Here is an 82,218-nt window from a genome sequence, read left to right as displayed (position 1 = left end):
CGAACCCGGAAGCTAAGCCTTACAGCGCCGATGGTACTGCAGGGGGGACCCTGTGGGAGAGTAGGACGCCGCCGAACTCCTCTTACAGCTCTGGCTCTTGGGTATACAGCCCAAGAGCCAGAGCTTTTTTGTGTTTGGGGTAGGGTCGGGGAGCATCATCGGTGCGTTTCCCAGGAGGCCCCCGGGTGGAGGTCCAGGAGACCCGCGTCCAGACGGACCGGGTCCTCACCATCCCCAACATCCTCAGCATGGCGCGGCTCGTTGGTGTGCCGCTGTTCCTGTGGCTCATCCTCAGGCCTGAGTTCGGTGGGCCCAACTGTGACGGCTGGGCGCTTCTGGTGCTGGCGCTGAGCGGCGTCAGCGACTACCTGGACGGCAAGCTTGCGCGGCGCTGGAACCAGATCAGCAGCCTCGGCCGGCTGCTCGATCCCGCTGCCGACCGGCTCTACATTCTCTCGACACTGGTCGGGCTCACCTGGCGGGAGATTCTCCCGCTCTGGTTGACCGCTGCACTGTTGGCGCGGGAGCTGGTCCTGCTGGTGATGGTCGGCATCCTCCGGCGGCATGGCTATCCGCCGCCGCAGGTGAACTTCCTCGGGAAGGCCGCCACCTTCAACCTCATGTATGCCTTCCCGTTGTTGCTGCTCAGCGACGGAGACGAGTGGATCCACTCCCTCGCTGCTATTTTCGGATGGGCGTTCGCCGGATGGGGTACAACGCTGTACTGGTGGGCAGGAGTCCTCTACGTGGTACAAGTCCGCCGACTGGTCCGTGCGGACACCATGGTCGACGGAACTCGCGGATTGAAGCGGGCGTAGCGGCTCGATGGCCCGCGGCGGAAAAGTGCGGGACAATCTGACGGGTGAAGTCGGCTAGACCGTCGTCTCTTGGAGGAGGACGCTTCCGACATGAAGGCCGTCGTGATGGCCGGGGGCGAAGGCACGCGCCTGCGCCCCATGACCTCAAGCATGCCCAAGCCGCTCCTGCCGGTGGCCAACCGGCCGATCATGGAGCATGTTCTTCGGCTGCTCAAAAGGCATGGGCTGAATGAGACCGTCGTTACCGTTCAGTTTTTGGCCTCGCTGGTCAAGAACTACTTCGGTGACGGTGAAGAGCTCGGAATGGAGCTCAGCTATGCCAATGAGGAGAAGCCACTCGGTACCGCCGGAAGCGTCAAGAACGCCGAAGAGGCGTTGAAGGACGATGCTTTCCTCGTCATTTCCGGTGATGCCTTGACCGACTTCGACCTCACTGAGCTGATCAATTTCCACAAGGAAAAGGGCGCGCTGGTCACGGTCTGTCTGACGCGTGTGCCCAATCCGCTGGAGTTCGGCATCACGATTGTCGACGAGGAAGGCAAGGTCGAGCGCTTCCTCGAGAAGCCGACCTGGGGCCAGGTCTTCTCTGACACGGTGAACACCGGCATCTATGTGATGGAGCCCGAGGTCTTCGACTATGTCGAGCCCGATGTGCCCGTGGACTGGTCCGGCGATGTCTTCCCTCAGCTCATGAAGGAGGGCAAGCCGATCTATGGCTATGTCGCGGAGGGCTACTGGGAGGATGTCGGCACTCACGAGAGCTACGTAAAGGCGCAGGCCGATGTCCTGGAGGGCAAGGTCGACGTCGAGATCGACGGCTTTGAGATCTCGCCGGGTGTGTGGGTGGCCGAAGGCGCCGAGGTGCACCCCGATGCCGTTCTCCGCGGACCGCTGTACATCGGGGATTACGCCAAGGTCGAGGCCGGTGCGGAGATCCGAGAGCACACCGTCGTCGGCTCGAACGTCGTCGTGAAGAGCGGTGCCTTTCTGCACAAGGCGGTCGTGCACGACAACGTGTATGTCGGGCAGCACAGCAATCTGCGTGGCTGTGTCGTCGGAAGGAACACCGACATCATGCGCGCGGCCCGGATCGAGGACGGCGCGGTCATCGGTGATGAGTGTTTGATCGGTGAAGAATCGATCGTTCAGGGCAACGTGCGTGTCTATCCCTTCAAGACCATCGAGGCCGGCGCGTTCGTCAATACCTCGGTGATCTGGGAGTCGCGGGGCCAGGCGCATCTCTTCGGTGCTCGCGGTGTCTCCGGGATCCTGAACGTGGAGATCACGCCGGAGCTCGCTGTGCGCCTTGCCGGTGCCTATGCGACGACCCTGAAGAAGGGCTCCACCGTTACCACGGCCCGTGACCATTCCCGCGGTGCGCGGGCGCTGAAGCGGGCGGTCATCTCTGCGCTGCAGGCCAGCGCGATCGATGTACGAGATCTGGAGAACGTACCGCTGCCCGTGGCGCGGCAGCAGACGGCGCGAGGCAGTGCCGGCGGGATCATGATCCGGACGACGCCTGGTGTGCCGGATTCCGTGGACATCATGTTCTTCGACGGGCAGGGTGCCGACCTGTCGCAGGGCAGTCAGCGGAAGCTGGACCGGGTGTTCGCGCGGCAGGAGTACCGGAGGGCGTTCCCGGGCGAGATCGGGGACCTGCACTTCCCGGCCAGCGTCTTCGACTCCTACACCGGGTCGTTGCTGCGGAATGTCGACACGACAGGGATCTCGGAGTCGGGCCTCAAGGTCGTCGTCGACGCGTCGAACGGTAGTGCCGGGCTTGTGCTGCCCAGCCTGCTCGGCAAGCTCGGCGTGGACTCGCTGACGATCAACCCTGGTCTCGACGAGTCGAGGCCGACGGAGTCGGCGGATGCGCGGCGGTCCGGGCTGGTGCGGCTGGGCGAGATCGTGGCGTCCGCGCGAGCTGCTTTCGGCGTGAGGTTCGATCCGGTCGGTGAGCGGCTGTCCCTGGTGGACGAGAAGGGGCGGATCGTCGAGGACGACCGGGCCCTGCTCGTCATGCTCGACCTGGTGGCCGCGGAGCGGCGCAGCGGGCGTGTGGCGCTTCCGGTGACGACCACGCGGATCGCCGAGCAGGTGGCGGCTTACCACGGGACGCAGGTGGAGTGGACGACCACCTCGCCGGACGATCTGACCCGGGTCGGTCGTGACGACACCACGATCTTCGGTGGTGACGGCAAGGGCGGATTCATCGTTCCGGAGTTCAGCAGCGTCTTCGACGGTACGGCGGCTTTCGTGAGGCTGATCGGGTTGGTGGCGCGGACGCAGCTCACGCTCAGCCAGATCGATGCGCGGATTCCGCGGGCGCATGTCATCAAGCGTGACCTTGCGACGCCGTGGGCCGTCAAGGGCCTGGTGATGCGGAGTGTCGTGGAGGCCGCTGGAGATCGCTTTGTCGACACGACCGACGGGGTGCGGGTGGTGGAGACGGACGGACGTTGGGTGATGGTGCTGCCCGACCCGGCGGAGGCGGTCACCCATCTGTGGGCCGAGGGGCCGGACGACGCGTCCGCGCAGGCCCTGCTCGACGAGTGGGCGGCGGTCGTGGACAGCGCCGGCCGCTGAGAAGCAGTACGCGCGCGTGCCGGACAGGTTCCCTCCACGGGGGCCTGTCCGGCACGTCGGTGGGGCCATTCGGAGGTAGTCGGCGCGACGTGCGACGATGTGCGGCATGCCGCTGCCCCCCGTTCGGAGCACACCTACGCCCCCCGCGCGCCCGGACGCGTCCATGTCGCTGCTGACCAACGTCATGGATCACAGCCTCGACGACGGGTACGCCGAGGCTGCCGCCCGTAGGAAGGCCGCGGGTGACGGTGGCCTGCCCAAGACCCTGAGGGCGAAGCTCGGGCTGGCCGTGGGTCTTGTGCTGGCGGCGCTCGTGGTGACCGTGGGAGCGGCGCAGGCGCGGGTCGCGGCGCCTGTCGTGGCCAAGGAGCGCGAAGAGCTGATCGACCGTATCGACCGCGAGACGACTGCGGCCGACAAGCTTGAGGAGAACGTCGACAAGCTGCGGGACGACGTGAGCGCGCGGCAGCGCGAGGCGCTCAAAGCGACGGGCCACGGCGACCAGGCGGAGATCGTGGGCATTCTCGCGGGCGCTGTCGAGGTGCACGGCCCCGGAGTGAAACTCGTCGTGAACGACGCCAAGGAAGCCGCCACGGACGGGGACGGTGACCCGCGCGGGACATCCGGGTTCTCCGACACCGGGCGCGTGCGCGACCGGGACATGCAGCGCGTGGTGAACGGGCTGTGGGAGTCGGGTGCCGAGGCGATCTCCATCAACGGGCAGCGGCTGACGGCGCTGTCGGCGATCAGGGCGGCCGGTGACGCGATACTGGTCGACAACAAGCCGCTGGTGCCGCCGTACACGGTGCTCGCGGTGGGGGACGGGGAGCGGCTCAGCCGCAGGTTCCAGGACAGCGCCGACGGGCTTTACCTGGCCGCGCTGCAGGAGAACTTCGGGATCAGGACCAACATCTCCGCTCAGGACGAGCTCGAGCTTCCTGCCGCCCCGAGTGTGATCGTACGTACCGCACAGCCGAACACCGAGAAAACCGAGAAGGGCACATCGTGATCGCCGTACTGGGCCTCGTCGTGGGAGTCGTGGCCGGCCTGTTGGTCCGGCCTGAGGTTCCGGCGGTTGTCGAGCCTTATCTGCCGATCGCCGTCGTGGCGGCTCTGGACGCTGTCTTCGGGGGGCTTCGGGCCATGCTCGACGGGATCTTCGACGACAAGGTCTTCGTCGTGTCGTTCCTGTCCAATGTGGTCGTGGCCGCGTTGATCGTCTTCCTGGGCGACAAATTGGGTGTGGGCGCCCAGCTGTCGACCGGTGTGGTCGTCGTGCTCGGCATCCGTATCTTCTCGAACGCGGCGGCGATTCGCCGTCACGTGTTCCGGGCGTGAGGCCGATGAGCAACCACGACGACACGCCCGAGAACCTACTGCGCAAAGAACTTCCCGACGAAGTGCCGGCGGCCGCTCCCGAGGCTGTGGGGGCGCCCGCGGAAGCGCAGGGCGGGAATGGGCTGACCGGTCGGCAGCGGCTGGTGAAGGGGCTGTGGCCGCCGCGGATCTCCAGGGCTCAACTCATCGTCGCCCTGCTGCTCTTCGGCCTGGGCTTCGGGCTCGCCGTCCAGGTCGCCTCCAACAGTGACGGTGACAGCGCCCTGCGTGGCGCACGGCAGGAAGATCTCGTTCGCATCCTCGATGAACTGGACGACCGTACTCAGCGTCTTGAGGACGAGAAGCAAGGTCTCGAAAAGCAGCGCGACGAGTTGGAGAACAGCTCGAACCAGGCCGAGGAGGCCCGCAGGCAGACGGTCGAGAAGGAGCGGCAACTCGGCATTCTGGCGGGCACGGTGGCCGCGCAGGGGCCCGGCATCACGATGACCATCGACGACACGAAGGGGACGGTCGAGGCGGACATGCTGCTCGACGCGATCCAGGAACTGCGCGCGGCCGGCGCGGAGGCGATCCAGGTGAACGGTGTACGCGTCGTCGCCGGCACGTATCTGACAGATTCCGGCAATGGTGTGAGCGTCGACGGGAACAAGATCAACGCCCCCTATCGTTTCAAGGTCATCGGCAAGCCGCAGGACCTCGAACCGGCGCTCAACATCCCTGGAGGCGTGGTGCAGACTCTCGAGAAGGAGCAGGCCACCGTGACCATCGAGCGGTCGGACAAGATCGTCGTGGACGCCTTGCGAGCGGCGAAGCGGCCTGACTACGCTCGGTCGTCCTCCCAGTGAACCAGCGGTGCATGGGGGGCGTCCGGCGAGGGCATGAGGTTGCGGGGGGTCGGCGCACCGAATGGGTGGTGCGTGGTGGAAACTGTCTGGTGCAGACGGACGTTGTGAGGATGTCCGGGTCGGCCAGAGAGTGCAGTCAGGGTTCGTCCTGCCCCACGGGCGGGTCTGTTTCGGTCAAGGGGAATCGCCCGTGAAGTTGTTTGCGAAGTTGTTCGGCAAGAGCGCGCGAGAGGACAGCGACAACGCGACCTCTCGTCATCGCGCACAGGGGGACGAGGAAGGCCAGCGCCCGCTGTTCAGGGACCAGGTGTCTGGTCCGGGCGGTGACATCTCCGGAGGCCAGGGCGCGCCGTCGGTTGACCCTGGTCAGTCCGGCGGCATAGGTTTCGGGCAACCGTCAACCTCAAGTACGGGTGGAGGGTTTTCTCCGATGTCGGCCCTGGTGTGTACGAGGTGCGGTAACCGCAACGCGGAGAACAGCCGCTTCTGCTCCAACTGTGGCGCGCCCCTGCGGGCCGGCGGTGCGCCTGAGCGTCCGTCCGAGACCACGTCCACGATCTCCATCTCGGGCATCGAGGCCTACGACGCCGAGGCCACCGGCCAGACGCCGATCCCGGCGCTGTCTCCCGAGGCGCAGGCGGCCGTCGAGGCGCTGCCGCTCGGCTCCGCGCTGCTCGTAGTGCGCCGTGGGCCGAACTCCGGGAGCCGCTTCCTCCTGGACGGCGATCTGACTACCGCCGGCCGCCATCCGCAGAGCGACATCTTCCTGGACGACGTGACGGTCTCGCGTCGCCACGTGGAGTTCCGTCGCGCCCAGGACGGTACGTTCACGGTGGCCGACGTCGGCAGCCTGAACGGCACGTACGTCAACCGCGAGCGGATCGACCAGGTCGCTCTGAACAACGGTGACGAGGTGCAGATCGGCAAGTACCGGCTGGTCTTCTACGCGAGCCAGCGGGGCTACTGACCCTCCCCCGGATGCCGTCCGGGGAGACCCAGGGAAGGTCCATGCTGAAAACACCGAGCGGCGGTGCCGGGCACGGCGCCGCCGCCACGGACGGTCGGCTGATGAGCATCGGCACGGTGCTGAACGCGCTCCGTGACGAGTTCCCTGACATCACCATCTCCAAGATCCGCTTCCTGGAGGCGGAGGGTCTTGTCGAGCCGCAGCGGACCCCGTCGGGGTATCGAAAGTTCAGCGCGCAGGACGTCGAGCGGCTCGGTCACGTCCTGCGGATGCAGCGGGACCACTATCTGCCCCTCAAGGTGATCCGCGAGCACCTGGACGCCATGGAGCGCGGCGAGGCCGCACCTGTGCAGGCCCTGTGCCGTCCAAGGGACGGAGAAGCCGGTCTGGAGCCCGTGGAGAAGCCCTCCGCGCCCCGGGTGGGGCGGGCCGAGCTGCTCGCCGCCGCCGAGATCGGTGAGCCAGAGCTCCAGGAGTGGGAGTCGTACGGCCTGATCACCCCGCTGCCGGACGGGGCGTTCGAGGCGGAGGCCGTCACCGTGGCCTCGCTGGTTGCCGAGCTGGGGCGATTCGGGATCGAGCCACGTCATCTGCGGGTGATGAAGGCAGCCGCGGACCGTGAGGCGGGGCTGGTGGACCAGGTCGTCGCGCCCTTGCGGCGGCACCGCAATCCGCAGACCAGGGCGCATGCCGAGGCCCGTGCGAAGGAGCTGGCCGGGCTCACGGTGAAGCTGCACGCGGCGCTGGTGCAGACGGCCCTCGGCGTACGCCTGCCCTGAGCCGGACGGGTCGGGTGCCCCGGATCGGCCACCCGTTCTCGGCCCGACTACCCAAACGTCCCGAGCACGGCCTAGGGTTGCTGTGTGAACGAGCTCGATGTCGTAGGTGTCCGGGTCGAAATGCCCTCCAACCAACCGATCGTGCTCCTGCGTGAAGTGGGAGGCGACCGCTACCTCCCCATCTGGATCGGGCCGGGGGAGGCGACGGCGATCGCCTTCGCACAGCAGGGCATGGCCCCCGCGCGGCCGCTGACCCACGACCTGTTCAAGGACGTGCTGGAGGCCGTCGGCCAGGAGCTAACCGAAGTACGGATCACCGACCTGCGTGAGGGTGTCTTCTACGCCGAGCTGGTCTTCGCCAGCGGGGTCGAGGTGAGCGCCCGCCCTTCCGATGCCATAGCACTTGCCCTGCGCACCGGAACGCCGATCTACGGCAGCGACGGAGTGCTCGACGACGCGGGCATCGCGATTCCGGACGAGCAGGAGGACGAGGTGGAGAAGTTCCGCGAGTTCCTTGACCAGATCTCGCCCGAGGACTTCGGCACCAGCAGTCAGTGAGGCGGCGGGCGGCCCGGTGGACTCCGGTCGGTCACGGGCGGCTCTCGGCCGGTTACAGCTCAAATGCCGGTATTTGCCAGCGGCGAGCGCGAGCGTCTTGCGGCCTGCTTCGAGCGCATTCGGCTAGCCTTTCCCCGCGGTGGGGTCCGGGAAACCACTCCTAGGGTGATTATCACTCGGCGTGCCGAGTGTGGCGATCGTTGACGCACCCCTGGTGACTGCCTACCGTCGAGAAGGCAGGTCAAGGACGGAGGTCGGCGTGAGAAGCAGCGGCGACGGTACGGGTGGGGGTGCCCCCGGACGCAGTTTCGGGGAGAGCGGTCCGTACCCTCCCTCAGGCTCTCAGCTGCGTTCGAGCATGGGACATCCCCGCTCCAACGCGGCCGATCACGTTCCGCAGCGCCCCACGGCCGTGCCGAGCAGCGGAGAGGCGACGGCCATGGCGTCCGAGCAGATCGGCTATCGCGGCCCCACGGCATGTGCAGCCGCCGGCATCACCTACCGGCAATTGGACTACTGGGCCCGCACGGGGCTCGTCGAACCGAGCGTACGACCCGCCTACGGGTCGGGGACGCAGCGGCTGTACAGCTTTCGGGACGTCGTCGTTCTGAAGATCGTCAAGCGGTTCCTCGACACCGGTGTGTCGCTCCAGAACATCCGCACCGCCGTGCTGCATCTGCGGGAGCAGGGCTTTCGTGATCTCGAGCGCCTGACGCTGATGAGCGATGGGGCGACGGTCTACGAGTGCACCTCGCCGGACGAGGTCCATGCGCTGCTCCAGGGCGGCCAGGGGATCTTCGGGATCGCGGTGGGCGTTGTGTGGCGGGACGTCGAGAGTGCCTTGTCTCAGCTGCACGGGGAGCGGATCGACACCGGGGAGACGCTCCTCGGGCACAATCCGGCGGACGAGCTGGCTCGGCGGCGCAATCGGGCGGTCTGAGCGCCCTTCGCGGCCCGCGCCCGCGGTCCTTTCGCAAGTGGGGTCGACAAACCGACACTGTCGGTTCCTCACCAGCGATCGAAGGACCTTCAGCGTTGGGGCAGGCGGAAACGGTGGGCGTGGCAGCGCCATTGTCAGTGGTGTGAGGCAGCATCGGAGATGTGAGAAACGCGCCCACGATCCTGCATCTCGACATGGATGCCTTCTACGCCTCGGTGGAGCAGGCGTCGAAGCCGAGCCTGCGTGGGAAAGCCGTGATCGTGGGTGGGCTCGGGCCGCGTGGAGTGGTGGCCACGGCGTCCTATGAGGCCCGGGTGTTCGGGGTGCACTCGGCGATGCCCATGGCCCAGGCCCGGCGACTGGCGCCGAACGCCGCGTACCTCGTGCCTCGCTTCGGGATCTACCGGGAGATCAGTGAGCAGGTGATGGGCTTGCTGCGGGAGCTGTCGCCGCTGGTGGAGCCGCTGAGCCTGGACGAGGCCTTCGTGGATCTGGAGGCCGGGGGAGCGGCCTGGGACGAAGAGTCGGCGCGACTGGTGGGGATCAAGCTGCGCGCCGACATAAGGGCGGTCACCGGGCTCGCCGGGTCGGTGGGCCTGGCGGCGTCCAAGATGGTCGCGAAGATCGCCTCCGAGGAGGCCAAACCCGATGGGCTCGTGCTGATCGAGCCCGGGACCGAGCGGGCGTTGCTCGGGCCGATGTCGGTGCGGACATTGCCGGGGGTGGGGCCGGCGACGGGGGACCATCTGCGGCGGGCCGGCATTCACACCGTGGACGAGATCGCCGAGGCTGGGGAGGACGAGCTCGTTCGGCTGCTGGGGAAGGCGCACGGGCACGCGCTGTACGCCATGGCACTGGCGCACGACGAGCGGCCCGTGGTGGCCGAGCGGGAGGCCAAGTCGGTGTCGGTCGAGGACACGTATGACGTGGACATCCATGACCGGGTCCGGGTGGGGGTGGAGGTGCAGCGGCTGGCCGACCGGTGTGTGCGCAGATTGCGTGGAGCCGGGCTGTCCGGGCGGACGATCGTGCTGAAGGTCCGGCGGTACGACTTTTCGACCTTGACGCGGTCAGAGACGCTGCGGGGGCCGACGGACGATCCGGCTGTGGTGCGGGAGGCCGCGGCTCGGTTGCTGGATTCCGTGGATACGACCGGCGGCGTGCGCCTGCTCGGGGTCGGGGTGAGCGGGCTGGCCGACTACACGCAGGAGGACCTCTTCGCGCAGGCGGCGGGGGACCGGATGGAGGACCTGCCGGAGGTCGGTGAACACGAGGAACCTGCGGATGAGCGGGAGACGGTGCCTGTCGAGCGGCGGTGGGTCGCGGGGCATGACATCCGGCACGCGTCGTACGGGCACGGGTGGGTGCAGGGGAGCGGCCTCGGGCGGGTAACCGTGCGCTTCGAGACACCTGGGTCGGAGCCGGGGCGGGTGCGAACTTTCCGCGTGGACGATCCGGAGCTGGAGGCGGCGGAACCGTTGCCTTTGGGGGTGGACAGGGCTGGAGAGGGCGGTGTGGTTTCGGAGGGGGTTGAAGCGTCCGGGGCGTCTGGAGGATCCGGGGCGACCGTGGCGACCGTGGCGACCGTGGCGCCCGGGGAGTCCGGGGCGTCCGGGGCGTGTTCGGCATCTGAAGAGTCGTCGGGGGTGGAGCCTGTGGTTCCGGGTTAGGGGCCTGTGAGGGGAGGGACGGCTCGCGGCCGGTCTTCCAGAATCGTCGCGGTCGCGCTGGTGGTGGGTCGCGCCTGCTGCCCACCTGCCTGCGCTTGCACTGCCCTGCGCCCAATCGTGCCCCGTGCACCGATCGTGGCCCCTGCGTCCCACCTGCGCCTCCCGGCGGCACGACGCCCCGCATGCCGGGGCACCGGCCCCGCAGGCAAAGGGGTCGGGGGAGGGCGTAGGGCCGGGTCGGTCAGGTGTCCTCTGACCCTGCCAGGTTGCCGAAGTCCCGGTCCGGGATGGGGGGCGGTGGGGCCACGTCCAGGCCGTAGTGGTGGTAGAGCTGGAGTTCCTGCTCGGGGGAGAGATGGCGGCCGACGCCGAAATCGGGGGCGTCCTTGATCAGGGCGCGATCGAAGGGGACGTGCAGAGTGCCCTCGACCAGTTCGCTGGGCTCCAGGGGGACGAAGGCGTCCCGAGAGAACAGGCCGGTGCGTATCGCCGCCCATTCCGGCACTCCGGTCGCGTCGTCGAGATAGACCTCGTCGATCGTGCCGATCTTGGTGCCGTTGCGGTCGAAGGCCTTGCGGCCGATCAGATTGCGCGGATCGATGTCGGTCTGCACGGGCCCTCCACTTGGTCGCAACTCATCCGTAAGCACTACGAAAAGGCAGATTGGTGAGAGCGGCCACTCGAAGGCCCCTGTGCTGGCCCCGCTGGTAGGCTTGCAGGCGGCTGCTGACCCCGTGCGGGAGAGTCCTCCAGACGTCACCGGAGGCGCCGAAGGAGCAAATCCTCCCCGGAATCTCTCAGGCACACGTACCGCACGGACGAGGTCACTCTGGAAAGCAGGGCGGGTGCCGACGGCTTCCGCTCTCACCGACGGTGAAAGCCGGGAGCCCTGTGGTGACCCGGTGAAGCTCTCAGGTTGAGATGACAGAGGGGGAGGCCGTCCGGGTACCCGCGCCGTGGTGCCCCTCGAAGGTCGCGTCAGACCAGGAGGCCTCCGCAATGACCGCCCACCGCATTCCGCTCTCCGAGCTCGAGCAAGGGATCCCCTTCGAGCAGCGTCACATCGGTCCCGATCATGAGGCGCGAGCCAAGATGCTCGCCCAGGTCGGGTACGGCTCACTGGACGAGCTCACCGCCGCCGCAGTGCCGGACGTGATCAAGAACGCCGACTCGCTCGAGCTGCCGGGGGCGCGCACCGAGGCCGAGGTGCTGGCCGAGCTGCGGTCGCTCGCCGATCGCAACCAGGTGCTGGGCTCGATGATCGGGCTCGGCTACTACGGGACGTTCACCCCGCCGGTCATCCTGCGGAACGTGATGGAGAACCCGGCCTGGTACACGGCCTACACGCCGTACCAGCCCGAGATCTCCCAGGGGCGGCTCGAAGCCCTGCTGAACTTCCAGACCGTCGTCGCCGACCTCACCGGACTGCCCACCTCCGGTGCCTCGCTGCTCGACGAGGGGACCGCCGCCGCCGAGGCCATGGCTCTGTCCCGGCGGATGGGCAAGAACAAGAAGGGGCTGTTCCTGGTCGACGCGGATGTGCTGCCGCAGACCATCGCCGTGATCGAGACCCGTGCCGAGCCGACCGGCGTGGAGGTCGTGGTCGCGGACCTCAGCGACGGCATTCCGGCCGAGATCGCCGGGCGCGAGATCAACGGCGTGCTCCTGCAGTACCCGGGTGCCTCCGGCGTCGTACGCGACATCAAGCCCGTCATCGACCAGGCGCACCAGCTCGGCGCCCTTGTCACCGTCGCCGCCGATCTGCTCGCGCTCACCCTGCTGAAGTCGCCCGGTGAGCTCGGTGCGGACATCGCGGTCGGCACCACGCAGCGCTTCGGTGTGCCGATGGGCTTCGGCGGGCCGCACGCCGGCTACATGGCCGTGACGGAGAAGTTCGCGCGCAGCCTGCCCGGCCGGCTCGTGGGTGTGTCCGTGGACGCCGACGGGAACAAGGCGTACCGGCTGGCCCTCCAGACGCGTGAGCAGCACATCCGGCGGGAGAAGGCGACCAGCAACATCTGTACCGCTCAGGTGCTGCTGGCCGTGATGGCTGGAATGTACGCCGTCTACCACGGGCCGGAGGGGCTGAAGGCGATCGCCCGGCGGACCCATCGGTACGCCACCCTCCTCGCTGCGGGACTCGCGGCCGGCGGGGTCGAGATCGTGCACGGCTCGTACTTCGACACGCTGACCGTGCGTGTGCCCGGGAAGGCCGCCGAGGTCGCCGCCGCCGCGCGGCAGAACGGCGTCAACCTGCACCTCGTCGACGCCGACCAGGTGTCCATCGCCTGCGACGAGACCACCACGCGCGCGCAGCTGGGCGCGGTATGGGCGGCTTTCGGGGTCGAGGGCGACGTCGAGGCGCTCGACGCGGCCGGTGAGGAGGCGCTGCCGGGCGCGCTGCTGCGCTCCGACACCTACCTCGCGCATCCCGTGTTCCATGAGCACCGCTCCGAGACGGCGATGCTGCGCTATCTGCGTCGGCTCGCGGACCGTGACTACGCGCTGGACCGCGGCATGATCCCGCTGGGTTCGTGCACCATGAAGCTCAACGCGACGACCGAGATGGAGCCGGTCACCTGGCCGGAGTTCGGTCAGCTGCACCCGTTCGCGCCCGCCGAGCAGGCGCAGGGCTACCTCACGCTCATCCGCGAGCTGGAGGAACGTCTCGCCGAGGTCACCGGCTACGACAACGTCTCGCTCCAGCCCAACGCCGGTTCGCAGGGTGAGCTGGCCGGTCTGCTCGCCGTGCGCGGCTACCACCGTGCCAACGGCGACGAGCAGCGGACCGTGTGCCTGATCCCGTCGTCGGCGCACGGCACGAACGCCGCCAGCGCCGTGATGGCCGGCATGAAGGTCGTCGTGGTGAAGACCGCCGAGGACGGCGAGATCGACGTCGAGGACCTGCGAGCCAAGATCGAGCAGTACCGCGACGAGCTGTCCGTGCTGATGATCACGTACCCGTCGACGCACGGCGTGTTCGAGGAGCACGTCGCCGACATCTGCGCGCAGGTGCACGAGGCCGGCGGACAGGTCTACGTCGACGGCGCGAACCTCAACGCCCTGGTCGGGCTCGCCAAGCCGGGGCATTTCGGTGGCGACGTCTCGCATCTGAATCTGCACAAGACGTTCTGCATCCCGCACGGCGGTGGAGGTCCGGGCGTCGGCCCCGTGGCGGTGCGGGCCCACCTGGCCCCCTATTTGCCGAACCACCCGATGCAGCCCGCGGCCGGCCCCGAGACCGGCGTGGGCCCGATCTCCGCAGCGCCGTGGGGTTCCGCCGGGATTCTGCCGATCTCGTGGGCCTACGTCCGCCTCATGGGCGGCGAGGGCCTCAAGCGGGCCACGCAGGTGGCGGTGCTGTCCGCCAACTACATCGCCAAGCGCCTGGAGCCGCACTACCCGGTGCTGTACACGGGACCGGGCGGGCTCGTCGCGCACGAGTGCATCATCGATCTGCGTCCGCTGACCAAGGCGACCGGAGTGAGCGTCGACGACGTGGCCAAGCGGCTCATAGACTACGGCTTCCACGCGCCGACCATGTCGTTCCCCGTGGCCGGGACGCTGATGATCGAGCCGACCGAGTCCGAGGACCTGATCGAACTCGACCGCTTCTGCGAGGCGATGATCGCCATCCGCGCTGAGATCGAGAAGGTCGGGTCGGGCGAGTGGCCGGCCGACGACAACCCGCTGCGCAACGCTCCGCACACGGCCGGCGCGCTGGGCGGGGAGTGGGAGCATGCGTACGGCCGTGAGGATGCGGTGTTCCCGGCCGGAGTGTCGGTGGCCGACAAGTACTGGCCGCCGGTGCGCCGGATCGACCAGGCCTTCGGTGACCGGAACCTCGTCTGCTCCTGCCCGCCGCTGGACGCGTACGAGGACTGACGTCCGCGGGAACGACCTGGCCTGCGCACTCACGTAGGTGAAAGAAGGGCTCCGTCCTGGCCGTGCTCGGCCGGGCGGAGCCCTTGTGCGTGGTGCGTCCCGCCGCGCCGCGTCTTGTTCAGGCCGGCGCTGTCGCGCTGATCAGCGCCCCTTGAGCACCTCGGGGTGCTGGTGCGGGACCCGGACGGGCGGTGGCGTCCTCAGGTGCGGTCGATATGGACATCAGGTGCGGTCGATATGGACATTCGTCGACTTCACGCGGGCAGTTGCTTCCATGCCGACCTCCAGGCCCAGTTCCTCGACCGCCTCGCGGGTCAGCAGGGAGACAAGTCGGTGCGGGCCGGCCTGGATCTCCACCTGGGCTGCGACGTCACCGAGTTTGATCGCCGTGACGATGCCCGGGAAGGCGTTGCGGACGGAGGTGTACGAGGTCTCGTCCTCGCCGGTGCCTGACTTGGCGAGTTCGACGGAGAAGGCGGCGAGGTCCTTGCCGTCGATGAGTCGGCGTCCGGCCTCGTCGCGATGGGTGGCCACTCGGCCGGCGTCCGCCCAACGGCGTGCGGTGTCGGGGCTGACGCCCAGCATGCGGGCGGCCTGGCCGATTGTGTAGGACTGCATGCGGATCACGATAGGGCCGGAATCGGTGGGCCGTGGACAGCCCTGGCCAGAGCTTGGCAAACGCGTATGACGCGATATAGCGTTAGTTTTGTCAGGTGGGGCGACGAACGGGGTGAGGGCATGTCGGCTGGGCTGGTGGGGAAAGGCGGGGCGCTCGGGCTGCGGGCATCGCATGAGGACCGGGGCCGTGCTGTGCGAGTGCTGCGGACCGTGGCGGGCGCCGATCGGTTGATCGCAGAGGAGCCGGACGAGTGGGTGGAGCTGGCCCCGACCACCCGCACGGTAGGCGGATTGGCGGGCCTGACGAGGGATCTGCCGGCCGAGGCGGTCGACTCCGTGGTCGAGGCCAGGGGTGTCGTGCGGATCGAGCGGCGGGGCGGTTCGGCCCGGCGTGGCGTGGGCTCACCCGTCGGGGATCTCCAGGCGCCGGGGAGCCGGGTGGGCTGCGGCGTCGATGTGCCGGTGATACGCCGGGTGGTGAGCTCCGGTGAGATCGGCCTCGGGCAGGGCCTCATGCGTCCGTCCCGTCGCTCTTTCGTCAGGAGAGCCCCGAAGCCCTGAGCACCGACCGGGCGGTCTCGTCGTCGATGCGGTGGCCGAGGCGTTGCAGCACCTCGGCGCCCTCGCGCAGGGTGCCGCGTTCGAGGGAGCGGCGCACCCCGGTGTCCACCTCGTGCCAGAGCAGTGGGTTGGTGACGAGGACACGGGGGTCCAGTTCCAGGCGGTGGCCGTACGCGTCACGTAGGACGAGGTGCAGGGAGACGCCGTCGAACTGTCGTACGGTCACCAGTGCGTCGGTACGCACGACTTGTCGGCGCATCGTGCCCTGGACGGCCAGCCAGCCCGGGCCTGCGGTGACATGGGGCGGGAGCAGCACCACCAGCAGCGTCGCGGACAGGGTCAGCCAGAGCAGGGTGCGTGGTGGCGTCAGGGTGCCCGCGTCCCAGTCGACCAGCTCGGTCATGGCTGCGAAGCCCAGCGCGCAGCCCACCGCGCACCGGGCGCTGCTGCACCAGTGACGGTCGCCTGCGGGGCCTTGCGGTCGGCTCCCTCCCATGAGGGGAAGGTAAGGGCGCGGCCGGGTCGCTGTAACCGGCGCTGACGGGACCCTGACCGTGGACGCCCAACATTGACGGGATTCTGGCGCGAGGTGGCCGGTGGCCGGTGCCGTGGAGGGTGTCCCCCGGGGGGCGTGCGCACCACTCGGCCGACTGTGCCCGCGTCTCGGCCTGCCTGGTGCCGGCCATGGTCCCTGCTCTCGCCCTTACTCGGTCGCTGAGCTCCGAGCTCGTCGGTGGTCTTGCCGCCGGTGCCACGAAGGGCGGACGACGCACGGGCGGAGGGCGTGCTGGGCGACATGAGCATCACGCTGAGTGACTGCCCCTGAATGCACGTCGGGGCCGGCTCGCAGTCAGGGCTGCGACCGGCCCCTGGGGTACGCCGGGCTTCCGTCGTTCCGCCCGGTGGCGCGGGGTCCCGCGGCGGGACCCGTCGGCAGGTGCTAAGCGGCGGTCATCACCGTGCCGGTGCCCAGCGGACGGTGCGGGGCGATGATCTGGCCGTCCGGCAGGAGCTCACCGGTGTCCTCGAAGAGCAGGACACCGTTGCACAGCAGGCTCCATCCCTGCTCCGGGTGGTGCGCCACGAGACGGGCGGATTCCCGGTCGGCGGAGGCGGCTGAGGGGCACGGTGGCTGGTGCTGGCACATGGATGGGATCTTTCGCTCTGTCGTGATGGACGAGATGGCTGTCTGGTCTGTTTCGCGGCGTGATGCATCGTTCATGGCCGCCCCCCGTTGATAAGTCGGTCGGAACCCAGTGTTGCCCCACGGGCGTCAATCCGCAGGGATTTCGCAGCACCGCTTCTTACAGATTGATGACGCGTCCCCCGCCCGGACGGTTCAGTCCAACTCCCCTGTCACTTCGGGTGGTTCGAGGTGGTCGGATAGGGCTAGTCCGGATGGGCCGGTAGCCTCGGGGGCTCGTTCGAGCGTATTGTCGCTCGTGCGAGCGATAACCTTTCTCGCGGTCGCGCCAATTCTGGCTCGGGCGAGTTTCCTGTTGTCCGAACCGAGCCTAATCCCGCCGTCAACAGCGGCGTACCCCGCGACCCGGAAAGGGTGGCGGGGCACACAGGGCCACTCGCGCGGTGACGCGGTGTGCTGTCAGGCGGGAGAGCCCAGCAGTGGCGGTACCGGAGGCAGTGGGGGCAGCGGGGCGGGGGTGGCCCGAAGGGTGAGTACGGGGAGCAGCTCGGCGACGCGATGCGGCAGGTGGGACACGATGCCCGGCGGGGCGGGCGCCAGCGGGATGAGGATGTCCGTGGCGTCGGGGTGGCCGGCGGCGCCGTCCGCCCTGCAGTCGCCGTGCAGCCAGAGCGTGAGCATGTAGAGGCGGGGGAACGACAGCAGTCGCGGCTGATAGGGCTGCTGGATCGCCTCTGCCTGGCGCAGCGCCCGCTCGGTGGAGGCGATGTAGGGGCCCTCGAAGAAGTGTGAGAACGCCCAGCCGTCGGGGGTCAGCCGGGTCTCGGCCGCGGCCACCGCGCGTTCGCCGCAATGGATCAGGAAACGCCAGCCGGTGAGCCGGGTCGCGGACACGCCTGCCGGGGTGATCTCGTCCACCACATGGACGGGCAGCGGGAGTTCGGGGGTGGCGGGACCCTGGGCGGCCCGCAGGGAGGGAGTTCGGGCCTCGCGGACCGCGGTGGGCGAGCCCAGAGCGGTCAGGACGGAACGAAGCGCGGGCGCGGGAGCCAGGGGCACATGCAGCGGCATGGTGGGTCGCCTCTCATTCGACAGGCACAGTGGCGCGAGGGCGGGGCGGGCGGAAGCGGGGGCGGACGGCGCTGTCTGCTCACGGAGGTCAGAGAGGCGGGGGCCGGGGTCAGGGAGCCCGAAGGGGGGAGTGATGCCTGCCGCGAGTGATCCGACGGCGGGCCCTGGGACCGGGGCGCCAACCCTCTGCCTTGATTGCGGAGTTTATACGACGAGTGTTCAGGCGATGTTTCGTCTACCCGCATTCGGTGCACTCGGCAAGGGTCCATTCGGCCGGGGATATGCGGAAAAAATCCCGATTGCCGGCCGGTCATGCGACGATGACCTCGAAAAACAACCCGGGAGTGGTAGGCCAATTCTCATCGGCGTTTTTCACGAGTTCGTGAGCGGCCGGAAACTGCTCCGTGCCGCATGCCTGGTGAATGTGCCGCCGGTCACGTCCGACAGAGTAGCGGGCACCCACCCCGCGCGGGACGTTATCGATCGCTTCGGCTGGGCATCATCCCACCTGACCCGGGAGAGACTGGTGGCCGGATCTTCGGCCCGCCCATCCGAGGAGGGAAGCGTCGATGGGGGAGAAGGTCGTGGCAGGTCGGTTCGATCTGTCCGATCGGCAGCACTACCGCACGAAGCTGCGGAGGTGCCTGACGGGCCTGGAGCGGCTGCTGGCGGAGAAGCGGTTCGATCGCCCCAAGAACCTGATGGGGCTCGAGATCGAATTGAATCTCGCCGGCGCCGAAGGCATGCCGAGAATGTTGAACGGGCAGGTGCTCGAGAGGATCGCGAGCCGCGACTTCCAAACAGAACTCGCCATGTTCAATCTGGAAGTCAACATCGCTCCGCACCGGTTGGAGGGAAGCGTATTCGATCGGCTTGCCGAGGAACTCCGAACGTCGCTGGCATATGCCGATCGAAAAGCGGGTGAGCTCGACGCGGGAATCGTGATGATCGGTATTCTGCCGACTCTCGACCGGGACGACCTGGTGTCGTCCAACCTCTCCGACGTCGACCGCTACGCGCTGCTCAACGAGCAGATCGTCACCGCCCGCGGCGAGGACTTCACCCTCGACATCGACGGCGTGGAGCGTCTGACGTGCACGTCGAAGTCCATCGCCCCGGAGGCCGCCTGCACCTCCGTGCAACTGCACCTCCAGGTCACCCCGGGGCGCTTCGCCGATGTGTGGAACGCGGCGCAGGCCGTGGCCGCGGCCCAGGTCGCCGTGGGGGCCAACTCGCCGTTCCTCTTCGGGCGGGAGCTGTGGCGGGAGTCGCGACCGCCGCTGTTCCAGCAGTCCACCGACACCCGCCCGCCCGAGCTCCAGGCCCAGGGCGTGCGACCGCGTACCTGGTTCGGGGAGCGGTGGGTCACCTCGGCGTACGACCTCTTCGAGGAGAACTTCCGCTACTTCCCGGCCCTGCTGCCGATCTGCGACGACGAGGATCCGCTCGAGGTCCTCGACGCCGGTGGCGTGCCCACGCTGGCCGAGCTCGTCCTGCACAACGGCACGGTGTACCGGTGGAACCGGCCGGTCTACGGTATCGCCGACGGCGTCCCGCATCTGCGGGTGGAGAACCGCGTCCTGCCCGCCGGCCCCACCATCACGGATGTGGTGGCCAACGCGGCCTTCTACTACGGCGTCGTCCGCGCCCTCGCCGAGGAGTCACGGCCCGTCTGGACCCGGATGCCCTTCGAGGCAGCCGCCGCCAACTTCGACGCCGCCTGCAAGCACGGCATCGACGCGCGGCTGCGCTGGCCCCGGCGGGGGCGGTACGGCGGGACGGCCGAGGTGGACGCGGTGACCCTCGTACGCGACGAACTGCTGCCGCTGGCCGAGGCGGGGCTGGACGCGTGGGGTGTCGAGCCGGCCGACCGGGACCTCTATCTGGGCGTCATCGAGGAGCGGTGCCGCAGGCGCATGAACGGCGCGTCCTGGCAGGCGGCCACCTTCCACCGTGCGCTGGAGGCCGGACTGACCCGGGAGGCGGCACTGGCGGCGACGACCCGCCGATACCGCGAGCTGATGCACCGGGGCGAGCCGGTTCACACCTGGCCGGTGGGTTTGCTGGAGCCGGTTCCGGCCGGGTGAGGGCGGGCCGGCGAGAGATGGGTGCGGGCCCGGCCGGCGAGGTCCGGCCGGGTGCGGCAGTTTCGCGGCGCCTGTGCCGGAGGGCTTGGCACGGGTCCGCTCGGCACGGGGCCGCTAGGCACGGGGCCGCTCGGCGCGGTCCGTCAGACCACGTTGCCCCGTGAGCCCGCTGCCACGATCGCCTTGAGGATCACCGAGTGAATCTCGGACGGGTCCGTCACCTCGTGGCCCGAACCGCCGGTCGCCTTCGCGATCCGGTCGGCCTCGTCGCGGTCGGCGTCGGGTCCCACCGCGATCATGATGAGGGGCACCGGTCGCTCGGGGTTGGTGAGGCGCTCCAGCCGGGTGACGAGGTCGGCGCGGGAGATGCTGCCCGGGTCCTCGTTCACTCCGTCGGTGAGGACGACCAGGGCGTTGAACCTGCCCTTGGCGTAGGAGGCGGTCGCGGCCCGGTACGCGGCGAGCGTGGTGTCGTACAGGCCGGTCGCGCCGTTCGGCACCGGCGCCAGGTCGTCGAACGCCGCCGACAGAGTGTCGCGCTGGGTCCCGCCGTCCGTACGATCGCCGAGCCGTTCGGTCGGCACTCGGACGCGGTAGTCCTTGTGTCGCCGTCCAGCTCGGCGGCGAAGTCCCACAGGCCGATCTCGTCGTCGGGCTTGAAGGTGGCCAGGGCCTGGAGCAACGATGCCTTGGTCACCTCCATCCGCGACTTCCCCGTGCCCGGCACCGGCTCCGACATGGAAGCGGAGGCGTCCACGACCGTGGTGATCCGGGCACTCCGCACGGTGATCGTCCACACCCCGAGCGCCTCCTGGAGCGCGCTCGCCGAGACCGGGCGTCCCGGCGGCTCTCCGTACGGCTGCGGACCTTTGCCGCCGGCCCGGGCGACCAGTGCCTCCGGCACCACCCCCTCGGACGTCCGGAAGCCGTGGCGCTCCAGCAGTCGCAGCTGCCCGGGGTCGCGGAGGTAGCTCATGAACCGGATCGCGGCCCGGCTCTCGTCGGTTGTCAGCCCCGTCTGGTCCAGGAGCGTGTACGGGTAGTCCAGCCGGGGCGAGCCGTCCTGCGGATAGAAGAGGTTCAGGCTGCGGCTGCCACCGTTACCGTCACCGTCACCGCCAGTGCCGACGCCATCGCCAGGGCCGTCGCCGTTGCCACGGCTGCTGCCCCCGGCACCGGAGTTGTACGCGAAGACCGTCTGCTCGCTGACGACCAGGGCCTGGTTGCGGCTCGGGTCGTCGCCCTGCCCGGTGTCGGAGCCGGCCCGGGTCAGGGTGTCCAGCAGCTGGCCGTCGCCTTCGGAGATCCGCTGCGACAGTGCCTTCATCAGTGCACCCGTCCGCGCCTGGCCGGCCTCGGCCTGTGCGGCGGAGGCGCTCAGCCGGGTGAGGGCGAGGAGCCCTGTGGCGCTGCGGGCGGGATCGGCTGCGCCGAGCCGCAGGGAGTCGCCGCCCAGGCCGGCTTCGGCCAGTTCCAGCCAGCCGTACGTCTTCTTCGGCCACCCCAGCGACTCCGCGGCGGCGGGCAGCATCGCCACCCCGACCGGCGTGGTGGCGACCTGGCCCACGGTGGTGACGTCGACCGGGCCACCGTCCTGCGTGAGGCGCTGGATCCACACCTCCGAGTCCGGCACCCACACCTCGGCGCCCGGGTCCTCGCCCGCCAGGAGGGTGTCCGCGACCTCGTACGACTCCCGAGGGCGCACCGTCACGGCGACGCAGCGTCCGTCAGAGGTGAGGTCGGCCGCCCGCGCCCGTTGTGCCGCCGCTCGCAGCGCCGGGGCCAGATCCGGTGAGGCGGCCACGGTCAGCCGTACCGGATCGTCCTGGCAGGAGGAGCCCAGGGGGAGCAGCCCGCCCTCGAGCGCGACGCCGGCGCCGGCGACGACGGTGAGGACGAGAACCGCAGCGACGGCCGTCGTGCGGCGGCGGGCGCTTCGACGGGGGTCGCTGCCGCCCGCCCCATACTGATCGGGCAAGCTGTGACGTCCCATGACGGTGCCCCTCCCTGTTGCCCTGCTGAACCACATGCCGGAATCCGGCCGTATGGCAGGCAGGGGGGCGGTGAGCCCCGTACGGCGCCCGTCCCCCCGACGGCCTGTCGCGCACGGTCTTCGTAACTGCTTTCGAGACCTTAGCGGGGCGGCGATGCGGATGAGGCGGGATTACTCAACTGGAGGCAGGTGTGCAGGGCGAGGCGGATCCGGTGGCCGGTTCTTTTCCTCATGAGCGGCTTTCGCGACGGATCTTCCGTGACGAGACGCTGCTCGTCCTGGGGCTTTCGCTCGGTGCGAGCGGTGTGTCCGCCCTGATCAGCTTTATCGGCTCGGTCACCAAACCGGGCGGACTCAAGGACCAGGCGGCGACCCTCAATGCTTCGGCCGCGCCGGGCCGTCCCTGGCTGGATCTGGCGTGGCAGCTGTTCGGGATCACCACCGCGCTGGTGCCTGTCGCGCTCGTCGCGCACTTCCTCATGCGCGAGGGACAGAGCCTGCGCACCCTCGGCTTCGACCGCACCCGGCCGTGGCCCGACCTCGGCCGCGGAGCGGCGATCGCGGCCGTGATCGGCAGCACGGGGATCGCCTTCTACCTGGCCGCCCGTGGGCTGGGCTTCAACCTCACGGTGGTGCCGGAGGCGCTGCCCGACGTGTGGTGGAAGTACCCCGTGCTGATCCTGTCCGCCCTGCAGAACGCCATCCTCGAAGAGGTCATCGTCGTCGGCTATCTGCTGCGCCGACTCGGCCAGTTGGGCTGGACCCCGGGCACCGCGCTGGTGGCCAGTTCCGTACTGCGCGGCTCCTATCACCTCTACCAGGGCATCGGCGGCTTCCTCGGCAACATGGCGATGGGCGTGGTCTTCGTCTATCTGTACCGGCGCTGGGGCCGGGTCGGCCCGCTGGTCGTGGCCCATTCCCTGCTCGACATAGGGGCGTTCGTCGGGTACGCGCTGCTTGCCGGAAAGGTGGGCTGGCTGCCGACGGCGTGAGCTGCGGCGTGAGCCGCGGGCGTGAGCTGCTCCTGAGGGGGCGTACGAGGATCTCGTACGCCCCCTCAGGTGTTCCCGCGGCCGGATGCCGGCGGACGCGACCGGACGCGACCGGACGCGGCCGGCCCGGCTCGGGCGGCCTAGGCGATCAGCTCCCCTTCGATGACGGTCACCGCGTGTCCGCTCAGCAGCGTGCGGTCGCCGCGGACCTCGGTGCGGACGCGGCCGGCGCGTGGGGAGGCCTGGAGGCCGGTGAGCTCGGCCCGGCCGAGGCGTTCGGCCCAGAAGGGGGCGAGGGCCGTGTGGGCGCTGCCGGTGACCGAGTCCTCGTCGATGCCGACGTTCGGGAAGAAGCAGCGCGAGACGAAGTCGTAGCCACGGGTGGGGTCCTCGGCGCGGGCGGTGGCGATGATGCCGCGCTCGGAGTAGCGGCCGAGGGCCCGGTGGTCGGGTGTCAGGGCGTGCAGTGTCTTCTCGTCGGCGATCTCGAGGAGCAGGTCGCCGACGTTCGGGCCGGTGTCGAGGGCGAGGCTCGGTTCGGCCCCGAGTGCCTGCGCGACCCCGTCCGGGACCTCGACGGGCGTGAGCGGGGCGGCCGGGAAGTCGAGGGTGAGGGAGCCGTCCTCGCGCGGGGTGGCCACGAGTACGCCGCTGCGGGTGGCGAACCGTACCGGACCCTCGTGCGCGCCGGTGCTGTGCAGCACGTGGGCCGTGGCGAGGGTGGCGTGTCCGCACATCGCCACTTCAGTGACGGGGGTGAACCACCGCAGCGCCCAGTCGGCCTCCCCGCCTTCGGGCAGCCGGTGCGCGAACGCCGTCTCGGCGTGGTTGACCTCCATGGCCACCTTCTGGAGCCAGCCGTCCTTGGGGAAGGCGTCGAGGAGCACCACCCCTGCCGGGTTGCCGGCGAAGGGGCGGTCGGTGAAGGCGTCGACGATTCGAATCCGCATGGCGCTGACGCTAGAGGGCGTGCGGAGGCGGCGGCCAAGGCCAATCCGGGGGTGCTGGACCGATGCCTTGCCGTGCGAGCTATTCCGATATATCGTTGAGGCATCGCGACAGATCAACGATGGAAATGGAGTGATCGTGATGCGTTCCCATGGATTCGAGCGTGGACACGGTGGACACAAGCGCCACGGCCGAGGCGGTTTCGAGGGACACCGCGGGGCTTTCGGGCCCTTCGGTCCCGGCGGGGGCCCCGGCTTCGGCGGTGGTCCCGGCTTCGGTGGCGGACCGGGATTCTGGGGGCCCCGAGGGAGGGGCGGACCACGAGGGAGGGCGCGGCGCGGTGATGTGCGGGCGTCGATCCTCGCCCTGCTGAGGGACCGTCCCATGCACGGCTACGAGATGATCCAGGAGATCGCCGAGCGCAGCGGCGGGGCGTGGAAGCCCAGCCCGGGCTCGGTGTACCCCACCCTCCAACTGCTGGAGGACGAGGGCCTGATCGCCAGCGAGACCGAGGGCGGCAAGAAGCTGTTCTCGCTCACCGAGTCGGGCCGCGAGGCGGCCGAGGCCGGGCCCGAGGCGCCCTGGGAGGAAGCCTCGCGCGGCGTCGACTGGGAGGCCCTCGGGGAGATCCGGCAGGCCGGCTTCGGTCTGATGGAGGCCTTCGGGCAGGTCTGGAAGACGGGCAGCAAGGAGCAGCAGGAGAAGGCGCTCGCCGTCATCAACGACGCCCGTAAGCGGCTGTATCTCATCCTCGCCGACGAGGACTGAGGCAGGTCTGCGGCCTCCCGATCGCGTCCGGGCCCTCCCTGTCGAAGCCGGGCCCCTCCCCGCCGTATCCCGGCTCTTCCTGCCGCATCCGGGGCGCCCCGCGGAGTGATCCGCGGGGCGCCTTCGTGTGCGCCTGCGCCTGCGCGCCTCTTCGCGCGAGCCTCTGTATGCCCTTCGTGTGCGCGCCTCAGGTCACCAGGCCCGCGAGCTTGCGCAGGGACTCGTTCAGTGCCGCCGTGGCCGAGTCCTTGAGCTTGCCCGCCATCAACGACACCGCCGCACCCGTGAACTCCCCGTCGATCCGCACGTCCGTGGCGCCGACGCCGACCGGTGTCAGGGTGTAGCGCGTGGCCACGGTCACGGCCATCGGCCCCTTGCCGCGGATGGCCAGCACGCGCGCCGTCTCCAGTTCCTCGATGGTCCACTCGACCTCGGCCGGGAAGCCCATGAGCTTCATGTTCTCCTGAAAGGTTCCGCCCACTTCGAGGGTCGTGGGGCCGCCGCCCGGGAAGCTGGTGTGGGTCGCGTTCCACTCCCTGTACGCCGACCAGTCCGTCAGCTGCGCCCAGACCTTCTCGGCCGGTGCCTCGATACGTGCCTCCGCGCTGACTTCGGCCATGCGACCACCCCTTCGTCTCGGGCTACGGTGTCGCGGAACGTAGCCGCGGGGCCTGGAACATTCAATACTGATGAACCGTCAGAAATTGTGGAGACGGCCGCCCCTCCGAGCGAGCCCTTTGGCGTGATCTCATCCGTAAGGAGGAGATGCCGGGCGGCCGTGTCCACTCCCCGTGGGACGCGAAGATGCTTCCCCTCGGGGATGACCCGGCTCGGCGTGGCTGATGGGGTAGGGCTTGTGCAACCCCGTATTGCCCGGCAGTCGACCCCGGACGAGCTCGCACCGGTGATCGCCGGTGCCCGCCGCCGGGCGCTCAGGGACGGGGACCGGCAGATCGACACGGCCCATCTGCTGCACTCACTGCTGGAACACGACCCGGACGTGTACGCCGTCTTCGGCGACGGCCCCCAGATCGCCCGCCTCCTCGGCTACCTGGTCCAGCGCACCATCGGCTACGGCCTGCGCTGGCAGGGCACCGTCGAGGACTCCGGTGCCGTCCCCGTCGTGCTGGCCGGCGAGGGTTTCTCCCCGCTGGCCGCGACCGCGATGGAACACGCCCGTCGGCGCGCCGCCCACCGCGGCGACGGCCGGGCGGATGGCGTCGACCTGCTCGCGGCGATCGTTGCGGACCCCGAGGCGCGGGCGGTCGAGGTGCTCGGGCGTGCCGGGATCGACGCGGGTGCACTGCGCAAGCGAATCGACGATCGCCGGGACGACACCGGCTCGGCCGAGGGCGCCCTCCAGGCCGAGGACGCCCAGCGCCCCGAGGACGCCCTGCCCGTCAAGAACGTCGCGCCTCCCTCGTCCACCGATCGAGACAGGTGTCATTGGGGGTGACGCTCATGTCATCGCCTGTCATCATGTGCCGGTGCGTGTCTCTCAGAGCAATCGGGCCGGTCGAGGCAAGGGCATCGGCCTCGGTACGGCGGTCGTGTCCGCCTTCGCCTTCGGCGGGTCCGGTGTCGCGGCTAAGCCGCTGATCGAGGCGGGCCTGGACCCGCTCCATGTGGTGTGGCTGCGGGTGGCCGGCGCCGCCCTCGTGATGCTGCCGCTCGCCGTGCGCCACCGCGCGCTGCTGCGCCGCCGGCCCGCGCTGCTCGCCGGGTTCGGCCTGCTCGGCGTGGCCGGTGTGCAGGCCTGCTATTTCGCCGCGATATCCCGGATCCCGGTCGGCGTGGCCCTGCTCGTCGAGTACTTCGCACCCGCGCTGGTCCTCGGCTGGGTGCGGTTCGTGCAGCGTCGGCCGGTGACCCGTGCCGCCGCCCTCGGCGTGGTCCTCGCGGTCGGCGGCCTCGCCTGTGTCGTCGAGGTCTGGTCGGGGCTGAGCTTCGACGCCTTCGGTCTGCTCCTCGCCCTCGGCGCCGCCTGCTGCCAGGTCGGCTACTTCGTCCTGTCGGACCAGGGCAGCGACTCCGGCGACGAGACGCCCGACCCGCTCGGTGTCATCGCCTACGGCCTGCTCGTCGGCGCGCTCGTCCTGACCGTCGTGGCCCGGCCCTGGACCATGGACTGGTCGGTCCTCTCCGACACCGCCCGGATGAACGGCACCCCGGTCGCGGCCGGCCTCCTGCTGGCCTGGATCGTGTTCATCGCCACGATCGTCGCCTACGTCACCGGCGTGCTCTCCGTGCGACGGCTCTCGCCGCAGGTGGCCGGTGTCGTGGCCTGCCTCGAAGCGGTCATCGCGACCGTCCTCGCCTGGTTCCTGCTGGGGGAGCACCTCTCGGCCCCGCAGATCGCCGGGGGTGTGATCGTCCTGGTGGGCGCGTTCATCGCGCAGTCGTCCGCGCCGGCCAAGAGTCCCGTCGAGCCGGTGGCCGGCGGCGGCCGGGAACGCGAGTTGTCCGCCCCGGAAAACGTCGCCTAGGCTGCGGGATCATGCCTTTGACACTCGTTCTTCCGCCTCCGGCCGCCTGAGGCGGGCCCTCCGGAAGCCAAGCCCCGGTGCCAGACGGGAACCGAACCCGCGCACCGCTGGGTGCAACGGTGCTGCCCGCAGAAGAAGTCCATGGATCCCCGCTGACCGGGGCTCCTCCCGAACTTCCGCGCATTCGCGCACCTGCGGAGACAACTCGTGTCGAACACTGCCGCCGGCCTGCCCATCGGGCGCGGCCTTCTCTATCTGATCGTCGCCGGTGTCGCCTGGGGCACCGCCGGCGCGGCCGCCTCCCTGGTCTACCGGGCCAGTGACATGGGGCCGATCGCCCTCTCCTTCTGGCGCTGCGCGATCGGCTTCGTCCTGCTGATCGCCGTCCGCTTCCTGCGTCCGCGCCCACGGCGGGCCGCCCGGTTCGAACCGCTCGGCCGCCGGGCCTCGAAGGCCGGGCTCACCGGCGTCGGACTCGCCGTGTTCCAGACCGCCTACTTCGCGGCCGTGGACGCCACCGGGCTGGCCGTGGGCACCGTCGTCACCCTCGGTGCCGGGCCCGTGTTCATCGCGCTCGGCGCCCGGCTGACCCTGGGGGAGCGCCTCGGCCGCGGGGGACTCGTGGCGGTCGCCGGTGCCCTCACCGGCCTCGCCGTGCTCTCGCTGGGCGGCGCGGGCACGACCGTACGACCGTGGGGCGTGCTGCTCGCCCTGGTGTCCGCGGCGGCGTACTCGGCGATGACCCTGCTGACCCGCAAGTGGGGCCGCGACGGCGGGGCGGACGCAGCCGACACGTCCGTCTGGGCCTTCGCCGTGACCAGCCTGTGTCTGCTGCCGTTCGCCTTCGCCGAAGGAATCGTGCCGCACGCGGCCGACCCCGTCCGGCTCGGCTGGCTGCTCGCCTACATCGCGTCCGTCCCCACGGCTCTCGCGTACGCCCTGTACTTCGCGGGTGCCGCGGCCGTACGGTCGGCCACCGTCTCCGTGATCATGCTGCTGGAGCCGGTCGGCGCGGCGGTCCTCGCCGTCGCCCTGCTCGGTGAACATCTGACGGCACCGACCCTCGTCGGCACCCTGCTGATGCTCGGCTCGGTCGCGGGGCTCGCCGTGGCGGAGACGCGCGGGGCGAGGAGGCGGGAACCGCTGCCGGTGTGACAGGGAAGGGCCCCGCACCGAGGGGGTGCGGGGCCACGGGTCGTTGCTATCAGGCCGGGTGGCGGCGCAGCAGGTGCTCACGCGCGTCGGCGTCGCGCGGACCGGCGCGCTCCGCCAGCTTCCCCGCGATGCGGTCCCGGACCTCGTCCGACCTCTTGCCCGCGTACTTGAACTTCGCCCGCACGCCCGTCACCTCGAGCCGCACCCCCGGATCCCGGACAGCATGCGGCCGTACGGCATCTCGTCCACCGCGACCCGCACCGTGCCGCCCTCCGGCTGGAAGTGCCCGACCTGGCGGTTGAGCAGCTCCGCCTTCTCGGCCGGGTCGTCCACCACATGGGCCCGGCAGCGGAGTTGGACCGCCGCGTAGAAGCTGGTCGGTGTGCCGTGCTCCGGCGGCTGCCCCGGATCCGCCTGCCAGGGGCCCGGGACGTACACGTAGTCGTCGACCACGCTCAGGACCACTTCGGGGTCGGCGAGCAGAGCCGGCCACATCGGATGGGGGCGGGCCAGGTGCGTGACGGCCTCGCCGCGCTCGGCGTCGTACGCGAAGTGCAGGGGCTGGACATGGGGCGGCTCGCCCTCGACACCGTTGACGACGAGCTGCCCGAAGTCGCGCACGGCCAGCCACCGCTGCCACTCGGCTTCCTCGCGGGGCGCGTCCCAGGGGTGGATCAGCATCACAGGGTCCGCAGGTAGCCCGGCAGTTCGGTGCCGGGGGTCAGGTCCGGGTCGGCGACCGGCGCTTCGTAGCCCTTGCGCAGGGGGACGACGCCGGCCCAGTGGGGGAGGGCGAGGTCCTCCGGTTCGTCGTTGACACCGCCGGTGCGGAGCTTGGCGGAGACCTCGTTCAGGTCGAGGCGGATCACGGCGGTGGCGGCGAGTTCCTTCTTGTTCGCGGGGCGGGAGTCGGCCGCCCGGCCCGGCACCACGTGGTCCACCAGGGCGTCGAGGGCGACCCGCTTCTCCTCGGGGTCCGTCACGTCATGGGCGATGCCGTGAACGACCACGGACCGGTAGTTGATCGAGTGGTGGAAGGCCGAGCGGGCCAGGATCAGCGCATCGACATGAGTGACCGTCAGGCACACCGGCAGCCCCGGATCCGCCTGGCCGGTCATCCGCAGGGGCCGCGAGCCCGTCGAGCCATGGACGTAGAGCGTCCGGCCGACCCGGCCGAACAAGGTGGGCAGCACGACCGGGGCACCGTCGCGCACGAAGCCGAGGTGGCAGACGTAGGCCTCGTCGAGTATCGAGTGCACCGACTCCACGTCGTACGACGCCCGTTCCGCGGAGCGGGTGGGGACGGTGCGGTCGGTCGGCGGGTAGGTGGCGGTCGGCGACGTCGGCTGCCGGGTCCCCTGCATTGCGTCCTCCATTGCACTAGTGCATAATTATGTTTGTGCTAGGAGGATATCGGATCGAGGGGCGCCGCGCAGCCGAGATCGCGGCGAGCGTCGAGCGCGCGGTGGGCGCCGGGGAGCTCGAGCCCGGTGGACTGCTGCCGCCCATGCGCGAGTTGGCGGTCCGGCTGGCGGTGAATCCCAACACGGTCGCCGCCGCGTATCGCATCCTGCGGGAGCGCGGAGTGATCGAGACCGCGGGCCGCCGGGGGAGCAGGGTGCGGCCCAGGCCGGCCACGACCGGGCGCGAGTACGTCCGGGTGGACGTGCCCGAGGGCGTCCGTGACGTGGCCAGCGGCAACCCCGACCCCGCGCTGCTGCCGTCGCTTGCGAAGGCCTTCGCAGCCGCGGCCGAGCACAGCGATCGGGAGCCGGTGCTGTACGGCGACGATCCCGTCGAGCCGGAGCTGGCCCGGATCGCGCGGGCCGCACTGGACGCCGACGGGGTGCCGGACGGGCCCCTGGCCGTGGCCTCCGGGTCCCTCGACGCCATCGAGCGGGTCCTCGCGGCCCACCTCAAACCCGGTGACACCGTCGCGGTCGAGGACCCCGGCTGGGGCAGTCTGCTGGACCTCGTCCCGGCCCTCGGCCTGCGCATCGCTCCCGTCGGCGTCGACGACGAGGGGCCGCTGCCCGACGAGGTGCGGCGTGCGCTGACCGCGGGGGCGCGGGCCCTGATCGTCACCGACCGGGCCCAGAACCCCACCGGGGCGGTGGTGAGCGGCACGCGCGCGCGTGCCCTGCGCTCGGTGCTCCGCGAACACCCCGAGACGCTGCTGATCGAGGACGACCACGGCCATGGCATCGTCGACCTGCCCCTGTGCCCGCTGGCCGGCGTCACCCACAGCTGGGCCTTCGTCCGCTCCGTGGCCAAGGCCTACGGACCGGACCTGCGGCTCGCCGTGCTCACCGGGGACCCGGTCACCGTCGACCGGCTGCGCGGCCGGCAGCGCCTGGGGCCCGGCTGGGTGAGCCGGCTGACGCAGCGGGCCGTGGTGCGGCTGTGGAGCGACGGCACCCTGGATCCGGCGAAGGTGGCGGCGACCTACGGCGCCCGCCGTGATCTGCTGCTCCGGGCGCTGGCCGGGCACGCGGTCGAGGGGCACGGGCGTAGCGGCATGAACGTCTGGATCCCGGTCCCCGACGAGACCGGCGCCGTGGCCCGCCTGCTGCACTCCGGCTGGGCGGTCGCCCCGGGGGCCCGCTTCCGCACGAGCGCCCCACCCGGAATCAGGATCACCGTCTCGACGCTCATCGAGGAGGAGGTGGCCCCCTTGGCCGAAGCGGTGGCGAGGGCGGTGAACCCGGGGCCGACGAGGAGTTACGTGTGAACCCTGATCACGGACGTCGGTCTCAAGGGGGTCCGGCTCGTCGTCAGGCGCGCTTCTTCACCTGCGTGAGCGCCGCCCCGACCAGGACGATCACCGCTCCGACCGGCGTGGTCCAGTGCAGGGACTCGTTCAGCACGGCAACCCCGGCAGCCGTCGCGATGACCGGAATGAAGTACGTGACCATCTGAGCCGTCGTCGGCCCGACCTCGGCGACCAGTCCGTACTGGATCAGCACGGCGACCCCCGTCCCCAGCGCCCCCAGAGCCACGACCGCCAGCAACGGCACCAACGAGACCCGCGTGGGCAGCGCGGTGCACAGCGGTGTCACGACGGCCAGTTGCACCGTGGCGAGCAGCAGCTGCGCGCCCGTCAGCGACAGATGCGAGGAGCTGGATCCGGCCAGCGTACGGCGGACGTATATCCAGCCGACGGGGTAGCTCAGCGAGGCCAGCAGCGCCATCGCCGTACCGGTGGCGTCCAGGCCGTGGAAGCCCTGCCACACTCCGAGCACGGTCAGCACACCCAGGAAGCCGATGCCGAGCCCGGCGACCCTGACCCGGGTCGGCCGGTCCTCCGAGAGAGCGACCAGCGACAGGGCCATGCCCCACAGCGGCGAGGTCGCGTTGCAGATCCCCGCCAGGGTGGACGGGATCGTCAGCTCGGCGTACGCGAACAACGAGAACGGCAGCGCGTTCAGCAGGAGCGCGGCGACCGCCAGATGCCCCCAGGTGCGCAGCCCGCGCGGCAGCCGCTCCCGCTTGACCGCCATCGCGGCGGCCAGCACCGCCGTACCGAACACCAGCCGCCCGAGCGTGACCTGGAACGGCGCGTAACCCTCGGTGCCCACCTTGATCAACAGAAAGCTGAATCCCCAGATCAGGGAAAGCACGGCGAACCGCAGCCGCCAGTCCAGGCGGGGGCGGGCGCGGGGGTGCGGGGGGACGGTGGCCTCGGCCGAGGCGCCGGGGGTGCCGGGGGCGCCGGGGGTGCCCGGGGTGGCGGCGGTGACGGTGCTCATGGCGTCAACGATGCGGCAAACGATCTCGTAGCACAATCGAGATTTCGCACGCGATATCTCGTAGTATTGCTTACATGTTGAATCTGGAGCGCCTGCGCACCCTCGACGCCCTCGCCCGGCACGGCTCGGTCAGCGGCGCGGCCGAGGGGCTGCACATCACGACCTCCGCCGTCTCGCAGCAGATGTCCAAGCTGGAGCGCGAGGTCGGCCAGCAGCTCCTCGCCAAGAACGGCCGGGGGGTGCGGCTCACCGATGCCGGCCGGCTGCTCGCCGAGCACGCCGCGCGCATCCTGTCACAGGTCGAACTGGCCCAGTCCGACCTGGAGGCACAGCGCGGACAAGTGGTCGGCGAGCTGCGGCTGGCCGCGTTCCCCACCGCCCTGCGGGGACTGTTCCCCGCCGCGCTCACGGCGTTGCGGGCCGACCATCCGGCGCTGCGGCTGCGCTCCCGGGAGCTGGAGCCGGAGCGCGGGGTGAACGCGGTGCTCCGCGGTGATGTCGACCTGGCCGTGGTGCTCGACTGGTACAACAAGCCGCTGCCCATGCCGGAGGGGCTGGCGAAGGCGTCGATCCTCGACGACCGGGTGGAGATCGCCATGCCCGAGGGGCATCCGCTCGCCGACCGGCGCGAGGTCGCCCTGGAGGACTTCGCGGACGACGAGTGGGTCGCCTGGCCCGAGGGCGAGTTCTGCCACGAGTGGCTGGTCTACACGCTGCGCACCAAGGGCATCGAGCCCCGGATCGCCCATCGAGCCGAGGAGCACCACACGCAACTCGCCCTGGTCGCGGCCGGGTTGGGCGTCTGCGTCGCGCCCCGGCTGGGCCGCGACCCGATGCCGCTGGGCGTGCGGGCGGTGCCGGTGCACGACCGGGTCCATCGGTACGTCTACGCGGTGTGGCGAGCGGACGCCGACCGCCGCCCGTCGATCCGGGCGGCGGTCGAGGCGCTTCGGACGGCGGCCGAGAAGGTGGGCTGAACCACGGCGCCCGGCTTCCCGGTCCCACCGACCCCGGCTCCCGGTTCCTACGGACCCTGGCTCGCAGCTACACGGACCCCAGCTTCCGGAAGTCCCAGGACACGATCTTCTCGGGCGTCAGCCGCATCCACGCGTGCCGTCCGTCGTGGGGCATCTCGTCGAGACCGAAGTTCTTCCGCGCGAACAGCGTCTCGGGGACGTCGAGTTCGGCGCGCAGCTCGCCCACGCGCGGGATCTCGCCCACGAACTGGACGGTGCCCGACAGCTCCACGCCGCGCAACTGCTCGTACTCCTCGCCGGTGTCGACCACGATCGCCACCCGCGGATCGCGGCGCAGATCGGCCCACCGCTTGCTGCGGACGACCGAGTACAGCCACAGCGAGTTGCCGTCCCAGGCGAACCACAAGGCGCTGACATGCGGAAAGCCATCGGCGGACACCGTGGCGACCCGACAGGTGCGCTGGCTGGTCAGGAACTCGTCCAGCTCACCGGGCGTCATCATGATCTTGCGGCCTCGGCGCTGAGTGACGGTCATGCGGCCCCCTCTTCTCTCACGTCGTGCCAGAGGAGAGATCCTCTGACATCACGTCAGAAAAGGATGAGTCGTCTTCCTTCCGCACGCAATGGTGGCTACGCTCGCCGCCCCACGCCGCCGTCGGCCACAGGGGGACCCATGCCGCCGTACGCCGAGCTCAGCGAACTTCTCGACCCCGCGACCACCGTCCTGCTCACCGTGGAATGCCAGCAGGGCGTCGTCGGCCCGGACAGTGCCCTGCCCGAACTCGCCAAGGCGGCACGGGACTCGGGGGCCCTGGACAACGTGGCACGGCTGGTGGCCGCGGCCCACGAGAGCGGGGTCCAGGTGATCCACGCGATCGCCGAACGCCGTCGCGACGGCCGGGGCGCCAATCGCAACGCCCGCCTCTTCCGCGCCGCAAGGCGCCTCCCCGTCCAGCAGTGGTCCGGTACCGAGGCGGTGAGCGTGGCCGCGCCGATCGAGGTCGCCGAGGAGGATCTCGTCGTACGACGACTGCACGGCCTGTCACCCATCCAGGGCACCGATGTCGACGCGCTGCTGCGCAACCTGGGCTGCCGCACACTCGTGATCACCGGTGTCTCGGCCAACGTGGCCGTCCCCAACGCGGTGTTCGACGCCGTCAACCGCGGCTACACGGCCGTCGTGCCCTCGGACGCCGTCGCGGGGGTGCCTTCCGACTACACCCCCGCGATGATCCGCAACACCCTCGCATTGGTCGCCACGGTCGCGACCACGGACGAGGTACTGGGCTGCCTCGGGCGTCCGCCCCGCGTCACGCGAGCGTGATCGAATCCCCCGAGACGCTGACCTGCTTGGCCTCCAGCGGCTGCGTCGCCGGCCCCTTCTTCACGCTGCCGTCGAGGATCGAGAACTGGCTGCCGTGGCACGCGCAGGACAGGGTGTCCTCCTTGAGGTCCGTCATCGGACACTTCTGGTGGGTGCAGATCGTCGAGAAGGCCTTGAAGTCGCCGGCCGCCGGCTGCGAGACGACCACCTTCTCGTCGCTGAAGACCTTGCCGCCGCCCTCCGGGATGTCGGCCGTCTTCGCCAGTGCCGCACCGCCGCCGGCGCCCGCCCCGGACGACGAGCCGCCGCCCGCCTCGGTGGCCGCACCGCCACCGGCACCCTGTTCGGTGGACGGACCGGACGCTTCGTCGTCCGACCCGCACGCGCTCAGCGCAACGGCGAGCCCCGCCGCGCCGACCGCCGCCACGACGGTACGGCGGCTCGGGCCCGGCACCGGCTGAACTGATTCGCTGGTCATGCTGACGTTCCTTCCGCGGATTCTTGATCTGCCGAGAGGTACGGTCCTTCGGGACCGGCTGTTCAGGCGCTCTCGAAATCCTGGCCCGGTCCGGCGAAGAGGTGGGTAAAGCGGACCTGTCGGTTCCCTGTCCACAGCTGTCGATCCGCTGTCGGCGGCGCCGGACCTGGGGCCGCGTACCCCGGCCCGTCCGCCCGTGCGCCCTGGCCCGTCCGCCCGCCAGCCCGCCCACCCGGGCCGTCCTCGCCGCCCGCCTCCGCGCCAGTAACCTGGGGCGATGCTCAAGGAAGTCATCGCGACCCGCTACATCACGCCGCTGCGTGAGGGCGGCTCACTGCCGGGACTCGTCGAGGCCGACGACTTCGGGACGTACGTCATGAAGTTCACCGGCGCCGGACAGGGCCGCAAGACGCTGGTCGCCGAGGTCGTCTGCGGTGAACTCGCCCGCAGGCTGGGCCTGAGGGTGCCCCGGCTGGTGACGGTGGAGCTCGACCCGGTGCTGGGACTCGGCGAACCCGACCAGCAGGTGCAGGAGCTGCTCAGGTCCAGTGGCGGCGCCAACCTCGGCATGGACTTCCTCTCCGGCGCGCTCGGCTTCGACCCTCTCGCCTTCACGGTGAGCCCGGAGGAAGCCGGGCGGATCGTCTGGTTCGACGCGCTCGTGAACAACGTCGACCGGTCCTGGCGCAACCCCAACCTGCTGATGTGGCAAGGGGAGTTGTGGCTCATCGACCATGGCGCCACGATGATCTGGCAGCACAACTGGCCCGGCGCGGAGGCATCCGCCGCGCGCCCCTACGACGCCTCCGACCACGCCCTGCGCCCCTTCGCGCCGGACATCACGGGCGCCGCCGCCGACCTCGCCCCCCTCGTCACCGAAGACCTCCTCGCCGAGGTCACCGCCGCGGTCCCGGACGCCTGGCTGTCCGCGGAACCCGGCTTCGACAGCACCGAAGAGCTCAGGCGGGCCTACGCGCGGCCACTGCTGGCACGCGCCGCCGACGTCCACGAGCGCATCACCGGAATCGAGGGGGCCAAGTGAGCCACCGCCACTTCATCAAGGCGGGCCAGGGCGGCGACCGGCAGGTGTTCGAGTACGCCGTGCTGCGCGTCGTCCCCCGCATCGAGCGCGGCGAGTGCATCAACGCCGGTGTGCTGGTGTATTGCCGCGCTCAGGCCTTCGTCGGGGCGCGCACCCACCTCGACGAGGCCCGGCTGCTGGCCCTCGACCCGCGGGCGGACGTGACCGGCGTGCGGGCGGCACTGCGCGCCGTGGAGGGAGTCTGCTCCGGCGGCGAGGCAGCCGGACAGGCCGCCGGCGACGACGCCGGACGCCGCTTCCGCTGGCTGATCGCACCCAGGTCGACGGTCGTGCAGCCGGGGCCGGTGCACACGGGGCTCACCGCCGATCCGGCGGCCGAGACGGACCGGCTGCTGGACCTTCTGGTGCGGTGACGGCCTCCTCGCCAAAGCGCTGCGGCCGGACTTCAGCCCCTGCGGCGCCGCACCAGATAGCCGGCCGTGAGCACGGCGCCGGTGACGAAGGTCAGACCGACCGCGACGTCCCAGCCGCTGGGTCCGGACGTCGAAGCGCCGCCCAGCCCGCCTCGCGCGCCCCGCGTCGGAGCAAGGGTGGCGGGGGTGGCCGGAGTGGCTGGAGCGATGGAGGTGACGGGGGCGGTCGGGGCCGTCGGTGTCATACGTGTCGAGGGACGGCTCGTGGAAGAGATGAGGCCCCCGTCGCCGTCCCCGCCCCGGCCGCCTCCGTCCCCGCCCCGGCCGCCTCCGTCCCCGCCCTGAACGCCTCGACGTGGCAGCGACTCGCAGGCGATGCCGTCGTCCGGCCCCTGGTCCTCGTCGAGCCGGTCGGGGTCCCTCGGGTTCGCGTTGTAGTGGGCCTGCGCGTCCTCCTGGTAGGTGAAGTCGCGGCAGTTCCTGTCCTGGGCGTGAGCGGGTTCGGCGAACGGCACTATCGCGGCGAGCGCGATCAGCGTGCCGACGGCACCGGTGTGACGGCGCATGGTGCGCCTCCTTTCCGGCCATCTCTGACCTCGCGCTTCGACGCTAGGGGCCCGCACGCGCCGGGGCGCGCAGCCGTAGGCCGTTCGGGTGCTCGCGCCGGAGAGCGCGGGCGGGGACCATGGGTGGGCGCGCCCGGTTCGCGTCGCTCGTCAGGGGAATGGATCACACGCGGCCGGTCGGCCGTTGACACCGGGTGCCAGGGCTTCTAGCGTCACGTCTGCTGAAGGTACTAAGCGGTCGCTCACCGACGGGCGCTCCGCATGAGCCGCATCTCGAGGGCGAGGAGAACCAGCAATGTCCACCACTGAGCAGCGGGTCGCCGTGGTCACCGGCGGGGCGCGCGGCATCGGCGCCGCCACCGCCGTACGACTGGCCGCCGAAGGCCGCGCGGTCGCCGTGATCGACCTCGACGAGGCCGCCTGCAAGGACACCGTGGAGAAGATCACCGCGGCCGGCGGCAAGGCCATCGCGGTCGGCTGCGACGTCTCCGACGAGGCGCAGGTCGAGGCGGCCGTCGCCCGGATCGCCGAGGAGCTCGGCGCCCCGACCATCCTGGTCAACAACGCGGGCGTGCTGCGCGACAACCTGCTGTTCAAGATGAGCGTCTCCGACTGGGACACCGTCATGAACGTCCACCTTCGCGGCGCCTTCCTGATGTCCAAGGCCTGCCAGAAGCACATGGTGGACGCGGGCTTCGGCCGGATCGTGAACCTCTCCTCTTCCTCCGCGCTGGGCAACCGCGGCCAGGTCAACTACTCCGCCGCCAAGGCCGGTCTCCAGGGCTTCACCAAGACCCTCGCCAAGGAGCTCGGCAAGTTCGGTGTCACCGCCAACGCCGTCGCCCCCGGCTTCATCGCCACCGAGATGACCAAGGCCACGGCCGACCGCGTCGGCATGGGCTTCGAGGACTTCAAGGCCGCCGCCGCCACCCAGATCCCGGTGGCCCGGGTCGGCGAGCCGGACGACATCGCCAACGCCATCGCCTTCTTCACCGGTGAGGCGGCCGGGTTCGTCTCCGGCCAGGTGCTGTACGTCGCCGGCGGACCGCTCGACTAGGGATCAGGGATACGCGGAAATGACAGACATGACTGAACTGCCTGAACTCTCCGGCAAGGTCGCCCTCGTCACGGGCGGCAGCCGCGGCATCGGCTACGGCGTCGCCGAGGCGCTCGTCGCCCGCGGTGACCGCGTCGTCATCACCGGCCGGGGCGAGGACGCCCTCAAGGAGGCCGTCGAGCAGCTCGGCGCCGACCGCGCCGTGTACGTGGCCGGCAAGGCTCACGACGAGGCCCACCAGGCCATCGCCGTCGAGCGCGCCATGGAAGCCTTCGGCCGGGTCGACTACCTGGTCAACAACGCCGGTACCAACCCGGTGTTCGGGCCGCTCGCCGACCTCGACCTGGGTGTCGCACGCAAGGTGTTCGAGACCAACGTGATCTCGGCGCTCGGCTTCGCGCAGAAGACCTGGCACGCCTGGCAGAAGGACAACGGCGGCGCGATCGTCAACATCGCCTCCGTCGCGGGCATCGCGCCCTCGCCGTTCATCGCCGCCTACGGCGTCAGCAAGGCCGCGATGATCAACCTCACCCAGCAGATGGCGCACGAGTTCGCGCCCAAGGTGCGAGTCAACGCGATCGCCCCGGCCGTGGTGAAGACCAAGTTCGCGCAGGCCCTGTACGAGAACCGGGAGGCGGAGGCCGCCGCGTCCTACCCCCTGGGCCGGCTCGGCGTGCCCTCCGACATCGGTGGCGCCGCCGCGTTCCTCACCTCGGACCAGTCCGACTGGGTCACCGGCCAGACGCTCGTCGTCGACGGAGGCATCTTCCTCAACGCCGGCGTCGGCTGACACACGGGGTGTTCGACCCGGGCGCCGCTGGACACCAGCGGCGCCCGTGTCGACGTATCGCGAGATCAACGGCCCCTGACAACGGTGTCACCGACGAGTCGGGAAAGTGCTCCTGAGACGGGAGGTCCACCGGCCTGAACACTGCGGTATGTTTTGCCGACCCTTGGTATGGCAGATCGAGGAGCGTGCGCGTGTTCAACCGGATCCGACGCCTTCGGCAGGTGGCGGCCATCGCGTCCATATCGTCCCTGATGGCTGGATGCGGCGTCCTCTCGTCCGATTCGACGGAGGAGGAGGGGCCGATCGTGGTGGGGACGACCGCCGCCCCCAGCACCCTCGATCCCGCCGCGTCCTGGGACAGCTCCTGGGAGCTGTTCCGGAACATCTACCAGACGCTGCTCAGCTATCCCTCCGGATCGACGGTGCCCGAGCCCGACGCCGCCGAGAGCTGCCAGTTCAGCGACAGCTCGAACATGAAGTACAAGTGCGAGCTGCGCGAGGGCCTGAAGTTCTCCGACGGACACGCCCTCGACGCGAAGGCCGTCAAGCACTCGATCGACCGGATCCGGAAGATCAACGTCAACGGTGGCCCGGCCGGTCTGCTGGGCAGCCTCGACCGCGTCCAGGTGCTCAACGACCGCGAGGTCGTCTTCCACCTCAACAAGGCCGACGCGACCTTCCCGTTCGTGCTCGCCACCCCCGCCATGTCGATCGTCGACCCCGAGGACTACCCGGCCGACAAGCTGCGCGAGGACTCCGGGATCGTCGGATCCGGGCCGTACACCCTCGAGTCCTACGACGAGGGCAAGCAGGCGGAGCTCGTCAAGTACCCCGACTACAAGGGCTACGCCGAGCGTAAGAACGACGCGGTGACCATCCGCTACTTCCAGGACTCGCCCACCATGGTCGGCGCCCTGCGCGACAAGGAACTCGACGTCGCCTTCCGTGGTCTCGCCGCCGACGACATCGTCGACATCCAGGCGGACGACGACGATGAACTCCAGCTGATCGAGGGCTCCGGCACCGAGATCAACTACCTGGTCTTCAACCCCAAGGACCCGATGGCCGGCAAGTCCGCCGTCCGCAAGGCCATCGCCCAGGTCGTCGACCGCCCGGCGATCGCCCACAAGGTCTACAAGGACACCGTCGAGCCGCTGTACTCCATGGTCCCCAAGGGCCTGACCGGACACACGACGGGCTTCTTCGACGACTACGGCGAGCCCAGCGCGGCCAAGGCCCGCGAGATCCTCACCGACGCGGGCATCACGACCCCTGTCCGCCTTGAGTTCTGGTACACCAGCGACCGCTACGGCTCCGCCACCAAGGCGGAGTTCGAGGAGCTCAAGAGCCAGCTGGAGGAGTCCGGCCTCTTCGAGATCACCCTGAAGAGCCGCCCCTGGAAGACGTACGTCACCGGATACCAGAAGGGCGAGTACCCGGCCTTCGGACGTGGCTGGTTCCCCGACTTCCCGGACGCCGACAACTTCATCGCGCCGTTCGTCGGCAAGCAGAACGCGCTCGGCACGCCCTATGTGACCCCCAAGATCACCGAGACGCTGCTGCCCAGCTCCCGCGCCCAGAGCGACCGGGCCAACGTCGTCAAGGACTTCGAGGAGGCCCAGCGCATCCTCGTCGACGACGCGCGCCTGCTGCCGCTGTGGCAGGGCCGGCAGTACGTGGCCGCGAGCGCCGAGATCTCCGGCGCCGAGCGGGCCCTGGACCCGTCGACGATCATGATGATGGGTGAGCTGTACCGCAAGACGAGCTGGTAGGCGCGCTGCAAGACCAGCTGGTAGGTGCACCCTCCAGTGGGGTGGCCGGTCGGGATGTGTGGTCCGCGGGGCGATTGTCAGTGGTCGCCTGTAGGTTCTGAGGCCTGGAAGCGATCTCCGGGTCGTGGACCGCACATCGTCTGCCGCACACCGTAAGGAAGTTGACGTGACCGACATCGCCATGCTGCCCGAGTCCTGGCGCGGGGTTCTGGGCGACGAGCTTCAGCAGCCGTACTTCAAGGAGCTGACGGAGTTCGTCGAGGAGGAGCGGGCGAAGGGTCCCGTCTACCCGCCGCGCGAGGAGGTCTTCGCGGCCCTGGACGCTACGCCGTACGACAAGGTGAAGGTCCTGATCCTCGGCCAGGACCCGTACCACGGCGAGGGTCAGGGACACGGCCTGTGCTTCTCGGTCCGTCCCGGCGTGAAGACTCCGCCCTCGCTCCGCAACATCTACAAGGAGATGAAGGAGGAGCTCGGCCACCCCGTCCCCGACAACGGCTATCTGATGCCGTGGGCCGAGCAGGGCGTCCTGCTACTCAACGCGGTGCTGACGGTCCGCTCCGGTGAGGCCAACTCCCACAAGGGCAAGGGCTGGGAGAAGTTCACGGACGCCGTGATCCGCGCCGTGGCGAGCCGTCCCGACCCGGCGGTGTTCGTCCTGTGGGGCAACTACGCACAGAAGAAGCTCCCGCTCATCGACGAGACGCGGCATGTGGTGGTCAAGGGGGCGCATCCCTCGCCGCTGTCCGCGAAGAAGTTCTTCGGCTCCAGCCCGTTCACGCAGATCAACGAGGCGGTGGCCCGGCAGGGACACGAGCCGATCGACTGGCGGATCCCGAACCTGGGCTGACCTGCGTCGCCGGGCCGCCTCCCCGGACAGCCGGCGGCCGGGGGGCGGCCGGTGCCGGCCCGGTGCCTTACGGAGCCGCCTGACCCGGATCGTGGGCGTGGGCCGTTAGCGTCGGGAGGGAGCAGCCGACGAGGGCCCGGAGGACGCGGTGGCGGAGCAGCAGAAGCAGGCGGCGCCGGATGCGGTGCTGACGCGGATCGGGCAGGTCGTCATCCTCCATCACGCGGGTGACCGCGAGGAGGCCCGGCGGCGGTTGCTGGACCTGTGGACGGAGCTCGGCGAGGACGGCGATCCGCTGCACCGGTGCACGCTGGCGCACTACCTGGCGGACACCCAGGACGACCCGTCGGACGAGCTGGCGTGGGACCTGCGGGCACTGACGGAGGCGGAGGCCGCGCGAGGGGCGATCGCGGTACGGGCTCTGTATCCCTCGCTGCATCTGAACCTGGCCGCCGACTATGTGAAGCTCGACCACGCCGAGGCCGCCCGAGTCCATCTGCGCCGGGCCCGGGGCGCGGCGGGCGCGCTGGGGGACGACAGTTACGGGGACGGGGTGTGGGCGGAGATCCGGAGGCTGGAGTCGTGGTTGGGGGAGGGGGCGTGACGGTCGGGCCGCTTGCGGCAAGGGCGCGGATCTGACGGGGGTCGGGAACGACGCGACCGCCACCGCCCGCTCTTCACGCGCGCTCGTCATCGTCTGCTCGCCACCGCCTGCTCTTCACGCCCGCTCGTCATCGTCTGCTCGCCACCGCCCGCTCTTCACGCCCGCTCGTCATCGCCCGCTCGCCACCGCCCGTTCGTCATCGCCCGTACGTCTGGTCGCAGATCGTCGACTCCGGGCTGCCCGGGCGCCAGCCGCCGTACTTGCGCCCCAACGCGCACACGTCCGCGTTCTTCGGGACCTCCGGCCGGACGGACGTCGGCACGCCGGGGATCTCGACGGGTGACCGCCGCGCGGCGTCTACGGCCGGGCGGCCGGGGGTGCGGTGCTCGGGACGTGTCTGCGGGTGTGGGCGAGCGGCCGGGGGCCGGGCCGCCGGGGGCGGGGCGGCAGGCGATGCCGGCTGTGCGGCGGACGGCGTGGCGGTGGCCGGCCGACGGGACGGCCCGATGAGTGCCAGCGCCTCGCTGGCCGGCGCCTGCACGATCGGCCGCTGCGCCGAAGCGCTCGGCCGGGGTGCCGGCGGCGGTGACGGTGCCGTCGGGGCCGCGACCGGCGGGTGCTGGACCGTCATACAGCCGGAGAGGGCCGAGACGGCCACGGTGACCAGGAGCGTTGCGGTGGTCGTCGTTCGATGCACGCGCGCAACTCTGCTGCTTCGCGCGGCCGCCTGGACGGCGGATGAGCGGAGGTTGCTCCGCACGGGTGATCTCTGGCCCCGTACGGGCGGTATGCGCCCGCCCCGGCTGACGTCAGTCGCCGGTGGCGCCGTCGATGCGCTCGCGGACCAGGTCGGCGTGGCCGTTGTGGCGGGCGTACTCCTCGATCATGTGGGTGTAGATCCAGCGCAGATTGAAGTACTCGCCGCTGCGCCGGCTGCGGCCCTTGGAGAGGTCGTCCATGGCGAAGCCCGCGGCGTTGCGGCGGGCGATGGCGATCTCGGTCTGCCAGGTGTTCCGCGCCTCCTCCCAGGTGTCCGCCTCGGTGACGTGGAACTCGCCGTCCGGATCCTCCTCGGAGTAGTAGATCGCTCCGGGGTCCTCGCCCATCAGCACCTGTCGGAACCAGCCGCGTTCCACCTCCGCCATGTGCCGCACCAGCCCCATCAGGGTCAGCCCGGACGGCTCCACGGAGGCGGTCCTGAGCTGGGCGTCGGTCAGGCCCTCGCACTTCAGGGCGAGCGTCTGGCGGTGGTAGTCGAGCCACCCCTCCAGCATGGTGCGCTCGTCGGCGGTGGTGGCAGGTTCATGGCGTTCGATCGTCATGGCGGCATCCTCGCTCAACGCGCGGCGCGTCTCGAGGAGTTTTCGCGGTGGCCGGAGCTCAGCGGCCGAACATCCCGTCGAGCAGCTCGCGCAGCCCTGCCCGCACCTCCTCCAAGCCGGGCACCTCGGCGCTGTAGGTCCCGGCCACACAGCTGAACATCAGGCCGTCCGCCCAGGCGACCAGGGACAGTACGTGGCGGGCCGGGTCGGTGGAGCCCATCGCCGTGACCAGAACGGTGAGTTGGTCGCGGAAGCGGGCGCCCGTGGCGTCGAAGTAGGCGCGCAGCTCGGGGCGGCGGGTGGCCTCCAGGGCCAGTTCGTAGCGGGCGAGCGTCAGTTCACGGCCCCGGGTCAGGGCGCGGTGGGTCGCCAGGGCCAGTCCGTGCACCAGCGAGTCCAGGCCGCCCCGCGGATCCGGGATCTCCTCCAGCGCCAGGACGCGCGCCTCACGCTCGGCGAGCCGCCGCACCGTCAGCTCCAGCAGGGCCTGCCGGGTGCGGGCGACGTTCGACGTGGAGCCCTGCGGCAGCCCGGCCGCCTCGTCGACCGCCCGATGCGTGAGCCCGCGCATGCCGCGCTCGGCCAGCAGAGTGAGGGCGGAGTCGGCGACGAGATCGGCGCGTGAGCCGCCTGCGGTGCTTACGGACATGGAGATCAACCTACCCCCGGCACTACGCCTGTAGTACAGTCGAGGCACTGCTTCACTACATCTGTAGTGAGGCGTGGGGTGAGGAGGAGCCATGACACAGTTCGGGCGGGCCGTAGTGATCGGCGGCGGCATCGGCGGCCTGACCGCCGCAGCCGCACTGCACGCGAGCGGCTGGGACGTCACCGTGCTGGAGAGGGCGCCCTCCCTGGAGCCCGTCGGCGCGGCCATCTCGCTCGCGCCCAACTCCCTGCGCGCCCTGGACTTGATCGGCCTCGGCGACGAGATCCGCGACCTCGCGGCCTGGCAGGGCGACGGGGGACTGCGCACCCCGGCCGGGCGCTGGCTCTCACGCACGGACGCCGACGCCGTGGCCGCGCGCTTCGGCGGACCGCTCGTCCTGCTGCACCGGGCCACCCTCATCGGCAGCCTGGCCAGGCGCCTGCCGCCGGGCGCCGTGCGCACGGGCACCGCGGCGACCGTCGCCGACCCGGGCGACGCCGGCCGCCCCGCCCGGGTGAGCATCCCGGACGGCGAGCTCGAGGCCGACCTCGTGGTGGCCGCGGACGGCGTCCGGTCCGCCGTACGCGAGGCGCTGTTCCCGGACCACCCCGGGGCCGTCTACGCCGGGTTCACCACCTGGCGGGTCGTCATCCCGGTGCCGGGCGTGGAGTTCGCCGCGCACGAGACCTGGGGCCCCGGCCGCATCTGGGGCTCGCACCCGCTCAAGGACGGCCGGGTCTACGCCTACGCCGCTGCGCGCACGCCCGCCGGGGAGCGTGCCCCGGACGACGAGAAGGCCGAACTGCTGCGCCGCTACGGCGACTGGCACGACCCGATCCCCGACATCGTCGCCGCCGCCCGCCCCGAGGACATCCTGCGTCACGACGTCCACCACATCACCACGCCGCTGCCCGCCTACCACCGCGGCCGGGTCGCCCTCGTCGGAGACGCGGCGCACGCCATGCCGCCGACACTGGGGCAGGGCGGCAACCAGGCCGTGGAGGACGCCGTCGTCCTCGCCCACCATGGTGCCGACCTCGCCGCCTACACCGCGGCCCGTCTCCCACGTACGACCGCCGTCGCGCGCCAGGCCGTGCGGGTCGCCCGCCTCAACATGATGACCGGCCGCGCCGGGATCGCCGTACGGAACGTGGCGACGGCCACCCTGTCCAAGGCCGCCCCGCTGCTGTTCCTACGAAACTTCGAGGACATCGCCGGCTGGAGGCCGCCGCAGGCGCCGTATGCTGCGTCAAAGGCCCCGGCGGACAAGCTCCAGAGGAGAACACCAGGTGAAGGTCGGCTGCATCGGACTCGGTGACATCGCGCAGAAGGCATACCTGCCGGTGCTCGGCGTGCAGCCCGGGGTGGAACTGCACCTCCAGACGCGTACGCCCGCGACGCTCGCCCGGGTCGCCGACATCCACCATCTGCCCCCACAGCAGCGGCACCAGGACCTCGACTCGCTGCTCGCGCAGGGGCTCGACGCGGCCTTCGTGCACGCGCCCACCGGGGCGCACCCGGAGATCGTGACCCGGCTGCTGGATGCGGGCGTGCCGACCTACGTCGACAAGCCGCTCGCCTACGACTTCGCCGAGTCCGAGCGGCTGGTGGCCCTGGCCGAGCAGCGGGAGGTGAGCCTCGCCGTCGGCTTCAACCGGCGTTACGCCCCCGGCTATGTGCAGTGCGCCGACCATCCGCGCGAGCTGATACTGATGCAGAAGAACCGGATCGGGCTGCCCGAAGAGCCCCGCTCGATGATCCTGGACGACTTCATCCATGTCGTGGACACGCTGCGCTTCCTGGTGCCCGGCCCGATCGACGACGTGACCGTGCGCGCTCGCGTCGAGGGCGGTCTGCTGCACCATGTCGTGCTCCAGCTCGCCGGGGACGGTTTCACGGCGCTCGGTGTGATGAACCGGCTCAGCGGCTCGGCCGAAGAGGTCCTCGAGGTGTCCGGGCAGGACACCAAGCGCCAGGTCCTCAACCTTGCCGAGGTCGTCGACCACAAGGGCCAGCCCACCGTGCGGCGACGCGGGGACTGGGTGCCGGTGGCCCGGCAGCGCGGCATCGAGCAGGTGGTACTGGCCTTCCTCGACGCCGTGCGCGCGGGCAAGGTGCTCAGCGCCCGGGACGCGCTGGCGACTCACGAGTTGTGTGAGCGGGTGGTACGCGCGGTTCAGGAGCAGGCTGCCTGACCCGGAGCCGCAGCGCCCTCGCCCCCTCGCCGAGCGCCCACAGGGCGACGATCAGCAACGCCGCCTGCACCGGCCAGTCGCCGAAGCGGACGTACGGCGTGACACCGTCGGCCAGCGGCACCTCGTAGACGACGCTCGTGCTCGCGCTCGTACCGAGCCAGGAACCGATGCGCTGTCCGCTCGGGCCGTACACGGCGGAGACGCCCGTGAGCGTGGCATGGACCATCGACCGGCCGGTCTCGGCGGCGCGCAGCGCGGCGAGCGAGGCATGCTGCTCGGGAGCCCAGCTCTGCTGGAACGTCGACGTGGCCGACTGGGCGACCAGCACCTGGGCGCCGGCGTCGACGAGATTGCGGCTCATGTCGGAGAACGCGGACTCGAAGCAGACCATCGGCCCGATCCGCAGCCCCTGCCCCGCGTCCATCACGACCTGCCGAGTGCCCTGCCTGCGGTCCTCCGCCGCGGCCCTGCCCACGGAGGTCGCCCAGCCGAGCAGCGAGCGGGCCGGTATGTACTCCCCGAAGGGAACCAGCCGCATCTTGTCGTACCGGGCGCCGGTCGGGCCGTCCGGGCCGACGAGGATCGAGCTCTTGTAGATGCCGGGCTTGTCGGAGCGCCGCGCGTCCACGTTGACCAGGATGTTCGTCCCCGTCTCAAGAGAGAGCGCGGCGAGCCGCCGGGCGAAGTCGGGCCGGTCGTCGAGGTCGTAGCCGACGCTGCTCTCGCCCCAGACGACCAGGTCCAGGCCCTGGCCCGCCAGCTCGCGGGTGAGCTGGACCTCCCGGTCGAAACGCCGTTCGGGCGCGGCGGCGCCCCCGATCACACCCGGCTGTACGACGCCGATGCGCGCCCGGCTCGCGACGTCCGGCCGCGGGGACCACACCCAGGCGGCCGAAGCGGCCACCGCCGCGGCGAGGACTCCCGCCACCGCCGGAATCCAGGAGCCGCGCACCGCGACCAGCACCGCGACCGCCACATTGACCGCCACCAGCAGGAAGCTGATCAGCCACACCCCGCCCACCGAGGCGAGCCGAAGGGCGGGCTCCACCTGCCACTGACTGGAGCCCAGCACGCCCCATGGCCCACCGAGGCCCTGCCAGGAGCGGACGAGCTCGATCAGCAGCCAGCCCGACGGCAGCAGGAGCAGCGACGCGGCGATCCGGCCCGGTGACGGCCCCGCACCGAGGAAGTGGCGCACCAGCAGGCCCCAGGGTGCCCACAACGCGCCCAGCAGGGCGGCGATGACGAACGTGAACACATGCAGGTTCGGCAGCAGCCAGTGGTGCATGGCCAGCATGAAGCCGAACCCGCCCCACCATCCTTCGTACAGCGCCCGTCTCCCGGTCGGCGCCGAGCGCAGCAGGGCGAGCCACGGGACCAGGGCGACGTAGGCGAACCACCACAACGACGGCTCGGGGAACGCCAGCACGGGCAGTGCGCCGGCCAGGACGGCGGCGATCGAGCGGCGCCACGGGGAGGCGAGCCAGTGGCTGATCGTCTTCATGCATCACCTCCTACCCCGTGGTCCTTCCAGTGTGCTCGCCGGCACTGACATCGGGGCACTCGACGTCCGCTCAGTCGGCCACCGCGGGCGCGGTCCGGTCGGGCAGCCGGCGCCACTTCTCCTGCACGACCACCTCACGCAGCCGCCAGCCGTCGTCCGTGCGCAGCAGCCCGAAGGCATACCGGCCGCCGCACACGAAGTCCGGGGCCGAGGAGGCCCCGCCGTCCTCGGCGAACCGCATCGGATTGACGTAGTCGGCCCGGACCCTGGCCGTGTCACCGGTGTCCTGCTCCAGCACGCCGAAGCTCACCCGGCGATTGACGATGAGGTGCTGGCGCATCGAGAACATCCGCATGCTCTCCGCGAGCCAGGCGGCGACCTTCCCGGCGTCTCCCTCGATGCCGCCGGCCGAGCGGTAGTCCGCCCGGCCGTCCGGGGTGAACAGGCGCCGGTAGGCGGCCCAGTCGCCGTCGTCCACGGCCCCGGCGTAATCGCTGATCAGTGAGTCGACCGTGAGCCGGTCCCTCAGGGTGGCGAGCTCCACACGCTGCGTCATCGGCTCAGTGTTGAGCATGTGGTGAGCGCAGCCAAGAGGCGTGCGGCGATATTCGGTGGATCGAGGTGGGGGTGTCGGTGAGGCTGTGCCCCGTGACAGAATAGAACGACCGAGTGGGCCGACCCGAACCGAAGTTCCGCGTGCGCGCCCGCCATACCGAATCCACGGTGACCGTCTATCAGGCGTACCGGCCCCAGATCGGCCGGCCCGCGGCCCGCGACGGCCGCTTTCCGCCGTCCTGGAGCCGGGAGCGCATGACATGGATCAAGCCGTCGTTCCTGTGGATGATGTACCGCTGCGGCTGGGCGACCAAGGAAGGCCAGGAGACCGTCCTCGCCGTCGAGATCAGCCGGGCGGGCTTCGAGTGGGCGCTGCGCCACGCATGCCTCTCGCACCATGTGCCCGCTCTGCACGGTGACCGGGATGCCTGGAGACGTCAGTTGAAGCAGGCTCCCGCGCGCGTGCAGTGGGACCCGGAACGCGACCTGCGGCTGAGCCCCTTGCCGTACCGGTCGCTCCAACTGGGGCTCGGTGGCGAGGCGACCGCTCGGTACGCGGACGACTGGATCGTCGGCATCGAGGACGTGACGCCGCTCGTCACGGAGATCCACACGCATGTGCGCGCGGGCGACCTGACACGTGCGGCCGAGTTGCTGCCGCAGGAGCGGCCGTATGCGCTGGGGGACGACGTGCTGGCGCATCTGCGCGGCTAGGGCCTGTCGTCAACTTCCCGTCGTCCGCCCGCACGGCAGGCGGGAATTTGACGACAGGGCCTAGAGGGACCGCCGGCCGATCGTGGCCCGCAGCTGTTCGAAGGCGGTCGGCCCGACCCTGGCGCCCAGGAAGTCCTTGATGCGGTGGGCGCATTCCTGCGGTGTGGCCTCACCGGTGTCGCACTCCAGGTCGTAGACGCCGTGCGCGTGCACCTGCTCCAACTGGGCGCCGGCGAGACCGGCCGGTCTGTCGCCCCGCGCGCGCTCCCGGCGCTCCAGTTCCGCCGGGTCGCAGTGGACCTTGACCAGGACGACGTCCTGCGGCACGAAGAGCGACAGACAGTCCTTGAGGCGCCACTCGGCGCTCAGCACATGGTCGACGACGACGTTGTTCCCCGCGGCGGCCATGCCGGCGACCGCGCGGTGGAAGCCTTGCCAGGTGCGGTGCAGCACCGTGGCGAGCTGGTCCTGCGGGACGGGGGTGCGGGAGCGCATCGCGTGAAAAGCGTCGACGGGCATGTGGAAATACGGCTCGTCCAGGATCCGCAGCAACTCGCCCGCGATGCTCGACTTGCCCGAACTCGACGTGCCGTTCAGGAAGATGACGGTGCCACGGCGGGCGGGGACGTGATCCAGATGCTCCATGAGCCGGATCTTAGGCCGGATCTTTTCGAACGGGCCCTGGACTCGGGCAGCCTCGCTGCTCACGGCCGGCCTCAATTGCTCTCAGGCGCCTCGTTCTTCAGGCAGCCTCGGTCTTCAGGTGACCTCGGTCTTCAGTCGACCTTGGTCTTCCAGCAGCCTCCGCCTTCAGGCAGCCTCGATGATCTCGGCGCGGATGGCGGCGGCCCACTCGACCACCAGCAGTTCGTACTCCGCGCGCTCCTGGGCGGACAGGGAGCCGCCCGCGCGCAGCCACAGGGCGCGTATCTCCTCGTTCACCTCGGCAGCAGAGCGCACGGAACCAGGGCCTAAGGAATGGGGGGACATGCGGACAAGCCTAGGGGCAAGGACTGACCCTGCGCTACCGGACGGCTACGCACAACGTATGCGATTGGTCACGGGTGCCGGGCTGCCTGCCCCTACTGACTCGTCGGTCAGCCTGCCGACTCCGCCGCGTGCGGGCTGAGGGCGCCCGTCGCCACCAGGATGATGATGACGATGCCGAGTGCGATGCGGTACCAGACGAACGGCATGAAGCTCTTGGTCGAGATGAACTTCATGAACCATGCGATCACCGCGTACCCGGTGGCGAAGGCGATCACCGTCGCGAAGATCGTCGGACCCCAGGTGACGTGGTCGCTCTCCATCGCGTCCTTGAGCTCGAAGAGGCCCGAGGCGAGGACGGCCGGGATCGCGAGGAGGAACGAGTAGCGGGCCGCGGCCTCGCGCTGGTAGCCCATGAAGAGACCACCGCTGATGGTGGCTCCGGAACGGGAGACGCCGGGGATCAGGGCCGCGGACTGGCACAGGCCGAAGATCAGGCCGTCCTTGACGGTCAGGTCCTGAAGGCTCTTGCGCTGCTTGGCCGCACGGTGCCGGCCGCCCGACTCGTCCCGGGCCGCCAGCCGGTCGGCGATGCCGATGATGATGCCCACGACGATCAGCATCGTCGCCGTGATGCGCAGATCGCGGAAGGGTCCCTCGATCTGGTCCTTGAGCGTCAGGCCCAGCACGCCGATCGGGATCGAGCCGACGATCACCAGCCAGCCCATCTGGGCGTCGTGGTCCCGCCGCATCTCCTTGTCGGTCAGGGACTTCGTCCATGCCACGAGGATCCGCCCGATGTCCTTGCGGAAGTAGATCAGTACCGCGGCCTCCGTACCGATCTGGGTGATCGCCGTGAAGGCCGCGCCCGGGTCCTCCCAACCTGAGAACGCCGCGGTCAGCCGCAGATGCGCGCTGGAGGACACAGGGAGGAACTCGGTCAGCCCCTGGACGAGTCCGAGGATGAGCGATTCAAACCAAGACATGAAGTTACGGAGTCCAAGTGCTGATCGTGGCAAGGAGTGGTGAGGACGTCGCGCCGGCGGGACAGTGATCGCGCGTGTCGAGGGGCAGCGTAGCGCCCCCTGACGACACCTCGGTCACAGGGGGGCGGGCTCGGTGTTCACGCGGCCGACGGCCCCGCCACCGTCCAACCGGGCGCCTGGGGATGGGCGGTGAGGTCCTCGTGATGCACCGGGTCGCCGCAGACCTGGCAGGTGACGACCGGGACCAGTTCGTTGCCGCAGATGTGCTCGATCACCATGGGGCGGTCGTCCTCCTCGCGCAGATGGCGGTCGCCCCACGCCATGAGGGTCATCAGGACCGGCTCCAGCTCGAGCCCCGCCTGGGTCGGCCGGTACTCGAACCGCTGAGGGCGCTCGCTGTAGGTGCGCTTGGTGAGGATCCCGGCGTCGACGAGGCGGCGCAGTCGGGTGGCCAGGATGTCGCGCGGGGCGCCGATGTTGCGGACGAGCCGGTCGAAGCGGCCGTTGCCGAGGCACACCTCGCGCAGGACGAGCAGGGAGTACTTCTCGCCGACGAGGGCCAGGGCGTCGGCGATGGAGCAGGGGCGCGGGTCTTTGGTGGCGGCCATGGCGCTCAGTTTAGGGGCTCGGCCCAGGAGACGGTTCGAGTTTCAAACCGAATGGGTTTGATTTTCCAACTGATGGAGCTATGGTGAGTTCGGATTTCCTACTCACCGGTAGCCGACGCCGGTGCCGCACCGGCCCGCCCACGCGCCGGTCGTCGCCCGGCGGCCAAGGAGGCCCGCACCATGCGTGACGCAGTCGTCGTCGAAGCCGTACGCACCCCGATGGGCAAGGGCAAGCCGAACGGCGCCCTCGCCCATGTCCATCCGGTCGAGCTCCTCGCGCACACCCTGCGCAGCCTCGTCGAGCGCTCGGGCATCGACCCGGCTCTGATCGACGACGTCATAGGCGGCACCGTCGACCAGGTCGGCGAACAGGCCATGAACACCACCCGCTACGCCGCGCTGTCGGCGGGCTTCCCCGACACGGTCCCGGCGACCACCGTGGACCGCCAGTGCGGCTCCTCCCAGCAGGCCGTGCACTTCGCGGCGCAGGGCGTCATGTCGGGCGCGTACGACCTGGTCGTCGCCTGTGGGGTGGAGTCGATGAGCCGGGTGCCGATGTGGTCGAACGTGCCGCCCGGCAAGGACCCCTTCGGCCCCGGCATCGCCGAGCGCTACCCGGAGGGTCTCGTCCCGCAAGGGATCAGCGCCGAGCTGATCGCGGCCAAGTGGTCGATCACCCGTCGGCAGATGGACGAGTTCGCCGTCGCCTCGCACCACAAGGCGGCCATGGCCTGGGACAAGGGCCTGTTCGACGCCGAGCTCACGCCCCTGGACGGAGTCGCCCGCGACGAGTGCGTACGGCCGGGCAGCACCCCCGAGATCCTCGCCGGACTCAAGCCCGCGTACCACGACCCCGTCTTCGCCGAGCGGTTCCCGCAGATCGAATGGAACGTCACCGCCGGCAACGCCAGCCCGGTCAACGACGGCGCCTCCGCCGTCCTGATCACGTCCGGTGACACCGCGGCCCGGCTCGGCCTGCGCCCCCTGGCCCGCATGCACAGCTTCGCCGTCACCGGATCCGACCCGCTGCTGATGCTCACCGGCGTCGTCCCGGCGACCGAGAAGGTGCTGCGCAGGGCGGGGCTGCGGCTGGACGACATCGACCTGTTCGAGGTGAACGAGGCCTTCGCCGCCGTGGTTCTGGCCTGGCAGCAGGAGACCGGCGCCGACCTCGGCAAGGTCAACGTGCACGGCGGCGCCATCGCGCTGGGCCACCCGCTCGGCGCGAGCGGTACCCGGCTGACGACGACCCTGGTCCACGCGATGCGCGAGCACGGCGCCCGCTACGCCCTCCAGACGATGTGCGAGGCGGGCGGCCTGGCCAACGCGATGATCCTCGAGGCGGTGTGACCGAGCCCCCGAGGGACAGGGAGAGGGGTCCGGGGGGGGGCCTCAGTGGCCGCGCAGGTGGTGGCGCTTGCGCCAGGCCACCACCACGCCCGCCAGGGCGGGTACGGCGATGCAGGCCAGCGCGATCAGGAAGGCGGGCGACGTCGGCGTGGAGGCACGGGCGCCGGCGACGACGTACGCGGCGGTGTTCGGGATGGACCCGAGCGCCGTCGCGAGCAGGAACGGTACACAGCCCATGCGGGAGACGGAGGCGGCGTAGTTCGCGGCCCAGAACGGCACACCCGGGAAGAGCCGCACCGCCAGCATCGAGCGGAAGCCGTGCCGGCTGAACTGGCCGTCTGCCGCCTTCAGCACCCGGCCGCGCAGCAGTGGGCGCAGCGCGTCCTGGCCGAGCAGCCGACCCAGCCCGAAGGCGATCCCGGCGCCCAGCACCGTCCCCGCCAGGGCCGCGCCGAGGCCCCACTGAGAGCCGAAGAGCGCGCCCGACGCGAGGTTCAGCAGAGGCCGCGGCACGAACGCCACCGTCACCAGCCCGTACGCCACGGCGAACAGCACCACCGCGGCGGCCCCCTCGACCTGCGGCGGCCAGCCGCTGGTGAGCAGCTTCTGCGGCTCGAAGAGCAGCACGGTCGACGCACCCGCCGCCAGCAGGGCGACGAGCAGGGACAGCCGCGACCACGGCGAGGACAGCACTCTCGCGCAGCGCGCGGCGAAGCCCGCGGACACGGGGACGGAGACGGGAACGCGGACAGGTACGGGCGCGGGGACTGCGAGCTCCGTGGCGGCGACCCGGGGCGGAGCTGTGGCGGTGCCCCCAGAGCGGGTGGTGGCATCGTCGAGCATCCGGCGACCCTAACCGACAAAGTTGTGTGATCGCCGTATGGTTCGTCTCATGAGCGTCACAGGTGCGGGAACATCGGAAGTTCCGCGCAGTGTTCTGGCCGACACGGTCCTGGAGCGGCTCACCGCCACGTACACCGCCGCCGCGGACCCCGCGCGGGCCGCCGTGGCCCAGGCGTACATGAAGGACGTCGCCCCCTTCCTCGGCATCCCCACCCCCGAGCGCCGCGCTCTGTCCCGCAGCGTCCTTCAGGGCACACCGCGCCCCGACGAGGCCGACTGCACCGCCATCGCCCTGTGCTGCTGGCGCCTGCCCGAGCGGGAGTACCACTACTTCGCCGTCGATTACCTGCGCCGCCATGTGGGGCGCTGCTCCTCCGGCCTGCTGCCCGTGGCCCGGCATCTCATCACCACCGTCTCCTGGTGGGACACCGTCGACGCGCTCGCCGCGCATGTCGTCGGCAGCCTGGTCACGGCCGATCCGAAGCTCACCGCCGACATGGACGCATGGATCGCCGACGACGACCTGTGGGTCGCCCGCACCGCCCTGCTCCACCAACTGCGCTACAAGGAACGCACCGACACCGAACGCCTCTTCGCCTACTGCCTGCGCCAGTCCGCGCACAGCGACTTCTTCATCCGCAAGGCCATCGGCTGGTGTCTGCGCGAGTACGCCAAGACCGACCCGGACGCCGTACGGGACTTCCTGGCGCGCGAGCGCGGGAGGTTCGCCCCGCTGTCGGTGCGGGAGGCGCTGAAGAACATCGGGACGTGAGCCGCGGAGGGTCATTGACGCGGGTCCCGAACTCCCCCTCGCGGAAAACCATTCGACGCCCGGCAGGGCGTCGGCGATGATCGATCCCATGTTCCGGTACGCCTTCGTCCTCGCAGCGTCCGCAGTCGCGGATGCTCCGAAGGCTGCCGTCTTCGCCTTCCCGGCCGTCGTCGACGGCGCCCGAAGCTGACCCTCTCCGGATCGTCCGGCGGACCCCGCAGGGGGAGGGTCGGCGAGTACCTGGGGTCCCATCATCACTTTCGAGGCTTCGAGGTACCGCCATGTCCAAGACGGCATACGTGCGCACCAAACCGCATCTGAACATCGGCACGATGGGTCATGTCGACCACGGCAAGACCACCCTGACCGCCGCCATCACCAAGGTCCTCGCCGAGCGCGGATCCGGCACGTTCGTGCCGTTCGACCGCATCGACCGGGCGCCGGAGGAGGCCGCGCGCGGCATCACGATCAACATCGCGCACGTCGAGTACGAGACCGACACCCGTCACTACGCTCATGTCGACATGCCGGGCCACGCCGACTACGTCAAGAACATGGTCACCGGCGCCGCTCAGCTGGACGGGGCGATCCTCGTCGTGTCCGCGCTGGACGGGATCATGCCGCAGACCGCCGAACACGTGCTGCTCGCCCGGCAGGTGGGCGTCGACCACATCGTCGTCGCCCTCAACAAGGCCGACGCGGGGGACGAGGAGCTCATCGACCTCGTCGAGCTGGAGGTCCGCGACCTGCTCACCGAGCACGGCTACGGCGGCGACGCCGCGCCCGTCCTACGGGTCTCGGGGCTGAAGGCCCTGGAGGGCGACCCGAAGTGGACGGCCTCCGTCGAGGCACTGCTCGACGCGGTGGACACCTACGTTCCGATGCCGGAGCGGTATGTGGACGCGCCGTTCCTGCTGCCCGTCGAGAACGTGCTCACCATCACCGGCCGGGGGACCGTGGTCACCGGCGCCGTGGAGCGGGGCACGATCCGCGTCGGCGACCGCGTCGAGGTGCTCGGGGCCGGGCTGGAGACCGTGGTCACCGGCCTCGAGACGTTCGGCAAGCCGATGGACGAGGCGCAGGCGGGCGACAACGTGGCGTTGCTGCTGCGAGGGGTTCCGCGCGACTCCGTCCGACGGGGGCATGTGGTCGCCGCGCCGGGCAGTGTGGTGCCCGAGCGGCGGTTCTCCGCCCAGGTGTATGTGCTGTCCGCACGGGAAGGCGGTCGTACCACCGCGGTCGCCAGCGGGTACCGGCCGCAGTTCTACATCCGTACGGCGGACGTGGTCGGGGACATCGACCTCGGCGCGGTGGGCGTCGCGCGGCCCGGGGAGACGGTCACGATGACCGTCGAGCTGGGGCGTGAGGTGCCGTTGGAGCCCGGGCTGGGCTTCGCCATTCGTGAGGGTGGCAGGACGGTGGGGGCGGGGACCGTGACCGCCGTCGGGTGAGGCCGGCGCGGTGAGTGGGGGACCGCGGGATCGCTGTGGACGATCGCGCGGTCCCTCGCCCAGCCCTTCGGGGCGCTTCCCCGGCACGACGAGGCCGCTTCCCTCGGCACAATGAGAAGGTGAACGAGCCCATACCCGTCACCCGCGCCGTCGACCACGGCACCGCCAAACTGCTGCCCGACGTGGACCGCGACCGGGCCTGGCTGCTCACCGTCGACGGGGCGCCTCAGTCGTACGTCGATCTCGACGAGCCCACGCATCTGGAGTTCGAGTACGCGCGTCGGCTGGGGCATGTGCTCGACATCGTCGCGGAGGCAGGGCGGCCACTGGACGTGCTGCATCTCGGGGGCGGGGCGTTCACCCTGCCCCGGTATCTGGCGGCCACCCGGCCCGGTTCACGGCAGGACGTCGTCGAGGCCGACCGGGGTCTGCTGGAGCTGGTCGTCGAGCATCTGCCGGTGCCGGACGGGTGCGGAGTCCGGCTGCACGCCGGGGACGCGCGGGCCTGGCTCGAGGCGGCCCCGGACGGCTCGGTCGACGTGCTCGTCGCCGATGTCTTCGGTGGCTCGCGGGTACCCGCGCATCTGACGTCGGTGGCGTACGTCCGTCACGTCGAACGCGTGCTGCGGCACAGCGGCGTCTATCTGGCCAACCTCGCCGACGCGGCGCCCTTCGCCTTCCTGCGCTCCCAACTGGCCACCTGCGCCATGCTGTTCGAGGAGCTGGTGCTGATCGCCGAGCCGGGTGTGCTGCGCGGGCGGCGGTTCGGCAACGCGGTGCTCGTGGCCGCGCACCAGCCCCTGGACACCGTCGGCCTGGCCCGGCTCACCGCCTCCGACGCCTTCCCGGCCCGCGTCGAACACGAACCCGCCCTGCGGGAGTTCATCGGCGACGCGCGACCGGTGCGGGACGAGGACGCCGTACCCTCACCCGAGCCCCCCGACGGGGCGTTCGGCATCGGCTGAGCCGGCCTGGCTCGTCATGGCCACCTGCTTGGTACGCCGGCGCAGGTTGCGTACGTCCGGTACGCACAGTGCCGCCGCCGTCATCACCACGACCAGCGCGGCGCAGCCCCACAGCGCCGATGTGCGCCCGAACGCCGACTCCGCCGGGCCGGCCAGGGCAGCCGCGAGCGGGACCAGGGCGACCGAGCCGAACCAGTCGTAGGCGGAGACCCGGGACAGCTTGTCCTCCGGTATCTCCTGATGGAGCGCGGTCATCCAGGAGACGCCGAACACCTCCAGCGTCACGCCGGTGAGGAACATCACCGCGCACAGGACGGCGACCGGCACCGGGACGGCGAGCGCGGCGGACGGCAGGGCGAGCGGAAAGACGCACACGGTGCCGGCGAGGAGGAGGCGGCGCGGCTTCCAGCGGGTCATGAGCAGGGCACCGGCCACCGTGCCCGCGCCGAAGAAGCCCAGGGCCAGACCCCAGGGGCCGGCCCCGCCCAGGTGGTCCCGGGCGACCAGCGGGCCGTAGACCGCGTCCGCGGCACCGACGACCGCGTTCGCGACGGAGAACTGCACGACCACGGCCCACAGCCAGGGGCGCCCGGCGAACTCCCGCCAGCCGTCCCGCAGATCGGACAGCATGCCGCCGCCCGGAGGGCGCCGCGGGATGTGACGCACGTCCAGCAGCGCCCGCATGGCTCCGGCGACCGCGAAGGCCGCCGCGTCCGCCGCCAGCACCCAGCCCGGCCCGATGGCGGCCACCATCGCACCGCCGAGCGCGGCGCCGCCGACCGCCGCCCCCTGCATCGCCATCCGGAACACGGCGAACGCCCGGCTCACCTGCTCACCTTGGACCGACGACAACAGCATGCCCTCGGCCGCCGGGCTGAAGAACGCCTGGCCGGCGCCGCCGAGGGCGGTCAGCAGCATCATCTGCCACAGCCGGGCCTCCCCGGTGAGGACGAGCACGGCGAAGGCGGCCTGGGAGACACAGTTGAGGGCGTTGGCCGCGACCATCACCCGGTGCCTGGGCAGCCGGTCCGCGACGGCGCCGCCGATCAGCAGGAAGAGCACCAGCGGCAGCGTGCGGGAGGCGGCCACCAGACCTACGTCACCGCCGTCGCCGCCCGCCTCCAGTACCGCGAACGCCGCGGCGATCAGCGCGCCGTGGCTGCCGAGGTTGGTGACGAACGCCGCGGCGGTCAGCAGGCTGTAGTTGCGGCCCGCCCAGGCGGGGCGGCGCGAGCGGCTCGGGGGACCGGCGGCGGAAGTCACCGGCAGACTATCCCCGCCCGGACGCCCCTTTGCCAAACCGATCGCAGGTCACGGGCCCTCTGGCGACTTTCGGCCACCGCCCGTGCCGGAGCTTCGGGGTGCGACGGTACGACGCTCGTCACATCACCTGTTCCCAGGACCCTACTCATGGGTAACCTGGCCCGCATGAGCGCAGACCAGATGTCGATCGGCGAGATGCTCGCCGCCACGGTGCCCATGGCCCGGACCTTGAACCTCGAGTTCCTGGAGACCACGCCGGAGAAGGCCGTGGTGGCTCTGCCGGACCAGGGCGACTATCACAACCACGTCGGCGGACCGCACGCCGGAGCCATGTTCACGCTGGGCGAGTCGGCCAGCGGGGCGATCGTGCTGGCCGCGTTCGGCGACCAGCTCTCGCGCGCCGTGCCGCTGGCCGTGCGGGCCGAGATCGCGTACAAGAAGCTCGCCATGGGCGCCGTCACCGCCACCGCGACCCTGGGCCGCCCGGCTGCCGAGGTCGTCGCGCAGCTGGACGCGGGGGAGCGTCCCGAGTTCCCCGTGGCCATCGAGATCCAGCGTGCGGACGGGGCCGTGACCGGAGAGATGACGGTCGTCTGGACGCTGCGGCCGAACGGCTGAGCGCACCTCGACGGCGAGCGGGGGCCCGGCGGCAGCGGGGCCCCCGCGGGATGCGTGCTGCCGCGCTCTGCCGGCCTGGCTCCTTGAGTTGAGCTCCTTGGGTTGAGCTCCTTGAGTTGAGCTCCTCGGGATGAGCCTCTCCGGCCGTGAGCCGTGTCCGCTCCGGCCCCCGCGGCATCCAGGTCCGCGGCGAACTCATCGGCACGTCACGACGTTCACGGAATTGAAGATTCCGTGGACCAACGGTCTTTATGTGCACACAACTCACGGCCCGCTCCGACGGCAATTTCGAATGCGGGTGCGGATACCGCCGGTAACTCCAACTAATTGCCTTCCTCTTGAATGCCCGTCACTCGAACTTCTTGTTTCCTGTGCGGCGCTTGTGCGAAAGTGAGCGACCCTGATGGCCGGTCCACATGTGACGCGGCGCAGGTATGCACCAATCGCGCACCCGCTTTCCGATGGACGTGCATTCCCCATGCCGTCCCGCGGCCGGGAAGGAAATGGTTCAGTGCAATCCCCCTACCCCCCACGACCGCCGTACCCGCCACGGCCCGGAATGAGCACCCCAGGGTCCGACCGGGAACTCCTCGCGAGCCGGGACAAGCTCGGCACGGACGGCCATGCCGTCGCGCTGCTTCTGGCACGGCACTGGCGAGCCACCCATGACTACGCGACCATCTGCCTGGCCTCCATGGAGAGTTCCGCCGCCATGGTGGCCGCGGCGGCGTTCCATCGCGTGCTCGGCCGGCCGGCCGACGGCGCGCTGCGCCCCCGGCTCCTCAACGCCGTACGCGACCTGGTGAAGGAGTGGGCGACCGATGGCGACATTTCCGTCCTGCTACCGGAACTCGGCAAACCGACCGGTGGCCGCGGACTGCGCGCCGCGCGATCCGTGACACCCGAAAGACGACACATCGCCGAGCGCGCATTCCGGGCGTTGTCGGGCGCCGCGCAATGCCTGCTGTGGCACACCGAGGTCGAGGCGGAACCGATAACCATACCTGCCGGTCTGCTGGGCGTGGACCCGAACACCGCCTCGGCGGCCCTGGACAGAGTGCGCGAGCAATTCAGAGCCGGTTGCGTACGCGCCCACCGAGAACTCGCGCCCACCCGGGAATGCCGTTACTACAACCGTCTCCTCGATGTCCCCATTCGCCGGGGCGGTGCCTTGTTGCCCGATGTGCAGCAGCATCTGGGGGAGTGCCGTTACTGTCGCCACGCCGCCGAGCAGCTCAGCCATTTCGAGGGCGGCCTCGACGTCCTGCTCGCCGAGACGGTGCTCGGCTGGGGCGCCCGGCGCTATCTCGACTCCCGGCCCGCGAGGGGTGGCTCGGGAGCGGAGGCGTCCACCCGTTCACGGCGCGGGGGGCGGCACCGCCCCGTGCTCGCCGCACCACGCGGGCGGGCGAAGGCTGTCGCCGTAGGGGTGGGCCTGACGTCCCTCGCCCTGCTGGTCACGGTGCTCACCGCCAAGGGCTGGTCCGAGGAGAACGTTCCTGACGCGACGGCCACCTGGGGCGTGCCAAGCGGCCGTTCCGTCCACCCGGATACGGTCTCGCCGCCTCCGTCCGGTGGATCGCCGTCGGCCGCCTCGGCCGAGGAGCCCGTCGCGATCGGCCAGGGAAGACTCCGCAACCTCGGCAGCGGCCTGTGCCTGGACCTCAGCGACGGCGAGGTCCGCGCCGGGGCCCGAGCCGAGCTGGCGAAGTGCTCGTCCGCCGCCTCCCAGCAGTGGTCGTACCAGGACAGCGGGCTGCTGCGCAGCGCCGCCGACCCCACCCTGTGCCTCGACTCCGATGCCGGCGACGACACGGTCGCCCTCGCGAACTGCCTCGCGCACGCCGGTGAGGTCCACTACGACCTCACCGTCCACGGGGAGCTTCTGCCGCGCCGGTCCACCGGGCGGGCGGTCGCCGGCGGCGAGGACGAGACTCTGGTGCTCGCCGAACGCGACGGATCGGCGGGGCAGCGCTGGCTGCTCGACGGCGGACTTGGAGACGTTCGGGAGGGGAGGCCCGAGCGGCAACTCGAGAACCCATCCGAGAACCCGACCGGGAAGCAGCACGAGAAGGACGGGCAGGCCAAGAATTACGAGCTGGACGAGCATCCCAAGAACGGAGAGGACAAGCAGAAGAAAGAAGAGAAGCAGGAGAAACGGAGCGAGAAGGAGCAGGGCGGTTCGCCCGGAGCGTCGGAGCGCGAGGTGCCCGGCGCCGTCGCCACCGACTCGCCCGAGACCGCTGCCCCGCAGGGCGAGCCCGCGGAGGAGGAGCCTGAGCGGCGGTACGAGACGCGCTACGTCCACGACGACTCCCGCGACCAGCCGGAGCCCGCCACTCCGGTCGCCACTCCGGTCGCCGCCGTCGTGGCCCTGCCAACCACGCTGCCGGGCACCGTGAAGCGGGAGCACCAGGGCAACCTGTGGGACGCAGAGACCGTCACTCAGAACGGGTAGGCTGCCCCGGCGCGCGCTCACAGCCGGGCGTGCGCCGGGAAGCACACAGGGTCCACGACACGGGAGGAAGCGGCGTTGCACGTCCAGGAATGGCTCGAAACGGTGCCACCGCTCGCCATCTATCTGCTGGTCGGCGGGGTCATCGGACTGGAGAGCCTGGGCATCCCGCTGCCCGGCGAGATCATCCTGGTCTCCTCGGCGCTGCTTGCCTCCCAGCACGGTGAGATCGACCCCTTCGTGCTCGGCGCCTGCGCCACCGCGGGCGCGATCATCGGGGACTCCATCGGCTACGCCATCGGCCGCAAGGGCGGTCGGCCGTTGCTGGCCTGGCTCGGCGCGAAGTTCCCCAAGCACTTCAGCGAGGGGCATATCGCCACCGCCGAGCGGTCCTTCGAGAAGTGGGGCATGTGGGCCGTCTTCTTCGGCCGCTTCGTCGCCCTCCTGCGTATCTTCGCCGGCCCCCTCGCGGGCGTGCTGCGGATGCCGTACTGGAAGTTCCTGATCGCCAACGTCTTCGGCGGCATCCTCTGGGCGGGCGGCACGACCGCCGTCATCTACTACGTCGGAGTGGTCGCCGAGTCCTGGCTGAAGCGCTTCTCGTGGCTGGGCCTGGTGGCGGCGGTCCTGATCGGCCTGACGTCGATGCTGATCATCAAGCGCAAGGCGAAGAAGGCCCAGGCGGCCCATCAGGACGCGCGGGCGCAGGCGTCGTCGCAATCGCAGGCGCAGTCCCGGCCGGAGCCGGAGCCGGTGGTCGCCGGAGACTGAATGTCCGGGCCGGGGCGCGCGGAGCCGTATCGACATCGACATGCGGCTCCGCGCACCGGCGCGACCAGCCACGAACCACCCGCGGACCACGCACGACCTAGGCCCCGTGCTCCTCACGGTGCGCCTTCGCCAACTCCGCATACATGGTTCCGTTGAGCGTGACCCCCTGACGCTCCTCCTCCGTCAGCTCCCGCCTGACCTTCGCGGGCACTCCCGCGACGAGCGACCCCGGCGGCACCCGCATGCCCTGCGGCACCAGGGCCTGAGCGGCGACCAGGGACCCGGCCCCGATCACCGCACCGTTCAGCACGGTCGCCCCCATCCCGATCAGGCAGTCGTCCTCGACGGTCGCCCCGTGCACCACGGCGTTGTGCCCGACCGAGACCCGCGCGCCGATGACCACCGGGAACCCCGGGTCCGCGTGCAGCGTGCAGTTGTCCTGGACATTGCTCTGGACCCCCACCGAGATCCGTTCCACGTCACCGCGCACCACCGCGCCGTACCAGACACTGGCCCCGGCCTCCAGCGTCACATCGCCGATCACCGTGGACATCGGTGCCACGAAAGCATCCCCGTCGATCTTCGGCTTCCTGCCGGCGATCCCCTTGATCAGTGGCTCCTGCGTCATCGCGGTCTCCTGTCGTCCGAACTACACGGGAACGCTACCGCCACCCGGTAGGGCGAAGATCACAGGCCTTCGGCCTCATAAGGGCGCCGCGGGCTCAGTACGGTAAGCGCGTGCCGAAGCGCAAGAACACGTTCTCATCCTGGCGACGCCGACTGGCGCAGCGCGCCATCCATGCGGGCTGGGCCTGGGCGCAGCGCACCGGCTCGGTGACGGCCGAGCATCCCGGCCGCTTCCGCTTCGGCTCGCTCGGGGAGGCCACCCGCCTCGCCTTCCCGCTCGGGACCGTGTTCGGCGAACCCTGGATCCACCTCGGCTCCCACTGCATCGTGGGCGAGCAGGTGACGCTGACGGCAGGTCTGATGCCCGACCTCGACCTCGGCCCCGAACCGATCCTGCGCATAGGCGACGGCGTCGTGCTCGGCCGCGGCAGCCACGTCATCGCCGACACCACGGTCACCATCGGCAGCGACTGCTACTTCGGCCCGTACGTCTACGTCACGTCCACCAACCATTCGTACGACGATCCGCACGAGCCCATCGGCAAGCAGTGGCCGCGGATGGAGCCCGTCGAGATCGGGCCGGGGTGCTGGATCGGCACCGGGGCCGTGATCCTCCCGGGCGCGCGGATCGGACGGAACGTGGTGGTCGCGGCCGGTGCGGTGGTCCGGGGCGTGGTGCCCGACCACGCCGTGGTGGCGGGGGCGCCCGCCCGTGTCGTACGGCGCTGGACGCCCGACGAAGGCTGGCAGCCGCCCCTGCGGACGCCGGCGCCCGTGCCGATCCCCGACGGGGTGACCCCCGAGCAACTCCAGGCGCTGGCCGGGCTGGACGAGGAGACGGTGGCGAAGCTCGCGCAGCTGGACCCGGACGAGGGTGTCCACCTGGCACAACCCGCCGCCGAGGCCTGAGTCAGCCGGTCGCCAGCAAGAGCGTGCCCACCAGCGCGAGCCCGGCGCCCGCCGCCTGTACGGCCCGCATTCGTTCGCGGAGGAAGCCACGCGCCGCCAGGGCGGTCACCACCGGGTAGAGGGAGGCCAGTACGGCCGCCACCGTGACCGGCCCGTGGTGGGCGGCGATCACATAAGTGCCGTTCGCCGCGACGTCGGCGAGGCCGACGAAGGCGAGCGCCGGCAGCGAGCGCCAGGGGAAACCACCCTCCGGGAGCACGGGCGTGCCGCGCCGCACGGCGGCGTACAGGGCTACGCCGCCCGCCGCGACATTGACCAGGCGCTGGACGAAGAGCGCGAGGAACAGGCCGGTGACGGTGGTCGACGCCTCGGCGATCAGCGCGAAGACCGCGCCGAAACCGAAGGCCGCGATCAGGGTGAGCAAGATGGCCTGCCGCTGCACGGGCGCCCCTCGCAGATGCGGTCCGCCCGCGAGTACGACGCCGAGCACGGCGACCGCGATCCCGGCGACCTGCACAAGGCCGGGCCGTTCGCCGAGGAAGAGGCCCACGCCGACCGGGACGGCCACACCCACTGTGCCGAGCGGGGAAACCACGCCCATCGGTCCCAGCGCCAGCGCCTTGTAGAAGCAGAGAAGGGCGACCGGGCCCACGATTCCGGCGGCGGCAGCGAACCACAGCTGGGGACCGGCCTCGCTCCAGCCCCCGGTGGCCGCCACGATCACGCCGAGCACGACCGCGGCGATCGTCTGCGAGACGACTACGACCGTGAGCGCCGGGGTGCGCCGCGTCAGCAGACCGCCGCCGAAGTCGGCCAGGCCCCACAGCAGGCTGGTGGCCAGGGCGAAGAGTGCTGTCACGGTCGCCTCGCAGTACAGTTCGGTGCACGATCGGGTGCAGCTCACGGTAGTTTAGTGAGTTGAACTTTGTCATTCAAAATATTGCTCTCTCTCCTTGTCTCTCCCTGCCCCCTCCCTCCTCCCTGCTCCTTGTCTTGTCTCGTCTCGTGGATGGAATGTGTCGGACCTCGACCTGCTGACCCAGTCCCTGGCGCGCAACGTCAAACGCTGGCGCGCCGAGCGCGGCTTCACGCTGGACGCGCTGGCCGCCCGCTCCGGTGTCAGCCGCGGGATGCTGATCCAGATCGAACAGGCCCGCACCAACCCGAGCCTCGGCACGGTCGCCAAGATCGGCGACGCCCTCGGGGTCAGCATCACGACCCTTCTCGACTACGAGCAGGGCCCGAAGGTGCGCGTCGTCCCGCCCGAGCAGGTGGTCAGGATGTGGCACACCGAGGCCGGCAGCTACAGCAAGCTCCTCGCAGGCACCGAAGCGCCCGGCCCGCTGGAGATGTGGGACTGGAAACTGATGCCCGGCGAGAGCACCGGGTCCGATCCGCACCCCGCCGGCACCGTCGAGATCGCCCACGTCGTGGCCGGCGAACTGACCCTGACCGTGGAGGACGTGGAGTACCGCGTCCCGGCCGGCTCCAGCGTCACGTTCGACGCGAACGCCCCCCACGTCTACGGCAATCAGGGTGACGTTCCGATGCGGATGACGCTGACGGTCTCGGTCCCGCTCGTCCACTGAGACACCAGGCAGGCGGCCCCGGCCGTGCTGTTAGCGTGCGTTCATGGACGCACCCATCGGACACTTCGACCACGCCACCCCCGCCCCGGACTGCCTCGACGAGCTCACTCGCCCGGTCGCCGACGCCGTTCGCCATTGGCACGGCAGCGTCCCCGCCGACCAGATCATCTACGTCGACACCGATCCGCAGTGGGCCGACACCGCTGTGTTCGTGGAGCACTACGGGCAGGAACTGCTCGACCGGTCCGCGAACTGCGTGGTCGTCGCGGGCAAGCGCGGCGGCGAGACGACACTGGCCGCGTGCGTCGTGCTGTCCACCACCCGGGTCGACGTGAACGGCGCCGTACGCCGCCAACTCGGCGCCCGCAAGGCGTCGTTCGCCTCCATGGACACGGCGATCGGCGAGACCGGCATGGAGTACGGCGGCATCACCCCGATCGGGCTGCCCGAGAGCTGGCCCGTGCTGGTCGACTCCGCCGTCGTCGACCTCCCGTACGTCCTGGTCGGCAGCGGACGCCGGCGCGGCAAGCTGCTCGTGCCGGGCAAGGCGTTCGCCCAGCTGCCGGGAGCGGTCGTCCTGGAGGGGCTCGGCGTCGCGGTCTGACGGCCTCACGCCGCCGAGTGATGGGCGAGCGCCTGATGCGGATCGGCCTCGCCCGGCATCGGCACCGGGTCGGCGTGCACGAGGGCCGCGGTGAGCCGGGGCACGGCATGCAGCAGGGCGTGTTCGGCGTCGACGGCGATGGCGTGCGCCTGCCGTACCGTCGCCTCGCCGTCCACGACGACCGCGACCTCGGCGCGCAGCCGGTGCCCGATCCAGCGCAGCCGCACCTCGCCCACCTCGTGCACGCCCGGGACCTCCCGCAGTGTCTGCTCGGCACGGTCCACGAGCGCGGGATCGACCGCGTCCATGACCCGTCGGAACACCTCGCGCGCCGCGTCCCGCAGCACCAGCGTGATGGCCGCGGTGATGGCCAACCCGACGAGCGGGTCCGCGAGTTGCCAGCCAAGGGCCGCGCCGCCCGCGCTCAACAGGACGGCCAGTGAGGTGAATCCGTCCGTCCGGGCATGCAGTCCGTCCGCGACGAGCGCGGCCGAGCCGATCGAACGGCCCACCCGGATCCGGTAGCGGGCCACCCACTCGTTGCCGGCGAACCCGACCAGCGCGGCCACCGCGACGGCCGGGATCCGCTCCACTGGCCGCGGGTCGAGCAGCCGGTCGACCGCCGTCCACGCCGCGAAGGCCGCGGACGCGGCGATCGTCAGCACGATGACGATGCCTGCCAGGTCCTCCGCCCGCCCGTAGCCGTAGGTGAAGCGACGCGTCGCCGCACGCCGGCCCAGCACGAACGCGACCCCCAGCGGCACGGCCGTCAGCGCGTCCGCGGTGTTGTGCACCGTGTCGCCGAGCAGCGCGACCGACCCGGAGGCGACCACCACGACCGCCTGCGCCAGCGCCGTCGCCCCGAGCACGGCCAGCGAGACCCACAGCGCGCGCAGGCCGCGGGCCGAGGACTCCAGGGCGGAGTCGAGCTTGTCGGCCGTCTCGTGGGAGTGGGGCTTGAGGAGGTGGGCGAGGCGGTGCCGGGCACCGGCGTGTGGGTGCGGGTGGTCGTGGTTGTGCGGCCGGCCTGGGGTGTGCGGCTGGTCGTGACTGTGCCCGTGTGCCTGGGAGTGCCGGCGCCCCTGGGATCCGTTCCCCGGGGGGTGTCCGTCTCCAGAGGGCCGCCCGTCGCCATCGCGGTGCTCGTGGTCGTGCCGGTCGCTCACGCCGTCCCCTTCCGGTCCGCGGGAATGGACGGGAGACCGCCCACGACGCCATTATGTGCGTATGAGCGCACGCATGCACCTATCACCTGCGGACGATGCGCACCCGCGCACCCCGGGCGAGGAACAGTTCGCCCTGGCCGCCGAGCTCCTGGCCCTGCTCGGCGACCGCACCCGCCTCACGTTGCTGCACGCCCTGACCGCGCAGGAGGCGGACGTCTCGACGCTCACCGAGGTCTGCGGCGCGGCCCGGCCCGCCGTCAGTCAGCATCTGGCCCGGCTGCGGCTGGCGGGGCTCGTGAACACCCGCAAGGAGGGCCGCCGGGTGATCTACTCCCTGCGCGACGGCCATCTGCGCCGGCTCGTCGACGAGGCCCTGAGCGTGGCGGACCACCGGCTCAGCGACCGGCCGTTGCACGACTGAGCGCGGCACGCACCCCTGCGCCGGGCGGGCTCGCGGTCCGGCCGGAAGGCTCAGAAGTCGGTGTTGCCCAGGTACTGCTCCGCGAACGCCTTGGCAGCAGTCCGGGAGCCGAATATCCGGCGGAGCCGCGCGAGGGTCGTACCCGCGAGATAGGGATCGCCGGAGGACGTGCCGTGGTACACCTCCGACAGCCACATCGAGAATTCCTGGTAGTCCCACACCCGGCCGAGACAGGCCGCGGAGTAGCCGTCCAGGCCGGTGCCGTCGCCCTGCGTCAGGTGGGCGACGAGGGCGTCACCGAGCACGAAGGCGTCGTGCAGGGCGAGATTCATGCCCTTCGCGGCGATCGGGGCCGTCAGGTGAGCGGCGTCGCCGGCCAGGAAGAGGCGCCCGAACACCATGGGTTCGACCACGTAGTTGTGCATGTCCAGCACACGCTTCTCGATCAGCCGGCCCTCGGTCAGCGCGGGCGCGCCGTTCGCCCCGAGCCGCTGCTGCAACTCCGCCCAGACACGGTCCTGCGACCAGTTCTCCGGGTCGTCCCCGGGCGGGCACTCCAGGTAGTAGCGCGTCACCTCGGCGCTGCGCGGCATGTGCCCGGCGAAGCCGCTCGGATGCATGCCGAACAGGACGCAGTCGGAGGACGGCGGCGCCTCGGCGAGCAGCGCCAGCCAGCCGATGCTGTAGTCGCTGCGGGAGACCAGGGCCCGCCCGGCGGGCACCGCGCCGCGCGTCACTCCGCGCGCCCCGTCACAGCCGGCGACGAAGTCGCAGTGCACGACCTGCCGTTGTCCCGTCTTCGGGCAGGTGTACGACACAGCGGGGCGGTCGCTGTCGAGGTCGTGCAGTGCCACGTCTCGCACGCCGAAGCGAACGGCGCCGCCGCGCACGTCCGCGTACTCGCGCACCAGGTCCGTCACCAGCAACGGTTGCGGATACACCCAGTGGTGCTGCCCCGTCAGCTCGGCGTACTCGAACCGGTAGCGCTCACCGGCGAACCGGAACTCGCACTCGGTGTGCCGCTGCGCCCGCCGCACCAGGTTGTCCGCGAGGCCCCGCTGCTGGAGTCCGCGTACGGCCCACTCCTCGAGAACGCCGGCCCGCGGCCGACGCTCGATGAACTCGCGGGTCTCGGTCTCCAGGACCAGACAGTCCACGGACGCCGCCCGCAGGATGTTGCCGAGAGTGAGACCCGCGGGCCCGGCGCCCACGATGACGACCGGGAAGCGTTGCGCAACACCGGAGTTGGAGTGGGGGGAGGTGGAATTCACCCGAGCATTATGGCGGTGGCCCGCAGGCGGAGGGGAGGCCCGGGGCGGCTCCTGGAAGTGGCCCGCCGCGGGTGGCGTCCGCTAGGCCCTGTCGTCAAATTCCCGCCTGCCGTGCGACGCCATGCACGCACTCTCGCCGCACCGGGCGCATACCCACGTACAACCAGGTCCGCGCCCGGCACGCCGAGAGCACGCACCTGACGCCGCGCGGCCCGCCCTGCGGGCGGACGACGGGAATTTGACGACAGGCCCTAGCCGAGGCGGGGTATCTCGATCGCCGGGCAGCGGTCCATGACCATGTCCAGACCGGCCGCGCGGGTACGGTCGTACGCCGCTTCGTCGATGACGCCGAGCTGGAACCAGACCGCCCTGGCGCCCTTGGCCACCGCCTCGTCGGCCACAGGACCGGCAAGGTCGCTGTTCACGAAGACGTCCACCACGTCCACATCGAAGGGGATGTCCGCCAGGGAGGCATAGCCCTGCTCGCCGTGGACCGTCTCCGCCTTGGGGTGAACCGGGACGATGCGCTTGCCGTGGCGCTGGAGCACCTCCGCGACGCCGTATGCCGCTCGCCGCTGGTTCGACGACAGGCCCACGATGGCCCAGGTGTCGCCCAGGTCGGTGAGGACCTTGCGGACCGCTGCGTCGTCGCCGTACACCGCCGGCCTCCTTGCGTCGCGTGAAACCGAAGCAGGACCGCCCCGAACCAGGACTGCCCTCGCTCTGTCGTCACCACGCACAACGGACGACGGCCCACCAGGATTCCCGCCGCGACCCGCCGTTCGCCGGAAGCTCCCCGCGAACGCCTGTCCGGGCGCGCCCGGGCGCAGTACCGTGCGGGCAGTCCGCACGGCAGGGGGGTGGCGATGCCCGGGTACGAGATGCGCGCCGCGCGCGCGGACGGGCCGCACGATCATGGATGACCAGAGCCCTTCCGGCAGACCCGACGCCCGCCACGCTGTCCGGAAAGCGGGCCGGATGGCTGCGGACGGCCCTGCCTATGCCTACGCTCGCTCCGTGCTGCGCATCATCGACGCCCGAACCGGCGAGCCCGTCGACGCCGCGCCCGCCCGCCGGGGCCTGACCCGCATCGAGGCGCATACGGAGGGCTTCGACGTCACCGCCCTACGGCTGCTGCTGGTGGCCGATCTGCTGGTGCGTGCCCTGGAGCTCGGCGGTACGCCGGTCTGGGCGCTGCTCGACGAGGAGCGGCAGCCGGCGGACCTGCGGGCGGGCGCCGCGGCGCTGGGCATCCGGCCCTTCGAGGACGGCCGGGACGCCGCAGCGGGACTGGGCGAGGCACAAATCCTCCACGTCGTACGAGTGGGTGGCGCGGAACCCGACGGCGTCCGGGTCGCCGTAGCGCCCGTGCACGCGCAGGCGCCCCCGGAGGAGGCCGACCCCGCCGCCCTGCGCCTCGCGCTGCTCGCCCGGCGCAGGGACGAGCCGGTCCGGCTCGACGCGGACGCCCTCGCCGAGGCCCACGACACCCTCGACCGCTGGCGCCGGGCCGTCGCCGGCTGGGCGCGGCATCCGTCGCGGCCCATCCCCGACGAGGTGCGCGGCGAGCTGCGCGCCGCCTGGGAGGACGACCTCGACCTGCCCGGAGTGCTGGGCGTCCTGCGCCGGGTGGAGACCGCGTCCGACTTGCCGGACGGCGCCCGCTTCGAGACGTACGCCTACGCCGACCGCCTCCTCGGCCTCGACCTCACCCGCGAGCTGGGGAATCCCGCATGACCGCGCGCCTCGGAGCGGGCCCGCTGCGCCGGCTGGTCGTCCTCAGGCATGCCAAGTCCGCCTGGCCGGACGGCGTCGCCGACCACGAACGACCACTCGCCCCGCGTGGCCGCCGGGACGCCCCGGCCGCGGGCCGCATCCTCGCGGCCGTCGACTGCCTGCCGGACCTCGCCCTGTGCTCCACGGCGGTACGCGCGCGTGAGACGTGGGAGCTGGCCTCCGCCCAGTGGGGCACGCCCCCACCCGTGCGCCTGGAGCCGCGGGTGTACGCCGCCGAGGTGCCCGACCTGCTGTCCGTCGTGCACGAGGTGTCCCCCGAAGTCGAGACGCTGCTCCTGATCGGGCACAACCCTGGCCTGGAGGAACTCGTCCTCGACCTCGCGGGCGACGGTCTCGACGACACCCTGGACGAGGTCCGCACGAAGTTCCCCACGGCGGCCATCGCCGTCCTCGCCTGGTACGGCGCCACCTGGCGCGCCCTCGCACCCGGCACGGCACTGCTGACGGGCGTGATGGTGGCGCGCGGCAAGAAGTCGTGACGTTCTCCCGCGCGGGCGGGCGCGAGGGCTGCGCATAGGCTGGCGGGATGCAGGACGAGTACCGCACAGTCGCCCACGCGGGCGTGCACGAGACCGAGGTCAACCGCTCACGCTTCATCTGTGCGCTCGCCCCGGCGGCCACCGAGCAGGAGGCCCAGGACTTCCTCGCGGCCGTGCGCAAGGAGCACGCGGACGCCACGCACAACTGCTGGGCCTACGTCATCGGCGCCGACGCATCCGTCCAGAAGGCTTCCGACGACGGGGAGCCCGGGGGCACGGCCGGGGTCCCCATGCTCCAGATGCTGCTGCGCCGCGACATGCGGTACGTCGTCGCGGTCGTCACCCGCTACTACGGTGGCGTCAAGCTCGGCGCGGGCGGGCTGATCCGGGCGTACGGCGGCGCGGTCGGCGAGGCCCTGGACGCGCTCGGCACGCGTACACGCCGCCGTTTCCGGCTGGCCACGGTCACCGTCGACCACCAGCGCGCAGGCAAGGTGGAGAACGACCTGAGGTCGACCGGACGCGAGGTGCGGGACGTGCGGTACGCGGAGTCGGTCACCATCGAGGTCGGTCTGCCGGACGCCGACGTCGAGGCGTTCCGGGCGTGGCTCGCGGATGTGACGGCGGGGACGGCGCGCTTCGAGCTCGGGGGAGAGGCGTACGGGGACGTGTGACGCGAAGTGTGAACGCGGGGGCGAGGCGGGTGACGAGACGGGGGACGAGACAGCTGGCGGGGACTGACGGACGAACGGACGGGCGAGCCCTGCAGTGGGTGAAATGTCCGTAACGGCCGTATGGCGGGCCTGTCATGACGGGGCGATACGGGAGTAACCGCCCGGGCTGTCAGACCTGGCCGTTAGTCTCGGGGATCATGAGACTGCTGCACACTTCCGACTGGCACCTCGGCCGGGCGTTCCACCGGGTCGGCATGCTCGGTGCCCAGGCCGAGTTCATCGGTCACCTCGTCACGACCGTGCGTGAGCGCGGCGTCGACGCGGTGGTCGTGTCGGGAGACGTGTACGACCGCGCGGTGCCCCCGCTCGCCGCGGTCGAGCTGTTCGACGACGCCCTGCACCGGCTCGCCGACCTCGGGGTGCCGACCGTGATGATCTCCGGGAACCACGACTCGGCGCGCCGGCTCGGCGTGGGTGCGGGCCTGATCGGCCGTGCCGGCATCCATCTGCGGACCGAGCCGTCGGCGTGCGGCACGCCGGTCGTACTCCGGGACGACTTCGGCGACGTGGCGTTCTACGGCCTGCCGTACCTCGAACCCGCCCTGGTGAAGGACGAGTTCGGCGTCGACAAGCCCGGGCACGAGGCCGTGCTCGGCGCCGCCATGGACCGGGTGCGGGCCGACCTCGCCGCCCGCGCGCGCGGCACCCGGTCCGTCGTCCTCGCACACGCATTCGTCACCGGAGGAGAGGTAAGCGACAGCGAGCGAGACATCACCGTCGGCGGCGTTGCCGCCGTGCCGTCCGGCGTCTTCGACGGCGTCGACTATGTGGCGCTGGGCCATCTGCACGGCTGCCAGACCATCACCGAGCGGGTCCGCTACTCGGGCTCCCCGCTGCCGTACTCCTTCTCCGAGGCCGGGCACCGCAAGAGCATGTGGCTCGTCGACCTGGCCGCCGACGGCGCGGTCACCGCCGAGCGCCTGGACTGCCCGGTGCCGCGCGCGCTGGCCCGTATCCGCGGGACATTGGAGGACCTGCTCGCCGATCCCGCACTCGCGCTCCACGAGGATGCGTGGGTCGAGGCGACGCTCACGGACCCGGTGCGCCCCGCGGACCCCATGGCACGCCTCTGCGAACGCTTCCCGCACACCCTCAGCCTGGTCTTCGCCCCGGACCGCGCTCCCGACGACCCCGAGGTCTCCTACGCGCGGCGGCTCGCGGACAGAAGCGATCAGGAGATCGCGGAGGACTTCGTGGCGCATGTGCGGGGAGCCGGGCCCGACGAGCTCGAACAAGGCGTGCTGCGGGACGCGTTCGACGAGGTGCGGGCCGAGCAGGCCGTACGGGAGGTGGCGCGATGAGGCTCCATCGACTCGACATGACGGCCTTCGGGCCCTTCGGCGGAGCCCAGACCGTCGACTTCGACGCCCTCTCGACAGCCGGTCTCTTCCTGCTGCACGGCCCCACCGGCGCCGGCAAGACATCGGTGCTGGACGCCGTCTGCTACGCGCTCTACGGCTCCGTCCCCGGCGCCCGGCAGAGCGGTCAGGGCGGCATGAACCTGCGCAGCGACCATGCCGCCCCCGGCACCCGCACCGAGGTCCGCCTCGAACTCACCGTCGCCGGACGCCGTCTGGAAGTCACCCGGCAACCACCCTGGGAGCGCCCGAAGAAGCGGGGCTCCGGCACGACGCTCGACAAGGCGCAGAGCTGGCTGCGCGCCTACGACGGGCAGGCCGGGGCCTGGAAGGACCTCAGCCGCTCGCACCAGGAGATCGGCGAGGAGATCACCCAGCTGCTCGGCATGAGCCGCGAGCAGTTCTGCCAGGTCGTGCTGTTGCCCCAGGGCGACTTCGCCCGGTTCCTGCGCGCCGACGCAGAGGCCCGCGGCAGGCTGCTGGGCCGCCTCTTCGACACCCAGCGCTTCGCCGAGGCCGAGAAACGCCTCGCCGAACGCCGACGAGCGGCCGAGTCCCACGTGCGGGACGGCGATGCCGCGCTGCTGGCCGACGCCCACCGTATGCAGCAGGCGGCAGGCGACGCCATGCGGCTGCCCGACCTCGCACCGGGCGAGCCGGGCCTGGCCGAGGCCGTCCTCGGCGCCGCCGCCGTGGCCCGCAGCACCGCTCGCGAACAGCTCACCGTCGCCCACTGCCGCCTCCTGGCCGCGGAGTCCGCCCAGGCCGCCGCCGACCGCGACCTGAGCGACGTACGCGAAGTGGCGCGCCTCCAGCAGCGGTTCGGCGAGGCCCGGCAGCGGGCCCGACGCCTGGAGGAGCGGTCCGAGGCCCACCGCGAGGCACAGGCCCGCATGGAGCGCAGCCGCAAGGCCGAGAGGGTGGCTCCGGCCCTGGAGCTGCGCGAGGCCACCGACATCGAACACCGACAGGCGGCGGCAGCACAGACACGCGCGCGTGGCCGGCTGGGGGAGGCGTTCGGGGACTCGGCGGCGGAAATTCCGGACATTCGTCATGGTGGCGTCGCCGGGACGGGTGCCGAGAGCGCAGAGGACGGCTCCCGCGCGCCCAGCCCCTTCGTCGACGCCGACGCCACCGGGCTCGCCGCCGCGGCCCGTCGCATCGCCGAGGAGCTCGGCGGACTCGAGTCGGCCCGTCGCGGTGAGCGGCGGCTGGCCGAACTGCTCGCGGAGCGGGCGGAACTGGACCGGCAGGAACGAGCGGACGACGACGTCCTGGCGGAGGCGGAGGCCTGGCTCGCCGGGTGGGAGACGAACCGGGCCGGACTTCAGGCCCGTATCGAGGCCGCGCAGGAGGCCGCGAGCCGCGCGGACCAGGTGGCCGTACAGCGCGAACCCGCGCGGCAGCGGCTGGCCGCCGCGCGGATGCGTGACCAGTTGGCCGGCGACACCGACGAGGCCGCCGAACAGGCCGCACGCGCCCGGGAACAGGCACTGAAGGCCAAGGCGCACTGGCTGGACGCCAAGGAACAGCGCCTGAACGGCATCGCCGCCGAGCTCGCCGCCCAGCTCCAGGACGGCACGCCCTGCGCCGTCTGCGGTGCCACCGAGCACCCCGCGCCGGCCCGCAAGGACGCCGGACACGTCGACCGGGAGGCGGAGGAGCGGGCGCTGGCCGCGTACCAGCAGGCCGAGGAACGGCACGCCGAGACGGAACGGCGCCTGGGCGTCGTACGCGAAGCCCTGGCCGCCGCCACGGCCGAGGCCGGCGACCTGCCGACGAGCCGGCTCGCGGAAGCCGCCGAAGAGTTGGAGCAGCTCTACACGCAGGCCCGCAAGGACGCTTCGACGCTGCACGCGGCGCACGAGGAGCTGCGGCGGGCCGAAGCGGAGCACGAGCAGCGGACCGACGCTCACCAGCAGGCCGCGGTCCGGGGCGCGGCCCGCGTGGGCCGACGCGAGCGGCTGGACCGGGAGCAGGCCGCTCTGGAAGCGGAGTTGGCCCAGGCGCGGGGCAGCGCCGACAGCGTGGCCGCGCGGGCCACCCAGCTGGAGCGTCAGGTCGCCCTGCTCACCGAGGCCGCCGACGCCGCGCGCGCCGCCGAGGACACCGCCCAGCGACTCAAGGAGGCCGACGCACGCCTGGCGGACGCCGCCTTCCGCGCGGGCTTCGACACCCCGCAGGCCGCCTCCGCCGCGCTCCTCGATGCCGCCGCCCACCGTGAGCTCCAGCGCCGGCTGGACGCCTGGCAGTCCGAAGAGGCCGCCGTCCGTGCCGTCCTCACCGAGGCCGACGCCGTGGCCGCCGCCCAGCTGCCCCCCGCGGATCTCGGGTCCGCTGAGCGGGCGGCCACCGTGGCGGCCCAACGGGTCCGCGACGCCGCCTCCGCGCGCGACGCCGCCGCCCGGCGCTGCACCGAACTCGACCGGCTGTCCGCACGGGCGGACGCCGCCGTGCGCCAACTCGGCCCGTTGCGTGAGGAGTACGATCGCGTCGCCCGTCTCGCGTCGCTCACCGCCGGCACCTCGGCGGACAACGAACGCAAGATGCGCCTGGAGTCGTATGTGCTGGCGGCCCGCCTCGAACAGGTCGCCGCCGCCGCGACCGTACGACTCCAGCGCATGTCGTCCGGCCGTTACACCCTGGTCCACTCCGACGACCGGGCCGGCCGTGGCCGCAGCGGGCTCGGCCTGCACGTCATCGACGCCTGGACCGGCCGGGAACGGGACACCGCCACCCTCTCGGGCGGCGAGACCTTCTTCGCCTCCCTCGCCCTCGCCCTCGGCCTCGCGGACGTCGTCACCGACGAGGCCGGTGGTGTCCGACTCGACACCCTCTTCATCGACGAGGGCTTCGGCAGCCTCGACGACCAGACCCTCGAAGAGGTCCTCGACGTCCTCGATTCACTGCGCGAACGCGACCGCAGCGTCGGCATCGTCAGCCACGTCGCCGATCTGCGGCGCCGGATCCATGCGCAGCTGGAGGTCGTGAAGGGGAGATCGGGGTCGGTGCTGCGGCAGCGCGGTCACTGACCGCTGCGGCAGCGCGCCTCACTGACCGAGGGGGCGTCGGGGGAGCGGCGACGAGTAGACGACGTTCGTCGTCACCGAGCCCAGTGTGCCGATCTTGCCGGACACCTCCTCCAGGTGGCGCATCGAGCGGGCCGCGACCTTGATCACGAAGCAGTCGTCGCCGGTGACGTGATGCGCTTCCAGGATCTCCGGCGTGCCGGCGACCAGATCGTGGAAGGGCTTGTAGTTGCCGTTCGGGTAGCGCAGGCGCACGAAGGCCAGGATCGGCAGGCCCAGGCGCTCGGGGTCCACCACGGCGGCGTACCCCTGGATGACGCCCGCCTCCTCCAGTCGGCGCACCCGTTCCGTGACCGCGCTCGCAGACATGGAAACGGCACGGGCCAGATCGGCGAAGCTTGCGCGGCCCTCGCGCTGAAGAACGTCGAGGATGCGCCAGTCAGTGGCGTCCGGCGAAAACACGGTCATCGCCGACAAGTACCAGGAGAATCCCCGGCAGATCAAGAGGAGTGCCGGGGATCTCTCCTTCAGTGAATCGACCACCGGCCATAGATTTCCGCTCATGACGATCGCATCCACTCCCGCCACTCCCGCCGCCCCGGCCGCCAACCCCGTCCTGCGTGTGGCGCCCGCGGCCCCGGCCGTGGCCGCGGCCCACTTCCGAGCGAGCCTCGCCCTGTACGCCGACGTGTCCGATGTCGCCGCCGCACTCGCCGCCGACGGCGACCCGGGGTTCGTCGTGGTGGACTCCCGTTCCACCGAGTCCTGGGACCAGGGGCACGTCCCGGGCGCGGTCCATCTCCCCACCGCCCTCATCCCCGACCTGGCCGGGCAGCTGCTCGACAAGTCCGTGCCGGTCGTGACGTACTGCTGGGGCCCCGGCTGCAACGGCGCCACGCGTGCCGCCCTCGCACTCGCCGAACTCGGTTACCCGGTCAAGGAGATGCTCGGCGGCTTCGAGTACTGGGTGCGCGAAGGCTTCGAGTTCGAGACCTGGGAGGGCCGCGAGCGCCGCCCCGCCGACCCGCTCACGGCCCCGGTGGCGGCCGAGAACTGCGGTTGCTGAGGCGGTGCTTGAGCGCCCTGAACGGGTGTGCCCGCGGTGCGTGTAGGTTCTGCTGCCATGGTGAGATACGCGGATCCCGGCGTGGTGGAGTGGGTCGAGTCCGGCGGCGGCCCCCTGATAGCGATACCGGAGACGGTGCTGCCGTTCTGGGCGGGCGCCGACGGCGACGAGACGGTCTCGGACTACGACCGGGCCTGCGAGGTCGACGGGTCGGTCGGACTTCTGCCGGTGGGGGACAGCGCGGCGCTGGTGCTCGGTGACGAGCCCGCCTCGACCTCCTACCTGCCCGACCAGGGCACCTTCGTACGCTGGTGCGCCGCGGACTCCGAGGCGGAACTGCTGGCCCGCGTCCCGGCGGCCCTCGCCACGGCGGTCTGGGAGCGCGAGGTGCGCTGGAAGGTGCCCGGCACCGTCGTCCTGTTCGACTCGGCGTGGCCGGGACGCGAGACGGAACGGACCGAGCATCTGCGGGTGGCACTGGAGCCGGGAGCGTACGCGGTCCGCTCCGCCCAGGTGCGGCCCGCGCCGGAAACCTGGCTGGAGCTGGTGCAGTTGCGCAGGCTGCCGGACTGAGCGGGCGGCCTTCGTACACGCACCTCGCGGATATCCAGGTGCGCCGGACCCGGCCGTCCCGCATCATGGTCTGCCATGCCCCGACTTCCCCACCCCACCCCGCAAGAGCTGCGCCGAGACCCCCTGCCCCTGCGTGGCCGGACCGCCCTGGTGACCGGGGCCGGCAGACGGGGAGGCATCGGTCATGCCGTTGCCCGGCGACTCGTCGCCTACGGGGCGAGCGTCTATCTGCATCATCATGTGCCGCACGACGCCGCCATGCCCTGGGGGGCGGACGACCCCGAGGACGTGATCGCCTCCGTGCGCGAGGCGGTCGGTGACCCCGACGCGCGGGTCCACGCGGGCCCCGGCGATCTCTCCGATCCGGCAGCACCCGCCGAACTGATCGCCACGGCCGCGTCCGCGCTCGGTGGGCGCCTCGACATCCTGATCGCCAACCACGCCCTCAGCGGCTCCGACGGCACCCTCGACGAGATCGACTCCGCGCTGCTCGACGCCCATTGGGCCGTCGACACCCGCTCGGTCCTCCTCCTCGTCCAGGCCCACGCCCGGCACAGGCCGGCCGGCCCGGGCGGGCGTGTGGTGATGATGACGTCCGGCCAGGACATCGCCGGCGGCATGCCCGGCGAGATCGCCTACGCCCTCCAGAAGGGCGCCCTCGCCTCGATCACTCGCTCGCTGTCGACCACCCTCGCCGAACAGGGGATCACGGTGAACACCGTCAACCCCGGCCCCGTCGACACGGATTACCTGAACGGCGAGGCGTACGACGCGGTGGCCGCCGCCTTTCCCGCCGGCCGCTGGGGGATGCCCGACGACCCGGCCCGCCTCATCGCCTGGCTGGCGACCGACGAGGCGGGCTGGATCACCGGTGAGGTCATCAACTCCGAGGGTGGATTCCGGCGTTGAGGCCGTGACCGACTGACCGACTGACCGACTGACCGACTGACCGACTGACCGACGGACCGGAGGCTCGACGGTGGACGGCAGGAGGGCTGGACCGCAGAACGGCCGGACGGCTGGACGGCTGGACGGCTGGAAACGGTCGGACGGCTGGGCGGCCGGCGGCTGGAATCGGTCGGACGAGTGTACGGCCGCCGTCTCGCCTCAGAGTCGGGACAGCTCGTCCACCAAGTCGTCCAGGCCCAGGGAACCCTGCGACAGCGCCGCCATGTGCCAGGCCTTGAGGTCGAAGGCGTCGCCGTGCCGCTCGCGCGCCTTCTCGCGTCCCAGCAGCCAGGCGCGCTCACCGATCTTGTAGCCGATGGCCTGGCCCGGGATCGTCAGATACCGGGTCAGCTCGCTTGCCACGAAGTCCGCCGGCCGGCTGCTGTGCGAGCCGAAGAACTCCTGGGCCAGCTCCGGGGTCCAGCGCTCACCGGGGTGGAACGGGGAGTCGGCCGGGATCTCCAGCTCCAGGTGCATGCCGATGTCGACGATGACACGGGCGGCCCGCATCATCTGCGCGTCGAGGTAACCGAGCCGCTGCTCGGGGTCGGTGAGGAAGCCGAGCTCGTCCATGAGCCGCTCCGCGTACAGCGCCCAGCCCTCGGCGTTGGCGCTGACCCCGCCGATCGTGGCCTGGTAGCGGGAGAGGTCCCCGGCGACGTACGTCCACTGCGCGAGCTGGAGGTGATGGCCCGGGACGCCCTCGTGGTACCACGTCGAGACCAGGTCGTAGACGGGGAAGCGGGTCTGGCCCATCGTCGGCAGCCAGGTGCGGCCCGGACGGGAGAAGTCCTCCGACGGAGGCGTGTAGTACGGCGCCGCCGCACCGCCGGGCGGGGCGATACGGGACTCCACCTTCCGCACCGGCTCCGCGAGTTCGAAATGCGTGCCGTCCAGCTTCTCGATCGCCTCGTCCATCAGGCCCTGGAGCCAGTCTCGGACCTCGTCGACACCTTCGATGTGCCGGCCGTGCTCGTCGAGGTGCGCCAGCGCCACCCACGGCGTGGCGGCGCCCGGCAGGAGCTTCTCGGCTTCCTTCTTCATCTCGCCGAGCAGCCGGTGGTACTCGGACCAGCCGTAGGCGTACGCCTCGTCGAGGTCGAGGTCCGTGCCGTTGAAGTAGCGGGCCCAGCGGGCGTAGCGCTCGCGGCCCACCGTGTTCGGCGCGCCCTCGATCGCCGGCGCGTACACGTCGCGCATCCAGTCGCGCAGTTCCACCACGGCGGTCGTCGCCGCGCGGGCGGCCTCGTCCAGCTCCGCCCGCAGCGCCTCGGGACCGGCCGACGCGAAGTCCTCGAACCAGCCGCGCCCCTCACCGTTGTCCGCCCACTCGGTGAGCTGCTCGACGAAGGTGGCGGTCGGGCGGGGAGCCGCGTACAGCTTGCGCTCCAGCCCCAGCTCGAGCGCCTCGCGGTAGCCCGCGTAGGCGGCCGGAACCGCGCGCAGCCGTTCGGCGATCACCGCCCAGTCCTCGTCGGTCTGGCTCGGGGTGACCGTGAAGATCTCGCGCACCGAGTGCGCGGGTGTGGCCATGTTGCCGACCGAGCGCAGGCCCTCGTCCGCCTCATGCACGGCGAGTTCCGCCGTCAACCGCTCGCGCAGCAGGCGTGCGCACCGGCGCTCGATGTCACTGTCGGCGCCGGGCCGGCGCTCGGCCTCGTCGAGCCGGGCGAGCGTGGTCCGCTGGAGTTGCGCGAGCGCCTCCTGGCCCGCGGGCGACAGATCGGGGAGCTTGCCGGAACTCTCCTTCACGCCGAGGTACGTACCGGTGATCGGGTCGAGGGCGATTAGCTCGTCGACATAAGCGTCGGCGACCTCACGGGGCAGCGGGCTCTTGGTCTGTGACATGCGGTCCATCCTCATACGAGCACCCGCGCCTCGTCAGCCCGGTTCGACCGGCTCCCGGCCCTGGTCACCCGGATTTCGCTCAGGGCGTGTTTCCCGGTGAGCCGGGGGGCAGCAGCGGCCCGCAGTCCCACTGCTGGAAGATCAGCCGGGTCTCCACCCGCGCCACCTCCCGATGGGCGGTGAACTCGTCCAGCACCAGACGCTGCAGATCCGCCATGTCCGCGACCGCCACATGCACCAGGTAGTCGTCCGGCCCGGTGAGATGGAAGACGGTGCGTGATTCCGGCAGCGCCCGGATCCGGTCCACGAACGGCCCCACCAGCTCCCGTCGATGCGGCCTGACCTGCACCGACAGCAACGCCTCCAGTCCTCGCCCGAGCTTGGCTGGGTTCAGCCGGAGCTGATGGCCGAGGATCACGCCCGAGCGGCGCAGCCGCGTCACCCGGTCCAGACACGTCGACGGCGCGACGCCGACCTGGGCGGCGAGATCCCGGTAGGTGGCCCGGGCGTCGTTCTGCAGGAGCCTCAGCAGATGCAGATCGACCGGGTCCAGTACGACAGATTCGGCCATTGGCCGAACGTAACACGGACTGTGCACCGCACGGCCCGTTCGATGTTCACTCTTCCGCCCATGGATCACGCGAGCAGAGAGGCATACGACGGCATGCACGGGTATGACGAGATACGTACCGCCCCGAGAGCACTCGCCACCGAGGCCGTGCACGCCGGCCGTGACGACCTGGCCCGGCAGGGCCTGCACGCCCCGCCGATCGACCTGTCGACCACCTACCCCTCGTACGACAGCCGCGACGAGGCCGCCCGCATCGACGCGTTCGCCTCGACCGGCGCCGAGCCGGACGGCCCGCCCGTGTACGGCCGCCTCGGCAATCCGACCGTCGCCCGCTTCGAGACCGCCCTGGCCCGTCTGGAGGGCACCGAGGCGTCGGTCGCCTTCGCCAGCGGGATGGCCGCGCTGACCGCCGTACTCCTCGTACGGGCGTCGATGGGCCTGCGCCACATCGTCGCCGTACGCCCCCTGTACGGGTGCAGTGACCACCTGCTGACCGCCGGACTGCTCGGTACCGAGGTGACCTGGACCGACCCGGCCGGCATCGCGGAGGCGCTGCGTCCGGACACCGGTCTGGTGATCGTGGAGACCCCGGCGAACCCCACACTCGCCGAACTCGACCTGCGCGCCGTGGCCCATGCCTGCGGGTCCGTCCCGCTGCTGGTGGACAACACCTTCGCCACGCCCGTGCTGCAGCGGCCCGCGGAGCACGGTGCGCGGCTCGTGCTGCACAGCGCGACCAAGTACCTGGGCGGACACGGCGATGTGCTCGCGGGTGTGGTCGCCTGTGACGAGGAGTTCGCGGCACGGCTGCGGCAGATACGGTTCGCCACCGGTGGCGTCCTGCACCCGCTGGCCGGGTATCTGCTGCTGCGCGGACTGTCCACCCTGCCGGTGCGGGTCCGGGCCGCCTCCGCGACGGCCGCCGAACTAGCCGGCCGACTCGCCGCCGACCCGCGCGTCGAGCGCGTCCACTACCCGAAGATCGGCGGCGCGATGATCGCCTTCGAGGTCCACGGCGACCCGCACGAGGTCATCGCGAACGTCCGCCTGATCACCCCCGCCGTGAGCCTCGGCAGCGTCGACACCCTCATCCAGCACCCCGCGTCCATCAGCCACCGCATCGTCGACGCGACCGACCGTCGCGACGCCGGAGTGAGCGACCGTCTGCTGCGGATGTCGGTGGGCCTGGAGGACGTCGACGACCTGTGGGCGGACCTGGACGAGGCGCTGGGCGGCCGGGCCGAGCCGCTGGCACGAGCTGCTGCCGGTGAGGCAGTGATGGGCATCTGACCGGGGACCGCTTGCGGGTGCGCCCGGGAGGGGCGCGCGAAACGGCGCGACGAGCCCTGCGCCGATCCAGTGCGCCCATCCGGATCGCACCCGCACCCG

82 protein-coding genes, 1 rRNA gene, 2 pseudogenes and 1 riboswitch are annotated in these 82,218 nt (G+C 71.0%); of the genes and pseudogenes, 52 read left to right on the top strand and 33 right to left on the bottom strand.

The window, feature by feature from the left end:
* The 11 genes from rrf to ACHBTE_RS11795 form a co-directional block, all read left to right on the top strand.
* Positions 1 to 77 (top strand): 5S ribosomal RNA (gene rrf / locus ACHBTE_RS11845); the annotation flags it as partial.
* 108 nt (positions 78 to 185) lie between these two features.
* Complete coding sequence (locus ACHBTE_RS11840; RefSeq protein ID WP_394723628.1) at positions 186 to 818, top strand: CDP-alcohol phosphatidyltransferase family protein; 633 nt, start codon at positions 186 to 188, stop codon at positions 816 to 818.
* 90 nt (positions 819 to 908) lie between these two features.
* A complete protein-coding gene (locus ACHBTE_RS11835; RefSeq protein WP_394723627.1) occupies positions 909 to 3,404 on the top strand; it encodes a sugar phosphate nucleotidyltransferase in 2,496 nt (831 codons plus the stop codon).
* Positions 3,405 to 3,501: 97 nt separating this feature from the next.
* Positions 3,502 to 4,413 (top strand): DUF881 domain-containing protein, encoded by a 912-nt coding sequence (locus tag ACHBTE_RS11830; RefSeq protein ID WP_394723626.1) that lies wholly within the window; start codon positions 3,502 to 3,504, stop codon positions 4,411 to 4,413.
* Positions 4,410 to 4,742 carry a small basic family protein gene (locus tag ACHBTE_RS11825; protein WP_003988855.1) on the top strand — a complete coding sequence of 111 codons (333 nt, stop codon included), beginning with the start codon at positions 4,410 to 4,412 and terminating at the stop codon, positions 4,740 to 4,742. The genes ACHBTE_RS11830 and ACHBTE_RS11825 overlap by 4 nt, the downstream gene beginning before the upstream one ends.
* A 5-nt stretch (positions 4,743 to 4,747) precedes the next feature.
* Entirely contained in the window at positions 4,748 to 5,587 is an 840-nt protein-coding gene (locus ACHBTE_RS11820) for a DUF881 domain-containing protein (RefSeq protein ID WP_394723625.1), read from the top strand.
* Between the two features lie 61 nt (positions 5,588 to 5,648).
* On the top strand, positions 5,649 to 6,554 hold the full coding sequence (locus ACHBTE_RS11815; RefSeq protein WP_394723624.1) for an FHA domain-containing protein: 906 nt from the start codon (positions 5,649 to 5,651) through the stop codon (positions 6,552 to 6,554).
* A gap of 41 nt (positions 6,555 to 6,595) precedes the next feature.
* A complete protein-coding gene (locus ACHBTE_RS11810; RefSeq protein WP_394723623.1) occupies positions 6,596 to 7,333 on the top strand; it encodes a MerR family transcriptional regulator in 738 nt (245 codons plus the stop codon).
* An 84-nt stretch (positions 7,334 to 7,417) separates the two neighbouring features.
* Entirely contained in the window at positions 7,418 to 7,891 is a 474-nt protein-coding gene (locus tag ACHBTE_RS11805) for a bifunctional nuclease family protein (protein WP_004002801.1), read from the top strand.
* A gap of 259 nt (positions 7,892 to 8,150) precedes the next feature.
* Complete coding sequence (locus ACHBTE_RS11800) at positions 8,151 to 8,831, top strand: MerR family transcriptional regulator (protein WP_394723622.1); 681 nt, start codon at positions 8,151 to 8,153, stop codon at positions 8,829 to 8,831.
* Between the two features lie 161 nt (positions 8,832 to 8,992).
* Positions 8,993 to 10,501: a DNA polymerase IV gene (locus ACHBTE_RS11795; protein ID WP_394723621.1), complete on the top strand. Its 1,509-nt coding sequence runs from the start codon at positions 8,993 to 8,995 to the stop codon at positions 10,499 to 10,501.
* A 241-nt stretch (positions 10,502 to 10,742) separates the two neighbouring features.
* On the opposite strand, the gene ACHBTE_RS11790 is transcribed toward ACHBTE_RS11795, so the two are convergent.
* Entirely contained in the window at positions 10,743 to 11,114 is a 372-nt protein-coding gene (locus ACHBTE_RS11790; RefSeq protein ID WP_394723620.1) for a PRC-barrel domain-containing protein, read from the bottom strand.
* 114 nt (positions 11,115 to 11,228) lie between these two features.
* Positions 11,229 to 11,324, top strand: a riboswitch (glycine riboswitch).
* Positions 11,325 to 11,500: 176 nt separating this feature from the next.
* Here ACHBTE_RS11790 and gcvP point away from each other — a divergent pair.
* The gene (gene gcvP, locus ACHBTE_RS11785; RefSeq protein WP_394723619.1) at positions 11,501 to 14,386 is read left to right on the top strand and encodes an aminomethyl-transferring glycine dehydrogenase; all 2,886 of its coding nucleotides are present in this window, start codon (positions 11,501 to 11,503) and stop codon (positions 14,384 to 14,386) included.
* A gap of 222 nt (positions 14,387 to 14,608) precedes the next feature.
* Here gcvP and ACHBTE_RS11780 read toward each other — a convergent pair whose 3' ends face one another.
* The gene (locus ACHBTE_RS11780; RefSeq protein WP_394723618.1) at positions 14,609 to 15,004 is read right to left on the bottom strand and encodes a molybdopterin-binding protein; all 396 of its coding nucleotides are present in this window, start codon (positions 15,002 to 15,004) and stop codon (positions 14,609 to 14,611) included.
* 120 nt (positions 15,005 to 15,124) lie between these two features.
* Here ACHBTE_RS11780 and ACHBTE_RS11775 point away from each other — a divergent pair, with 120 nt between their 5' ends.
* Entirely contained in the window at positions 15,125 to 15,565 is a 441-nt protein-coding gene (locus ACHBTE_RS11775; RefSeq protein WP_394723617.1) for a DUF1707 domain-containing protein, read from the top strand.
* Here the strand turns inward: ACHBTE_RS11775 and ACHBTE_RS11770 are convergent.
* The 3 genes from ACHBTE_RS11770 to ACHBTE_RS11760 form a co-directional block, all read right to left on the bottom strand.
* Complete coding sequence (locus tag ACHBTE_RS11770; protein ID WP_394723616.1) at positions 15,543 to 16,061, bottom strand: hypothetical protein; 519 nt, start codon at positions 16,059 to 16,061, stop codon at positions 15,543 to 15,545. The genes ACHBTE_RS11775 and ACHBTE_RS11770 overlap by 23 nt on opposite strands.
* 444 nt (positions 16,062 to 16,505) lie before the next feature.
* The gene (locus ACHBTE_RS11765; RefSeq protein WP_394723615.1) at positions 16,506 to 16,712 is read right to left on the bottom strand and encodes a DUF5999 family protein; all 207 of its coding nucleotides are present in this window, start codon (positions 16,710 to 16,712) and stop codon (positions 16,506 to 16,508) included.
* 456 nt (positions 16,713 to 17,168) lie between these two features.
* Entirely contained in the window at positions 17,169 to 17,780 is a 612-nt protein-coding gene (locus ACHBTE_RS11760; RefSeq protein ID WP_394723614.1) for a hypothetical protein, read from the bottom strand.
* Between the two features lie 569 nt (positions 17,781 to 18,349).
* On the opposite strand from ACHBTE_RS11760, the gene ACHBTE_RS11755 reads away from it, so the two are divergent.
* Positions 18,350 to 19,867, top strand: coding sequence for a glutamate-cysteine ligase family protein (locus ACHBTE_RS11755; RefSeq protein WP_394723613.1), 1,518 nt, complete (start codon positions 18,350 to 18,352; stop codon positions 19,865 to 19,867).
* A gap of 143 nt (positions 19,868 to 20,010) precedes the next feature.
* On the opposite strand, the pseudogene ACHBTE_RS11750 reads toward ACHBTE_RS11755, so the two are convergent.
* Positions 20,011 to 21,860, bottom strand: a pseudogene (locus tag ACHBTE_RS11750) (substrate-binding domain-containing protein).
* Positions 21,861 to 22,051: 191 nt separating this feature from the next.
* On the opposite strand from ACHBTE_RS11750, the gene ACHBTE_RS11745 reads away from it, so the two are divergent.
* Positions 22,052 to 22,852 carry a CPBP family intramembrane glutamic endopeptidase gene (locus ACHBTE_RS11745; protein WP_394723612.1) on the top strand — a complete coding sequence of 267 codons (801 nt, stop codon included), beginning with the start codon at positions 22,052 to 22,054 and terminating at the stop codon, positions 22,850 to 22,852.
* 140 nt (positions 22,853 to 22,992) lie between these two features.
* Here the strand turns inward: ACHBTE_RS11745 and ACHBTE_RS11740 are convergent, their stop codons facing one another.
* Positions 22,993 to 23,802 (bottom strand): PhzF family phenazine biosynthesis protein, encoded by an 810-nt coding sequence (locus ACHBTE_RS11740; protein ID WP_394723611.1) that lies wholly within the window; start codon positions 23,800 to 23,802, stop codon positions 22,993 to 22,995.
* 139 nt (positions 23,803 to 23,941) lie between these two features.
* Between ACHBTE_RS11740 and ACHBTE_RS11735 the strand changes: the two genes are divergently transcribed.
* Positions 23,942 to 24,568, top strand: a complete 627-nt coding sequence (locus ACHBTE_RS11735; protein ID WP_394723610.1) for a PadR family transcriptional regulator — start codon at positions 23,942 to 23,944, stop codon at positions 24,566 to 24,568.
* 187 nt (positions 24,569 to 24,755) lie between these two features.
* Here the strand turns inward: ACHBTE_RS11735 and ACHBTE_RS11730 are convergent, their stop codons facing one another.
* Positions 24,756 to 25,187 carry an SRPBCC family protein gene (locus ACHBTE_RS11730; RefSeq protein WP_394723609.1) on the bottom strand — a complete coding sequence of 144 codons (432 nt, stop codon included), beginning with the start codon at positions 25,185 to 25,187 and terminating at the stop codon, positions 24,756 to 24,758.
* A gap of 201 nt (positions 25,188 to 25,388) precedes the next feature.
* On the opposite strand from ACHBTE_RS11730, the gene ACHBTE_RS11725 reads away from it, so the two are divergent.
* The 3 genes from ACHBTE_RS11725 to ACHBTE_RS11715 all read left to right on the top strand — a co-directional run bounded on the left by ACHBTE_RS11725 (position 25,389) and on the right by ACHBTE_RS11715 (position 28,209).
* On the top strand, positions 25,389 to 26,024 hold the full coding sequence (locus ACHBTE_RS11725; protein WP_394723608.1) for a Clp protease N-terminal domain-containing protein: 636 nt from the start codon (positions 25,389 to 25,391) through the stop codon (positions 26,022 to 26,024).
* Positions 26,025 to 26,049: 25 nt separating this feature from the next.
* The gene (locus ACHBTE_RS11720) at positions 26,050 to 27,054 is read left to right on the top strand and encodes an EamA family transporter (protein WP_394723607.1); all 1,005 of its coding nucleotides are present in this window, start codon (positions 26,050 to 26,052) and stop codon (positions 27,052 to 27,054) included.
* Positions 27,055 to 27,261: 207 nt separating this feature from the next.
* A complete protein-coding gene (locus ACHBTE_RS11715; protein WP_394723606.1) occupies positions 27,262 to 28,209 on the top strand; it encodes a DMT family transporter in 948 nt (315 codons plus the stop codon).
* 49 nt (positions 28,210 to 28,258) lie between these two features.
* Here the strand turns inward: ACHBTE_RS11715 and ACHBTE_RS11710 are convergent.
* Together ACHBTE_RS11710 and ACHBTE_RS11705 are read right to left on the bottom strand one after the other, a co-directional pair.
* Positions 28,259 to 28,890, bottom strand: a pseudogene (locus tag ACHBTE_RS11710) (FMN-binding negative transcriptional regulator).
* Positions 28,890 to 29,573 (bottom strand): pyridoxamine 5'-phosphate oxidase family protein, encoded by a 684-nt coding sequence (locus ACHBTE_RS11705; RefSeq protein WP_394723637.1) that lies wholly within the window; start codon positions 29,571 to 29,573, stop codon positions 28,890 to 28,892. The pseudogene ACHBTE_RS11710 and the gene ACHBTE_RS11705 overlap by 1 nt, the downstream one beginning before the upstream one ends.
* 35 nt (positions 29,574 to 29,608) lie before the next feature.
* On the opposite strand from ACHBTE_RS11705, the gene ACHBTE_RS11700 reads away from it, so the two are divergent.
* Positions 29,609 to 30,940 carry an aminotransferase class I/II-fold pyridoxal phosphate-dependent enzyme gene (locus tag ACHBTE_RS11700; protein ID WP_394723605.1) on the top strand — a complete coding sequence of 444 codons (1,332 nt, stop codon included), beginning with the start codon at positions 29,609 to 29,611 and terminating at the stop codon, positions 30,938 to 30,940.
* A gap of 43 nt (positions 30,941 to 30,983) precedes the next feature.
* Here ACHBTE_RS11700 and ACHBTE_RS11695 read toward each other — a convergent pair whose 3' ends face one another.
* Positions 30,984 to 31,958: a DMT family transporter gene (locus ACHBTE_RS11695; RefSeq protein WP_394723604.1), complete on the bottom strand. Its 975-nt coding sequence runs from the start codon at positions 31,956 to 31,958 to the stop codon at positions 30,984 to 30,986.
* A gap of 74 nt (positions 31,959 to 32,032) precedes the next feature.
* Between ACHBTE_RS11695 and ACHBTE_RS11690 the strand changes: the two genes are divergently transcribed.
* Positions 32,033 to 32,935 (top strand): LysR family transcriptional regulator, encoded by a 903-nt coding sequence (locus ACHBTE_RS11690; RefSeq protein WP_394723603.1) that lies wholly within the window; start codon positions 32,033 to 32,035, stop codon positions 32,933 to 32,935.
* Positions 32,936 to 33,002: 67 nt separating this feature from the next.
* Here ACHBTE_RS11690 and ACHBTE_RS11685 read toward each other — a convergent pair whose 3' ends face one another.
* Positions 33,003 to 33,470, bottom strand: coding sequence for a pyridoxamine 5'-phosphate oxidase family protein (locus ACHBTE_RS11685; RefSeq protein ID WP_394723602.1), 468 nt, complete (start codon positions 33,468 to 33,470; stop codon positions 33,003 to 33,005).
* A gap of 138 nt (positions 33,471 to 33,608) precedes the next feature.
* Here ACHBTE_RS11685 and ACHBTE_RS11680 point away from each other — a divergent pair, with 138 nt between their 5' ends.
* Positions 33,609 to 34,259, top strand: coding sequence for a cysteine hydrolase (locus ACHBTE_RS11680; RefSeq protein WP_394723601.1), 651 nt, complete (start codon positions 33,609 to 33,611; stop codon positions 34,257 to 34,259).
* Here the strand turns inward: ACHBTE_RS11680 and ACHBTE_RS11675 are convergent.
* Positions 34,246 to 34,737 (bottom strand): Rieske (2Fe-2S) protein, encoded by a 492-nt coding sequence (locus ACHBTE_RS11675; RefSeq protein ID WP_394723600.1) that lies wholly within the window; start codon positions 34,735 to 34,737, stop codon positions 34,246 to 34,248. The two genes, ACHBTE_RS11680 and ACHBTE_RS11675, sit on opposite strands and share 14 nt — an antisense overlap.
* Before the next feature lie 277 nt (positions 34,738 to 35,014).
* On the opposite strand from ACHBTE_RS11675, the gene ACHBTE_RS11670 reads away from it, so the two are divergent.
* The gene (locus ACHBTE_RS11670) at positions 35,015 to 35,779 is read left to right on the top strand and encodes a HipA family kinase (protein ID WP_394723599.1); all 765 of its coding nucleotides are present in this window, start codon (positions 35,015 to 35,017) and stop codon (positions 35,777 to 35,779) included.
* The gene (locus tag ACHBTE_RS11665; RefSeq protein ID WP_394723598.1) at positions 35,776 to 36,192 is read left to right on the top strand and encodes a DUF3037 domain-containing protein; all 417 of its coding nucleotides are present in this window, start codon (positions 35,776 to 35,778) and stop codon (positions 36,190 to 36,192) included. The genes ACHBTE_RS11670 and ACHBTE_RS11665 overlap by 4 nt, the downstream gene beginning before the upstream one ends.
* A gap of 32 nt (positions 36,193 to 36,224) precedes the next feature.
* Here the strand turns inward: ACHBTE_RS11665 and ACHBTE_RS11660 are convergent, their stop codons facing one another.
* Positions 36,225 to 36,758, bottom strand: coding sequence for an excalibur calcium-binding protein (locus tag ACHBTE_RS11660; protein WP_394723597.1), 534 nt, complete (start codon positions 36,756 to 36,758; stop codon positions 36,225 to 36,227).
* 295 nt (positions 36,759 to 37,053) lie between these two features.
* Between ACHBTE_RS11660 and fabG the strand changes: the two genes are divergently transcribed.
* From fabG to ACHBTE_RS11635, 5 genes are all read left to right on the top strand, one after another.
* On the top strand, positions 37,054 to 37,815 hold the full coding sequence (fabG, locus tag ACHBTE_RS11655; protein WP_200703193.1) for a 3-oxoacyl-ACP reductase FabG: 762 nt from the start codon (positions 37,054 to 37,056) through the stop codon (positions 37,813 to 37,815).
* Between the two features lie 28 nt (positions 37,816 to 37,843).
* Complete coding sequence (locus ACHBTE_RS11650) at positions 37,844 to 38,605, top strand: SDR family oxidoreductase (RefSeq protein WP_394723596.1); 762 nt, start codon at positions 37,844 to 37,846, stop codon at positions 38,603 to 38,605.
* Positions 38,606 to 38,796: 191 nt separating this feature from the next.
* Positions 38,797 to 40,377 (top strand): ABC transporter substrate-binding protein, encoded by a 1,581-nt coding sequence (locus ACHBTE_RS11645; RefSeq protein WP_394723595.1) that lies wholly within the window; start codon positions 38,797 to 38,799, stop codon positions 40,375 to 40,377.
* A 166-nt stretch (positions 40,378 to 40,543) separates the two neighbouring features.
* On the top strand, positions 40,544 to 41,227 hold the full coding sequence (ung, locus tag ACHBTE_RS11640) for a uracil-DNA glycosylase (RefSeq protein WP_394723594.1): 684 nt from the start codon (positions 40,544 to 40,546) through the stop codon (positions 41,225 to 41,227).
* A gap of 148 nt (positions 41,228 to 41,375) precedes the next feature.
* Positions 41,376 to 41,831 (top strand): hypothetical protein, encoded by a 456-nt coding sequence (locus ACHBTE_RS11635; protein WP_394723593.1) that lies wholly within the window; start codon positions 41,376 to 41,378, stop codon positions 41,829 to 41,831.
* Positions 41,832 to 42,027: 196 nt separating this feature from the next.
* Here ACHBTE_RS11635 and ACHBTE_RS11630 read toward each other — a convergent pair whose 3' ends face one another.
* From ACHBTE_RS11630 to ACHBTE_RS11620, 3 genes are all read right to left on the bottom strand, one after another.
* On the bottom strand, positions 42,028 to 42,528 hold the full coding sequence (locus tag ACHBTE_RS11630; protein WP_394723592.1) for a hypothetical protein: 501 nt from the start codon (positions 42,526 to 42,528) through the stop codon (positions 42,028 to 42,030).
* 112 nt (positions 42,529 to 42,640) lie between these two features.
* Entirely contained in the window at positions 42,641 to 43,153 is a 513-nt protein-coding gene (locus tag ACHBTE_RS11625) for a DinB family protein (protein ID WP_394723591.1), read from the bottom strand.
* Between the two features lie 58 nt (positions 43,154 to 43,211).
* A complete protein-coding gene (locus tag ACHBTE_RS11620; RefSeq protein WP_394723590.1) occupies positions 43,212 to 43,802 on the bottom strand; it encodes a TetR/AcrR family transcriptional regulator in 591 nt (196 codons plus the stop codon).
* Positions 43,803 to 43,893: 91 nt separating this feature from the next.
* Between ACHBTE_RS11620 and ACHBTE_RS11615 the strand changes: the two genes are divergently transcribed.
* Together ACHBTE_RS11615 and ACHBTE_RS11610 are read left to right on the top strand one after the other, a co-directional pair.
* Positions 43,894 to 45,120: an FAD-dependent monooxygenase gene (locus ACHBTE_RS11615; RefSeq protein WP_394723589.1), complete on the top strand. Its 1,227-nt coding sequence runs from the start codon at positions 43,894 to 43,896 to the stop codon at positions 45,118 to 45,120.
* Positions 45,092 to 45,997 (top strand): Gfo/Idh/MocA family protein, encoded by a 906-nt coding sequence (locus ACHBTE_RS11610; protein ID WP_394723588.1) that lies wholly within the window; start codon positions 45,092 to 45,094, stop codon positions 45,995 to 45,997. The genes ACHBTE_RS11615 and ACHBTE_RS11610 overlap by 29 nt, the downstream gene beginning before the upstream one ends.
* On the opposite strand, the gene lnt is transcribed toward ACHBTE_RS11610, so the two are convergent.
* Both lnt and ACHBTE_RS11600 read right to left on the bottom strand, forming a co-directional pair.
* A complete protein-coding gene (lnt, locus tag ACHBTE_RS11605) occupies positions 45,921 to 47,501 on the bottom strand; it encodes an apolipoprotein N-acyltransferase (protein WP_394723587.1) in 1,581 nt (526 codons plus the stop codon). The genes ACHBTE_RS11610 and lnt overlap by 77 nt on opposite strands.
* Positions 47,502 to 47,571: 70 nt before the next feature.
* A complete protein-coding gene (locus tag ACHBTE_RS11600; protein ID WP_394723586.1) occupies positions 47,572 to 48,057 on the bottom strand; it encodes a nuclear transport factor 2 family protein in 486 nt (161 codons plus the stop codon).
* Between the two features lie 113 nt (positions 48,058 to 48,170).
* Here ACHBTE_RS11600 and ACHBTE_RS11595 point away from each other — a divergent pair, with 113 nt between their 5' ends.
* Positions 48,171 to 48,770 carry a DUF4291 domain-containing protein gene (locus ACHBTE_RS11595; RefSeq protein WP_394723585.1) on the top strand — a complete coding sequence of 200 codons (600 nt, stop codon included), beginning with the start codon at positions 48,171 to 48,173 and terminating at the stop codon, positions 48,768 to 48,770.
* Positions 48,771 to 48,830: 60 nt separating this feature from the next.
* Here the strand turns inward: ACHBTE_RS11595 and ACHBTE_RS11590 are convergent, their stop codons facing one another.
* The 4 genes from ACHBTE_RS11590 to ACHBTE_RS11575 form a co-directional block, all read right to left on the bottom strand.
* The gene (locus ACHBTE_RS11590; protein ID WP_394723584.1) at positions 48,831 to 49,415 is read right to left on the bottom strand and encodes a chloramphenicol phosphotransferase CPT family protein; all 585 of its coding nucleotides are present in this window, start codon (positions 49,413 to 49,415) and stop codon (positions 48,831 to 48,833) included.
* 165 nt (positions 49,416 to 49,580) lie between these two features.
* Positions 49,581 to 49,760: a hypothetical protein gene (locus ACHBTE_RS11585; RefSeq protein WP_394723583.1), complete on the bottom strand. Its 180-nt coding sequence runs from the start codon at positions 49,758 to 49,760 to the stop codon at positions 49,581 to 49,583.
* Positions 49,761 to 49,867: 107 nt separating this feature from the next.
* Positions 49,868 to 50,743, bottom strand: a complete 876-nt coding sequence (locus tag ACHBTE_RS11580) for an undecaprenyl-diphosphate phosphatase (RefSeq protein ID WP_394723582.1) — start codon at positions 50,741 to 50,743, stop codon at positions 49,868 to 49,870.
* A 137-nt stretch (positions 50,744 to 50,880) separates the two neighbouring features.
* Positions 50,881 to 51,351 carry a winged helix-turn-helix transcriptional regulator gene (locus ACHBTE_RS11575; RefSeq protein ID WP_394723581.1) on the bottom strand — a complete coding sequence of 157 codons (471 nt, stop codon included), beginning with the start codon at positions 51,349 to 51,351 and terminating at the stop codon, positions 50,881 to 50,883.
* A 180-nt stretch (positions 51,352 to 51,531) separates the two neighbouring features.
* On the opposite strand from ACHBTE_RS11575, the gene ACHBTE_RS11570 reads away from it, so the two are divergent.
* Positions 51,532 to 52,701, top strand: a complete 1,170-nt coding sequence (locus tag ACHBTE_RS11570; RefSeq protein ID WP_394723580.1) for a thiolase family protein — start codon at positions 51,532 to 51,534, stop codon at positions 52,699 to 52,701.
* Between the two features lie 42 nt (positions 52,702 to 52,743).
* Here ACHBTE_RS11570 and ACHBTE_RS11565 read toward each other — a convergent pair whose 3' ends face one another.
* The gene (locus tag ACHBTE_RS11565) at positions 52,744 to 53,544 is read right to left on the bottom strand and encodes a TVP38/TMEM64 family protein (RefSeq protein WP_394723579.1); all 801 of its coding nucleotides are present in this window, start codon (positions 53,542 to 53,544) and stop codon (positions 52,744 to 52,746) included.
* Between the two features lie 49 nt (positions 53,545 to 53,593).
* Between ACHBTE_RS11565 and ACHBTE_RS11560 the strand changes: the two genes are divergently transcribed.
* From ACHBTE_RS11560 to ACHBTE_RS11550, 3 genes are all read left to right on the top strand, one after another.
* Positions 53,594 to 54,316, top strand: a complete 723-nt coding sequence (locus tag ACHBTE_RS11560; protein ID WP_394723578.1) for a DNA alkylation repair protein — start codon at positions 53,594 to 53,596, stop codon at positions 54,314 to 54,316.
* A gap of 281 nt (positions 54,317 to 54,597) precedes the next feature.
* A complete protein-coding gene (tuf, locus tag ACHBTE_RS11555; protein ID WP_394723577.1) occupies positions 54,598 to 55,767 on the top strand; it encodes an elongation factor Tu in 1,170 nt (389 codons plus the stop codon).
* A 119-nt stretch (positions 55,768 to 55,886) separates the two neighbouring features.
* Positions 55,887 to 56,732, top strand: a complete 846-nt coding sequence (locus ACHBTE_RS11550; protein ID WP_394723576.1) for a spermidine synthase — start codon at positions 55,887 to 55,889, stop codon at positions 56,730 to 56,732.
* Here the strand turns inward: ACHBTE_RS11550 and ACHBTE_RS11545 are convergent.
* A complete protein-coding gene (locus tag ACHBTE_RS11545) occupies positions 56,694 to 57,995 on the bottom strand; it encodes an MFS transporter (protein WP_394723575.1) in 1,302 nt (433 codons plus the stop codon). The genes ACHBTE_RS11550 and ACHBTE_RS11545 overlap by 39 nt on opposite strands.
* A gap of 180 nt (positions 57,996 to 58,175) precedes the next feature.
* Between ACHBTE_RS11545 and ACHBTE_RS11540 the strand changes: the two genes are divergently transcribed.
* From ACHBTE_RS11540 to ACHBTE_RS11530, 3 genes are all read left to right on the top strand, one after another.
* Positions 58,176 to 58,613 carry a DUF4442 domain-containing protein gene (locus tag ACHBTE_RS11540; RefSeq protein WP_394723636.1) on the top strand — a complete coding sequence of 146 codons (438 nt, stop codon included), beginning with the start codon at positions 58,176 to 58,178 and terminating at the stop codon, positions 58,611 to 58,613.
* Positions 58,614 to 59,172: 559 nt separating this feature from the next.
* A complete protein-coding gene (locus ACHBTE_RS11535) occupies positions 59,173 to 61,071 on the top strand; it encodes an RICIN domain-containing protein (protein ID WP_394723574.1) in 1,899 nt (632 codons plus the stop codon).
* A gap of 75 nt (positions 61,072 to 61,146) precedes the next feature.
* Positions 61,147 to 61,839: a DedA family protein gene (locus ACHBTE_RS11530; protein WP_394723573.1), complete on the top strand. Its 693-nt coding sequence runs from the start codon at positions 61,147 to 61,149 to the stop codon at positions 61,837 to 61,839.
* 97 nt (positions 61,840 to 61,936) lie between these two features.
* Here ACHBTE_RS11530 and ACHBTE_RS11525 read toward each other — a convergent pair whose 3' ends face one another.
* A complete protein-coding gene (locus tag ACHBTE_RS11525) occupies positions 61,937 to 62,467 on the bottom strand; it encodes a gamma carbonic anhydrase family protein (RefSeq protein ID WP_394723572.1) in 531 nt (176 codons plus the stop codon).
* 110 nt (positions 62,468 to 62,577) lie between these two features.
* Between ACHBTE_RS11525 and ACHBTE_RS11520 the strand changes: the two genes are divergently transcribed.
* The gene (locus ACHBTE_RS11520; protein WP_394723571.1) at positions 62,578 to 63,375 is read left to right on the top strand and encodes an acyltransferase; all 798 of its coding nucleotides are present in this window, start codon (positions 62,578 to 62,580) and stop codon (positions 63,373 to 63,375) included.
* Position 63,376: 1 nt separating this feature from the next.
* On the opposite strand, the gene ACHBTE_RS11515 is transcribed toward ACHBTE_RS11520, so the two are convergent.
* Positions 63,377 to 64,234: an EamA family transporter gene (locus ACHBTE_RS11515; protein ID WP_394723635.1), complete on the bottom strand. Its 858-nt coding sequence runs from the start codon at positions 64,232 to 64,234 to the stop codon at positions 63,377 to 63,379.
* 157 nt (positions 64,235 to 64,391) lie between these two features.
* Between ACHBTE_RS11515 and ACHBTE_RS11510 the strand changes: the two genes are divergently transcribed.
* Positions 64,392 to 64,964 carry an XRE family transcriptional regulator gene (locus tag ACHBTE_RS11510; RefSeq protein WP_394723570.1) on the top strand — a complete coding sequence of 191 codons (573 nt, stop codon included), beginning with the start codon at positions 64,392 to 64,394 and terminating at the stop codon, positions 64,962 to 64,964.
* 43 nt (positions 64,965 to 65,007) lie between these two features.
* The gene (locus ACHBTE_RS11505) at positions 65,008 to 65,568 is read left to right on the top strand and encodes a YbaK/EbsC family protein (protein ID WP_394723569.1); all 561 of its coding nucleotides are present in this window, start codon (positions 65,008 to 65,010) and stop codon (positions 65,566 to 65,568) included.
* Positions 65,569 to 65,573: 5 nt separating this feature from the next.
* On the opposite strand, the gene ACHBTE_RS11500 is transcribed toward ACHBTE_RS11505, so the two are convergent.
* Positions 65,574 to 66,734 carry a cation diffusion facilitator family transporter gene (locus ACHBTE_RS11500; protein ID WP_394723568.1) on the bottom strand — a complete coding sequence of 387 codons (1,161 nt, stop codon included), beginning with the start codon at positions 66,732 to 66,734 and terminating at the stop codon, positions 65,574 to 65,576.
* Positions 66,735 to 66,795: 61 nt separating this feature from the next.
* Between ACHBTE_RS11500 and ACHBTE_RS11495 the strand changes: the two genes are divergently transcribed.
* Complete coding sequence (locus ACHBTE_RS11495) at positions 66,796 to 67,155, top strand: ArsR/SmtB family transcription factor (protein ID WP_394723567.1); 360 nt, start codon at positions 66,796 to 66,798, stop codon at positions 67,153 to 67,155.
* 50 nt (positions 67,156 to 67,205) lie between these two features.
* On the opposite strand, the gene ACHBTE_RS11490 is transcribed toward ACHBTE_RS11495, so the two are convergent.
* Both ACHBTE_RS11490 and ACHBTE_RS11485 read right to left on the bottom strand, forming a co-directional pair.
* Positions 67,206 to 68,426, bottom strand: a complete 1,221-nt coding sequence (locus tag ACHBTE_RS11490) for a 4-hydroxybenzoate 3-monooxygenase (RefSeq protein ID WP_394723566.1) — start codon at positions 68,424 to 68,426, stop codon at positions 67,206 to 67,208.
* Between the two features lie 251 nt (positions 68,427 to 68,677).
* Positions 68,678 to 69,085 (bottom strand): CoA-binding protein, encoded by a 408-nt coding sequence (locus tag ACHBTE_RS11485; RefSeq protein ID WP_394723565.1) that lies wholly within the window; start codon positions 69,083 to 69,085, stop codon positions 68,678 to 68,680.
* 358 nt (positions 69,086 to 69,443) lie between these two features.
* Between ACHBTE_RS11485 and ACHBTE_RS11480 the strand changes: the two genes are divergently transcribed.
* From ACHBTE_RS11480 to ACHBTE_RS11460, 5 genes are all read left to right on the top strand, one after another.
* Positions 69,444 to 70,163: a hypothetical protein gene (locus tag ACHBTE_RS11480; RefSeq protein ID WP_394723564.1), complete on the top strand. Its 720-nt coding sequence runs from the start codon at positions 69,444 to 69,446 to the stop codon at positions 70,161 to 70,163.
* Entirely contained in the window at positions 70,160 to 70,702 is a 543-nt protein-coding gene (locus ACHBTE_RS11475; RefSeq protein WP_394723563.1) for a SixA phosphatase family protein, read from the top strand. Before ACHBTE_RS11480 ends, ACHBTE_RS11475 begins: the two co-directional genes overlap by 4 nt.
* Before the next feature lie 47 nt (positions 70,703 to 70,749).
* Positions 70,750 to 71,376, top strand: a complete 627-nt coding sequence (locus ACHBTE_RS11470; protein ID WP_394723562.1) for a YigZ family protein — start codon at positions 70,750 to 70,752, stop codon at positions 71,374 to 71,376.
* 197 nt (positions 71,377 to 71,573) lie between these two features.
* Entirely contained in the window at positions 71,574 to 72,737 is a 1,164-nt protein-coding gene (locus tag ACHBTE_RS11465; RefSeq protein ID WP_394723561.1) for an exonuclease SbcCD subunit D, read from the top strand.
* Positions 72,734 to 75,826, top strand: coding sequence for an AAA family ATPase (locus tag ACHBTE_RS11460; RefSeq protein WP_394723560.1), 3,093 nt, complete (start codon positions 72,734 to 72,736; stop codon positions 75,824 to 75,826). The genes ACHBTE_RS11465 and ACHBTE_RS11460 overlap by 4 nt, the downstream gene beginning before the upstream one ends.
* Before the next feature lie 18 nt (positions 75,827 to 75,844).
* Here ACHBTE_RS11460 and ACHBTE_RS11455 read toward each other — a convergent pair whose 3' ends face one another.
* The gene (locus tag ACHBTE_RS11455) at positions 75,845 to 76,291 is read right to left on the bottom strand and encodes an Lrp/AsnC family transcriptional regulator (RefSeq protein ID WP_394723559.1); all 447 of its coding nucleotides are present in this window, start codon (positions 76,289 to 76,291) and stop codon (positions 75,845 to 75,847) included.
* A gap of 94 nt (positions 76,292 to 76,385) precedes the next feature.
* Between ACHBTE_RS11455 and ACHBTE_RS11450 the strand changes: the two genes are divergently transcribed.
* The 3 genes from ACHBTE_RS11450 (at position 76,386) to ACHBTE_RS11440 (ending at position 78,371) form a co-directional block, all read left to right on the top strand.
* On the top strand, positions 76,386 to 76,889 hold the full coding sequence (locus ACHBTE_RS11450; protein WP_394723558.1) for a rhodanese-like domain-containing protein: 504 nt from the start codon (positions 76,386 to 76,388) through the stop codon (positions 76,887 to 76,889).
* Positions 76,890 to 76,946: 57 nt separating this feature from the next.
* Entirely contained in the window at positions 76,947 to 77,462 is a 516-nt protein-coding gene (locus ACHBTE_RS11445) for an immunity 21 family protein (protein ID WP_394723557.1), read from the top strand.
* Between the two features lie 75 nt (positions 77,463 to 77,537).
* Positions 77,538 to 78,371, top strand: a complete 834-nt coding sequence (locus ACHBTE_RS11440; RefSeq protein ID WP_394723556.1) for an SDR family oxidoreductase — start codon at positions 77,538 to 77,540, stop codon at positions 78,369 to 78,371.
* Between the two features lie 198 nt (positions 78,372 to 78,569).
* Here the strand turns inward: ACHBTE_RS11440 and ACHBTE_RS11435 are convergent, their stop codons facing one another.
* A complete protein-coding gene (locus ACHBTE_RS11435) occupies positions 78,570 to 80,258 on the bottom strand; it encodes a DUF885 domain-containing protein (RefSeq protein ID WP_394723555.1) in 1,689 nt (562 codons plus the stop codon).
* Positions 80,259 to 80,337: 79 nt separating this feature from the next.
* Positions 80,338 to 80,829, bottom strand: a complete 492-nt coding sequence (locus ACHBTE_RS11430; RefSeq protein WP_394723554.1) for an Lrp/AsnC family transcriptional regulator — start codon at positions 80,827 to 80,829, stop codon at positions 80,338 to 80,340.
* 60 nt (positions 80,830 to 80,889) lie between these two features.
* On the opposite strand from ACHBTE_RS11430, the gene ACHBTE_RS11425 reads away from it, so the two are divergent.
* Entirely contained in the window at positions 80,890 to 82,119 is a 1,230-nt protein-coding gene (locus ACHBTE_RS11425; RefSeq protein WP_394723553.1) for a trans-sulfuration enzyme family protein, read from the top strand.
* Positions 82,120 to 82,218 lie beyond the last annotated feature (99 nt).

The organism is Streptomyces sp. M41 (assembly GCF_043673425.1).
Lineage (GTDB): Bacteria > Actinomycetota > Actinomycetes > Streptomycetales > Streptomycetaceae > Streptomyces.
This window is presented reverse-complemented; position numbering and strand designations above follow the sequence as displayed.

What these genes read in the sequence shown, in the direction of transcription:
- ACHBTE_RS11835 (WP_394723627.1), top strand. Translation starts at nt 909, where the DNA reads ATGAAGGCCGTCGTGATGGCCGGGGGCGAAGGCACGCGCCTGCGCCCC.
- ACHBTE_RS11830 (WP_394723626.1), top strand. Translation starts at nt 3,502, where the DNA reads ATGTGCGGCATGCCGCTGCCCCCCGTTCGGAGCACACCTACGCCCCCC.
- ACHBTE_RS11820 (WP_394723625.1), top strand. Translation starts at nt 4,748, where the DNA reads ATGAGCAACCACGACGACACGCCCGAGAACCTACTGCGCAAAGAACTT.
- ACHBTE_RS11815 (WP_394723624.1), top strand. Translation starts at nt 5,649, where the DNA reads ATGGGTGGTGCGTGGTGGAAACTGTCTGGTGCAGACGGACGTTGTGAG.
- ACHBTE_RS11810 (WP_394723623.1), top strand. Translation starts at nt 6,596, where the DNA reads ATGCTGAAAACACCGAGCGGCGGTGCCGGGCACGGCGCCGCCGCCACG.
- gcvP (WP_394723619.1), top strand. Translation starts at nt 11,501, where the DNA reads ATGACCGCCCACCGCATTCCGCTCTCCGAGCTCGAGCAAGGGATCCCC.
- ACHBTE_RS11780 (WP_394723618.1), bottom strand. Translation starts at nt 15,004, where the DNA reads ATGCAGTCCTACACAATCGGCCAGGCCGCCCGCATGCTGGGCGTCAGC.
- ACHBTE_RS11775 (WP_394723617.1), top strand. Translation starts at nt 15,125, where the DNA reads ATGTCGGCTGGGCTGGTGGGGAAAGGCGGGGCGCTCGGGCTGCGGGCA.
- ACHBTE_RS11770 (WP_394723616.1), bottom strand. Translation starts at nt 16,061, where the DNA reads ATGGGAGGGAGCCGACCGCAAGGCCCCGCAGGCGACCGTCACTGGTGC.
- ACHBTE_RS11765 (WP_394723615.1), bottom strand. Translation starts at nt 16,712, where the DNA reads ATGTGCCAGCACCAGCCACCGTGCCCCTCAGCCGCCTCCGCCGACCGG.
- ACHBTE_RS11760 (WP_394723614.1), bottom strand. Translation starts at nt 17,780, where the DNA reads ATGCCGCTGCATGTGCCCCTGGCTCCCGCGCCCGCGCTTCGTTCCGTC.
- ACHBTE_RS11755 (WP_394723613.1), top strand. Translation starts at nt 18,350, where the DNA reads ATGGGGGAGAAGGTCGTGGCAGGTCGGTTCGATCTGTCCGATCGGCAG.
- ACHBTE_RS11740 (WP_394723611.1), bottom strand. Translation starts at nt 23,802, where the DNA reads ATGCGGATTCGAATCGTCGACGCCTTCACCGACCGCCCCTTCGCCGGC.
- ACHBTE_RS11735 (WP_394723610.1), top strand. Translation starts at nt 23,942, where the DNA reads ATGCGTTCCCATGGATTCGAGCGTGGACACGGTGGACACAAGCGCCAC.
- ACHBTE_RS11730 (WP_394723609.1), bottom strand. Translation starts at nt 25,187, where the DNA reads ATGGCCGAAGTCAGCGCGGAGGCACGTATCGAGGCACCGGCCGAGAAG.
- ACHBTE_RS11725 (WP_394723608.1), top strand. Translation starts at nt 25,389, where the DNA reads ATGACCCGGCTCGGCGTGGCTGATGGGGTAGGGCTTGTGCAACCCCGT.
- ACHBTE_RS11705 (WP_394723637.1), bottom strand. Translation starts at nt 29,573, where the DNA reads ATGCAGGGGACCCGGCAGCCGACGTCGCCGACCGCCACCTACCCGCCG.
- ACHBTE_RS11695 (WP_394723604.1), bottom strand. Translation starts at nt 31,958, where the DNA reads ATGAGCACCGTCACCGCCGCCACCCCGGGCACCCCCGGCGCCCCCGGC.
- ACHBTE_RS11690 (WP_394723603.1), top strand. Translation starts at nt 32,033, where the DNA reads ATGTTGAATCTGGAGCGCCTGCGCACCCTCGACGCCCTCGCCCGGCAC.
- ACHBTE_RS11685 (WP_394723602.1), bottom strand. Translation starts at nt 33,470, where the DNA reads ATGACCGTCACTCAGCGCCGAGGCCGCAAGATCATGATGACGCCCGGT.
- ACHBTE_RS11680 (WP_394723601.1), top strand. Translation starts at nt 33,609, where the DNA reads ATGCCGCCGTACGCCGAGCTCAGCGAACTTCTCGACCCCGCGACCACC.
- ACHBTE_RS11675 (WP_394723600.1), bottom strand. Translation starts at nt 34,737, where the DNA reads ATGACCAGCGAATCAGTTCAGCCGGTGCCGGGCCCGAGCCGCCGTACC.
- ACHBTE_RS11670 (WP_394723599.1), top strand. Translation starts at nt 35,015, where the DNA reads ATGCTCAAGGAAGTCATCGCGACCCGCTACATCACGCCGCTGCGTGAG.
- ACHBTE_RS11660 (WP_394723597.1), bottom strand. Translation starts at nt 36,758, where the DNA reads ATGCGCCGTCACACCGGTGCCGTCGGCACGCTGATCGCGCTCGCCGCG.
- fabG (WP_200703193.1), top strand. Translation starts at nt 37,054, where the DNA reads ATGTCCACCACTGAGCAGCGGGTCGCCGTGGTCACCGGCGGGGCGCGC.
- ACHBTE_RS11650 (WP_394723596.1), top strand. Translation starts at nt 37,844, where the DNA reads ATGACTGAACTGCCTGAACTCTCCGGCAAGGTCGCCCTCGTCACGGGC.
- ACHBTE_RS11625 (WP_394723591.1), bottom strand. Translation starts at nt 43,153, where the DNA reads ATGACGATCGAACGCCATGAACCTGCCACCACCGCCGACGAGCGCACC.
- ACHBTE_RS11620 (WP_394723590.1), bottom strand. Translation starts at nt 43,802, where the DNA reads ATGTCCGTAAGCACCGCAGGCGGCTCACGCGCCGATCTCGTCGCCGAC.
- ACHBTE_RS11615 (WP_394723589.1), top strand. Translation starts at nt 43,894, where the DNA reads ATGACACAGTTCGGGCGGGCCGTAGTGATCGGCGGCGGCATCGGCGGC.
- lnt (WP_394723587.1), bottom strand. Translation starts at nt 47,501, where the DNA reads ATGAAGACGATCAGCCACTGGCTCGCCTCCCCGTGGCGCCGCTCGATC.
- ACHBTE_RS11600 (WP_394723586.1), bottom strand. Translation starts at nt 48,057, where the DNA reads ATGACGCAGCGTGTGGAGCTCGCCACCCTGAGGGACCGGCTCACGGTC.
- ACHBTE_RS11590 (WP_394723584.1), bottom strand. Translation starts at nt 49,415, where the DNA reads ATGGAGCATCTGGATCACGTCCCCGCCCGCCGTGGCACCGTCATCTTC.
- ACHBTE_RS11585 (WP_394723583.1), bottom strand. Translation starts at nt 49,760, where the DNA reads ATGTCCCCCCATTCCTTAGGCCCTGGTTCCGTGCGCTCTGCTGCCGAG.
- ACHBTE_RS11580 (WP_394723582.1), bottom strand. Translation starts at nt 50,743, where the DNA reads ATGTCTTGGTTTGAATCGCTCATCCTCGGACTCGTCCAGGGGCTGACC.
- ACHBTE_RS11575 (WP_394723581.1), bottom strand. Translation starts at nt 51,351, where the DNA reads ATGGCCGCCACCAAAGACCCGCGCCCCTGCTCCATCGCCGACGCCCTG.
- ACHBTE_RS11570 (WP_394723580.1), top strand. Translation starts at nt 51,532, where the DNA reads ATGCGTGACGCAGTCGTCGTCGAAGCCGTACGCACCCCGATGGGCAAG.
- ACHBTE_RS11565 (WP_394723579.1), bottom strand. Translation starts at nt 53,544, where the DNA reads ATGCTCGACGATGCCACCACCCGCTCTGGGGGCACCGCCACAGCTCCG.
- ACHBTE_RS11560 (WP_394723578.1), top strand. Translation starts at nt 53,594, where the DNA reads ATGAGCGTCACAGGTGCGGGAACATCGGAAGTTCCGCGCAGTGTTCTG.
- tuf (WP_394723577.1), top strand. Translation starts at nt 54,598, where the DNA reads ATGTCCAAGACGGCATACGTGCGCACCAAACCGCATCTGAACATCGGC.
- ACHBTE_RS11540 (WP_394723636.1), top strand. Translation starts at nt 58,176, where the DNA reads ATGTCGATCGGCGAGATGCTCGCCGCCACGGTGCCCATGGCCCGGACC.
- ACHBTE_RS11535 (WP_394723574.1), top strand. Translation starts at nt 59,173, where the DNA reads ATGAGCACCCCAGGGTCCGACCGGGAACTCCTCGCGAGCCGGGACAAG.
- ACHBTE_RS11525 (WP_394723572.1), bottom strand. Translation starts at nt 62,467, where the DNA reads ATGACGCAGGAGCCACTGATCAAGGGGATCGCCGGCAGGAAGCCGAAG.
- ACHBTE_RS11505 (WP_394723569.1), top strand. Translation starts at nt 65,008, where the DNA reads ATGGACGCACCCATCGGACACTTCGACCACGCCACCCCCGCCCCGGAC.
- ACHBTE_RS11495 (WP_394723567.1), top strand. Translation starts at nt 66,796, where the DNA reads ATGAGCGCACGCATGCACCTATCACCTGCGGACGATGCGCACCCGCGC.
- ACHBTE_RS11475 (WP_394723563.1), top strand. Translation starts at nt 70,160, where the DNA reads ATGACCGCGCGCCTCGGAGCGGGCCCGCTGCGCCGGCTGGTCGTCCTC.
- ACHBTE_RS11470 (WP_394723562.1), top strand. Translation starts at nt 70,750, where the DNA reads ATGCAGGACGAGTACCGCACAGTCGCCCACGCGGGCGTGCACGAGACC.
- ACHBTE_RS11465 (WP_394723561.1), top strand. Translation starts at nt 71,574, where the DNA reads ATGAGACTGCTGCACACTTCCGACTGGCACCTCGGCCGGGCGTTCCAC.
- ACHBTE_RS11460 (WP_394723560.1), top strand. Translation starts at nt 72,734, where the DNA reads ATGAGGCTCCATCGACTCGACATGACGGCCTTCGGGCCCTTCGGCGGA.
- ACHBTE_RS11455 (WP_394723559.1), bottom strand. Translation starts at nt 76,291, where the DNA reads ATGACCGTGTTTTCGCCGGACGCCACTGACTGGCGCATCCTCGACGTT.
- ACHBTE_RS11450 (WP_394723558.1), top strand. Translation starts at nt 76,386, where the DNA reads ATGACGATCGCATCCACTCCCGCCACTCCCGCCGCCCCGGCCGCCAAC.
- ACHBTE_RS11445 (WP_394723557.1), top strand. Translation starts at nt 76,947, where the DNA reads ATGGTGAGATACGCGGATCCCGGCGTGGTGGAGTGGGTCGAGTCCGGC.
- ACHBTE_RS11440 (WP_394723556.1), top strand. Translation starts at nt 77,538, where the DNA reads ATGCCCCGACTTCCCCACCCCACCCCGCAAGAGCTGCGCCGAGACCCC.
- ACHBTE_RS11435 (WP_394723555.1), bottom strand. Translation starts at nt 80,258, where the DNA reads ATGTCACAGACCAAGAGCCCGCTGCCCCGTGAGGTCGCCGACGCTTAT.
- ACHBTE_RS11430 (WP_394723554.1), bottom strand. Translation starts at nt 80,829, where the DNA reads ATGGCCGAATCTGTCGTACTGGACCCGGTCGATCTGCATCTGCTGAGG.
- ACHBTE_RS11425 (WP_394723553.1), top strand. Translation starts at nt 80,890, where the DNA reads ATGGATCACGCGAGCAGAGAGGCATACGACGGCATGCACGGGTATGAC.